This is a genomic window from Chryseobacterium sp. TB1-D10, assembly GCF_059803555.1.
The window spans coordinates 115,343-230,685 of sequence record NZ_JAPFHB010000005.1 but is presented as its reverse complement, the minus strand read 5'-3'; the positions used below and the strand labels follow the sequence as shown (position 1 = coordinate 230,685).

The following is a 115,343-nucleotide window of genomic DNA, read 5'->3' as shown; positions in this document are numbered from 1 at the left end:
GACCATTGAAGGTGTTCAGGATGACAGATTCAACCACTCGCTTTGTGCTTTGAGAATGGCAAGAGTAGCAAATGGCGTTTCCCAGTTGCACGGCGTCGTTTCCAGAGAAATGTGGAACAAATACGAAGGTATCTGCGAAATAAAATCTATTACCAATGCTCAGGAATTCAAATACTGGGCAGACAAAGCGCTTTATCAGTATAAAGAAGAAGGGAATGATTCCGAATTCGATATCAGAAAAGCATATTTAAAAAAGAGAGCATTCAGGATTGTTGCGGATCAGACAGGAAATATCTTCGATCCAAAAGTTCTGACGATTGTATGGGCAAGACGTTTTGCTGGTTACAAAAGAGCAGATCTTCTATTGGCAGACAAAGAACGCTTCAGAAAAATGCTGGCAAACAAAGAACATCCGGTACAGATCATCTGGGCAGGAAAACCTTACCCGATGGACTACGGTTCCATTTCAACTTTCAATAATCTGGTTGAAGAAAGCAAAAACCATAAGAATATGGCGGTGCTTACAGGTTACGAACTGGCATTAAGCAAATCTTTGAAACAAGGCTCAGACATCTGGCTGAACAACCCAAGAGTACCAAGAGAAGCATCCGGAACCAGCGGAATGACGGCCTCTATGAACGGATCTGTCAATCTTTCTACAGACGATGGCTGGATTCCTGAATTTGCGAAAAACGGAGAAAACGCATTCGTAGTTCCACAGGCAGATTATGAGAATTGGCCAACTGTGGAGCAAGATAGTTTTGACATCAAAAATATTTATGAAGTATTGGAAAACGAGATCATTCCAACCTATTATGAAAATCAAAATAAATGGAGAAAGATCGTACAAACAGCAATGGATGATGTGAAAATCCAGTTTGGCAGCGACAGAATGGCTGATGAATATTACAAGCTTTTGTACTAATTTCGATTTAATACGCAAATTATAAAATCCCAAACCTCTTCTTATTGAAGGGGTTTTTTATTTGAATTAAATCATTAATTTTAACTTCAAAAAAACACAAATAATGATCTTCGATTTTCTCTTCCCAAACCGTTGCCTGCATTGCAATCAACTGATTGATAAACGCGATATTGTCTGCGAAATCTGTATTGATAAGATTCATTTTTCCAATCATCAGTTCTTTGAAAACAATAGTCTGAAAGAAAAGGCTTCTCTCCTATTTCCAGTCGAAAATGCTTTTTCATTGATGCTTTATGAAAAGGAGAGTCTGGCTCAAAGGATCATTCAACAACTGAAATACAACCATCGGGAAAAGATAGGAAAAAACTTAGCAGAATGGACGATTGATAAATTAAACTTCGGAGATAAGGAGCCAGATCTCATCGCCACAGTTCCACTCCATCCAAAAAAACTGAAACAAAGAGGCTACAATCAACTTCATATTTTCGGGAATGAATTGTCGAAACATTATCAGATTCCAATCAATCATTATTTACTAAAAAGAACGAAACACTCCAAAGCACAAGCTAAGAAAGACCAGTCTGAACGTCTGAAAACAAAAAATGCTTTTCAACTGAACGAGAAGATCAGTGATAAGCATATTTTATTAATTGATGACGTTTACACCACCGGAAACACAAGCTCCAACGTTGCCTGGGAAATCCTTCGCAATTCCGAAAATGTGAAAATCAGTTTGCTGGTGATGGCAATGGACGTTTAGAATGATAAGTTATGAATTATAAATTTTTCTCTAATAATTTGTACCTCATAATTATCTTTGAAGTTTTTCGCCGTAGCTCAAATCTCCTGCATCGCCTAAACCTGGTGTGATGTAACCTTTGGAAGTCAGACTTTCGTCGAGCACACCAATCCAGATTTTTGCATCAGGATAGGCATTTTGAATAGTTTCCACGCCTTGTCGGCTTGCAATGGCTGCAACAATATGAATGGAAGTTGGTTTCCCATTGGTCAAAAGATCTTTGATAGCTTCGATTAAAGATGCGCCAGTTGCCAGCATTGGATCTGCAACAATTAAGGGACGATTATCCAGATTCGGGCAAGTCAGATAATCCTGTTTGATGGAAAAATAATCATTGGCGTCATGCTTTCTGTAAGCTGCAACAAATCCACAATCTGCTTTATCAAAATAATTCAGAATCCCCTGAAATAATGGAACTCCAGCTCTAAGAATTGTTGTGATGACAGGTTGTGTTTCAATTTCTTTTACGGATATTTTATCAAGAGGCGTTGTGATCTCGATGTCTTTATAATCTAAAGTTTTGCTGATTTCGAAAGCGGCAATCTCTCCGATGCGTTCCATGTTTCTACGGAATTTCAAACGGTCATTTTGAACATCTACATTTCGAAGATCATTGATCCAGGAATTCACCAAAGAGAATTCTTCTGATAAAACTTTTAGCATTTTGTCTATTTTGTGGGTAAATATCGTAAAAATTTGGAAACTGTTTAAATTTGGTTCTAAATTATTTTAAATAAAATTTGTTCTTTAATGATATTTTGAATGTGACGGGTCGCTCCTCTGGAGCTTTAACAATCCTGTTTAATTTTGTCTATTAACAGGTCGTCGCTCTGCGACTTCTAGAATAACTTTAGTTTTAAAAGTAATTTTTAAATGTTCAAAGATGATTGAAAACTTCAACCTAGCCCCGATAGCAGCGGCATCCTTTTTCTTTTTTTGTACTCAAGTTCGATTTGGACTGCAAATGTTCTGAAAAAGAAAAAGATATAGCGGATAGCGGGTGGGAATGGTGAATAGAAGCTGAAAAGTGATGCTCCTAAAAATTAAAAACCCTCTCAAAGTTTGAACTAAGAAAGGGTTTGAATTTTTATTTTTGTCTGAAGTAGATCTCGATTGGAACTCCGGTGAAACCAAAGTTTTTACGAAGTTGATTTTCAGTGAACCGCTTGTACGGCTCCTTCACATATTGCGGAAGGTTGCAGAAAAATACGAACTGTGGCGACGGCGTTGGCAACTGCACACAATATTTGATCTTGATGTATTTTCCTTTGTTGGATGGTGGCGGCATTGCTTCGAAGATTGGCAACATCACTTCATTCAGTTTGGAAGTTTTGATTTTCTTTTTACGGTCTTCGTAAACGACCATTGCCATTTCCACGGCTTTCAGAATTCTTTGTTTAGTCAAAGCGGAAACGAAAAGAATTGGAATATCATTGAACTGACCGATTTTGTCTCTAATGGATTGCTCGAAATCACGGATGGTGTTGGTATGTTTGTCCTCGATGAGATCCCATTTGTTCACAAGAATCACGATTCCTTTTCTGTTTTTCTGAGCTAGTCCGAAGATGTTCATATCCTGAGATTCCCAACCTTGCGTGGCATCCACCATCAAGATCACGACATCGGAATACTCGATGGAACGGATGGATCTCATTACAGAGTAGAACTCCAGATCCTCAGAAACTTTCGCTTTACGACGCATTCCGGCCGTGTCTACCAACACAAACTCGTGTCCGAATTTGTTGTACAACGTTTGAATACTATCTCTTGTAGTTCCGGCAACATCGGTTACGATATTTCTTTCAACATCTAGAAGTGCGTTTGTCATTGTAGATTTTCCTACGTTTGGACGACCAGCGATGGTAATTTTTGGCAAACCTTCGAATGGATCTTTATAATCCGTTGTAGGGAAATCTTTAACTACCTGATCCAGTAATTCTCCAGTTCCCGAACCTGTTGCTGAGGATAAAGTGAAATATTTTTCAATGCCTAATTGGTAAAATTCGGTTGCAGGAAGTTCTTCTTTGGAAGAATCCACTTTGTTGACTACCAAATATAAAGGCTTGTTTGATTTTCTTAATAATTCGAAGATCTCCTGATCTGTATCTGTAAGTCCATCATCAACGCTTACCATAAAGATGATAGAAGTTGCTTCGTCTACAGCCAACTGAACCTGCTTGCGGATTTCCACTTCGAAAACGTCGTCTGTTCCTACGTCATATCCACCTGTATCAATCACGGTAAAATCAACACCATTCCAGTCAGATTTTCCGTAATGACGGTCTCTGGTAACGCCGGCAGTAGAATCTACGATGGCTTCTCTTCTTTCTAATAATCGATTAAATAATGTGGATTTTCCTACGTTGGGACGCCCAACGATTGCGACAATATTTGACATAAATTTGTTTCTTGGTCTCAGCTCAGGTTAAGAATAATTGAGCGTAAGACTTGGTTAAGAATGGGTTACTTCGACTTTCGAAGCCCAAAATTTTTGCAAATGTACGAAAATTGTTGCTTGGTTTGGGTTTAAAATTGTGAGTTTCAGATTCAAAGTTTGGCCCTATTTAAATATTCTGAAATTTGAACGCAAAGCCCGCTAAGATCTTTTGTTATAATTGAAAATATGATTAAGGTTCGCAAAGGCGTAAAACTCATCAAAGATTTGAATCGCAAAACCGATTAACTTATAATTCTTATATATAAAATCACTGAACTTGAATCTTTTTACTTTTGCCTTGTTTCTTGATTTTTATTTTTGGACAAGATTTTGTTATATCAAATTTAAAATCAAACTATGAAAAAAGTATTAATTGTTCTTTTGGTTGCTTTTATAATGATTCAGTTTTTTCAAATTGATAAAGAGAATCCTGCAACCAATGATGGTATGGATTTTATTAAGATTAAAAACACACCGGAGCCGATCGCCAATATTATCAGAAATTCCTGTTACGATTGCCATTCCAACAAAACAGAATATCCTGCCTACAGTTACATTCAGCCAGCGGGTTGGCTTTTGAAAAACCATATCGATGAAGCGCGATTGGAACTTAATTTCTCTACATTTGCAACCTATGATTCCAAACGTCAAATCCATAAATTGGAGGAGGCTTCAGAATATGTAGAGCAAAAGAAAATGCCTTTGGAAAGTTATACACTAGGACATCCTGGTGCAAAACTGACCGATGAGCAACGAAAACAACTGGTCGATTATTTCAGAACGGTTCAAAAACAAATCCAGCAAGCCAACGCATTATGACAAACAAATTATCAGCCAGTTTCAAAGACAAAAACATCGTTTTCTATGACGGCGAATGTGGATTCTGCAACCATTGGGTGCAATGGATTTTGGAAAAAGATAAGAATGATAAATTTTTATTTTCATCATTACAGTCGGAATTTGGACAGAAATTTTTGAACGAAAGAAATCTTCCGAATCAGGTTTTTGACACACTTTACCTTTGGAAACCGAATAGTTTTTATTTGACAAAATATCAGGCAATACTGGAAATTGCTTCAGAAATTGGAGGGATTTATTCATTAGCTTCGATTGGGAAAATACTACCCAATGCGATTGGAAATCAATTCTACAATCTTGTCTCGCGTAACCGACAAAAATTGGCTTCCAACCAATGCTTCCTGCCAAGCGCCGAACAAAGGAAAAAGTTTATTGAAAAATAAATTTTAAATTAATGAAAGGCTTCGAGAACCTCAGCCTGACAGTGCAACCTTAAGGCTTTAAACTAATAAATCTAAAGTATAACCTGAGATTTATGAATCTTTTTTTGACTAATCAAGATTCATATTAATTAGGAAAAATTACATACTCGATTTTGATTTTCAAACTTTCAACCCGAAATGTTTTATATTTGCAATATTATGGATTATAATACCGACAGAACACAACTACTTATGCCCGAATATGGGCGCAACATACAGCAGCTGGTGGAGCATTGCAAAACCCTGCAAACCAAGGAAGAAAGAAATGAAATGGCGCTTGCTATCATCGAGTTTATGGGACAGAGAAACCCTCATTTGCGTGATGAAGAAAATTATAAGCACAAGCTTTGGGATCATCTTTTTATTCTTGCAGATCACAATCTGGATGTAGATTCTCCTTATCCTGTTCTTTCTGCAGATGACCTGATCACAAAACCCAGAAAAATGGATTATCCTTCGTTAGATAATGCTTACAAATTCTATGGGAAAAGCATTTTGCAACTGATAGAAAAAGCAATTGCTCTGGAAGAAGGCGACGAAAAAGAAGCCCTCACCCACGTGATTGCCAATAATATGAAAAAATCCTACAACGTTTACAACAAAGAACATGTACAGGATGATGTGATTTTCCGTCATTTGAAGGAACTATCAGATAACAAATTGGATTTGACAAGTCTGGAATCTCTGGAAAGAAGCAAAATCTATTACGCCGCCAACAGAAATAACAACAACCGGAATCCAAATAACAACAACAGAAACAACAACCAAAATAGTAACAACAGGAAAAACAATTTCCAAAACCATAAAAGCAATAGAAGATAATGAGTGATGCGTTCGAAATAAGAGGAGGAAAAAGATTAAGCGGAGAAATCACACCTCAAGGTGCGAAAAATGAAGCTTTACAAATCCTTTGTGCTGTTTTGCTTACCGAAGATGAGGTGCGAATCAGCAATATTCCGGATATTAAAGATGTCAACAAATTGATTGAGATCTTACAGGACTTTAATGTAAAAGTTACAAAAAACGGAAAAGGAGATTATACTTTTAAGGCAGATGAGGTTAATTTCGACTATATAAAATCCAAAGAATTCAAAAAAGACGGCGCAAAACTGAGAGGTTCTGTGATGATCTTGGGCCCAATGTTAGCCAGATTCGGTGAAGCTTATTTGCCAACACCTGGTGGAGACAAAATTGGAAGAAGACGTCTGGATACGCATTTCCAGGGATTTGTAGAATTGGGAGCAGAGTTTTCTTACGACGAGGACGAGGCTTTTTATTCTTTAAAAGCTAAAGAATTAACAGGAAAGTTCATTCTTTTAGAAGAAGCTTCCGTTACTGGAACTGCAAACATCGTGATGGCAGCAGTTTTGGCAAAAGGAAAAACAAGTATTTACAATGCCGCTTGCGAACCATATCTTCAGCAATTGTGTAAAATGCTGAACAGAATGGGCGCCAACATCACAGGAATCGGCTCTAACCTTTTGGTTGTAGAAGGCGTTGACAAATTGAACGGAACTGAACATAGAATGTTGCCAGATATGGTAGAAATCGGATCTTGGATCGGTTTGGCTGCAATGACGAAATCAGAAATTACTATCAAGGACGTCAACTGGAACGAGTTGGGCGTTATCCCAAACACTTTCCGAAAGTTGGGAATCCAACTGGAGCAGAGAGGCGATGATATTTATATTCCGTCTCAGGAAAATTATAAGATTCAGAAATTTATAGATGGTTCTATCCTTACGGTTTCAGATGCGCCTTGGCCAGGATTTACGCCGGATTTATTATCAATCATTTTGGTTGTAGCAACGCAGGCAAAAGGTTCTGTTTTGATACACCAAAAAATGTTCGAAAGCCGTTTGTTCTTCGTTGATAAATTGATTGATATGGGTGCGCAAATCATCCTTTGCGATCCGCACAGAGCGACAGTTATCGGAATGAATCAAGAAACGCCTTTGAGAGGAACGACAATGGTTTCGCCGGACATCAGAGCTGGAAACGCTTTGCTGATCGCGGCACTTTCCGCAGAAGGAAAATCAATCATCCAAAACATCGAACAGATCGATCGTGGCTACGAAAATATAGATGAAAGATTGAGAGCGATTGGCGCAGATATCAGAAGAATCGAACAGTAATTGCTATTTTTTAGTTGTCAGTAGACAGCTCATCATTTCAATATAAAATTAAAGGAAGCTCATTATGAAGCTTCCTTTGTTTGTTGTAGCACAGGTATTTTGCAACTCATCAATTTATATTCACCAAGATAATTTTCGATTTTATCGATTTCATCATCTGTAATTTTCAGAAGAAGTTTTACGTTGCCGAAGTTGTTTCCATTCAAATATTCGATATGTGCGTTGACAATTTTGTAAGTGATTTTGTAGTGGTTGTAAATCGTGTAAAGCAGAAGATCAAATCTGATCTTTCCATTCAGTTCTATTTCCAGAATAATTTCCTTTGCGGGCTTCGGAGCTAAATTGCTGCCAAAAGTTTCTTGTGTGTAAATCATAGTCATATCTTATTTTGGTGAATTGTTGAATTTGTTTTGAATCGGAACGATTAGAAAATTATAAATGTAGCATCCAATACAGACGTTGAAAACACTTTCCAAAGCAGCCAAAGCGATCAGCGTAATTCCAAGGAAAATCCCTATTTGGGAATCATAAGAAAATGCAATCAGGATTGTCATTACAAACCCCAACATCGCGGCAAATCTCTTCGGTCCTGCAAATACAGGTTTCTTTTCAAAATAGAGAAACTCGGAAACTTTCTTCGCTACGAAATAAAGAGGAGAAGCGAACAATCCCGTTGCACGAAGAGAAAAATCGCAAGCCAGAAAAACCAGCAGCCATTGCTGTTGAAAATGAATCCCAAAAACGGTGAGCAGAATCACTTGGTAAGCCACAAGCGAAACGACGTTCTCATCAACATAAATATTTTTATTAATTAATTTTCTCATAGCTCGTATTAAATTTTGAAATAAAAAAAGCTCTACCGAAAAGGGTAAAGCTTATACATATTCTCTCCTACCCAATGATTTACTTGGAGTTACACATTATGATTTGAGAGAATATGCGTATCATTTAATCTTAATTCTATTGCAAATATAGAAATTATTTAATTCCCACCAAATAAGTATGAATTAATTTTAAAAAATTTTATCTGAGTTCCCCGACTTTACTCAGTTTTTCAGAAGCGGCCAAACCGTTTGGATTACAGCCAGGTTCGCCTTCCGGAACTTTCAGGTTTTTATCCTGGTAGAATTTCTCCCAAAATGCATCGGTTTTCTTCGTTTTCGGATCGATAAAAGTCATTGGTTCCAATGTAAAAATCTGATTCTCACGAAACGCTCTTTCCACAAAATCTGAACAGTAATAAGAATTATCATCCAGAATATAATTGAAATTGTAAGGTTTTCCAAGCAAATTTTCAGCCGTTGAAACAGAATTTTGGATTGCATGATGGTATTCGGATTTCAAACGGTAAACATCAATTTTCTGTCCTTGTTTAGTCTGTTCTTTTAGAAAAGAATTGAGTTTTTGTTTCTGAGAACCGCCTTTTGGAGCAGCGTGAAGAACATATAGATGGTCGGATTCTTTCTTAACGATTCCAATATGATCGTATGAAGTTTTCTTTTCCGTTTGTGTCACATTGTTAATAGCACCCGACAATCCGGTTTCTACAGCTGGTACAAAAAGCAAATCTCCGTTTTCCAAAATAGAAGTATTATAAGTTTTACAACTTAATGTCAACACAAACAAAAAAAGTAAAACTGTATTTTTCATAGCGGCAAAGATAATTGAAGATTCAAATTACAGAAAGTATTTAATTGTTAATTTTTTGGGCAGCTTTTCCGCCTTCCGTTCCCAAACCTAACGAAGTGGTTCGACGAAGTCAATCTTTTTTGCCAAAGCTATTCCAGCCACAAAAAAAGGATTTCCACTCAAGTCGGGCTGCAGCTTCGCAAATAATCAAGATTTGTCATCAAATCACATTCTCTCGAATTTTAAAACTATCAACTCACAACCATCAACCGACAACCAAAAAATCACTATTTTTGTATCCCAAAGTCAATAAACAATGCCGAAAATATCACAACGTGCGCAACATATGCCTGCGTCTCCAGTTAGAAAATTAGTTCCGTTTGCGACAGCAGCAAAACAAAAAGGAATCAAAGTTTACCACCTTAATATTGGTCAGCCCGACATAGAAACGCCTGAAACAGCGTTGGAAGCCATTAGAAACAACCACCTGAAAATCTATGAATATGCACTTTCCGAAGGTAATCTGGAATACAGAACTGCACTGAGAGACTATTATCATTCTTTAGGTTTTACAGATCTGACGACTGATAATTTCATCGTGACAAACGGCGGTTCCGAAGCTTTGAACTTTGCTATTTCCACACTTTGTGATGATGGCGATGAGATCATCATTCCGGAACCTTATTACGCGAATTATAATGGTTTTGCAGGAACTTTCAACATCAATATCGTAGCAGTTCCTTCAACTATTGATACAGGCTTTGCCTTACCTTCTATCGAAGAATTTGAAAAAAGAATTACGGATAAAACCAGAGCAATTGTCATCTGTAATCCGGGAAATCCAACAGGATATTTGTACTCGAGAGATGAACTTGAACAATTAGCTGTGATCGCTAAAAAATACGATATCGTCATAATTTCCGACGAAGTTTACAGAGAATATGTTTACGACGGAGACAAACAAATCTCAATGTTTGAATTCCCGGAAGTTGCAGACAACGTAATCGTCATTGACTCAGAATCAAAAAGATACTCGATGTGTGGCGCCAGAATCGGCTGCCTAATTACACGTTCGAAAAAAATCCACGATGCTGCGATTCTTTTTGCCCAGGCAAGATTGAGTCCTGTTCTTTTGGGGCAAATTGCTGCAACTGCTGCTCATAAAAACGATGCAGAATATATTGCAAATGTAAGAGAAGAATATAAACAGCGCCGTGATCTTTTGGTAGGATTATTGAACGAAATACCCGGAGTGATCTGCCCAAAACCAAAAGGTGCATTTTATTGCGGCGTTGAATTGCCAGTAGATGATACCGAGAAATTTGCGCAATGGCTTCTGGAAAGTTATTCCAACAACAATGAAACAGTAATGGTTGCGCCAATGGGCGGTTTTTACAGCAATCCAGAACTTGGAAAAAAACAAGTAAGAATTGCATACGTTTTGAAACAGGAAGACCTGAAAAGAAGCGTGGAAATTTTGAAAGACGCCATTCAAAAGTACAATTCAGAATTTGCATAATATAAAATTAAAAATGATGAAAATATTAAAAATCGGATTTATCCTTTCCGCCTTATCTCTGTTCCTGATGAACTGTAAAACAGTGGCTCAGAATATGAAAATTGAATCGGTAACAATCAGAAACACTTACGGCAGAGGTGGGTTTACGTCTATCACAGCAAACAAAGATTCTCTGGCATCTTCTTCAGCGGGCGGACGAATGACAGATTTTCCAAATTTTAATAAGAAAATAAATATCAGCGACTGGAGCAAATTGGTTTCCGGAATCGATGTATCTCTGTTGGAGAAAACCCAAAGCGGGGAAAAACGCGGTCACTATGATGGTGCGGATCAGATTTTCACTATTGTAACAGATACAAAAGAATATGAATTTTACAACGTTCCCGCTGAATCCGCAGGTTACAAACAACTGGAAAAATTGAAAACAGAACTTAATAATCTGCTTCCTCAATATAAATAATGATACAGGAAAACGTTTCTCTCAAACCTTTCAACACATTTGGAGTAGATGTCTCTGCAAGATATTTTGCTGAGGTCAACTCGGCGGAAGAACTTATAGAAAATCTAAACCAAGCTAACCCTCAAACGCCCATACTCTTTTTAGGCGGCGGGAGCAATTTACTTTTGACAAAGGATTTTGACGGCTTAGTGATTAGATTAAATCTGAAAGGAATCACTGAGGAAATTATCAATGAAAATGAAATCCTGGTCATTGCAAAAGCCGGAGAAAACTGGCATCAATTTGTGATGTTTTGTCTGGAGAAAAATTATGGTGGATTGGAAAATCTATCATTGATTCCGGGAAACGTCGGTACTTCGCCAATGCAAAATATTGGTGCTTACGGAACAGAAATCAAAGACGTATTTGAAAGCTGCAAAGTTCTAAATCTTGAAACCCTCGAAATTGAAATTTTCGACCTTGAAAAATGTCGGTTTGGTTACAGAGATTCGATTTTCAAGCAGGAAGGAAAAGGGAAATATGTGATTTTGGAAGTCACTTTTAAGTTAACCAGAAAGGATCATAAAATTGATATTGAATACGGCGCAATAAAAACAGAACTTGATCTTTTGGGAATCTCAAATCCTACAATTCAAGACGTTTCGAAATCGGTTATTAATATTAGACAGAGCAAATTACCGGATCCAAAATTGACTGGAAATGCCGGAAGTTTTTTTAAAAACCCAACTATTCCACTCGCTCAATATGAAGCTTTAAAAGAAAAATTCGAAAACATTCCGGGTTATCCGAATGGCGATTTTGTGAAAGTTCCTGCTGGCTGGCTGATTGAACAATCCGGCTGGAAAGGCAAACAGATCGGAAATGTAGCTTCGCACAAATTGCAGGCTTTGGTTATTATCAACGCTACTGGAAACGCGACAGGCAAAGAGATTTTTGATTTTTCTACGATGATCATTGAATCTGTTAAAGAAAATTATGGAATTGAGCTGGAGCGGGAAGTGAATATTATCTAAAATAAAAAAATGAAAGTAGATATTTGGAGCGACACACGTTGTCCGTTTTGTTTCATCGGAAAAAGAAATTTCGAAAAAGCACTTCAGAACTTTTCTGAGAATGAAAATATTGAGGTCAATTGGCATTCTTTTCAACTCGACCCGAATATGAAAACTGATTTAACAAAAAATCATTACGAATATCTTTCCGAAGTCAAAGGTTTTCCGATGCCGCAAATATTGCAGATGCACGAAAACCTTATCCAATCCGGAAAAAATGCCGGAATTGATTTTAATTTTGATGAAGTGAAAGTTTCTAATTCTTTCAAGAGTCAAATGCTCGTTCAACTCTCCAAAGAAAAAGGAAAAGCCGACGAAATGGAAGAACTTCTATTCGAAGCTTATTTCAAATTAGGAAAAGATATTGATAACGTTGAAGTTTTGTCAGAAATTGGAAATAAAATTGGATTCACAAATGAAGAAATCCAAAATGCAGTAAAATCTGAAGAATTGTCAGAACTTGTAAATGATGATATTAATGAAGCTTCAAATCTTGGAATCCGAGGTGTTCCGCTTTTTGTCTTCAATCAAAAATATGCGATTTCTGGCGCACAACCAACGCATTTATTTTCGGAAGTTTTGGAAAAAAGCTGGTCAGAGTTTTCTGAATCAGATTCAGATTTAAAAATTATTGAAGAAGGCGATTCCTGCGAGATTGATGGAAATTGTTAATGCCTAAAGTACGCATATTAATGACTAAAGAAAATTCACTAATCCTGCTTATTTTACTTCTATTCCCAAATTTTATTTTGGCAAATGCAGGTTCTCCAATGATGTGGTTTGGATTTATACATTTAGTATGGATAAATGCTTTAATTGGCATTTATGAAAGTAAAATTTTAACTTCCAAATTCAATATTTCAAATAGAAAATGGCTTATTATTTTTGCTAATTATATTTCAATGTTCATTGGATTATATTTCATTGCCCCACATTTTTCTGAACTTAGTGGAAACACAGATTTTTGGGGAGGAAAAACTAGATTAGGAGAATATGAATTGGGTGGTTTTTTAATTGGAATGGGAATTTCCTTCATTGCCACTTTAATAATTGAATTTCCGTTTTACTTTTTAGCAATTAAACAAAAAACGAAAGATTGGCGTATAATTAAGCCTTTCATTTTCACAAATTTAACCACGAATGTAATAATGTTCATCATTTACTTCATAATTGTATCGTTCGGAGCAAAATGGAATTAAATGAATATACAGTTTTAAGTTTTGTAAGTAAGTAATTTTGATTAAACCAAAACACAAATATGAAAATTGCAGTTTTAGGAGCAGGAAATATGGGGATTTCGTTTTCAAGATCGTTCTTGAAATATGAATTGATAAAACCGCAAAACCTACACCTCATCACAAGAAGTGAAAATAAAAAAGATAAACTAAAGGAGTCTTTTCCTGATTCTGTGATTTCATCTTTTGATGGGATTAAAAACCTTGAAGCCGATTTAATTATCATCGCTGTGAAACCTCAGGATTTTGGATTTGTCGCTGAAAATTTACCTTTTGAAATTTCTGATAAATCTTTGGTTTTATCTATAATGGCGGGAATTTCTATTGAGAAAATTCAGAAATTACTGGATCACAAATTCGTCGTTCGTGCAATGCCAAATTCTCCTACTCTTCTGGGAATGGGAATAACAGGTTACACTGCAGCTGACGGAATTTCTTTCTCAGAATTAATGAATGTTGAGCGATTATTGAATTCTACAGGACGTTCTGTCTATTTGGAAGACGAGAGCCTTTTGGACGGCGTAACAGCACTTTCCGGAAGCGGGCCAGCATATTTCTATTACATCATCGATGCGATGATAAAAGCCGGAACAGAAATGGGAATAGATGAAAATCTGTCAAAACTATTTGTAAAACAAACGATGTTGGGCGCTTATCACCTCATTAACAATTCCGATAAATCTTTGGAAGAACTGATACGAGATGTCGCATCAAAAGGCGGAACAACCGAAGCTGCACTTAAAACCTTTGACGATAACGAATTGAAATCAATCCTGAAAAACGGAATATTAGCTGCGGAAAACCGCGCTAAGGAATTGAATAAATAGAATTTGATTGTTCTCAATTATTAGTTGATGGATTATTAAATTTGAAGGATTTGTAGATCCAAAAGCCGACTGCAACGCCGATGGTATTCAAAATAATATCATCGATATCAAACACGCCGAGTCTTGTGAAATATTGAAGACTTTCTATGAGAATAATTGCCGAGAGAAAATTGATGATTAAAGTTTTAAAATCATTAAATTTTGGAAAGGCAATTCCGAGAAATCCAAAAGGAATGAACATTAAAATATTTCCAAAAACATTAATAACAATCGTTTTCCAAGCTATCGTTTCCTTCACAAAACTAAAAGTCGAAATCAGCGGTGACAGCCTTACAATATTAATATCATATTGACTTCTCCCGAATCCGAAGAACATCAGATACACCAAGAAAACTGTGTAAAACGGAATCAGAATCTGATAAAATCTACGGAATAATATGTCATATTTTTCTTTCATCCATCAATTATTTCAAATAAATGCAGTACAAATATAGCTTGATAATGTGTATTAATTTTCTTATATTCGTTATGAGATAACATACAAAGATGATCTACGATTTAGAGAAAGAAAACAAGGAAATCCTTGCACGATATAAAGACCTCATTACCAATACGTACCGTACTTTGGATGAGGAACAGAATAAGCTCATCAGAAAGGCTTTTGATATTGCTTTGGACGCACACAAAGACCAGCGAAGAAAAACCGGCGAGCCATATATTTACCATCCTATTGAAGTGGCAAAAATTGTTGCTAATGAAGTTGGTTTAGGAGCAACAAGTATTGCCTGTGCCCTACTACACGATGTTATCGAAGATTCGGAATACACTTACGAAGATCTTAGCAAAATCTTCGGGAAAACCATTGCAGACATCGTCAGCGGATTGACGAAAATCTCTGTAATGAATCAGCAGAATATTTCGGTACAATCCGAAAACTACAGAAAATTATTACTGACACTTTCAGAAGACTTCCGTGTGATTCTTATAAAAATTGCGGATAGATTACACAATATGCGAACACTGGACAGCATGCATCCAGCCAAGCAGAAAAAAATAGCTTCGGAAACGGCTTATATTTATGCACCGCTAGCCCATAGATTTGGACTTTATTCCATCAAATCTGAATTGGAAGATCTATCTCTCAAATACAATAATCCTGATATTTATAATGAAATTCAAAGCAAATTAGAAACTGCGAAAGAAGTTCGTGAAAAATATGTGGAGGAATTTACCAAAGAAGTTTCTGAACAACTGAAGGAAGAAAATCTCAACTTCACAATCAAAGGTCGTGCAAAAGCAATCAGTTCCATTTATCGGAAAATGCAGAAGCAGAATGTGACTTTTGAGGAAGTTTATGATAATTATGCCATCAGAATTATTTATAAATCTGATCCCCGAAATGAGAAATTCCTGGCCTGGAAAATATATTCTATCGTAACAGATCTTTATCAAAGCAATCCTTCGCGAATGCGAGACTGGATTTCTCAACCAAGATCTACAGGCTACGAAAGTCTGCATCTTACGGTGATGGGTCCGGACAAAAAATGGATAGAGGTTCAAATCCGTTCGGAAAGAATGAACGAAATTGCAGAAAAAGGTGTTGCAGCACATTATAAATACAAAGAAGGTTACCGAAAAAATACCGATGATCAAAGATTTGAAAATTGGGTAACAGAGATCCGTGATGTTTTGGAACAACAGCAAAATCTGAGTACATCGGAACTCCTGGATAATATTAAACTCAATCTCTACTCTAAGGAGGTTTTCGTCTTCACACCAAAAGGCGAGATCAAAATCCTGCCGACTGGCGCAACAGCATTGGATTTTGCATTTTCTGTTCACTCAGATCTTGGAACGAAATGTCTTGGAGCGAAAATCAATGGAAAACTGGTTCCAATAAGCTATGTGCTTCAGAATGGTGATCAGATCGATATTCTTTCTTCTCAGAATCAAAAACCAAAACCGGACTGGCTGGATTTTGTAGTGACTTCAAAAGCCAAGTCTAAGATCAAAAATATCCTTAATTCTGAAAAAAATCTAAACACATCAGAAGGAAAAGAAATTCTGCAAAGGAAAATGCGCCACGCAAAACTGAATTTTTCGGAAGAAGAAATCAATGGTCTGCAGAAATCCCTGAACCTGAAAACTTCCCAGGATCTTTTCCTTGGGTTTCAAAACGGCACTTTTGACATTGGCGATATAAAACGCTATGCAGACGGCAAGAGTATTCTAAGCAATCTTTTCCAGCGTTTCCGAAAAACTTCTAACAAAGAAGAATTTGTAGAAAAAATAGATTCCAATCTGGATATGATCGTCTTTGGAAAAGATGAGGAAAAACTAAATTATTCTTTTGCGAAATGCTGCACTGTCATTCCCGGAGATAAGATTTTTGGTTTCATTACAATATCCGACGGAATCAAAATCCATAGTGACAGCTGCCCGAACGCCATCAACCTGAGAGCAAATTATGACTACAGAGTGCTGCAGGCGAAATGGGTGAATGCGGAAAGCTTCAAAAACAGGGTTAAAATCGAAATCGAAGGATTGGACAGAATGGGAATGATCAACGACATTACCGCGGTCATAAGCGGATCTATGAATATGGATATGAAGAGTATGAGCATTTCTTCTAATGACGGAATTTTTACAGGAAATATCAATCTGGAAGTCAAGAACAAAAGCCAGCTGGAAGAGACTTTCAAACAACTGAAAAGTATCAATGGGGTTTCTAAAGTGAAGCGAACTTAAAATACTGAGTCTAATCTTTTTAGTAGATATAAAAAACCCTTTCAACTGATTATTGAAAGGGTTTTTATTTTTAATCTCTTTTAGAAGCATTTTTCTTATCTCGTTTCGCTTCTTTTTTTTCTTTAGCTGTTTTTAGAGGTTCTTTTTTCACAGCCTTTTTTACGTCCTGACCTTTTGCCATATTCTTATATTTTTAGTTATAGTTCCTTTTAAGTAGTGTAAATATAACAATTTTTAGATTTAAAATTAAGATTAGACCAGAATTAAAAATCATTAATAGTCCGCATTTCGTCACGAACAATCTTTTCAAGTTTTACTTTTTTGATGGCAAGGTTCAGTTCATTTCCCATTAATACCAAAAATACATTCACATTTACCCAGACCATTACCAAAATAATGGAACCAATGGAGCCGTAAAGTACATTGTAACGCGCAATATTGGCTACATAAATTGCAAAAAGATAAGTGAGCAAAACAAACAAAACAGTCGTTAGAATTGCGCCTGGAAATGCTTCACGGATTCTTGTAATTTTCAGACAGCCAACCCAGTAAAAAAGTGCTAGCAAGACAAAATAAAACAATGGAAATGATACAAAACTGATAATCTTCGTCAGGTTTTTTGTAAACCACGTGATATCATAAGTTGGCGTATAAAGCTTCAAAACAACCTCACTATAATAGATTCCAAAAATTGACAGGCAAACCAAAGAAAGAAAACAAATCGTAACCAGCATTGCGAGAAGATATTCTTTCACAAAGGTTCTTGAGAGTTCTGTATTTCTATTAAAGCCATTAATCAAAGTAAAACAGCCGTTGGTCGCAAAAACAAAGGACAATAGGATCGTAAGATTGCTAATCGATTTCATATTCGGGATAATGCTTTCCTGAATGTAACTTGCCACGTCACTCTGCATGTGAGAAGGAAAAATCCGTGGCATCAGCACTTCGAAAATATAAAACTGAAGCTTGTCATAATGCGGCATAAAAGGCAAAACCGACAGAAAGAACAAAATCATCGGGAAAAGGCTAAGGAAAAAGTTCCACGAAATGCTCGCAGCCTGCCTTCCCAAAGGATTTTTGAAAATCGCATCGGAATAGATTGAGAACATCCGCCAGAGAGAAATCCCCAAATAAGGAATGTGAATATTGTCGAAGAAGTCTCTAATTTTCAGGAAAAAACGCTGTATTTTTTTTGCCATTCATTTATCTTTGCCCCACAAATATAGTAAATGCGTATTAATTTGATCTGTATTGGGAAAACGGATGACAAAGAAATCATCTCTCTCATCAAATATTATCTTCCCCGAATCCCAAAACACTGGAATTTTGAACTGATCGAAATCCCTGATATCAAGAATGCTAAAAACCTCACGCCGGATCAACTTAAAAAAGAGGAAGCAAAATCCTTCCTGAACCAAATTGAACCTACTGAACTCGTCATTATTCTAGACGAGAAAGGGAAACAGTTCACAAGCCGGGAATTCTCGGAAAAAATCGATTTCTGGATGGGAAGTTCTGTCAAAAAAATCAATTTCCTGGTCGGCGGTGCATATGGATTCTCGGAAGAAATCTATCAACGATCGAATGAAAAAATATCTTTATCCAAAATGACTTTTACCCATCAGATGATCCGCTTGTTTTTTGTGGAACAGATTTACAGAGCAGCGACAATTTTGCAGGGGAAACCTTATCATAATGACTGACGAAACTAAGTATAGCCTGAAAGGAAAAAATTAAAGCAATCATTGGTCAACTTCATTTAAATTTTATGATAAAAATTTGATTTGGATGACAAATCCCATAGCCCCGATAGTAACGGTTACCCCACAGCAAGCGTTGGGAAAAGCCTTGGTGCGAGGAGTAATAGTGGATAGCGGGAATTGCTCCTAAAAGCAATGGACGGAGTCAAATAGCTTCTTAAAATTCAGCAAACAAAAAATCCACCGGAAATGGTGGATTTTGTATGGTATAATTGTTGAGAATTATTTTGTTCTTTCTATGATCTTTTTCACTGCTTTTACGACAGCTTCTGCATCGATCTGGTATTTTTTCATCAATTCTGCTGGTGTTCCTGATTCTCCGAAAGTATCGTGAACGGCTACAAATTCTTGAGGTGTTGGTCTTCTTCTGGACAACATTCCAGCGATAGATTCGCCCAATCCGCCAAGGAAATTATGCTCTTCTGCTGAAACTAATTTTCCTGTTTTCTCTACAGATTTCAGGATAATCTCTTCGTCCAGAGGTTTGATTGTGTGGATATTGATAACCTCACAAGAGATGCCTTCTTTCTCCAATTCGTCTGCTGCCAATAATGATTCCCAAACCAAATGTCCGGTTGCAACGATGGTTACATCTGTTCCTTCTTGAAGCAAAATCCCTTTTCCGATCTCGAAAGGCATATCTTCCGGAATGAAAACGGGAACCACAGGACGGCCAAATCTAAGATAAACTGGACCTTCGTGCTCTGCTGCTGCCAAAGTTGCGGCTTTGGTCTGGTTATAATCGCAAGGATTGATCACCGTCATCCCGGGAAGCATTTTCATCATTCCGATGTCTTCCAAAACCTGGTGTGTTGCACCATCTTCTCCCAAAGTAACGCCGGCGTGAGATGCGGCAATTTTTACATTTTTATTAGAATATGCAATAGATTGACGGATCTGATCGTAAACTCTGGATGTTGCAAAGTTGGCGAAAGTTCCGGCGAAAGGAATCTTTCCGTTGATTGTAAGACCTGCTGCCAAGCCCATCATATTTGCTTCGGCAATACCAGTCTGGAAAAATCTTTCCGGTGCTTTTTCTATGAATTTCTCCATCTTCAGAGAGCCAATCAAATCTGCGCAAAGTGCGACAACATTTGGATTGGTGTCAGCTAATTCTGCCAAACCAGCTCCGAAGCCTGAACGTGTATCTTTTTTTTCTGTGTATGTATATTTCATTATTTTATAATTGATGGTTGAAAGGTGATAATTGATGAATGATAGTTGATAAATGACTATTTGTCTTGATTTTTAATTATTTATCACTGATAATTTATCATTAATAATCTGCTGGAGCTTCCAGATATAATTGTTTGAAAGCTGTATCCAACTGCTCGTCATTTGGTGCTTTTCCGTGCCAAGAGTGACTTCCCATCATATAATCTATTCCGCTTCCCATTTCCGTATGAAGTAAAATAGCGACTGGTTTTCCGTTTCCGGTTTCAGATTTTGCTTTGTTTAAGATTCCGATTACAGCTTCCAAATCATTGCCGTTTTTCTCTTCCAAAACCAACCATCCGAAGGCTTCTAATTTTCCTCTCAGATCTCCAAGTGACAGTACTACGTCTGTATCACCATCGATTTGTCTTCCGTTGTAATCTATTGTTGCAATGATGTTGTCAACTTTTTTAGCCGCCCCATACATCAAAGCTTCCCAATTTTGCCCTTCCTGCAACTCGCCGTCGCCATGAAGTGTGTAAACCAAAGAATCGTCGCCGTTTAGTTTTTTACCTTGTGCAGCGCCTAAAGCTACAGACAAACCTTGACCCAAAGATCCCGAAGCTACACGAATTCCGGGTAAACCTTCGTGTGTTGTCGGGTGACCTTGCAATCTTGAATTTAGTTTTCTGAAAGTGGATAATTCTGCGACCGGGAAAAATCCGAATCTTGCCAAAGTACTGTAAAATACGGGTGAAATATGCCCGTTGGAAAGGAAGAAAAGATCTTCGTCCTTGCCTTCCATCGTGAATGGTAATTTGTAATTTAAAATTTCGCCGTAAAGTGCCACGAAATATTCTGTGCACCCAAGAGAACCTCCCGGATGACCGCTGTTCACAGCGTGAACCATTCTAAGAATGTCTCTTCTGATCTGTGTCGAAAGGCTTTTCAACTCTTCAATAGATTTACTCATTTTTTTAGATTTACTTTGGTTGCGAAATTACTGAATTTTTGTGAGTAAATCCAAGTCGGAAATGACATTAGAAAAGACTTACTTGTTAACAATTAATAAAATCCAGAAATCAGACAAAAAAAACTCCAGTGTTACCACTGGAGTTCAATTTATATTCGAACAAATTTATTTCAGGTTAAAATTAAAACCTACGATTACAGCACCCACTGATTCTTTGCCCGCAATAGGACGATCATCATAGTATCTTCTGTCATATTCTCCAGAGATACTTTGGTAACCTACATACAATTCTCCAACAGGCATATTGTACATAAATTTTGGCAGGGCATATAAACCACCGTTTACATTTTCATTAGTAGAAATTCCATAACCAAGATCTAAACCTACGGCTATCGGAGCACCGGAAAATGAATATTTACCAGAAACAGCTACCGGAATGAATCCAAAGTCGTCTCCCTTCAATCTACCTCCAGGATAATCATAACTTTTACCTATAAAATGGGAATAACCAGTGGCTACACCAAGATCAAAACCTTTAGCAAGATTCCATCTATAAGCAGCATCCAGACCTAAAGTAAAGTCAGAATTTCCAGTTGTAGGAGCACCAATATGAGCACCTAATTTAAAACCTTACTGAGCTTGCGTAAAGCCAAAAACGGCAATCGCAGCAGCTAAAAAAATCTTTTTCATAGTTTATAAAATTAAATTTTCATACAAAGCTTACCAAGTTCTGTACCAAAAATTAATTTTTACTTTCTTTCTATGCTGTTATAAGCCATAATGATCTTCTTTACCACAGGATGTCTTACCACATCTTCTTCGGTAAGGTGCACAAATCCGATTTCTTCCACATCTTTCAGAATCGTCATCGATTCTTTGAGGCCGGACTGCTGGTTTTTCGGTAAATCTATTTGACTCGGATCGCCTGTGATGATGAATTTTGCATTCATTCCCATCCTTGTGAGGAACATTTTCATCTGAGAATGTGTGGTATTCTGGGCTTCATCCAGGATCACAAAAGCTTCATCCAAGGTTCTACCTCTCATAAATGCCAAAGGAGCAACCTCGATGATTCTTTTTTCCATATAGCCTTCCAGCTTTTCGTGAGGAATCATATCTCTCAAGGCGTCATATAATGGCTGCATATATGGATCCAGTTTTTCCTTGAGATCTCCCGGAAGAAAACCGAGACTTTCGCCAGCTTCCACAGCCGGTCTTGTCAAAATAATTCTTTTAACCTCCTTATCCCGAAGAGCTCTTACAGCTAAAGCAACACTGGTATAAGTTTTTCCTGTTCCGGCTGGACCGATTGCGAAAACCATATCTTTCTTCTCAGAAACTTTGACCAGTTTTTTCAGATTGGTTGTTTTAGCCTTAATCACTTTTCCGTTGACACCTTTTACAATGATATCCTGATCAAAGACCAATTGTTTTTCGGAATCGTCTTTCAGCTTGAGAAGAGACTCTAATTGTTTGATTTCTATAGAATTGTGTTTGGAAATATAATCCGAGACGTCGTCTAATTTTTTCTTAAGAAGATCTAAAGTTTCTCTGTTGCCCATTGCGAAGACAAAGTTGTCTCTTCCCGTGATCTTGAGTGTCGGAAAGCTGGATTTTATCAGATTGAAATTTTGATTCTGAACACCATAAAACGTTTTGGTGTTTATGCCTTCGAGTTCATAATTTATTTCGAACATATGTAATATTAGTGGTTAGTCTAACAAATATATGAATAGATTTGATATGATATTAGTCTTTAAAAATTGAATTATATTAAATTTGCAACAAATACCAGAATATGTCAGTCATTACACTCACTTCAGATTACGGACTTGTGGACCATCGTGTTGCAAGTATGAAAGGTAAAATCCTAAGCTGGAGCGAGGAAGTGAAAGTGGTTGATATTACGCATAACATTACGGCTTACAATCTTTTACAGACAGCCTACATTGTCCGAAATGCTTATAAATTTTTCCCGGAAGGCAGCATTCACATTATTGCTGTCGATAGCTTTTATCATAAATCCAGGAAAAACATTATTGCAAAAATTGATGGACATTATTTTATTTCAGCCGATAATGGCATCACGAGCCTCACATTCTTCGATATAAAACCGGAAGCTCTTTATGAAATAACTTTGAATAATCGTTTTGATGACAAAGTCATTTTTCCTGCAACTGAGATCTTTGTTCCTGCTGCAATGCATCTGTACAAAGGCGGATTGCCGGAAGTCATTGGGAGGAAAATCAAATCAATAAAAGACGTTTCTTTCCCAAGAGCAATTTACAATGAGCCTGAAAAAATGATCATTGGCGAAGTGATGTATATTGATAATTTCGGGAATGTGGTTTCTAATATCAGTCGGAAATTGTTTGAAAAATACGCTTCCATCTCTGAGAATTTCACTGTTAAATTTCGAAATATCGTTTCTTCAAAAATACTGGATCAATATACAGATGTTGTAACAGACTGGGAGAGAGAACAGGAATTTCACGGAAAATCATCGGTTATTTTTAATGATGCCGATCTGCTCGAAATCACAATCTATAAAGGTAGCGTTTTGAATGGCGCTTCTACCCTTTTCGGTATGAGTACCGGCGAAAAAATCTATGTAGAATTTGAATAAAAAAAAACCGACATTGATGTCGGTTTTATAATTATTGATTTTAAAGAATCATTATTGCTTGATCAGGTTTTTAGTAAAACTGTCATTTGCTGTTTTGATTTTCACAACATAGTTTCCGGTTTTAAGTCTGGAAACATCGAATGTATTTTTAGATAAACTTTCTGCATCAAATTGTTTTACCAATTTTCCGGAAATATCATACACCTCAACCGCTGTTATCTTATTAATTCCACTCAATGTGAACTGGTTTTTAACAGGATTCGGCGATAATGAGATATCTTTAGAATTAGTTACATCATCTACTGCAAGAACAGCACAACTAAGATTTGCTTTGAAACCTTTTGCAGTTACGCCACCATCGGAGCGGAAAGTAATCGTGATTGCACCACTTGCATGCGTCGATTGATATGAATTAGGAAGCGATGTTCCACTCAAATTACTAATAAATACAGGCGAGGATGCGAGTCCGTTTCTTATGGTTAAGAAATCATAACCTTCTTCAAGATCAAATTCTTGGAAAGTTATTTTTAATTTTTGATTAGAGCTGTCCGGATAAAATGTTTTGGTCCAATTTTCACCATCTGTATAATTTGCATTTGCACCGCCGGAATCTGTAATGGTCTTACCACACCAATCATCTTCGGTCAAGATAATTTGACTTTTTTGATAGGCATTGGAACAATCTATACCAACCTCTACTTTATAAAATGTGTTTGGACTTAAGCCAGTAATATTGATAATTTTCGTGCTTGTTGTACCAGATTTCACTACCGTTCCATCCATTTTGATGACTCTGTATTTCCATTGAGAGGATACCGCATCTGTAATCGTAGCTGTAACGCCAGTTTTTGTGATGTTACTTACCGCCAAAGTACTTACGGTAATAGTACAAGCTGTGATACAATCAGTTCCCAGACAAGCTTTGGAATCTACTGTCTGTCTTATCAATGCACCAGGTTGTTCGCCGAAACCTAATGACATATTAATCCCAACCGAATTTAGGTGGCAATAACTCATAATAGTTCCGCCAGCACTAGGAATTGGACCCACATTATCACAACCTTCTTCTGGGTAACCAGCCAATGCACCACAACCATCAATTGGTGTAGAATTTCCATTCCATGCACAGGCATGAGTATGAGGAGAACCCAATGCATGTCCCATCTCGTGCGTCATTGCCATAATAGTCCATGAATAAGTTGGAACATTATTATAAGTCATATTGATACCGGAATAGGCATATCTATTTGTAGAACATAGGGAATTAAGATAAGCTACACTCGTTGTGGAAGGATAATTAACCAAATGCGCAAGATCTCCGTCAAAAGTTGGACGGTTGCTTCTGAAAGCTGAAAGATTCTGGCTGTAGGTTCCTGTATAAGGATCTGCTGTTTCCCAAATGAAAACAGTTTTCAATGACATTTTCACGCCATCATTCACATACAAAGTATTGATGTTATTGTGAACCGCCGAAATCCAGTTTGTAGTTGCAGAAACAGAAGAACCATTTTGCTGAAAAGGGTTATTACAAACTTCATAATAAACCCTTACACAAGAATTTGTTACCTGCGGTGATTTGGAAAAAGGTTTGTAATTGATTTTTTGTTTTTCATTCTCCATCATTTCGTCAGCAGCACAAACGAATGGGTTTTTACCCGTCAATTTTTGATCATTATAAACCACAAAATCTTCTGAATTAATGGCCTTTCCTAAAGTCACATTTCCAATATTAGGCGCAGACGCAACGCCTATTACATCATTATCAAAGAAACTAAATGCAACAACAGATCTGTTATCTCCTTTAATAATTCCGCGGTAGAAAACACCTTTCTTATAATCTGTAACCACTTTTTTATTGGTTTCAACTTTGAAATCGTTGGAGTAGATATCTACTTTTACCATTTCAACAGTCAACTCTCTGTCTTCAAATGGGAAAGTCATTTCGACAGCTTCCGGTCGTTCGGAAATTATATTTGAAAGCTTTCTTGAATCTAACTTCAAAACTCTAGCATCTTTTGCAGCTTTCTCATAAGAGGCTTGCTTTCCACTATTATCCAAACTAAAAAGACTTACAGATTGGAAGGCAACCTTTTGAGCGTGATAATCATTGACTTCTTTAGCAATTGGCTTTAATGATTGGGCAATTCCCAAAACACCAAAAAGCATTAACACAAATAATTGTAATTTTTTCAACATACTTTACTTTTTAAATATTTATTACAAAATAAGCATTTTTAATTTTAAATCACTAAAAATACATCAAATTTAACATCAATAATTTATAAGTGATCGCATACATTCCCTATTTTATCTTCTACCAATAAAAAGTATCTTTGCAAAAAATTACCAATGCTTTATTCCATTATCAAAGCGATTCACATTATTTTCATGGTAAGTTACTTTGCCGGGATTTTCTATTTGGTAAGACTTTTTGTTTACTATAAGGACACGGATGGTTTTGATGAAGTAAAACAGCAGATTCTAAGAAATCAATATATTTTTATGGCTGTCAGACTTTGGAATATCATTACCGTTCCTGCAGGAATTTTGATGCTGCTTTCCGGACTGACAATGATTTTTCTGAATTCAGGACTGATGAAAACGCCTTGGTTTCATTTGAAACTAACATTTTTGGTTGGGCTTGGAATTTACCATTTCTGGTGCTGGAAAAAAGTAAAAGAACTCAAAAAACTAAATGGCAGCATTTTACCAACGAGTAATATCAAACTCCGTCAGTTTAATGAGATTGCAACCTTCATTTTATTTGCCGTCGTATTTACAGTAATCCTCAAATATTACGTTATAGAATATTGGTGGCATCTGCTTTTAGGATTCTTCGGAATTATATTTTTGATTACTTCAATTGTAAAATTGGTCAATCGAAACAAAATTAAAAATCAGGATTAAAAAACTAAAAATCATCTAACTTTAATATTTTCAAATTAATATATGATCGCAATATTCAAAAAAGAACTTTGGAACTTTTTCGGAAACTGGAGCGCGTGGATTATCATTGGCGCATTCAGTATTATTTCTGTGCTTTTCCTTTTCTTCTTCGAGAATGATTTTAATATTTTCGATATCGGAAGCGCTTCTATACAAAGTTTTTTTGTGCTCTCGCCGTGGCTTTTTATGTTCATCATTCCGGCAATCAGTATGAGAACTTTGGCAGAGGAACAACAATCAGGAACTTTATATTGGCTTTTTTCTCAACCAGTAAAAATTACGGAAATCATTGGCGGAAAATTTCTATCCGTTTGGTTAGTTGGAATTTTATGTCTTTTACCTTCGTTGGTTTATTATTATACAGTTTATGTCTTAGGCGTTCCGGAAGGGAATATTGACGGAAGTATGACTTTCGGAAGTTACATCGGATTGATTATTCTGATTGCCGCATTTTCCGCAGTTGGGATTTTGGCTTCATCACTTTCTTCAAGTCAAATTACAGCCTATTTGTTAGGCGTTTTCATTTGTTTCATTTCTTATTTCGGAATCGAGCAATTGGCGAGTTATAAATTGTTGGGAAGTGCAGATTATATTTTGCAGAATATCGGATTTTACCAGCATTTCTTAGCGTTTACAAGAGGACAAATTGATACAAGAGACGTTTGCTATTTCCTATTCGTCATATTTATAGGATTAGGATTGGCGAGTTGGTTTGTCTGGAGAAAGAAATAAGGAAAGATTCAAGATTAAAGTAAAAAGATTCAAAAATTCATTATCATTAAGATGAATAAAAAAAATAAAATCACACTTATCATTATAGCGGTTCTTCTGATCATCGGGATGAGCGGATTGGTTTACAAACGTTTCGATCTCACGGCGGAAAAACGCTATACACTTTCGGATTCTACGATTAAAGTTTTGGAAAATGTGAACAAACCGATGACCATCGAAGTCTATCTGGATGGCGATTTTCCGGCTTCCTTCAAGCAGCTTCAGAATGAAACCAAATTTATGCTGGACGAGTTCCGAAAGATTAATCCGAAAATCGATTACAAGTTCCGTGATCCTATTGCAGAGAAAATTCCGCAGGATACATTGGCAGGAATGGGAATGCAGCCCTCCATCCTTCCGGATATGAAAGAAGGAAAAATCTCGGAAATTGTGATGTTTCCGTATGCGGCGATCAAATATAATGGCTACGGAACGGCTGTTCCGCTTATCATCCAGCAATCTGGAATCGATGCAAACACACAACTGAGCAAATCAATCGAAAGTCTTGAATATAATTTCGTCTCAACCATCAAAGGTTTGACTGAAGAAACTGCCAAGAATGTTGGATTTCTAGTTAATCAACAGGAGTTAAGTCCGGACGAATTCCAGGGATTTCTGGACGTTGCAATGGAAAATTACAACGTTGGCCCAATCATTCCGGAAAATAAAACCGAACTTTCACTCGCCGATGTTCCAAAGTTGAAACAAATGGATGCGCTTGTGATTGCAAAACCAAGAAAAGCTTTTACCGATAACGAAAAAGTAATTCTGGATCAATACATTATGAACGGCGGAAAAACACTTTGGATGATAGACGCTGTGAATGCAGAAATGGACACGCTTTTTCAGGCGAAAAAAATAATGGCTTATCCTATTGACCTTAATCTGACCGATTTTATGTTCAATTATGGTTTGAGGATCAATCCGGCTTTAACGAAGGATATGAAGAAATCTGCGTTGATCAGAATTGTTTCCGGTGAAGTGGCTGGAAATCCGCAATACAGCAGTTTTCTCTGGCCTTATTTCCCATTGGGAATTGCTGAAACCAAAAATCCGATCACCAAAAATATCAATCCTGTAAAATTTGAATTTCCGACATCCATAGACACTTTAGGAAGAAAAAATATCAAAACCAGAGTCCTTTTTGAATCGAGTGAAAGAACGATCAGCAAAACCGTTCCGAATTATGTTGCCTTGTCGGAAATCGTCCGTGCTGACAGTATTGGAGAAATGGAACGTCCTACGCCGCCGAAGATTTTCGCAGTGGCTCTGGAAGGAAAATTTACCTCAGCATATGCGACAAGAAGCGAGAAAAATGCTTATCCCGGCTTCAAAGCTAAAAGTCCCGAAAATAAAATGCTCGTGATTGCAGATGGTGACATCGCCAGAAATCAGCTCTGGAAAGGAAAACCGCTTCCTTTGGGCGAAGATTTGCTTACCAAAGAACATTATGGAAACGCGCAATTCCTCAGAAATGCCCTGGATTATCTTTTGGATGACAGCAATCTGATGGAACTCCGAAACAGAACAATTGAAATCCGTTTGCTTGACAGAGAAAGAGTAGACGCAGAAAGATCAAAATGGCAATGGATCAATTTACTTTTGCCTTTTGGGATTTTGGGAATTTTGGGCGCAGGATTCTATTTTATTAGAAAGAAAAGATTTTCTTAAAACAAACATATAAATGAACACAAAGTTCTTTTAGTAAAATATATTTTTTTAAGTCTCACAAAGGCGCTTTGCTCATAAAAGTAAAAATCTTTGTTAAGTTTTACGCCTTTGTGAAACTTGTAACATAATAATTGGAAAAATTCTTTGTGAACTTTGTGTTCAAAAAAAAATATTATGAAAAACCTTCTATTAGCTTTAATATCCGGCGTTTTGCTCGCCATTTCCTGGCCGACTTACGGGATTCCGTTTTTTATATTTTTTGCATTTGTTCCTTTGTTGATGATGGAACACAACATTGCAAAATTCAGTGATATTAAAAGGAAAAGCTTAGCGATATTTGGTTTGTCCTATCTTACGTTTGTCATTTGGAACGCCGTTACCACAGGTTGGCTTTACAATTCCAAACTTCCGGATGGTAGCAATTCTCTCCTGGCCGTTTTGTTTCCGGTTCTGACGAATGCTTTTTTTATGTCAATCATTTTCCATTTTTATCGGCTTTACAAAAGAAGTCAGGGAACGTATTTTGGCTTGGTGTTTTTTGTGGTAATTTGGATGACGTTTGAAAAGTTGCATCTCGTTTGGGAATTTACCTGGCCTTGGCTGAACCTTGGAAATGTCTTTGCAGATTATCACGAATTCATACAGTGGTACGACACTTTGGGCGCAACTGGAGGAAGTTTCTGGATTTTGATTTGCAACGTTCTCGCATTTTATACGTTTAGAATCTGGGAAGCCGGACGAAAGAGAAAACCTTTGATAAAAAATGTATCAATGGTGGCTGGTTTCATCATTTTACCGATGTTAATTTCTTTGGTCAAATATTATAACTATTCACCGAAATCTGTCGGAACTTTGAGCGTGACAATGCTTCAGCCAGCGTTGGATCCTTATAATGAAAAATATCAGAAAGACAGTTTGACAATTGAAAGCGATCTTTTAAAATTGGCAACTGAAAATTCCATTCTAAAAGATAAAGCAGGAAATAAAAACATCGACCTTTATCTTTCTCCGGAAACATCTCTGCCGGGTCCAGGTTCTATAAGTGAAAAAGGATTTAATAACAGTATGCTCATTAGTAATATTAAGGCATTTCTTACGCAACATCCAAAATCGGTTTTCATGGGCGGAATTTCCAGCTATTACGTTTACAAAAATGATGAGAAAAAACCAGTCACAGCAAGCTATCTTGAAAGACAAGGCATTTGGGTTGACGAATATAATTCTGCAATACAAATTATCCCGAATCAAAAGCCGGAAGTGTATCACAAAGCGATGTTGGTTCCAGGCGTTGAGATTTTTCCATACATCAATTTCTTTAAACCAATTTTAGGCGACGTAATGCTAGACCTTGGCGGAACCACTCGTTCTCTTGGTGTTTCTAAGGAACGAAAAGTCTTCAAAAATCCTTACAACAAATCCGTGATTGCGCCAATCATCTGCTACGAAAGTGTCTATGGCGAATATGTGACTGATTATGTGAAAAAGGGAGCCAATCTTTTAACGATTGTGACGAATGATTCCTGGTGGGGATATTCTCAGGGACACAAACAATTATTGGATTACGCAAAATTAAGAGCGATAGAAACCAGACGGGAAATTGCCAGAGCGGCGAACAGCGGAACAAGTGCGCACATCAATTCCAGAGGCGATATTGTGGACGATTTGCCTTACGGCGCAAAAGGCGCTTTGATGGCAAAAGTGAATCTCATAGACCACGAAACATTCTATACCAAAAGTGGTGATTTCCTTTCCAGATTATCGATGTTTGTGATTGGGGCTTTGTTGCTTTTTATTCCGGGTAGAAAGTATTTGACTAGGAAAAAATAGAAATATTTAAAATCATTTCATTGCATAATAACAACTTTGGCTGTACAACTGGTTCAAGTTACTTACCGATATCCAATCATACTTTAATAACATAGCATCTTTGAATTTATTGAAATCTACAAAACTGATTTCTTTATTAATAATTGAACCGCTTTTGTAAACATAATTATTTGCAAATTTATTCACCTCTTTACAAATGGAATTAATTTTTTCTAAATCTTCAGAAGAAATTTCCGGATACTTTTTATGAAGTCTTTCGTGAATTGTTTTCAACCAATTTTCACCTAATTCCATTGACATATCTAATGCAACATTGAGTATTTCTTTAGATAAGTCCATTATAAATTTGGCAAATACCTTTCCTTAATAATATTCAAATGATGAAGATTGTGACCAACGGTTAACTTTCCAATCGTCTCTACTTTTATTTCATTCTCATTCACGATTCCAATCAATTGTAAAGCTTCTGCCGGAAGTGTTTTGAAGAAAATAGACGACTGCTTTCTCGTCACTTTAAATTCTTTAATCAGACTTTTCAAAGTTCGGGTTTCTGCGTAAGAATTATCCGCCCAAGCTTCTTCATCAAAACCTGAAACCAATGATTGGTCATTTCTGGAAAATCTCATCGCGCGATAAGCAAAAACTTTTTCTGTATCAATGAGATGTTGCAGAAGTATTTTCAGAGTCCATTTACCTTCAGCATAAGCGAAGTTGGCTTGCTCTTCGGAAAGTTTTTCATAAATCTCCAAAGTCTTTTTACCGGAAATTTTCAATTCCTCGATCCAATGTTCAGAGGGAACCAAATCCAAATAGCGCTGTATGTATTTTTCGAATTCTGTCATAAGTTTATGATTACATTTATTTGAGTTAGAATTTTAATTTTTGATAAATTTTAAGTTTGCAATACCTTGTCTTGTTTCGACTTTAATGATAAAAACGCCCTTATTAAAATAAGAAATATCAATGTTTTTATTTTCGGTCTTTTCGCTTTTCAAAACTCGTCCAGCCATATCAAGAATCGTATATCTTTCAATTTTTAATGGGCTAAAAATTGTAAGTACGCCATTAGACGGATTTTGAGATATTTTAATTTTATCGTTAATATCAGCAATTTCTGTGGTGCTTTGGACGTCACAATTGTCTATTGCAAAAGGCGGATACCCGAATTCGTTACAATTTATTTTTAAATCTGTGAGATTAGGATTGTTTTCAATTTTAGGCTGATAACAACACGTGTTAAATACATAAAAAATCTCACTCGCAAATGGACAAAACATCCAATCACACAAACAACACCAAGCTGTTTTCTTACCATTCTGTAAATTCAGACTTTTTAAATTGTTATCATTAAATCTAAACAGGACCGCTTCTTTGCTAACATTTTGAGAAGCTTGAGATATATCAAGATTTTGCAATAAGTTAAATGAACAATCTAAAGCATAAAGTGTCTTTACATATTGAAAATTAGTAAAATTGGTAATCTGATTTTTTTTGCAATACAACTGTTCTAATTTGCTGAGATTAGTAAAATCTAAAGACGTTATTTTAGCATAAGCACAATCCAAAATTCTCAAATTTTTGAAATAACTGATACCCTCTAAAGAATAAATATCTTTTATGGGAAGTTCAGTATCATAAGAAGGTATAAAGGAATAAAAAATATAATCTTGACTTGATGAAAATCTCCCATTGAAACTGATGAGGGATACATTCTCTGCTTCAGAAATCTGGATTTCGCCATCATTGTTTTGATCTAATTTTATAGAATTATTATTTAGATCACGTACAAATCCATTAGTGGGAGAGGACTGTAATAAGAAGTTTTTAAAATTAACATCAGTAAAATTTATATTTTGTGAGAATGTAAACTGCACAAATGTCAAAAACAAAAGGGTAAATAGTTTTTTCATAGTTTTTTTATTTAAAGATATTAAAAATAAACTATGAAAAATACATCATATTAAATATTTAATCAATAGTTGATAATTGCAGATAATATTAATAAGGCTAAACAATACTTTATATTAAATAAGGTTTATACGAAAAACAATAAGTACAAACATTTAAACTTATACGTCTATCGTCCACTCATAGAAATTAACCTCATCATATTTCTTGAAACCTGCACTTGGATACAATTGATTTCCAATCATATTTTCTTTTCCGGTTTCAAGGTACATTCCACAAGAGTTTGATGTTCTGCAAAGTTCTTTTGCTTCCTCAATCAACGCTTTGGAATAAGCTTTTCCACGAAATTCAGGATTTACGTAAAGGTCATTCAGAAGCCAATAACGTTTCATTCTCGTAGACGAAAACAATGGATAAAGCTGTACAAAACCACCTAACTTTCCTTCTTCATCAATCACAAAAATTTCAGAATCCTGACTTTCCAACCTTTCGGAAATAAATTGTTCGGCACCGGAAATATCGGAGGTTTTGTGATAGAACATTCTGTATTCATCAAATAATTGCGCCAGTTGGGAAAGGTCATCAATCGTGGCTTTTCGTGTATTATTATTCATTTTCATCTGAATTTTTATCTTCATCATCTTCGTATTGTTCAAGGAAATAAGTGAATGTAAAATCTTCCACTTCGTCTTCTACATCTTCCAAGGTCGTCAGAAGGTCTTCGAAAGTTTCCAGTTGATCCACGCTCATATTCACAAATTCGATATGAAGCGGTAATTGCAAACCACCCGAAATCACATCCGAAAGCGCATCCAGATTGTCTCCGAAATATTCCGGCAATTCTAATTTGGATTTCAATTCCGTGTAAAAATCTTCGTAGTCGCCGATGTTTGAAAAATCGATTAGTATTTCTTTCATTTTATAATTTTTGTCGGAAGTCGGAAGACCGATGTCCGAAGTTAGCAATATTAGATTACAGTCATTTACGAATCAAAAATCCTCCGACTTCTGACATCCAGCTTCTGACTATTTCTTCTCAAAACTTTTATAATGATTCTTCGTCAGCCAAACATCACCATCTTCAGTAAAAACAATTCTGTCTGCGCCGCGGTTTCCGCAGTTGTAATTCACGTCTGCTTCGTAATATTGTTCGCCTTTTGGAAGTTGTCTTTCACGATTGCTGAATTTGTCGCCACCAATCGCTTTTCCTGGCAAAACGTTACAGAGATTTCCTTTTGATGCAATCCAGCCTTGATTTTTAGCTTCTGATTTTGTGAGGTAATAATCCGGTAATTTGTGATTGGATTTCACGTAAGAAATAACTTTAATTTCATTCGTCAATTCTCCTATAGAATTTTCTGAATTTGATTCTCTGTAAGTTTTGTTTTCAGACTTGGTAACTTCTGACTTCCGACTTCCAGCTTCCGCCAGAAATTTATTTCGCTTCTCGATTTTGTAATTTGTGATGAGAAACATTACCGAGATTCCGGCAAAAGCACCGACGAGAAAGAATAAAAGGGTTTTTAATTTCGGATTCATATGAAAAAATTCTAGGCTAAAATAATGAAAACCTCGATTTATAAAGAATAAAAAACAAATTTTAAAAATAATTTATCCTTAACCTAATTTTTCTATATTTGGCGACAAAGATAAAAGTATGGATACTGCCACTATGGACAACCTAAAAATGATAGCTGAAACGGCAAAAGATTTTGCTGAAAAAAATATCCGCCCCAACATTATGGATTGGGACGAGAGCCAAACTTTCCCTGTAGAATTATTTCACCAGTTGGGTGAATTAGGTTTTATGGGAATCGTAATTCCTGAGGAATATGGTGGTTCTGGTCTTGGTTATCAGGAATATGTGACGATTTTGGACGAGATTTCACAAGTTGACCCATCGATTGGATTATCCGTTGCGGCTCACAATTCTCTTTGTACGAATCACATTTACGAATTCGGAAATGAAGAGCAAAGAAGAAAATGGCTGCCAGATTTGGCTTCCGGAAAAGTCATCGGCGCTTGGGGATTGACGGAGCACAACACAGGTTCAGATTCCGGCGGAATGTCCACAACAGCGATCAAAGATGGCGACGAATGGATTATCAACGGTGCAAAAAACTTCATCACGCACGCTATTTCCGGCGATATTGCGGTAGTAATGACAAGAACGGGAGAAATTGGTGCAAAAAATAATTCCACAGCTTTCGTGTTGGAAAAAGGAATGGCTGGTTTCACTTCCGGTAAAAAAGAAAATAAATTGGGAATGCGTGCCTCGGAAACAGCAGAATTGATTTTCGACAACGTTCGCGTTCCGGATTCTCACAGATTGGGCGAAGTGGGAAGTGGTTTCAAACAGGCGATGAAAATCCTTGACGGCGGTCGTATTTCGATTGCTGCTTTGAGTTTAGGAATTGCGAGAGGTGCTTACAAAGCCGCACTTAAATATGCTCAGGAAAGACACCAGTTCGGAAAATCTATTTCGAGTTTTCAGGCGGTTAACTTTATGTTGGCTGATATGGCGACAGAAATTGACGCTTCAGAACTGCTAATCAGAAGAGCTTCTGACCTTAAAAACGCGAAAGCAAAAATGACCCGTGAAGGCGCAATGGCAAAATTATACGCTTCTGAAGCTTGCGTAAGAATTTCGAATAATGCGGTTCAGATTTTCGGTGGTTACGGCTATACAAAGGATTTCCCTGTTGAGAAATTCTACAGAGATTCTAAACTTTGTACGATTGGCGAAGGAACTTCTGAAATCCAGAGATTGGTGATTGGAAGAGATATTACACAATAATTTATTAACATAAAATTAAAACACGAATGATTAAACAAGCACTTTTAGGTGAATTTTTGCATGAAGCAGAAAACACAAGAAAACTTTTGAAAGCAATTCCGGACAGCGCTTTAGACTGGAAACCATCAGAGAAAAACTGGACTACGGCTCAATTGGCTTCACATATTGCTGAAGTTTACAATTGGTATGAATCAACTTTCAATCAGGATGTTCTTGATATGGGTTCTTACAATTATGATAAAGGTGACATTTCTAAAGCAGAAAATATCGTTGCTAAATTTGAAGAAAATGTAGCTAATGCTCAAAAAGCAATTGAAAATTCTGACGAAGCAGTTTATATGAACCAATGGAAAATGCTGGCTGGTGGCAACGAAATTTTTCCTCCGATGCCAAAAGTTCAGGTAATTCGTGGGTTTTTGTACAATCATCTGTATCATCACCGTGGCGAACTTGTGGTCTATCTTCGTTCTACTGGTAACAAAGTTCCTGGTTTATACGGGCCAACTGCTGATGATAAATTCTAATTATAATCTATCATTTTAAATGAAATGAATCCGGATATCAAACTTTATAATCAAATATTAGAATCCGAAGACGAAAAAATAGCAACTGTTCTTTCCGAAGACATCTGCAAACATCTTCCAGAGGCCGAAAACAAAATCTGGCATTCGCATCCGGTTTGGTTTCTGGATGGAAATCCAATTGTGGGTTACAGTAAACAGAAACGAGGAATCCGTTTGATGTTTTGGAGCGGAAAATCTTTCAATGAAGAAAAACTGAATGTGGAAGGTGAAAAATTTCAGGATGCCTCTATTTTTTATAATGACGTAAATGAAATTGATAAAGATGATTTGAAACGATGGTTGGAGAAATCCATAGAAATCCAATGGGATTATAAGAATATTGTGAAACGGAAAGGCGTTTTGGAAAGGTTGAAGTAATATCTAAAACCACAAAAGTTTTAAACAATTCAAAAGACTAAAAAAGCATTTTTCAGATTTACTTTTTTGAACTTAATCCTTTTTTAGTTTAATAAATATCTTTTGTGACTTTTGTGGTTAATAAAAATAAATGCTGTCTTTAAGGATGGCATTTTTTATATTTGTTAAAATTTTAGAAAAAAATATGGAAAAGATAGACAGCCTGAACCAAGTTGCCGAATTTCACAAAACCTTCAACGCTCCAATCCTTGACACGCCACAGATTCCTTCAAAAGAACGTGCTGAGTTGAGAGTTAGCCTTTTACAGGAAGAATTGGACGAACTGAAAAAAGCGATTGAAGACAACGATTTGGTAGAAGTTGCCGACGCACTTTGCGACCTTCAGTATGTTTTGAGCGGCGCGGTTTTGGAGTTCGGATTGGGAGATAAATTCGTGGAATTATTCAATGAAGTTCAGCGTTCCAATATGTCCAAAGCTTGTGATAATGAAGTTCAGGCACAGGAAACGGTGGAATTTTATAAAGCCAAAGGAACCGATGCTTATTACGAAAAATCCGGCGACAAATACAATGTTCACCGCGTTGCAGACAACAAGGTTTTGAAGAACAAATATTACTCTGCTGCTGACTTGGCTTCACTTTTAAAATAAAAAACTCAGGATGAAAAAAATTTCAATATTATTTGGTTTGCTTGCTTTGATGTTTGTCACTTCTTGTGCAGAACGCGTCATCGTGAACCGTGAAGTAGAATCCAAGAACGATGGCAAAATGCTTTTGGGAACGCAAACGCTTGACCAATTCCGAAAAGAACCTTACAAAACCTGGTTTGATGAGGAATACAACCGCTACCAAATTGACCAGGCAAGTTTAGCCGAACTTAAAAAAGAAAAACTGAACAGCTACACTTTGGTCGTTTTCGTAGGAAGCTGGTGCGAGGACAGCCACAGAGAATTCCCAAGATTGATAAAGATTCTGGAAACTTTGAAATACAATACCGAAAAAATGCAAATCATCGGAGTGAACCGTAAAAAGGAATCTCCAGCTGGCGAAGAAGGAATCTACAACATCACAAGAGTTCCGACAATCATCGTCAAAAAATACGGAAAAGAAATCGGTAGAATCACAGAAATGCCCGAAACCGGATTTTTGGAGAAAGATTTGCTTAATATTTTGAAAAGAGATAATAATACAGGCTTATTTAAATAATAATTTGGGCAGCTATTCCGCCTTCCGTTCCCAATCTTTTTGCCTTGGCTTTTCCAGCCACAAAAAAGGATTTCCACTCAAGTCGGGCTGCATAAGATTCTACGTTTAAATATTGCTGACAAATTCAAAATCAATGACAAAATACACAGGCATCCTTTCTTTTATTTTCGGAATCATTCTTACGGTTTTTTTATTTCTATCGTGGAGAAGTTGCAACAAAAAGGAAGATGCAGCTTTGGTAAATCAAGATTATTACCTCATCACAAATCAAATCCAGAAAATGAACAAAATGGTAGTTTTGGAACAAGATTTTTCCAGCTTCCAGACACACAAAAGTTCAGCAGCAAGCATTGCCGGATTTGATATTCTGCCACGTGAAATGGTTCTTTATACGACTGCAAAAGCTCAGGTTTCATACGATTTGAAACAGATGAAAATTGATGTTGATACTGTAAATAAAAAACTCATTATTAATGAATTACCTCAGCCCGAAATAAAGATTTTCCCAGATGTGAAAATTCATTTTATGGATGATTACGCCATTAATAGATTCACTCAGAAAGACATCAACGGCATAATGGAATCTGCCAAGAAAAATATGGCAAAAAGCGTGAACCAGAACAACCTGAAAGAGCAAAGCAAAAAACAATTAAAAGATAATCTGAACGATATATTCGTTTTGGCAAAGGCATTGCATTATTCCATCGAGGATAAGACCAATACTTTTCCCGCAACCGAATTATAAAAATCAATCGTTATGGAACCAGATAAAAAACAAGAAAGCAACAACTCGTCCGAACAGAAAAAACAGACTGAAGATTTCCGGGATATGCCAGCTTCTTCAGACAAAAAGAATCCACCAAATATCAATAAAAAAGACATCGATAAAAGCTCTGAAGTTAACAAAGACGGAAAAACAGACAACACAGAAAAGTAGTTTTCTTTGCGAAAAATTCAACAAGCCTTTCAATTTATTTTGAAAGGCTTGTTTATTTGATAAAATTAACATATATTTAATATTAGAAATCAGATAACAGAAAATCTGGTTCAGAAGTGTTCTTTTTATTTCGTCTCATCAAAACATTACAGCTATGTCTTATATTGTTGTAGGGCTTTTTCCCACTCAGCTAGAGGCTGACAAGGTCCTTTTAAAATTGGAAAACGCTGGTTACAATGACTACAATCTTTCTCATTCTCATCAGGAGACTGTGCAAAATGTGGACATTGAGAAGAAAAATGGTTTTTGGAACTGGTTATTTGATGATAATCATCTCGACAAAGCCCGTTTCGAATACGCAAGTATCGACCACAACACGATTACCGTCCATCTACAGACCGAGCAGGACGCGCACATCGTGAAGGACATCCTGGACAACAATGGCGCCGTGAATGTAGAAGAAAAGACTCAGGATTTTATGAATGAAAATTTCGCAAATGCTCATCACGAATACGTGATTTCCGAGAGTAGAAACGCAAAAATCATCGCAAAAGCAAGAAACAATCTATTCTTTACCAACGACCGAAAACCACATCACCACCACGAAAAAAGAATTGCGGATGAGATTGACGGTTTGGGAATCACTAAATTCAAATAGTAGTTAGGTAGTAACTTTTTGGGCAGCTATTCCGTCCTCCACTCCCACTCTTTTTTGCACGACGAATGGTCTACAGGATTGGCGTTTGAACAAGCAAAAAAGGAGTTCCGTTCAGGCCGGGCTGCATAACCTCTGTGCTATAGCAATTTTTTTTTTAAATAAATCAAACTATGGAAACCTTTCGGATGAACTGGAAGGTTTTTTTATGGCCAAAAGTTCAATTTGGCGAAGCGTGCCCCGGCCTGAGCGGAAATCCTTTTTGCGTGACTTCGTTTTCTATTGATCTTAAAACTTCCTGCAAAAAAGATTGGGAGCGGAGGACGGATAAAGGCGCCTAAATCTTAAATACTGTTAAAATTTTGTTCTGCAGTGGATTGTGTCATCATTTTTGTTTGGGTATGGGAAATAAGTTTAACCACCAAAAAAATATTATTATGTCTTACACGATTATCGGGATTTTCCCAAACGAAGCAGAAAGCAGAGATGTTATCACAAAACTGGAAGAAGCTGGATTATATGAATATTCCTTAGCCAATTCTGAAATAGAAGCCTTAGACAAAGTTGAAACCAAAGACAACAGAGGGTTCTTCGACTGGCTTTTTGACAGAAATGCAGTAGAAACAGACCGCTACGAGTATGCAAGCATCGACAGCAACACAATTACAGTTTATGCAGAAACAGAAGACGATGCTAACGCTGCTAAAAAAATATTAGATGAAAACGGTGCAATTGATGTAGAGGAAAAAACAAGAGGTTACCTGACGGAAAAATATCCGGATACACACCACGAATACCCAATTCCGGAATCTACAAGAGCAAGAATTATTGCAAAAGCGAAAAACGATTTGTACTTCACAGATGACCGTGGCGCCGCTTACAAGCCGGAAAAAGGAATGTCTGACGAGATGGATTCTCAGGGCAAAAAAGATTAATCTGAATGAATTTTAATTTTATATTTTACTTAATAAGAGCCGGATTTTTTCGGCTCTTATTTTTTTATATTCAGTAAAGTATTCAATCACAAAATACAAGCTTGAAATATTGATGGAATTTCGTAAATTTGCACACATTATTTTTAAACCATTATGCTAAAAATTACACTTCCTGATGGCAGCATCAGAGAATATGAAGGAGCAGTTACGCCACTGCAAGTTGCACAAAGTATCAGTGACGGTTTGGCAAGAAACACCATTTCTGCCGTCGTAAACGGAAAACAGACAGAAGTTGAAACCCCAATCACGGCGGATTCTACAGTGCAACTACTGACGTGGAATGACGATATGGGTAAAAAAGCATTCTGGCATTCTTCTGCCCACTTGCTGGCTCAGGCTATTATGGAATTTTATCCGGAAGCGAAGCTGACAATCGGTCCTGCCATCGCTAACGGATTCTATTATGATGTAGATTTCGGCGGAGAACCATTGTCTGAAAAAGACTTCGAAAAGCTGGAAAAGAAAATCTTGGAAAATGCTAAGAAAAATTCGACTTTCAACCTACGTGAAGTTTCTAAAGCTGATGCGCTGAAAGAATATGCAGACAATCCTTTCAAAACTGAATTGATTGAAAACCTTCCTGATGGCGAAATCACTTTTGTGACGCACGACAACTTTACAGACCTTTGTAGAGGTGGTCACATCCCATCAACAGGAATTGTAAAAGCTGTAAAAATATTGAACGCAGCCGGCGCTTACTGGAGAGGTGATGAGAAAAATCCACAGCTGACCAGAGTTTACGGAATCTCTTTCCCAAAACAAAAAGAGCTGACAGAATATCTTGAACGACTTGAAGAAGCAAAAAGAAGAGACCACAGAAAACTGGGTAAAGAATTGGGGATTTTTGCTTTCTCAGAAAAAGTAGGTGCCGGACTTCCACTTTGGTTGCCAAAAGGCGCTGCGCTTAGAAAAAAATTAGAAGAATTCCTTTCCAAAGCTCAGAAAAAACAAGGTTACGAATTCGTGATTTCTCCGCACATTGGAGCGAAAGAATTATATATCACATCCGGACACTGGGAGAAATATGGCGAGGACAGTTTCCAGCCAATCAAAACACCAAATGAAGGTGAGGAATTTTTATTAAAACCAATGAACTGCCCGCACCACTGCGAGATTTACAAAGCGCAGCAATGGTCTTACAAAGATTTGCCGAAGCGTTATGCAGAATTCGGTACAGTTTACAGATATGAGCAGTCCGGAGAATTACACGGCTTGACAAGAGTTCGTGGCTTTACTCAGGATGATGCGCACCTTTTCTGTACACCAGACCAATTGTTGCAGGAATTTGAAAAAGTGATTGACCTTGTACTTTATGTTTTCGGTTCACTTGGATTTGCTGATTTTACGGCTCAAATTTCATTAAGAGACAAAGAAAACAGAGACAAATATATCGGTTCCGATGAGAACTGGGAAAAAGCAGAAAATGCCATCGTAACTGCTGCAAAAGCAAAAGGTCTGAAAACCGTAACAGAATATGGCGAAGCGGCTTTCTACGGTCCGAAGCTTGACTTTATGGTAAAAGATGCATTGGGAAGAAGCTGGCAGTTAGGAACTATTCAGGTAGATTACAATTTACCGGAAAGATTCGATCTTTGGTACAACGGAAGCGATAACGAAAAGCACAGACCAGTGATGATCCACAGAGCGCCGTTTGGTTCTATGGAACGTTTCATTGCGATATTAATTGAAAATACGGCGGGAGATTTCCCACTTTGGCTGAGTCCGGAACAGTTTACTATTTTGCCAATCAGTGAAAAATATTCAGATTATGCAAAAAAAGTTTCAGAATCATTGGAAATTCACGATATTTGCGGATTGATAGACGACAGAAACGAAAAAACGGGTAAGAAAATCCGTGATGCCGAATTGAAAAAGTTACCATTTATGCTTATTGTAGGTGAGAACGAGGAAAATAACGGTACGATTTCTGTAAGAAGAAGAGGCGAAGGCGATTTGGGAGAAATGACAGTAGATGCATTCATCTCTTACTTCAAAGAGCAGGCAAAACCAGCATTTGAATTGGGAGCAAACCAATAAGCTGACAACAAATTATTAATTTTAAAATTTAAAACCATAGCACTAAAAAGAAACAACAGCAGAGGCCCGATGAGACGTCCAGTCCAAGAAGACCTCCATCAAATCAACGGAAAAATTCGTGCAAACGAAGTACGTCTTGTTGGTGACAACGTAGAACCGGGAGTTTATCCTTTATCAAAAGCTTTAGAAATTGCAAGGGAACAAGAGCTTGACCTTGTCGTAATTTCTGATAAAGCTGAACCTTACATTTCTCGTATCCTTGATTACAAAAAATTCTTGTACGAGCAAAAGAAAAAAACCAAAGAGCTAAAAGCGAAGCAAATAAAAGTAGTTGTAAAAGAGATCAGATTCGGTCCTCAGACTGATGATCACGATTATGACTTCAAGAAAAAGCACGCTGAGAAATTCCTGGAAGAAGGTTCTAAACTGAAAACTTATGTTTTCTTCAAAGGCCGTTCGATTATCTTCAAAGACCAAGGAGAAATTCTTCTTTTGAAACTTGCCCAGGATCTGGAGCACGTTGGGAAAGTAGACCAGCTTCCTAAACTGGAAGGAAAAAGAATGATTATGATGATGAGTCCTAAAAAGCCTGCTAAATAATATTGATATATTTCAATTGATATATAAAACCTCAAATTTGTTTTTGAGGTTTTTTTGAATTTAATTAATAAAACGAAACACAGATTTTACAGTCTGAGTCTCAGATTTTTTTTGTAATTTTGCAAACTATTATTCGTGAAGATATTCATTAATAATAAAAATAGATATTGATAACAAAACATAAAAAGCAAAACAATGCCAAAATTAAAAACGAAATCAGGTGCTAAAAAGCGTTTTGCTCTTACCGGAACCGGAAAGATCAAAAGAAAAGGTGCTTTCAAAAGCCACATCTTGACAAAGAAAGAAACTAAGCAAAAGAGAAATCTAACGCAAACTTCTTACGTTGCAGAAGTGGACAAGAAAAGTGTTCTACGTCAATTAGCGTTAAAGTAGTTTTTATAAATCATTTCGGTTTATAAGAATTAAAACAATTCAAAAATTAACCCTGAAACGGTGCCCCTAAGAGTTCTATTCAATTAGTTCCGCCCTTTTCAAAAAAACAATTTAAATTATGCCAAGATCAGTAAATTCTGTTGCGTCCAGAGCGCGTAGAAAAAAAGTTTTAAAAAAGGCTAAAGGTTTTTTCGGTAGAAGAAAGAACGTTTGGACAGTAGCAAAAAATGCGGTAGAAAAAGCAATGTCTTATGCTTACCGTGGTAGAAAAGAGAAAAAAAGAAGTTTCAGAAGCCTTTGGGTAATGCGTATCAACGCTGGAGCCAGAGAGCACGGATTGACTTACTCTCAGTTTATGGGAGCTCTTAAGAAAAACAACATCGAGCTAAACAGAAAAGTGCTTGCAGACCTTGCAATGAACTATCCGGAAGCTTTCAAAGCTGTTGTAGATCAAGTAAAATAATTACAAATCTTTGTTATCAATATAAAATCCTGAGAAATATCTCAGGATTTTTCTATTTTTGCTGAAATTCATCAAAGTAATGTTTAAAAAATACATCAGTTTATTGGTTTTATTGACATCTCTTCAATTTGTAAATGCACAGACTTTTTCCCAAGCCTATCAAGACAGAGCCAATCTGGTTTCGCAAGCCAATGTGAATACCTACCTGCAGGAATTCGAAGCTCTAGGCGTGAAAAGAACAGGAAGCACGCAAAATACCAACGCTTTTAACTGGCTTAAGAATAAATATGCAGCATTCGGTTACACTGCAAACAATTTTCAAGAGCATTCTTGGACAGCAAATGGATTTTCTTCCAAAAATCTAATCGTTACCAAAACAGGAACGCTTTATCCAAATAAGTTTGTGATTGTCTGCGGACATTTCGATTCCATTAATGGTCCCGGAACCAATGATAACGGAAGCGGAACGTCTATTATTTTGGAAATCGCAAGAATTTTAAAAGATGTACCGACAGATTACTCAATTAAATTCATTCATTTTTCTGGTGAGGAACAGGGACTTTTGGGAAGCTCAAGATATGTATCCCAAATTGTAAATGGAACCAATCCTAAAATGGACATCAAAGTGGTTGTAAATCTGGACCAAGTAGGTGGACTGGCAACCAAAGCCAATACTAAAATCTATTGTGACAAAGACCTAAGCAACCCAACATCTAACAACGCTGCAGCGGCAACAGCCGTTCAGGAATTGGCGAACTGCACAACTTTATATTCTCCTCTGGGTGTGGATTTTGATCCTGCAGAAAGTACAGATTATGTTCCTTTTCAGCAAAATGGAGAAATCATCACAGGTTTTTGGGAATATGAAGGCGGTTACAACAATCCTTATGTTCACACAGCGAACGATTTGCTGGTAAATATGGATCCGATTTATGTCCGCAATGTCGGTAAGGCGGCTGTAGGCGCCATTCAGCATTTTGCTGTGGCTTCTAAAACCGTTCTGGCAACAGAAGATATTTTAGTTTCAAAAATGTTGGAATCTGTGGAATTCTATCCTAATCCGGCAAAGAATATATTGAATGTGAAAATGGCTGGTAACTCCAAAGCTTTCACATTTGAACTTACAGATATGAGTGGTAATCAGATTTTAATTAAGAAACAGAATATAAACAGTGTTGATATTTCCCATTTGACACCCGGTATTTACCTTGGAACGATATCAATCGATGACAAACGGATTTCTAAAAAAATTATTATTGAATAGACAAAAAAAATCGCTTAAAATATCAATCCTAAGACATTTCTTAGGATTTTTTAGTTTTCATGAAATACTTATTAAATATTAACGTTAATCTATTAAATTAAAATTATCATCATGAAAACAAATCTTTTTGCCTTATTGGCAGTATTCCTTGTGCTAACTTCTTGCTCTCGACCGGAGGATGTTATCAATGAAGAAACAACAGAAACGCCTTTTTTTAATTTAAAAGTTGGAAATGAGTGGGTTTACAAAACTTATGACAGAGCCGATTATAACTCTGAATTCAAATTCTCTGGTAAAATTGATACTTTAAAAATCATTAGTGAAGTAACTTTAAATAATAAGAAATATGCTAAAGTGAAACATAGTTATAAAGAAAATCCTAATTACATATATTATGAATATTGGAGAGTTAATGATAAAGGTCATTTGTTGAGATTAGATTCTAACTATTTTAATCAAGGAAATAGCTCTGATAATTTAGAACGTGTAAAACATCCAGGAAGAGATTTATCTTATACATATAAAGACCATGGTTTTATTGAATTTGGAGAAGTATTTTATAAATTATACCCAGAAACAACGATAACAATTAATAATCAAATTTATCAAGTTTTGCCTTATAACGGACAATTCACACCAAATGCCCAAAATCAGAATATAATTCCGAAACTTGTAGAATATAATTATAAAGAAGGAGTTGGACTGGTGAAATGTGTTTGTCATTCTGTTGTAGGAACTTATAATTATGAAGATCGCCTTGAAAATTACTCATTAAAATAACTCTAAAATATCCTCATAACAAAAATCATAAGCCTTATTCTTAAGGCTTATTTTTTTATCCATATCAAAAACATTAGATTTGTTCTTAATAAAAATTAAACTATGTTTTTATCTAATACCAAATTAAAGCAACTTTCAATACTCTCATTGCTTGCGATCTCCACATTATATTTCGCTCAGGAAAAGAATCTAAAAAACATTACCAAACTCACCTTCGGTGGAGATAATGCCGAAGCATATTTCTCACCAAACAGCAAGATGCTGACAATGCAGGTTACGAATCCGGCAGTTGGTGCGCAATGCGATCAGATATTTCTTTATGACTTGACTCAAACACCTGCAGAATCTAACTTGAAAAGGGTATCGACTGGAAAAGGAAGAACGACTTGTTCCTTCTTTATGCCGGATGGAAAGCACATTATTTACGCTTCCACACATAAAGGTTCTGAAGCTTGTCCGCCAAAGCCTGCTCCGAGAAAAGATGGTAAATATCTGTGGCCTGTTTACTCCGATTTCGAAATTTATGAAACTGATCTTAGTGGAAAAATCACAAAGCAACTCACTGATTCCAAAGGTTATGATGCAGAAGCAGTTGTGTCGCCAGACGGTAAAAAGATCGCGTTCACTTCCACAAGAAGCGGAGATCTGGAAATCTGGATTATGGATATTGACGGTAAAAATCTAAAACAATTAACCAACGGCTTGGGTTATGATGGCGGCGCATTTTTCTCTCACGACAGCAAAAAACTGGTTTTCCGTTCTTCGCGACCAAAAACTGATGAAGAAATCAAAGATTACAAAGAACTTCTTGCAGAAAATCTGGTTGCGCCAACAGCAATGGAAATCTACACGATGAATATCGACGGATCAGATCTTAAACAAATTACCAATCTTGGCAAAGCCAATTGGGCACCGTACTTTCATCCAACGGACAAGAAAATTATTTTCTCATCCAACCATCATTCTACCAGAGGTTATGATTTTCAGTTATATATGATTGATCTTGATGGTAAAAACCTTCAGCAGATTACTTACGAAAGTGAATTTAATGCATTTGCTATGTTTTCTCCGGATGGGAAAAAGTTAGTTTTCGCAAGCAACAGACAAGGTGAAAAGCAGCACGAGACCAACGTTTTCATTGCAGATTGGGTGGACAGTGATCCGACGGAAGTCGTAAGCGAAGACAATCTTAAAAAACACATTTCTTATTTGGCTTCCGATGAATTGCAAGGAAGACTGACAGGTTCTGAAGGAGAAACAAAAGCCGCAAACTATCTTTCTGCACAATTTAAAAAGTTAGGATTGAGACCTTATGAAGGTAAAGAATTTATCCAAAATTTTGAATACAGTGTCAAACTAAACCCACATGATGATAAAACTTCCACACCTGTAAAAGGTAAAAACGTAATTGCTGTTCTGGATAACAAAGCGGAAAAAACAATTGTCATTGGTGCGCATTACGATCATTTAGGACTTAATGAACATCACAATTCTACCCTTGCAAATTCCGAAGGACAAATCCACAACGGAGCCGACGATAACGCATCCGGAACAGCCGCTGTTCTGGAATTAGCAAGAATGTTTTCTCAAAATAAAGCTAAAGAAAATGTAAATTACGTTTTCGCATTATTCTCAGGGGAAGAAGATGGCTTGATGGGTTCTAAAAAACTGGCAGAAACCATCAAAACAAAATATCCAAATACCGCTTTTATGATCAATATGGATATGGTCGGAAGACTTAACAAAGACAAAGATCTTACCGTGGGCGGTGTTGGAACCTCTCCTATCCTACCGGAATTGGTTAAGAAATACAAACCTGCAGGAATCAATCTGGCGTTGGACGAATCCGGTGTAGGACCGAGTGATCACACATCTTTTTATCTGAAAGACATTCCGGTTCTTTTCCTTTTCACAGGAACGCATACCGATTATCACAAGCCTACGGATGATGCAGACAAAATAAATTATCCGGGAGAAAAAGTGATCACCAATTATGTTTTCAACCTAGCAAATGCATTAGGAAACGAAAAAGATATTCCGTTTGTAAAAACCAAAGTTTCTACAACCAAAGCAGTTCCGAAGTACAAGGTAACTCTGGGAATTATGCCAAGCTATGCAGACAGCAAAGACGGAATGGCCATAGATGGTGTGATCGACAACAGACCGGCTGCGAATGCGGGAATCCTGCAGGGTGACGTTCTTACAAAAATTGGAAAATGTGAGGTAAAAGAAGTGTATTCTTATATGGATTGCCTTGCAAAAGTGAACTCCGGTGAGGAACATCCTGTGACCATAAAACGTAATGGTGAAGAAAAAATAGTAAATGTGAAATTCTAAAAATAAAACCGTCTCGTGTCAAAACAAGACGGTTTTTTTATAGAACATTGGAGGAAATCCACTCTTATTTATCATTAATCAAACAAAAAAAACAACCTCTTAAAAAGCCCATGAATAAAGCTCTTGCAAGAGTACACTAAAACACACGTGTCTTTTCATTAAAACTCTCGTGTCTTTTGAGTAAAACACACGTGTCTTTTTATCAAAACATACGCAGGTTTTTCGAAAAAAGCTTATATCATTTTTAAATATTATAAAAACAAGAAATAAAAAAGCAACGAACATTATGTCCGTTGCTTTAATTTTAATGATAATTTTCTTATTAATTCTTAATGAATTTCTGAACAACATCAGTTCCTTTTATTCTTAACATGTAAATACCTTTGCTAAGTTTAGAAATATTGATGACATTATTATTTGCATTAATATTAGACTCAGAAATCTTTCTGCCCTCTAAGCTATAAATCTCTGCCGTTTCAGTCTTCTTGAAGTCCATAGAAACAGTTAAACTTTCAGTCGCCGGATTAGGATAAACTGACACTTGATTTTTATTAATATCAGCTACAGCCAAAGTAATACATTCGTATGCGGGCATCGTATAGCCAGTTGCGGCCATCTCCTGAGAAATGATTGCTACATCATCACAAGTAAAACCGTAATTTCCTACCATATCAATCGCAGCTTGTCTTACCGCAATGGCTGCAGTCTGCTGAGTCGCAGAAGAATTGGTCATGCCCAGTCCTTCCAGGAATATTCTGTCTGTTTTTTCTTTACCTATTTTGTCATAGATTTTCATCAGCATAGTCGCCCAGATCTGTCCGTTTGCGTGAATGGCAGAAGAACTGTTGATATTGGATGTAGGATATTTCGGTGCATAGTTGGTGACTCTACCCGCCCAGCAGGTGTTATGACCATCCCAGCTGAACATCCAGTTGTAATGAGCTTCAGAAGGAGCCCACTGATTCAAACTTCTGCTGTATGACATAGCCCAGTAATCTCCGGAACCTTCACCTAAACCTTGGGAAGACGAAGATTTGAGACCGGTAATCCAATAATGAATAGCGTGCCCGAACTCGTGCAACACCACATCTGCATCTTCCGCATCATCTACACAGCCTTCTCCGAAAGCCAGTCTTTGGGAACTAGGAAGAAAATGCGAATTGTCATCGCCACTAAGACCATGAGGATCAAAAAGTAATACACCGCCGTTCAAAGTTGATTTGCAATCGATTCCTAAAGTTTCATTGATGTAAGCCATACTTCTATCCAAATGGTAGAAAGCATTTACCGCTTCAAAACCTTGTTCATTTCTGTTAAAAAGAAAATCCGGGGAAGTCTGCGAAAACAAACCTGTGGATGGCGATTCAAAATCTGCCACTTGCACATACTTACTTTTCAGGCTATAAGTTCCGTTTGTCAAAGTAATATCCGGTAATGATACTAGACTTCTTGCGGCATCTAAGCTTGCATTGGTCGCATCATTATTATCTACATAATCACCACCATAAGCCACATGCGCCACCGACAGAGGATCCGGATTGAAGATATATGCTGTTCCGGCAGCTTTCACTTCTGCTGTTTTTTCTTTAACTTTTTTCTTCGGTTTATCTTTATGATAATTAGCAATATCCAGGATTCTAATTACTTCTCCGGAATGTGCATCTACCATTATTTCCCAATCCCCAGGCGTATCATAAGAATTGATAATCACTCTGTGGACTAGCTTGGTTTCTCCTTCTTCCGTTACAAAAACATACAGATTATTTTCTTGATAAGTTATTTCTCCTGCAATGTTCGCTGCAATTTTAGCTTTATCAAAAGCGTGGGTTTTACTATACGTCGGAGTGGTATTGATTTGCTTCAGCTTCTTGGAAACCGGAACTTCTGTAGCAAAAGTAACTTCTCCTTTTTTATTAAAATGAATGGCAATATCACCTTCGTAAACAGGAATTCCGTTTATTTCCTGTTGAAATCTCAAAGTCTCTCCCGACTGGCTTTTCCTTGAAGATTTTAAATCGAAATGATCTCGTGATGTTGTTCCGATTTTGTTAGAATTTTTAGAAATCCAATCCTGTGCTTTGGACTCTAGTGCTGTAGTCTGTCCGTACATTGTAGAAAATGTCAATGCAAAACTGGCTACAAGAAAGTTAATTTTTAATTTCATAAATATTTTTTATAATTAGTTGCAAATTAATAATTTTTTACCAAATTATCAATTTAAAAATTACAAAAAACCCAATTTATTTAATACTAAAATAAAAAACCTATTGCAATTAAACCAATTACAACTCCCTGATATTACGAAATGTAAGGTTGATACGCGGTTTCATTGGTCTGGTAGATTTAGCAATCCGATGTTCCCAATTGGTTTGCAAATCGCCTTTCATAATGAGCAATGAACCGTGCTGAAGTGGCAAAGTATATTTGTTCTGATGATTGTCCTTTTTACGAAAATCAAAATTTCTCACTTGCCCGAAGCTGACTGATGCAATCACAGGCCGATTCCCCAATTCACTTTCCTTGTCCCGATGCCAGGCTACAGAATCGTTCCCGTCTCTGTAAAAATTGAGCAATACAGAATTAAACTGATGACCAGTCAATTTCTGGATTTTATATTTCAAGCCTAAAAGTTCCGGCGTCCAGGCATTCACGCTGAATTCATTGCCACCCAAATGATAAGATTTGTCCTCGTCGCCATACCAGGCTGTGAGGCGAGGCGTCAGCACTTCTTTATCGAACATTTTTTGAGTTCTCTGTTTCCACGGAACAGTTTCTATGAGTATTTTTTCGATTTCGGTTGCTCTATCTTCAGACAAAAAATGTTCGGTATAATCCAATAATTCGGTCGGAAATTGGTAATATTCGCCTGCATCAAACAAACTGAGCTGCATCTCTGTACTGTACATTTTAAAATTTATTTGGAATTCGAAACCTTGCTATCCAACTCTTTGATGTCTTTTCTGATTTCCAAAAACATCTCTTTCAAATTATAATGATCAAAATTATCCGGTTCAAAATCTTCCGGAAAAATCCCCGATGCGTATTGCCAGATTTCCACAATCTCGCTCAACGGAATCTCATAAGGCTTGTAAAAAGAATTGTCCGCCGAAACTTCAATCGATTTTTTCTTTTGACCTTTGAATCTTTTGTAGGAAATTCCGTCATTCAAAGTCACGAAAATGTAACTTTTGTTGATTTTCAAATCCTCAATATCTTCCAAATATTTTCCGATAATAAATGAACCATCTTTGAAAGGCGGCATAGAATCGCCTTGTGCAGGGAAAGCTCGATATTTTCCATTCGTCAAAAATGGTAATGAAATCCGTTGAAGACTTTCGATATATTCAGGGTCGCTGTAACCTGACAAATAACCCATTGACGCTTTTTGAGGAATGATTTCGATGCTGTTATTTCCCAGCTTGTCAACGATGATTGGCAGTACAATTCTGTTATCCGGCAGATTCATCATTTCTTCCAAAGGATATTTCCTGATGTCCACTGTCAACAGCAAATCGATACTGATGTGAAAGAACTTCGACATTGTAATGAGAACGTCATACGGCGGCTCGGAACGGCCGTCTTCATAAGAAACGTATCTCGATCTTGTTATAATTAAAGTATCTGCCAACTCTTGTTGAGTCGTCATTTTCTTTGCTCTTAAAAACCTGATGTTATCTGAAAAAATTGACATTGTTATAATTTGTAACAACAAATATAATCATTTTGTTTGAAAACGTAACTAAATTTGTCACGTGAATCGAGCAATTGTACATATGGATTTGGATACGTTTTTTGTTTCTTGCGAGAGAAAAGAACATTCTGAACTTAAAGGAATCCCTTTGATAATAGGAGGTGGCGACCGCGGTGTGGTGGCGTCTTGTTCGTATGAAGCGCGGAAATTCGGTGTACGTTCTGCAATGCCGATAAGAATGGCGCTTAGACTTTGTCCCGATGCAAAGGTGGTGAAAGGTGATTATGAACTTTACTCAAAATTGTCTCATTTGGTAACTGACGTGATTCAGGATAAAGTGCCATTAATGGAAAAAGCAAGCATCGACGAATTTTATCTCGATCTGACCGGAATGGACAAATTTTTTGGTTGTTACCAATGGACTCAGGAAATTGCAGCTTCCGTAACCAAAGAAACCGGACTTCCGATAAGTTTTGCCTTATCTAATAACAAAACTGTTTCCAAAATTGGGACTGGAGAATCTAAACCGAGCGGAAAACTTCAAATCATTGAGAAAGAAATAAAACCATTTTTAAATCCTTTATCCGTCAAAAAAATTCCAATGGTTGGCGACAAAACGTTTCAACTTCTCTCGAGAATTGGTGTCCGAACGATTCATACCCTTTCCGAAATGCCCATTTTAGTCCTTCAACAAATGATTGGTGCGAACGGAAAAGAACTTTGGAAGAAAGCCAATGGTATTGATGAAAATCCCGTCGTTCCCTACTCTGAGAAAAAATCAATTTCTTCAGAACGGACTTTTGCCACAGATTCCATTGACGTTTTGGAAATAAAAAGACTGATTTCGGGAATGGCGGAAAAATTAGCCTATCAATTGAGACAGGAAAAATGGCTGACTTCAACAGTCGTTATCAAAATCCGATATTCCAATTTTGATACGGAAACCAAGCAACACAAGATTGCTTATACGTCTGCCGATCATACTTTGTCCCGAGTCGCTTTGGAACTTTTCAATAAGGTTTATACGAGAAGAATGCGTATCAGATTGGTTGGTTTGCGTTTTACAGATTTGGTTCACGGCAATCATCAGATGAATCTTTTTGAGGATACCGAAGAACAAATGAGCCTTTACCAGACGATGGATTATCTCAAAAACCGTTTCGGAAAAGACGTGCTTGGGCGAGCGTCTGGTTATGACTTCGGTAAATAACTTTTTAAAATTTTAATTAAATGTATCTCAACTGTCATTCTTTTCACAGTCTTCGTTACGGCACTTTATCGATTCAAAATCTGGTAGAGCAAGCTTCCGAACTTGGAATCAAAACATTGGTTTTGACTGATATCAATACGGTCACAGCAATTTATGATTTCAAAAAAGAATGTAAAAATCGTGGAATCAAACCGATTGCCGGCATTGAAGTCAGAAAAGAAAACCGATTGCTTTATATTGCCATTGCTAAAGAATTCAGCGGAATTGGAGAAGTGAATCAAATTTTAACTCAACATAATTGTGACGGAATTGAACTTTCTGAAACGGCGCCGAATTACAATCAAGTATTTGTCATTTATCCAATTCAGAATATTCCCGAAACTCTGAAAGAAAATGAATTTATTGGAATCCGGGAAGAAGAACTGAATCTGTTGATTCGACCGGAATTTAAAGATAAAATCGATAAAATGGTTGTTCTTCAGCCTATTACTTTCAGTACAAAAAAGGAATATAATCTTCATAGAATCCTGAGAGCGATTGACGGAAATACTTTGATTTCTAAACTTTCTGAAGATGAGATTTGCAGAAAATCGGAACATTTTAAACCGGAAATCGATTTAATAAAATCTTTCGAGCAATATCCTATAATCATTAATAATACAAAAAAAATCCTCGCTGAATGTAGTTTTGAATTTGATTTTCAAAAAGTAAGAAACAAGCAGTCTTACACAAAATCAAAAGAAACAGATGTAAAAATGCTCAGTAGATTAGCGTATTTGGGATTAAAAAAAAGGTACGGTTTGAATAACGAAGAAGCCGAGAAAAGAGTTGAGAAAGAACTTAAAGTAATTGATGACCTTAATTTTTGTTCTTACTTCCTGATTACTTGGGACATAGTCCGTCACAGCAATAGGATGGGATTTATGCACGTTGGAAGAGGTAGCGGTGCTAACTCTATTGTGAGCTATTGCTTGGGCATTACTGATATTTGTCCTTTAGAACTTGACCTTTATTTTGAAAGATTCCTTAACCTTAACAGAAAATCACCACCTGATTTCGATATCGATTGGAGCTGGCAAAACAGAGACGACATATTGAAGTATATTTTTAAACGATACGGAAAAGATTATGTGGCTTTTTGCGGAACTAATGTAGAATTTAAATATAAATCGATTTTTCGTGAAGTAGGAAAAGCTTTTGGTTTGCCAAAAGAAGAGTTAGACGATTTGGCTGGGAAATCTATGGAAAACCACGACCAAAATTCTATTGTAAAATTGGTTCACCAATATGGAAAATTGATGGAAAAATTTCCGAATCAACGAAGTATGCACGCTTGCGGAATCTTGATTTCCGAGGAACCTATTACAAATTTTACTGCTTTAGAAATGCCACCTAAAGGATTTCCAATTGCCCAATTTGACATGGATGTTGCAGAAGATATGAGGCTTGAAAAACTCGACATTCTTTCTCAGCGAGGCTTGGGAACCATCAATGACACGGTAGAATTAATCAAAAAGAACAGAGGAATCGAGGTTGACATTCGCAATACTTCTATTTCTAAGGACGAAGCTGTTTGCAATGAATATTTAGCCATTGGAAAAACAATTGGCTGTTTTTATATCGAAAGTCCGGCAATGCGTGGATTATTAAGACGATTGAAATGTGACAATTACAGAATTCTGGTCGCCGCTTCCTCCATCATCAGACCTGGTGTTGCGCAAAGCGGAATGATGCGTGAATATATTTATCGGCACAATCATCCCAATCAGTTTGAATATTTCCATCCGGTGTTTGAAGAAAACCTAAAGGAAACTTATGGGATTATGGTCTATCAGGAAGATGTGATAAAAATTGCACAGTATTTTGGTGGACTTTCTCACGCAGATGGTGACATTCTGAGACGGGCGATGAGCGGAAAGGAAAGGTCTATTCAACAACTGAATAAAGTTAAAGACAATTTTTTTTCAAAGTGTAAAGAACAAGGACATTCGGAGCAAATGACTGCGGAAGCTTTCCGGCAGATTCAGTCATTTGCAGGCTATTCTTTTTGTAAGGCGCACTCGGCTTCATATGCGGTGGAAAGTTATCAGAGTCTGTATCTGAAGGTTTATTATCCGTTGGAGTTTATGGTTTCGGTCATCAATAATCAGGGTGGTTTTTATCGGACGGAAGTTTACATTCACGAAGCGAGAATGTCTGGCGCCAACATTCAAAATCCTTGTGTGAATAACAGTGAATATCAAACCATTTTAAAAGGAAAAGAAATCTATCTGGGATTTATGGTTTTGCAATCGCTTGAAACCAAAATTGCTCAAATGATTTCGGAAGAACGGGAGAAAAACGGTGATTACAAATCTTTAGAAAACTTTATCAAACGCATTCCAATTGGGATTGAAACCATTCAAATCTTGATTTTTATTGGTGCTTTCAGATTTACAGGAAAACCAAAAAATGAACTTTTGGTGGAGGCAAGATTGCTACTAATTAATTATAAAATTGAAAATAGAAACATTGCGCTTTTCGAAGAGCCTGCGAACGATTTTAAACTTCCTGAATTAAAAAGAGAACAGTTTGAAGATGCCTTTGATGAAGTTGAGATCATCGGATTTCCTGTTTCGTGCAGCCCGTTTGATTTGTTACAGACCAAATTCAGAGGTCATGTTTTCGTAAAAGACTTATTGAAGTTTCATAAAAGTCAGGTCAAAATGCTGGCTTATCTGATTTCCAGAAAACACGTTCCAACCAAAAAAGGCGCAATGTTTTTCGGAACATGGATCGATGCGAATGGTGATTATTTTGATACGGCACATTTTCCGGACAGTTTGGAAAAATATCAATTTCAGGGTGGTGGTTGTTATCTTTTGCTGGGAACGGTGGAAGTGGATTATCATTTTCCGACGATAACAATTCATAAAATGGCCAAGATGCCGATGATTCCTGATCCGCGATATGCTTATGATAAAGAAAAGCAATATGATATTCACAAACAGATCAAAGAAGATGTGAGTATGACTTCCCGAAAACCTTATCCGCAGGCAGATGAGATTGGTTTGCCGAGGCATAAATTTAATTAAAACAAAAAACGACCGCAAAAGCAATCGTTAATTTATACTATTTCGGAACTCAAACCTTTGCCTAATAAGGCCTGATGCATCGGTTTTAATTTTTCTAATGCACCTGTTTTCACGGTGCATTTTCCTTTGTAATGGATCAGCATTGTGCACTGTTCTGCTTGTTCCGGGGTATGTTCACAAATATTAATGAGGCACATAATTACAAAATCGAAGGTGTTGACATCGTCATTGTGAACTACCAATTTATAAACTTCGTCTTCCAGTTCCAAAACCAACACATCTTCTTCGTACTGGCGTTTTGGCTCGTCATAAGATTTATTATTATAGATTTTCATCTTAATAAAATTTAATTATTCAGTGATCTCGTCTGTTATATCTTCCAGGAATGGTTTGTTGTATAAAAGCTCAACCAATTCTACACTTTTGTTCTGCATCTTCAGGATCTTGAAATGGTAATATCCATAATCGAATTCCTGATTCTCTTCCGGAATATCCTGCAATTCATTCAATATAAATCCTGCAAGCGTATTGTATTCTCCTTCTTCAGATGGCGGAATATTTTTCGGAAGCTGTTCATTGATCTCGTCCAAAGGCTGCGTTGCTTTTACCCAATAAATATTTTCGCCAACTTTGTCGACAATTTTTTCTTCTTCATCCTCTTCATCCTGGATTTCCCCAACCAATTCTTCAAGAATATCTTCAAGCGTAATGATTCCTTCTGTTCCTCCAAATTCATCAATGACAATTGCCAAATGCTGTTTCTTTAACTGGAAAACTTTCAGAAGGTCGGATATTTTTTTACTTCCAACCACAAAGAATGCTTCTCTCATAAAGCCTCTCAGACTTTCGTGTGAAACCTGACCTTTGCTTTTAATGTATTCTCTGATGATCTCTTTCGTATAGAAAATCCCAATGATATTATCGATAGAACCCTCATAAACCGGAATTCGGGAATAGCCGCTATCCATAATTTGGTTGATGATATCTTCCGGATCATCATTGATATCGATGGACGAAATATTCTGTCTCGTGATCATAATCTGTTTTGCATTGTGATCTGTAAAATCAAATGCATTTTTGATGATCTCGTAATTTTCTTCTTCAATTTCTCCGCTGTCAGCAGATTGTTTTACCAACAATTGCAATTCCTCGGTTGAGTGAATATCGTGTTCCGAAGCCGGAAAGATTTTAATTAATTTCAGGAATGCGTTGGATAATGAGTTCATCAACCAAATGAATGGTCGGAAGATGTTATAAAAAACATGCAATGGATAAGCGATGAAAAGTGTTGTCGCTTCTGACTTTCTGATGGCAATTGACTTAGGAACTAATTCTCCAAAGACAATGTGCATTATTGTGATCAGCAAGAAACTACAAACTACAGAAATCGTAGTAACCGTTGCTGCTGCCAGTTCTATATTCAAAGTGTGGAACGTGGCTTCTATTATGTGATGCAGCGCACTCTCTCCTACCCAACCTAAGGCAAGGGAAGCGAGTGTGATCCCCAACTGGGTTGCAGAGAGATAAGCATCAAGATTTTTGATGATGTTTTCGGCTTTTTTGGCCATTGTGTTTCCCTCAGCGGCTTTCACCTGAATTTGGGAATAACGTACTTTTACTATTGAAAATTCGGCGGCTACAAAGAAGCCATTCAGAAGAACTAGAAATAATGCTATGAGAAGTTTGACTAAACTATCAGAATCCATTTAATGTTGTTATATACAATCTGTGCAAAGATAGATATTTTTTTTAACTTCGATTTAGATGTTAGAAGTGAGATTTTAGATGTTAGATTGTAAACCACCCCGTCAAAAATTCTTCGAATTTTTGAATCCCCTCCAGAGGATGGGAATTTTTATAACAAAATTTGATTTTATGTAGAATCTGCAGCCCGACTTGAGCGGAAATCCTTTTTTGCTTTTACTAGGTTTCTATTTATGACAAATCGTGAGCAAAAAAGATTGGGAGCGGAAGGCGGAAATAGCTGCCCAAATTACTACAATACAAATCGCCCTAAATAATAAAAAGCACTGAAGTTTGACCCTCAATGCTTTTTATAACTAACTACTAACTTTAACTTTATCTTTATTAACTGTTCTTGAGCGCTTCTGCTCCAGAAACAATTTCTAATATTTCGTTGGTGATGGCTGCCTGTCTTGCTTTGTTGTAGAAGATTTTTAAATCACTTCTAAGTGCGTCTGCATTGTCGGTCGCCTTGTGCATTGCTGTCATCCTTGCACCGTGTTCGGATGCTACGGAATCCAGAATAGCTTTGAAGATCTGAGTCTTGATGGATTTTGGAATCAAGACATCAAGAATTTCTTTTCTGCCCGGTTCGAAGATATAATCTACATTGATATCTGCTGAACCAGCTTTCTCCTCTGCAGTTGATGAAATTGGCAAAACCTGCTCTGTTACTACTTCCTGCGTTGCTGCATTGATGAATCTGTTGTAAACAACATAGACTTTATCAAATTTGCCCGCTTTGAAGTCTGACATCACTTTCTCTGTCATATTTGAAACGTGATCGAAAGAAAGATTGTCGAAAAGTGAACTGTGGTTTTCGTAAACTGTTTTGTTTCTTCTCACCGCATCGAAGGCTTTTTTACCTACTGTCAAAACTTCTATCTCCGTGTTTTCGTTTGCAGAAAACTGAATGTTAAGTTCTTTGATCACAGATGAGTTGAAAGCTCCGGCCAAACCTCTGTTGGAAGTCACGGTGATGAAAAGTACTTTTTTCACTTCTCTTTCCAATGCAAATTCCGAGATGTTCTCTGCATCAGACGCCGCACTTACATTCTGTATGATCTCCTGAAGTTTTTCAGAATAAGGTCTTAGCATTACGATTGCATCTTGCGCTTTCTTCAGTTTCGCAGCGGAAACCATTTTCATAGCGCTTGTGATCTGCATCGTAGAAGATATAGATGTAATCCTGCCTCGTATTTCTTTTAAGTTTGCCATTCTTTAGCTCAAAGATTATTGTTTGAAAAGTTCAAGGTTTCAAAACTTTAGATTTTGAATCCTTGAACATTGAACTTTTTTAGTTGTATTTCGCAGAAAGTTCTGTCGCTACTTGCTTCAAAACGCCAGTCAATTGATCATCAATTTTTCCGGATTTAAGAGCTGCCATTACTTCCGGATGTTTGTTTTTCAAGAAATCCACATATTCTACCTGGAATTCTTTTACCTTTTTGATAGGGATGTTTCTCAATAGATTCTCAGTTCCTGCGTAGATCATCGCTACTTGATTTTCTACCGGAAGTGGAGAGTTCACTGGTTGCTTCAAAAGCTCCACGTTTCTTTCCCCTTTTGAGATCACTGCCATTGTAGCAGCATCCAAATCAGAACCGAATTTTGCAAACGCTTCCAATTCTTTATATTGAGCCTGGTCCAATTTAAGAGTACCAGAAACTTTTTTCATTGATTTGATCTGTGCATTACCACCAACTCTGGATACAGAGATACCAACGTTGATCGCCGGACGAACTCCTGAGTTGAAAAGGTCTGTCTCCAGGAAGATCTGACCATCTGTAATCGAGATTACGTTAGTCGGGATATATGCAGAAACGTCACCAGCCTGAGTTTCGATAATTGGAAGTGCTGTCAAAGAACCGCCACCTTTTACCAATGGTCTTAGAGATTCTGGCAAGTCATTCATCTGAGCTGCAATCGTATCATCTTTAATGATTTTCGCTGCTCTTTCCAATAGTCTTGAGTGAAGGTAGAAAACGTCACCTGGATAAGCCTCACGTCCCGGTGGTCTTCTCAATAATAGAGAAAGCTCACGGTAAGCAACCGCTTGTTTTGAAAGATCATCATAAACGATCAAAGCTGCACGACCAGAGTCTCTGAAGAATTCTCCGATAGATGCACCTGCCATTGCAGAATAAACCTGCATTGGAACTGGATCAGACGCGTTAGCTGCAACGATTACTGTGTAAGCCAAAGCACCTTTGTCCTCTAATGTTTTAACGATCTGCGCTACAGTTGAAGCTTTTTGCCCAATTGCAACATATATACAATATACCGGTTGCCCAGCATCATAAAATTCTCTTTGATTGATAATGGTATCAATAGCCACAACTGTTTTACCAGTTTGTCTGTCACCAATGATCAACTCTCTTTGTCCTCTTCCTACAGGGATCATGGAGTCAATAGCAACGATACCTGTTTGAAGTGGTTCTGTTACCGGCTGACGGAAGATAACTCCCGGCGCTTTTCTTTCCAATGGCATTTCGTAAAGCTCACCAGTGATAGGACCTTTACCGTCGATAGGATTACCAAGAGTATCTACAACTCTACCCAGCATTCCTTCACCCACTTTGATAGAAGAGATTCTGTTTGTTCTTTTTACAGTATCACCTTCTTTTACCAATTTGGATTCACCAAGAAGTGCAACCCCAACATTATCTTCTTCAAGGTTAAGAACGATACCTTCAACTCCAGCCTGGAATCTTACCAATTCTCCGTACTGTACGTTTTCTAAACCGTAAACACGAGCAATACCATCCCCTATCGTAAGAACAGTACCAACTTCTTCTACGTTAGATTGAGTATCGAAATTTGCTAATTGCTGCTTCAGTATCGCTGATACTTCTGCCGGATTTATTTCTGCCATTATATGGTTGTTTTTTCTTAATTAAGTTGAAATTCTTTTTTGATATTGCCCAGTTTTGTTCTTACTGATGCATCGATCTGCTGATCTCCCACTCTTAGGATATAACCTCCCAAGATTTCTGGTTTTACGATCGTTTCCAAGTCATAGTTAGAAACGTTTACCATTTTGGAATCCGTAATGATCTTCTGAATATTTTCTTGCGATAGAGGCGAAGCTGTTACCAAAGAGATACGCTGCGTACCTTTGATGTCTTCTACTTTATTGATGAATTCCTGAGCGATATTTCTAAGCTGAGATTCTCTGCCTTGTTTGATGACCAAACGGATGATGTTCTTAGAAACCTGAGAGAAATCTTTGAAGATCTCCAAAGCGATGGCTTCTTTCTTTTTTGCATCAATAATCGGCGTATTCACAAACTGATTCAGCTCTTTGGAAGAAGACATTATTTTTACAATATCCTTCATCTCACCGAAAACAGCATCTGTGTTACCAGACTCCTGCGTGAAATCCAATAGACCCTGTGCGTATCTTTTAGCTACTTTAGATGTTAACATCCTGATTAGTTAAGGTTAGATTTGTTAAGAATATTTTCTACCAAAGCGTTGTGCGCACCATCGTTGTTTAATTTCTCTTTCAAGATATTTTCAGCGATGCTTACAGACAAAGTTCCGATTTGAGTTTTGATATCTGCCATTGCAGCATTTTTCTCAGTTTGGATAGATTGTCTAGCCGCTTCGATCATTTTTTCGCCTTCAACTTTAGCGCTGTCTTTAGCTTGATTTACGATTTTATCTTTCATATCTCTAGCTTCTTTCAAGATACCATCTCTCTCTGCTCTGGCTTCACGAAGGATTCTTTCGTTATCTTCTTTCAACTGAGCCATTTCCTGTTTAGCCAATTTAGCTTGATTAAGAGCATCAATGATAGATGTTTCTCTCTCGTCTATTGATTTAAGAATTGGTTTCCAGGCAAACTTCCCTAGTAAGAATAGCAAAGCTAAAAAAATGATGGACTGGATGATAAACAATCCTGATGAAAACTGATGAAGTAATTCCATTATATCGTTAGATTAATTTTTTTTTGAAAATTTTTAAATATAAAACATTGCTACAGCCAACCGCTGTAACAATGTTTGTTTTTTGGCTTATGATGCGAACAACGCAGCGAAAGCAACACCTTCTACAAGTGCAGCAGCAATAAGCATAGCAGTTTGGATCTTTCCAGATTGCTCTGGTTGTCTAGCGATCGCTTCAAGAGCAGCAGCACCAATTTTTCCAAGACCGATACCTACACCTAGTACAATAAGACCTGCACCAATAATTCTAGGAATTTCCATAATGTATATAATTTAAAAATTGTTTTTTATAATTTAATTAATGAGCGTGATCGTGCTCATGTTCTTCTACTGCCATTCCTATAAATAAAGCGGAAAGCATAGTGAAAATATAAGCCTGCAAAAACGCTACTAATACTTCCAGTAAATAAATAACCAATGTCAGGAACGGAAATGCAACACCTGCGATCCAGTTCTCGAAAATATAAATTGACCCAATCAACGTCATTACAACTATGTGACCTGCTGTCATATTCGCGAAAAGACGAATCATCAATGCAAATGGTTTTGTCAAAGTCCCAAGCAATTCGATTGGCATCATAATAAACTTCATTGGCACAGGAACGCCTGGCATCCAGAAGATATGTTTCCAGTAATCTTTTGATCCTGAGAAAGTCGTAATCAAATAAGTTAAAATTGCTAAGAAGAATGTAATCGCAATATTACCAGTAACGTTGATTCCGAAAGGCATTAACCCTAATACGTTTAAGAACAAGATGAAGAAAAATACAGTTAATAAATAACCCATAAATCTCTTGTACTTATGCCCAATGTTTGGAATAGCAATATCATCTCTAATGAAAATAATCAATGGCTCAAGGAATTTCGCAGCACCTGAAGGTACCAAAGATTTCTTATAAGATCTCGCCATTCCTCCGAAGATGATCAGCATCAAAACTGCTACTAAGAAAATTACCAAAACACTTTTTGTAATAGATAAATCCAAAACTCTTTTCTCAGTCGGGTGATGATCTTTATCTAAAGTCAAAGTTCCTTTTGAATCTGTTCTGTAAATTTTTTCGTGGTGAAGTGTGTAGAATTTACCATTACTTTCTACCGGAGAACCGTGGATGAATTCGTGACCGTCCACACCTTCCGTATTACTCATGAAAGTATGAAAACCTTCGTCATAAATAATGACCGGCAATGGAAAACCGATATGGTGACCATCTTTTACCATCAATGCAACGTCGTGAGCATCCAAAATGTGATGATCCACAAATTCTTTAACTACATTTGCTCTCTCATCTTTTTCAGAAAGTGCAGGCGTTTCAGTTACAGGCTTACCGTGTTGATTTTCAACAGTTTCGTGTTGAGCGAAAGCCGTTGTAAATGCGAATAAACTGTAAAATAAAATTGCTGTTTTCTTTAGCATCGATAGATTTTTTTTTCGTTTTGCAAAAATAGACTATTTTTTCTCTTTTGAAGAATTAATTTACTGTTTTTTGTCATAATTAATTAACTGTATTGCATAATAGGTAAGCAACGCAGTGAGAACAAAATAAGGAATGATAAAGTGGAATTTAAAATTCGGAATTGCCTCAAAATGAAGCTTATTCTTGATCATATACATTAACCCGAATTTCACTAAAATCAGTCCTATGACAGACATTCCTACAAATTGCGGAAAGGTTCTGTTGATGATTAAAAGTAATGTTATCATCATCATAAAAATGACACTTAAGAAGAGATAAAACTTAATAATCGTGACTTCATCCAAATGAAAAACGAACTTCCAAATGGCGAAATGAATAATAAATGTCAGGAAAAATACAACACTGATAACGATATTACTTTTGTTCTTCATTTTCTTCTTTATTTAAAATTTCGAGACGTTTAAGCGTTGTGTACAGTGAAAGACAAAGTCCGCTGAGTCCGATTACCAAAACCAAAACATTGGAGCCGGTTTCGAAATACAGATCCAACTGATGTCCGCCCCAAAATGAAATCCCGATGATGAACAGCATCTGGAAAACTACGGAAGAATATTTCCCATATTTCCGCAATGAACTTGAAGGATTGTTTTGTTTGTCTTCCAAAATTTGATTTTTGCAAAAGTAAACATTAAAGTTTGAAGTCAGAAGCTGGAAGATGGAAGTTTATTTTTTTAAGTTTGGAAACGGAAATTAGATTGATCTAATCTGACTAAAAATTCTATTGTAAAAATTAAAACCGCAGAGCGGTAACCTGTTAATAGAAACCAATTCATCACAATACGCAAAGCTCCGAAGGAGCGACCTGTTAATGAGGAAAATCGAAAATATTTTTATTGAAACATATATATGCGCAAAATTGATATCATAAAATAATTAAACATTTTGAAGAAATGGTGTTTTATATTTTTAAAATGAATGTCTTCAAAGGTCGCTCCTCTGGAGTTTAGATTACATAGGTCGATTGATTTCTATTAACAGTTCGCCTTTACAAGGCTTTCTTTGTAATTTAAAATCCCTGATTCGAACCGAGTTTAAATAACATAAATTTATACATATAGATAAGGTTCGTTTTATCGTGAATCTGCAGCCCGACCTAAGTGGAGCTCTTTTTTGTGATTGCGATTGCTAAATGGTTCTACTGATGCAAAAACTTCTGTCGCAATCACAAAAAAAGCGGGAACGGAAGACGGATAAAGCTGCCCAAACCTTCAGGTTCGACGGAGTCAAATAAGATAAATGATAAATGATGATTGATAAGTGATGGTTGATTCTGTTTCCTTTGTTTAAATTTTCTTATTTTTGCAACCTTAATATATTACAAAAGTTATGTTCAACAGTTTACAAGATAAGCTAGATAAGGCGCTTCATAATATTTCCGGTCGCGGAAAAATCTCGGAAATCAACGTTGCAGAAACTGTAAAAGAAATCCGACGTGCACTCGTAGATGCCGATGTGAACTACAAAGTTGCAAAAGACCTTACGAAACGCGTGCAAGATAAAGCGTTGGGACAAAACGTTCTGACATCACTTACGCCGGGACAATTGATGACGAAAATCGTTCACGACGAGTTGGTGGAATTGATGGGTGGAAGCCAGGAAGGCATCAACCTTTCCGGGAAACCAAGTGTTATTCTAATTGCTGGACTTCAAGGTTCTGGGAAAACGACGTTCTCTGGAAAATTAGCGAATTATCTGAAACAAAAACGCAGCAAGAAACCACTTTTGGTGGCTTGTGACGTTTATAGACCCGCAGCAATCGATCAGTTGAAAGTTTTGGGTGGACAGATCAATGTTGAAGTTTATACAGAACTTGAAAATAAAAACCCAACTTCAATCGCATCCAACGCCATCAACTATGCAAAATCGAACGGTTTTGATACGGTGATCGTGGATACGGCCGGACGTTTGGCAATTGATGAGCAGATGATGATCGAGATTAAGTCCGTTCATAGTACTATTCAACCGAACGAGACTTTGTTTGTTGTAGATTCTATGACGGGTCAGGATGCTGTGAATACGGCGAAGACCTTTAATGATGTTCTGAACTTCGACGGTGTTGTTCTTACGAAATTGGATGGTGATACACGAGGTGGAGCGGCTTTGACGATTCGTTCTGTTGTAGAGAAGCCAATCAAATTTATTTCAACGGGAGAAAAAATGGAAGCCTTGGATCTTTTCTACCCGGAAAGGATGGCGGACAGGATCCTTGGAATGGGAGATGTTGTTTCCTTGGTAGAAAGAGCTCAGGAACAATTTGATGAAGAGGAAGCAAAAAAACTTCATAAGAAAATTGCGAAGAATGAATTTGGTTTTGATGATTTCTTGAAGCAGATCAATCAGATCAAGAAGATGGGTAATATGAAAGATCTGATGGGAATGATCCCGGGTGTTGGAAAAGCCATCAAAGATGTGGACATCAACGATGATGCCTTCAAACACATCGAAGCGATCATCCATTCTATGACACCAGATGAAAGAAGAAGACCTTCTATTATTAATGTATCCAGAAAACAAAGAATTGCAAAAGGTGCCGGAAGAAAAATCGAAGATGTAAACGCATTAATGAAACAGTTTGACCAAATGGGAAAAATGATGAAAATGATGCAAGGCCCTCAAGGTAAACAAATGATGCAGATGATGAGCAAAATGCCGAATATGCCAGGAATGGGCGGTGGATTGTTTGGGAAGTAAGGGAAGTAAGTTTCCTTTTAAATATATAAATACAAAACCCTGAGAAATATTCTCAGGGTTTTTTTTTTGATGGAAAGTTCAGGCAAAAAACCCGCAAAATGCGGGTTTTAAAAATTTTAGAATAAAAACTAATTATTAGTTTTTATCCCAGATTAGTTTACTACTCATTTTATCCCCTCCAATATTGTTAGATGCTGCTTCGTAATTTACACGATTTAGAGATTGAACAGATGTTGGATAGAATAATCTAGTTGGTAAATCTGTTAACCCTGCAATTAATGAGGTAAATGTATAAGTCGTAGCACCTTCATAAGGGACATTATAAGTACCAGTTTGTCCAGGCAACAATAATGTATTCGGATAACCAGTTCTACGATATTCTGCCCAAGCCTCATACGGCTGCATGTAAAGAGCAATATATTTTTGGTTCAATACTGTTTCTTTACTAGCCGCTGGTAATGATGCTACATAAGCGTCTGCGGATGCTTGGCTCACACCCCATCTTGTAAGAGATGATCTTACTCCGTTAATATAATTAGCTTGAGACCAACTGTTAGCCTCACTTAAAAGAAATTGAACTTCAGCATATTCCATATAAACTTCTGTATAGTCCGTTCTATAAACATTTTTACTGAAGAAATTGGCTGATGAAGCTTGGCTAGGCGCTGCCGAACTAGCAATCCCGTATGGCATTCCATTAAAATCATCAGGATTTGTAGATTCGGGAGAAGTTCCGGCAAGGATTAGAGCTTTCGTTGTTCCTTTAGGAGTTGCATACTTAAACAATCGTGGATCTAGACCAAAATTTCCTCTTTGACCTTTAAGTAATTCCACGAATGTTTTTGATACAGCAAGATCAGATCTTGTCTGAAAATCAGTATACATTGGTGAAGGATAAGTTAAATTTGCTTCAAAAGTCAAACCTACAGTATCCGCATTTGAAGTCATGACACCAGATGCGATTGCATCAGCTATATGAGCTTCAGCTCCAGGAACAACGCCTTTAACTCTCGTAGCAACTCTTAGTCGAAGTGAATTTGCAAACTTTTTCAATTTAGCTCCAGAACCAAACAATCTATCACCGGATGTAAATACCACTCCTGGCTCGATCATTTCGGATGCTTCTTTCAATTCTTTCAAAATATCAGCGTAGACTTTCGCTTGACTAGCAAATTTTGGCTGCAGCTCAGAGTTAATCTGTAATGCTTGGAAATCTGCGTCTTTATTACCATATGACCAATATGGAATATCACCAAAAGAGTCAGCCAAATTTAAAAATGTATAAGCTAACATTGTTCTTGCAGCCGCAATCTGATTATTGTTAGGGCCATATGCACTCATTTGCGCTTTAGTCAAAGGATCTGTATTCAGATCAATAATTTGCTTATAATCGGTAGCAACTCTATAAGAAACAGACCAAATAGCAACTCCACTGGTTAAACGATACTGGTATCTGTCTTCTTCTGTATAGGCTCTTTGCGCAGAATATTGTATCCAAGGCAAGGCAACTCTTCCAGAAGAGAAAGAACCTCTCATCTCTGTCATATACTCTCTATTGGCACTATTGAAAAGACCATATGTTAGAGGATTGCTAGTTTGATTATTATTGACATCAATCTCATCAAATTTATCAGCGCAACTATTAATGCTGAGTAGCATAGTGACTGCTGATATTATATAAAATATCTTTTTCATTTTTATTAAAATTTAAAATTAACGTTAAAACCGTAAATTCTAGTTGATGGTAGTGAACCACCTTCTAAACCTTGAATGTTTCCTGATCCATAAGAAGTATTTTCAGGATCAATTCCTTTATTGTCTAAGTTCCAAGCAAATAAATTACGTCCAAATGCAGAAACTCTAATTCCTTGGAAAGCACTTCCTATAATACTTTTAGGAAGATCGTAAGATAAAGTAATATCTCTCAATTTGACGTAGCTTGCATCAAAAACGTTTAAAGCATCTACACCACCATAGTATGCACCACCCCACTCAACTGCAGAGATATTAACATCATTACGAGTACCATCTTCTTTTACTCCATCTAGAACCACACCACCTTCTCTGTTTCCACCTAAGGCAGTATCTTCTAGCATACCTGAGTAATGACCCCACATATTAGTAGTTGAGAAATATTTTCCACCTTGCTGAATATCTACCAATGCTGATAATGAAATACTTTTATATTTCCACGTAGATCTTAAACCTAAATTATATTCCGGTAAAATTGAACCCAAGTTTTTCAATGCAGACACTTTGTAGAAACCATTAGCATCGATCACTTTGTTTCCATTACCATCATAAACAAAATCAGTTCCTAAGATCGCACCATAAGCAGAACCTACTTCGGCAGCTAACTGTGCACGAAAAGGAGCGTTAGTTATAATGTATCTTTCTAGATCATCTTTTAATGTAACTAACTTATTAACATTTTTCGCAAAATTGGCAGCTAAACTCCAAGAAAAATTTTCTGTCTTAACTGGAGTAAGATTTAAAGATGCTTCAATACCTTTATTTGTCATTTCCCCAGCATTAATTCTTGTAAATAAGAATCCTGTTGATGGATCTACTGGAACGGGAAGAATAAGTCCTTTAGATGTAACATCATAATAAGTAACATCTAATCCAACTCTACTTTTAAACAAACTTAATTCTAATCCAATTTCTTTTGTGTATTTCAACTCTGGAGCAATGTTTGGGTCATTGTTTGTGTTAGGATTTGAATACATAGGCGCACCTCCAAATGGGTTTGTTACTAGAACACCATTTATCACAGCTCCAACCTCGGTATAATTGTCTCTGATGAAAGTAGAAGCCCCAGAAGTGGCTATTTTCGACCAACCTCCTCTTAATTTACCAAAACTTAACCAATCTGCATTGACTAATTTTGTAAAGACAAAACTACCTGTCACAGAAGGATAGAATTGATCCTCGTTAACATTTGAAAACCAATCATTTCTACCAGTTGTTTCAACAAATAGCATATCCTTATATCCTAAAGACGCATAGTAAAATAAACTTTTTACAGCTAGATGATCTTCGTAGTTGGATGTCTGAGCAGCCCCTAAACTGTTACTTAAGTTATAAAGATTTGGAATAACCAATCCACCAACAGTTTGACCAGTTAAACGCTCATTTTTATTATCACGATAATTAAAACCAGCTGATGATGTTACACTGAAATCTCCAAAAGTATTATCATACTGAAGTCTACCTTCGTAGTTATATTCAGAAATATTTCTTTTGTTGATCAAATATCCAGGTATTCCTGCAGAACCTACAGCAACTCTGGTGGAGTTAGTAATCGAATAAGTATCTGCATAAACTTTTCCTGTAGCAGATAAATGTTTATTAAAACTATAAGTCAATCCCGCGGCTCCAAAAGTCCTAACCCTCTTATCAAGGGAAATATTTTCGTTTATGATCCAATATGGGTTATCAGAATATAGTGGCGTTGGATCATTCCACGCGGTTCTATTCCAAGTTCTTTGGCTTCCGTCAGCTAACTTATAGTCTCGAAGCTTGCCAAAGTCTAAACTTCTCTGTCCAAATTGATAAAATTTCTGTGGTAATGAATTGTCACCATATCCGGTCTCAGGTCTGTTGTAACCTCTAGTTACAACATAATTAATGTTAGCTTCAGCTTTTAACTTTTCTGATAGCTTTGTATTAAGATTGATTGATAGATTGTCTTTATTAACCTTCGAATTTGGAACAATACCATTAAGTTGAGTGTTGGTATATGATAATCTTACATTAGTATCATTAAATGATTGTGATACTGAAAAGTTATTAGTATAATTTACACCCGTATCCCAAAAACTATCTACATCATTTTTCGGCGCTACAAATGGAACTTCTTTTAAATAGTCATTTGAAAATTCCGGATCAAAAGCATACCAAGGCAAATGCATTAGATTTGCATCATATTTTGGTCCCCAAGACGCATCAGTCTCATATTCCATGATATTGTAAGTTCGCCCATTAATAACCTGAGTTGGAAGAGTACTAGAAAGACCAGCACCATATTGGTTCTGCAACTTAGGAGAAATATAAGCACTTTCAAAACTGATTCCAGTATTTATTTCTACTGAAGCCTTTCCTTTTTTAGCAGATTTAGTGGTATAAAGTATCGCACCATTACCTGCTCTTGCACCATAAAGAGCTGCAGCAGGACCACCTTTTAATACCGTTACACTTTCGATATCATCAGGACTAATGTCAAAAGTAGCATCACCATAATCTCTACCCCCGGCACCTCTCTGTGTATCAGTACTGTTAATATTAGTGTTATCCAAAGGAACACCATCCACAACGATCAAAGGTCTGTTCTCTCCTGTAATAGAGCTAATACCTCTCATAGTAATACGAGTAGATCCTCCAATGGAAGAAGTGGCAGTTACCTGAACACCAGCTACATTACCAGATAATGCACTAACTGCATTGCTTTGACCAGCATCTGATATATTATCACCAGTAATTGTTTGAGCAGCGTAGCCTAATGCTTTCTTTTCTCTCTTGATACCCAAAGCCGTTACTACAACGCCTTCGATATCTTGTGTCTTAGCTGAGTCTTGTACCGTTTGTGCAGAAACAACTGCAAAAGACGACGAAAGAACCACTGCTAAAACGCTTGTTGTTAATTTTTTCATATCAAATCAAATTTTTCAATAAACAAAAATGCAAAACTTTATTAATATATACAACACAAATTGTTAAAAATTTGTTAATTGTATTATGTAAAGTTTACTATTTCTATAACTTTGACAAGTAATATTTATTATGTCTTTATTAAAAAACTTTTCAAAAACACTTTTAGAAGCGGGCTGCGACGAGGTGGGAAGAGGTTGCCTCTCCGGACCGGTGGTCGCTGCTGCCGTGATAGTCAATAAAAACTTTAAGCAAAATTTGGTTAACGATTCTAAAACGTTAAATTTTAAAACAAGACAAAGTCTTGACATTTATATCCGTGAAAATGCAGTCGACTTTGCAATCGCAGAATTATCTCCGGAATTTATAGACAAGCATAATATCCTCAATGCCAGTATCCACGCCATGCATTTGGCTTTGGATCAACTTAAAAACCGCCCGGAATTAATCTTAGTTGACGGAAACAGATTCCATCCTTACAATTACACACCGCATCATTGCATCATCAAAGGTGACAGTAAATATCTATCAATTGCCGCCGCTTCTATCATTGCAAAAAATTACCGGGACAACCTGATGATCAAACTTCACGACGAATTTCCTGAATATGGATGGAACACCAATTTTGGTTACTGTACAAAAACACATCAAAAGGGACTCAAAAAATTCGGACCTACGATTCATCATAGAAAGTCTTTCCGATTGGATTATGATGTAGAAATCTGAGAACTAAACATCAGAGAAAAAATTTTTCTACTAACTATTAATTTTAGAATAGGTTTTAATTAAAATTTTAAATCAAAAACAAGTTTTAAATTAAACACAAACAAACAAGCTTTGATCGAACAAAGATCGAACATACAATAAACAAAGAACGAACAAAGCCAAGTGAAAAATTTACTTTGTCGGAATGTTTAATTCTTCATCTTGTTTCTTTTCCCTTGATTCTTGTATCTTAGTTCTCTTATCTTTGTTAATATGCAAAACTCATACACTGTCATCAACGCTTCCGCCGGCTCTGGCAAAACGTACCGTTTGGTTCAGAGTTTACTGATGATCTGCTTAAGATTCCCTAATCAATCTGATGCGATCCGCACCATTTTGGCATTGACTTTCACAAATAAAGCGGCCAAAGAAATGAAGGAAAGAATCCTTTTCTATCTCGGCGAATTTGTAAAAGATAATTATTTCGAAAATCAGGATCTGAAGAACATTCAGGAAGCTTTAGCGAATCAGGGTTACAGGATTACGTTGGACGATTTGCATTACCGTTCGCAGAAAGTTCTTGATTATATTTTGCACCACTACTCGACCTTGAACATTGGAACGATTGACAAGTTCAATTCCCGATTGGTCAAGAGTTTTTCCTACGAATTGGGATTGGCTCAGAACTTCAATTTGGAAATTCAGCCGGAACCTTATTTGATAGAAGCGGTTGACAAAATGCTGGATGAGATTGGCGAAGATGAAACCGTTTCCGATGCTTTTATGGATTACGTCAACTATAATCTTGATAATAATGAACGTGTCAATCTCAACCAAACGCTTTATAATTCGGCGAAGAAATTTGTGAGTGATGTTCATTATCAACCACTTCAGGCCAATAAAGATTTTGAATGGGAAGCTTATGAAAACAAGAAAACCGAACTTCGTGAAACGATTCAAAATCTAAAATCAGAATCGCTTGAAATTGCAAAAAAAGCGTTAGACTTAATCAAAAGCAAAGATATTGAGATTGAGGATTTTGCTGGTGGAAAAAGTGGAATTGGTGGTTTTTTTGTTAATATTCTGGAGTTTCATAAAATTAAGGATAAAAAATTTCCGTTCCCGACAACTTCCGAAGATTCGAAGATTGAAACTTTCTTGAAAGGCGCTTCCACAAAAGGAAAACACAAGCAAGCCGAGATTCAGGATATTTTGCCGCAATTGATTTCGTGGCGGCGAGAAATCATTGATTTGTATATTAATTCTCAGAAAAAAGAAAAAGTTCTACAAGCGATTTTGCCTTTGAAAGTGAATGCCGACATTCAGAAAAAATTATTGGAAATTGAGGAAGAGAATGATTTGGTTTTGCTTTCGAAATTCAATATTTTGATTAATGAAAATCTTCGGAATGAACCTTCAGCATTTATTTATGAGAAAGTTGGGACGCAGTTTCAGCATTATTTCTTTGATGAATTTCAGGATACTTCCACGATGCAATGGCAGAATTTCCTTCCACTTCGGGACAACAGCATTACGTCGGACGACACGAGTTTCACCATCGTTGGCGACCCAAAACAAAGCATCTACAGATTCCGTGGTGGCGAAAGTGAACTGATGCTCAATATCATTAACAAAAAAGAAATCACGCCCAAATTTGCAACGGCAGAAAATCTCGGTTTCAACTGGCGAAGTGCGAAGAATATTGTTGATTTTAATAACAAGCTGTACGATTTTATGTCCGGCGATTTGAACGATGAACATCAGAAAATCTTCGGCGAAAATGCCTTGCAGGAATCAAAATCCAAGTTGGAAGGTCGCGTAAAAATTCATCTTTTGGAAAACTCTACCAAGAACGTTTTTTATGATGAAACGGTGGCGAAAATGCAGAATGACATTCAGGAAAGTCTGGATAATGGTTTCGATTTCTCGGACATCACGATTCTTTGCAGAGGCAATTCGGATATTTTCAATTATTCTCAGCTTTTGGGAAATTTGAAAGTCAATTACAAAGGAAAAGAAACTTACATCAAAACGATTTCTGAAAAAGGCTTGACCTTGGATTTGGCCTTTACCATAAAAGCTTTAATCGAATTTTTGAAATGGAATCTCGTTCCGAAAAACCGTCAGTTTCTTGTGAAAATGATGTATTTCCTGAATGTTTCCAGTAGAATTACAATGGCAGATTTCACTTCCGAAATAAAGGAAATTTTGAAGTTTGAAAACAAGAAAGATATTGAAGATTTCATTAATGAAAAATACAATGTCACGCTTATTCAGAAGGACATTCCGCAACTTAATCTTTACAACTTTATTGAATATTACATTCACGAATTCTCTGTTGAAAATAAGGAAACGGATTTCCTTTTGAATTTTCTGGAAATGCTTCACAATTACACGCAAAATACAGGTGCAACGCTGAAAGAATTTCTGAAATACTGGGATGATGAAGCTTCGAAAATAAGTATTCAGGCGAGTGAAAATGTAGATGCGATCCAGATTATGACGATTCATAAAGCTAAAGGTTTGGAGTTCCCAATAGTCTTCATTCCGATGCGAAATGAAAACAGCGACAAAAAATTCTCGGAATGGTTTGATCTGGGAAGTGAAGATGAACTGAAAACCGTGATTCTGAATCAATTTTCGCCTGAACTGGAAAGATATGATGAGGAATTGGCAGGTTTCAATTTGATTAATTCTTACCGAAATAAAATTGATAGATTTTGCATTCAATACGTTGCCACAACGCGACCTGTGGAACAATTATTTTTCTACCTTGAAAAACCGAATAAATCTGCTAATCATCTAGAATTATTTGATTTTGCATCTCAATTTCAGCCTGTGGAAAATGGTGAATTATTAGACTCTTTTGATGTTTATGAAGTGTCATCAGAATCCTTAAAAAAACAAAAGCAAAAAGAGAAAAAAGAATATTTATCCGAGAACATCAATTCTATTTCCCAGAAAACGGAGAAAGCTTCGAACATTGAAATTGCGACCTCATCCAAAAGCTATCAAAACCGGGTGGAACACGTGAGAATGGGAATCTTCACGCACGAAATTTTATCTAAAATCAAAACAGAAAAAGATGTATTGAAAGTTATTAACTCCTATTTACTAGAGGGAATAATTACAAGTGAGGAGAAAATTTCAATCTTAGAACGCATCGAAAATATCATTAATGATCATAATTATGCTTCCTATTTTCAGGAAAATCTTACAATTATCAACGAAAGAGATATGCTTTCTTTGGAGGAAGGAACTTCGAAAACATATCGCCCTGATAGATTAATTAAAACAAAAGAAGGTTTCATCATCGTGGATTTCAAAACGGGAATTGAGAAGGAAAAAGACCAGAAACAGGTGGATCTCTACCGGGAAAAACTGGAGCAGTTTGGTAAAAAGGTTTTGAAGACGGATGTGATCTACATTTAGTTAAGGAATTCGTGTCGCTCCTGTGGAGCTGTATGTTGGTTGGTTATTAATTTTCTACAAACATATCACTCCTCTAGAGCTTTGCTCAAAGATTTATATAATTGCCACTAACAGTCGTCGCTCTGCGACTAAAAATAAAAAATCCCGGAAAATAATTACCGGGATTTTAATTTTCTATTTCTTAATAGCCGTTACAACCTGGCCTTCCATTTTTGTAATGTTATCGAAAATCTGTTTGAAAGCCGGATAATATTCTTTCGGATAAACCGGGTCTTCCACAGTTGTCGTGGTTTCTACTGTGAGTTTATTTCCTTCCTGCGTCACTTTGTAAACATACTGGATTGCGCTGTCTTCCGTTCGGAACTTTTTGGATTTGGGAACATTCTCAAAAGTATATCCTTCTGGTAACGTGATTGTCACTTTTTTGATTTTATCGTAACCAGTGTAAAGTTCGATTGGGGATTTTCTCTCATCCGATTGATCAAATTGATGAGACTTGCTGTATAAAAACAACAATGGATTGAAAACCAGTTTACCACCGATTCCATCTACAAAACTGTCAGAATCAAAATCGAAACTGGTTTGAAAAGCATTATTGTCCAGCAATTCTGTTTTGATATTGGTAAATGGAAAAGTGTATCGGTCTTTGTAAGATTCTTTCTGATATGCAGCTTTATCTTCCTCATATTTTTCATTATTCATCATCGCGTACAACATTGTATCTTTATCGGAAAAAGAACCAGCCATTGTTCCGTCCGGAGTAAGTTTCGCATCTACGGTCAGATATGTGGTGCTTTTCTCAGGACAGAAGATATTTACTTTTTTAGCTTCTTTATCTGTCATCAAATACCCATTATAATTGAGTGCCGATGGCCGGATAAGATTGGGAACCGTCATTTTAGAAGTGCCATCATAAATTATAAACTTTCCTCCAACGTCCAGACCGGCCAGAACATAATTCAGCTGATTAACGGAAGGCGAATAATCCAATAAAATACCTCTTCCTATGGTAGATAAAACTATAGGCTGCGCATCCAGACCTGCACTTCTCATCAGCAAGATCATCAACAGATTGATTTCTCCCGAGCTTCCGACTTTGGTTTCCAGAAGATTTCTAATTCCTTTTCCGTCTTCTGCGCCTACTGTATAATAATTATTCCACGTATAATTTTTCTGAACAAATTTAAGAATTGCCGCAGCCTTTTCTTGTGGAGAAGATATGTTTTTGATGTCGGCAGGGAGAAGGTCTTTTACCAAGGATTTCTTTTTCAATTGATCTCCAAAATATTCTGACTCATACAACTGTTTACGGATGTCCGTCCAGGTAACAGCGTAAGATTTGAAACCGCCAATATCACTATAATCATAAGCGCCAGGTGTCCTTGTAATATTTGTAGAGTTGAGCTCTGCCCGTATTGATGTTCTATAATTATCTATATTATGAACATAGATTTCATCTCTGAATGGTGCTATACTTTCAAACCCAAAACGGTACGTGTAATATTCTCCGCCGTAGATATTCTTATCGGCTACATCTCTGTTTTTAGGAGTAAGGCTTCCTTTATAATCTATATTAAATCCAAGATATTTCGGAAAGTCCAAAACATAGTCGAAGCGGCGTGTGGGAACTATATCTTCCACTGTAATCTTATCTACAGACCAGACATATGGTGATAAAACCGAATATTTGTATTCTACAATAGAACCATCTTTTACATTTTCAAAAGCAAATTTTGTAACCGTGTAGTTTTTGGATTCTTTGGATTTGTATTTGGAATTTTTTTCGACAGTCGTAGTTTCTACTTTGTCATTTACAAGATTATAAGTCAACACCTTAAGAGAAGTAACCTTTTCCGATTTGTTGTTTTTACCGTCATAAGTGTAAATCTCCTGATTCAGAAATTTTTCTGCCTGATCTTTTTTATAAATCTTGACACGGCTTACCACGTCCAAATTAAGTTGACCATCCGTAATATAATAATGGTAAGACTTGTAAAGTATCTCTGCAGCTTCTGATGGATTTTTTGAATAGGTTGTGGATTTGAGATCGCTGTTATCCAGTTTCGGAATATCAAGATATTTATACTGTCCGAAAATTGGCAAAATAATACAGGTTAAAATTAATTGTAAAAATTTGGTCTTCATTTAATTAAGTTATAGTTTGGTTATCAGGATTTTTGTATGGTCGATTTTATTTGTTTTTTTTCTGAAATTGATGTATTCCGAAATTTTTTCTGAAGGAAAAGTCCCTTTTTTCAGCATAAATTTTCTTTTCACTAGAAGTTTTTTATCCTGAGGTATGAACTCCATAGAAAAGCTCCCGAACTCAGACTCAATGTTGACAGGCGCTATGGATTCGGAAAATCTGTAAGTGTCCGGAATTGTATATTCTATTTCATAATCATCTGTGAATCCAAATGGAATCTCGATAGGTAGTTTCCTGTCTGCGTTTTCCAAATTGAAATCAGAATCCAAAAAAGGAATCGCACGGAAATAGATATCAGATCCTAAAGATTTGGAATAATTATTTGCTTTAAAATTCAAATCAAAATTTATTTTTGCTTCAGTTCTGTCATTCGTCAAATTTGTCAAATCAATGTTTGAAAACTGAAGATAATCATAACGTCTTTTTAATGCATCTTTCTGATCTGTCGGCGAAAGTGAAATCAATGGCAGAAACATATCGTACATTCCGCCGGAGAAATTAAAATTGGACGAAACATTCAAGGTATTATCTGCCGCGATATTGGCTTTGATTCTTAAAACCTCTCTATTATTTTCTGATAGAGATTTTGGGGTATCAATGATTTCTGCTGTATTATCTTTTACCATAATCACATTCCTATCCATTGTCCCATAATTCAAATGATTGAAGGCAATATTCTGAGAAGTATTTTCTAACCAGATATTTCCGTTTTCTGTCGGGATATAAAGAATAACGTGATTCCCATCCATCCTTGGAAAATCTTTATCAAAAACCTTCGCTGTCTTATCACTGTAAATTACTGAATAATAAGACGGAATTCCGGCTGCCTTTAAAAGAACCCTCATATAATTGGTCAATGCTTTACAGTCGCCATAGCCTTTTTTTCTAACGTCATCCGCTGCCATTGGCTGCCATCCGCCGATTCCTATTGCCACAAAAACATAGCGCGTTTTGCTTTGCATATATTGATAAATCTTCTGTACCTTTTCTGACACAGATCCTGTAAGATTAAGAGCATTAACTTCCTGCTGAATTTCGGGAGTAATAACAGAAACAGGCTCCAGTAAGCCTTTGTACCAATTCGCAAAACTATTCCAGTTGGAGAAATCGCCACAAACGCCTTTTAAGCAGGCTTTGTCCAAAGCAAATTCAACTTTGGAAACGACATTTTTGTAATTTGGAGAATAATTTTCTTCCTTATAAGCCGGGATATTTTTATACAGTACTTTGATATAATTATCGGATTCCAAAATTTCTGCTTTACCAAAAGAAGTTTCAGTGACTTTTTTCCGAAGCTTAATCCCAGATTCATTTTTAAATTCGATGCTCCAGCTTTGCACGGAAACATTTTCATCCTTATATGGTTGTAATACCGGGAGAAATACGGTGTCCGATGAACGTTCTGTATAAGAAGTTTCTATCGTGTAAGGATAAACCGGCTGTACAATTCTCATCTGTAGAGCCCTGTCATCAGAGTATAAATAAGAATCGTCTGATTGGCTGACATCATTCAAATCACTTTTGGAGTAAGTTTGGATCTGCTTACCATTCGCATCCAGAACTTTGATTTTTATATCAGAAATTTTGCTGTATTTATCGTAAGGAATGTAAACATAAGAGCCGCCATCTCCAGCTTTATTTAATATAGAAATAATAGCTTTCTGTTTTACTTCGATACTGTTTTCTGCCTTTATTAGATATTCGGAAGAAATATTACGAACAACAGCATTCGCATCTTTTTTAAGTTCTTCGGGAATTTCTGAGACAGCGTAGCTTTGTGAAAACGTCTTTACAGACATTAACACCATTAGGGTTATTAGTTTTTTCATCATTCGTAAAATAAATTAATTTGCTGTCGGAACAAAAACTCTTTGAGCCAGCTCCTGATCAAAAAGGTACAACGCGGACGGATTGTCTTTTACCATTTTGATTTTCGTAACAAGGAGTGATGCGCTAGCCTCCTCCTCTACTTGTTCATTGATGAACCATTGCAAAAAACTGGTAGTTGCAAAATCGCTTTCATCATTTGCAGCTTTTACAATATTGAAAATGCTTCTGGTTACCAACCTTTCGTGATCCAATGCTTTTTCAAAAATCTCCTGAGCGCTGTTGAATTCGTTTGGTGGTTTTGGTATTTCATTCAGGATTACTTTGCCGCCAATATCATTCACATAATCAAACATTTTGTCGGCATGCATGAGCTCTTCTTTGGACTGCACGCGGAAGTAGTTGCCAATACCTTCAAGATCCTGAGCGTAGAACCAAGCACTCATCGATAAATAAAGCTGTGCAGCATATTGTTCTTTTGTGATTTGCTCATTCACTAGGTTTATAATTGTTTCACTTACCATTTTGTTAATTTTTTCCCAAATATAACAAAAAAGAGCCGTTAAAAAATAACGACTCTTCTGAAATTAACCACAAAATAAAAACTATTTAACTACCGCTGCATCAACTGCTTTTCTACTTCTAAAGTTTTCTTTTCTTTCTGCCATTTTTTTGGCTTTCAGGTCCTGGAATTTTTTGAATTGTTCCGGAGTCAGGATTGCTTGCATTTCCGCTTCGTTCTGCTTCATTTTTTCCACTCTGTCACCTTTTTTAGCTTCGAAATTCTGTTTTCTTTCTGCTTGTTTTTTTGCATGAAGTTCTTTCAGTTGTAGAACCTGTGCATCTGAAAGATTCAGTTCCTGCTTCATTTTTTGCAGATATTCTGCTTTCTTTTGAGAATGATCTACGGATGAAGATTTAGTTTGCTGAGCAAATCCGAAAACACCTAGGCCAAGAAAAGCCACACTTAGAATTAATTTTTTCATTTTAATTGATTTTAATATTATTAAATTTTATCTGTTTGTTTGATGCATTAACATTTATAAAGTTAATTGCTTAATTTATAAAATTCTGTTAAATTTTAGATTCTTTTATCTGGAAGTCAATCTTATTCCGGAATTTCTACTGCCACCCTGAGATTTTGGAGCAGAATTTCTCTCACCTCCGCTTCTGTTTTCGATCTTTCTCTCGGAGTTTTGATTTTGTCTTATTCCATTATTCTGATTTCTTGTTCCTCCTGCATTCATATTTGGAGATTGGGTTCTTACATTACCATTTCCATTTCGGATTCCTCCGGGATTTCTAATTCCATCATTACTAGATCTTATTCCATTATTTTCATTGGTTCTTATTCCTCCAGGTTGTGGATTTCTGATTCCACCGGTATTATTTCCATTGGCTCCGCTTCTACTCGGTTGAGTACGCATTCCGTCATTGTTTCTGGTAGGATTTATCATCCCTTGATTTCTGCCAACTGTTCTAAAACCTTCTTTAAAATTGCCACGGTTCACCTTATAAATATTAATATTCACATTTCTGTAAACCGGTCTCACCGGATATCTTCTTGCATAGAAGTTGACACAACGGTTTCTGTAATACACAAATGGACTTGCGCCTCGGAAATAAACTTTTTGATAAACTACATAAACTCTGGGTCCTAAAATATTTTGAAGTGCATAAAATCTGTCATAATACCATCTGTCCGGATTCCATCTGTAATAAGAGTTCCATGCATCGTAAGAAGCAAAACGATTATTCAGCATCAAAATTTGCTGCACTTGAAAAGGACTCAACCGGTTTTGAAAAAAGAACTGATCCCAATTCACAGAATAGACAGCTTTCTGATAATCATTATAATAACCTTGATAATACTGATCCGGATAATAATCCGTTGGATAATTGTAATAATAATCTTCAGGATAATCGTAAGAGTTATCGTAGTATTCATATCCGTTATATTCGGTTGGATAAGTATCATAGTAGTCTTGTGCAGAAACCAATCCTCCAAAAATAATAGCCAGTGTAAAAAATATCTTTTTCATTTCTTTAAATTTATATTTATTTAAGAAAATTCATTTTTCTCTAATGAAACTTTCTACCTTTTGGATATTGGATAGGAATAAAAGTTAAAGTCTATCAAATTAATATTTCTGAAATCGATGATAAAACTGAGATTAAAGATTGATAATCAATGATATTATTTTTTGAATAAAAAAGAAAACCTCTTCAGAATTTGAAATTCTAAAGAGGTTTTTATGAAAATTTTGACAAAAATTTTAAACTTTAACAAAGTAAATTGAAGTCTTTAAAGCAAATTGCCAAAAGCAATCTAATATCGTCCGCTCGCTTCTATCCAGCCAGCTATTTTCTGATTGAACTGCGTTTGCTCTTTCAAATCTTCCAATTTAAGATGCATTCTGTAACGCCAATAGTGTGGGAAAACCGCAGGATTGTTGATTCTTTCTTCATCCATATTGGAATTCATCAAATTGTTATCTGTCGCCAAAAATTCCTGAATTGGGAAAATCGCCAACATCGCTTCTGTAAAAAGATGCTGTTTCATAATCATTTCCGATAAGTCCGGCGTCAAATCCCAAGGCGCAGTTCCGTACTGTCCCAATTGCTGATTGAAATATTTCTGAGTCAGGTTTCTGTCCTCGTGCCACCATTGTCTCAAAGTAGAACTGTCGTGGGAAGAAGCCGTAACCACATTAAGGTAACTTGCATTTTTTGGATCATACCACGGAATATTATCCGAAGGCATTCTTTGAACTTTCAAAGCGGTGATCGCCAACTTGTCCATTACAACCGGAACCGAATCCGGAACCAAACCAAGATCTTCTCCGCAAATCAACATCGTAGTTGAATTCAGTAAAGCCGGTAATTTTTCCATCGCTTTCTGGTACCAAAGTCCGTCCTGACGTTTGAAGAAATAATCATTGTAAACGTCGCTCAACTTCGCCTTTTCCCAATCCGGAAGATATTTGTAAGATGAAGTTTTAGCAATATTAAATCTTGGATGATAAACAATTCCATTCTCAGTATCTTCCGTTAAGAACAAAACATTTCCTGCCAAAGAAATCAATTTTTCTTCTGCCCAATCCCAGGATTCTTTTTTGAAATAATCCGTTAATTTTCTTTGGGTATCAAATTCCGGTTTGAAAGTATAAATTCCATTCTGATGATTGTCAAAAAAATGTTTTTGAATTTTCTCTTTAGACTCACCAAAATTTTCCCAAAGAATAGGCTCGTTCACATAAGGTTTGGTATAACGATCCTGATTAAAGGGAATCTGTCTGTCAGAAAACTCCTTTTCCGTAACAGGAACCGCCGGATAAAAATAACCTAACAATCCTTGCGTCGCAGAAATCGGCATTCTCCAGATTCTAAAAAATCCAAGAATATGATCGATTCTCATCGCATCGAAATATTGTTCCAAAACTTTGAAACGTTTTTTCCACCATTGGTAATCATCAGCTTTCATCACTTCCCAATTGTAGGTTGGGAATTCCCAGTTTTGACCTAAGTCTGAGAACTGATCCGGTGGTGCTCCAGCCTGGAAATCCATTCCGAAAAGTTCCGGCTCTGTCCAAGCTTCTACGGAATATCTGTAGATACCAATCGGCAAATCTCCTTTTACAGAAAGTCCTAGTTTATGCAGATATTCCACCGCGTCCTGCAATTGCAAATGCAACTGATACTGAACCCAGGCGTGAAGCATAATCGTAGAATAATCCTTATGTTTAGACGAATAAAGCGTTGCTACTTTTCCGGCAACAAATTTCTTATGGGTTTTCCAATCGTTGAAGTTTGGCGTTTTGTATTTGTCTCTCAACACACAAAATGCGGAGTAAGGCATCAACCATTCTTCATTGTCTCTAATAAATTTCTTGAAGTTTTTATCCTTCAGAATCGCTTCCTGATTTTTCTCGAAAACGGCTTTTGCAAATTTCCATTTTCCGGAAATCATTTGCTCATAATCGATTAAACTTAAAGCGTTAAGTTCTTCTTTTTTAGATTGATATTCTTTCGCTAAATCTTTTGACAAAGCATATTCCAGCTTTTCAATTGAAAGATATTGCGGATGAAGTGCATAAACGGAAATCGCTGCATACGGATAAGAATCTGTCCAGGTGTAATTCGCAGTTGTATCATTGATTGGTAAAATCTGAATCACAGAAAGTTTTGCATCATTTGCCCAATCGCCTAATTTTTTAATGTCAGAAAACTCACCTACGCCAAAACCATCTTCCGACCTCAAAGAGAAAACAGGAACCGCAACTCCCGCAGAATGCCAAAGTGTCTCGTTATTAAATTTAAAATAATGATCTGCTTTTACATACAAAATATCCTTGGTCGGATTTCCGAAAACCCAACGGTTCTCGCCTGGTTCTATGTAAACAAGTTTTCCGGTTCCGGTCGTTTTATCTTTAATGGCATATTTATAAAGAACAGTCTGGTGCGTCAGGATCTCAACACCAGTTTCCCAAACACCGTAATCGGTCTCTTTGAGTTCTACCGATTTCTCGGCATTCCAATTTCCTAAAGCATCTACATTTCCTATCAACACCAATTGCCAGTTCGGATTGTAAAGTGGCGCTTCTATTCGGAAAAGGTGGGTTTGTTTTTTGACAACCGAAAGTTTTTGTGGTTTGAAACCCTGAAGACGGTTGTGAAGAATTTTATTGGTTAGATAATTTTCCGGGAAGTTTTTGAGATTCCATTGATCGAAAATCACAAATTCTTTGAAGCTGTTCGGAAGATCAAGTTTATGAGTCGGGATTTCTTCATCCAAAACCTCATTTTCCTCGTTCAATAAAAGGTATTTGTACTGAATTGATTTTGAAAAATAGTCAATTTCTGCGGTCCAGTTGTTATTTTCGGAATAAGCTAAGTCATAATCGCGATGGTCGTTTTTCTCGTCGTAGAGGCGCAAAACGAGCCGCTGGCCAACTTTTGTTCCGAAGTTAACACTAAAGTATAGTTTCATTTATTAAGGTCTATTAATATGTACGCAATTTAACGAATTATTGAATTACAAGTATTAATCCATCAAAAAAATCATTTTTCTGCAATTCTCTCCAGGTAGTCTTTAATATTATTGTCAAGAGAAATCGTAATTCCTCCTACATTTTTGGCTTTCATATACATCAAGACTTTTTCATCCCGCAATGAAAAAATAAGGAAATCATTCAGTTTATCGGGCGCTATTCCGGCTTCTGTAAAATATTCCTGATCTATATTGTTCTTTATCCAAACCAATCCTTCCTGCAGATCTTCGTACTTATAAAGTCGTCTCAATCGTCTGGATTTGCCACTCAGCACATCATAAATAGCCTGAATCTTGACTGTCGGCGGAATCCCGATCAAAGGCAAAAGAATATCATTGACAGCTTCTGCCGGTTTTTCTCTCGGCTTGTCTGGCCCTTTTGGTAAGCCTATTGATTTTCTCAGCTCTTCTTTTTTGGCTGCTGCAATGTTTTTATTTTCGATTTGAACTTCTTCAATTTCCATCGGAATTTTAGCTAATCGAATTGTGAGGTAAAGATTATTGTTGATGATGATTTTCTCACGTTCATAGTTTTCTTTCACAAATCTGATTTCGTCTCCATTTTTTGCATTGATGGAAAACTCTCCAAGTTCATTGCTCCAAACTTTCTGATCGGAATTAATATTAATAATCAAAGTTTTGGGAACCCGTGCAGATTCCTCAGAAACAACAACACCCGAAATCGTCTGTGAAAAAACAAAAACAGAAATACAAATGAAATAAAAAAGTAGAAATTTCTTCAACAAACTGGTAATTTGACTCAAAAATAAGTTTTTATTAAAACAAAAAATACGGTTTAACTTTTGTTAACCGTATTTTTCTTAATAATAAGTTATAGTTTGATAAAAAAAGAATGAATTACCTCACAATGATTCTCTTAGAAATAATCGTTTTACCATTCCCAGATTCTACATTCACAAGGTAAACGCCGGAAGTGAGTTTTCCAAGTTCGATTTTAGTTTCAGAATTGCTGATGTTATTAATTTTATTTTCAATCAGTAAGGTTCCGGCTAAACTATAAATCTTTACAATTGCAGTTCCTGTTTGTGAACTTCCGAGCCTAACGTTTACAAAACCTTCCGAAACTTTTGTCGGGTAGATGTCATTTTTATCAATATTAATAATCTGTTTATTACTTCGAAGAACATACGAACTACCTAAATCATAAATCGGCAAATTAATATTAACGTTCATCGGCTCGGCTTGCAAAGTTTCCAATTTCAAAGTATGCAAAACGCCTCCTTTTGCACATGCCAAGATGATTTCCCCTTCACTATTAACTGCTGCGCCGTTTATGGAAAAATTATTCTGAAGACCTTTTACTTTGCCAATGAATTTGGCTTTCATATTATTCAAACTAACTTTGAAGACATTTCCCATAGCCGAAAACACGTAAAAATTGTTGTTGTCATCCACAATCATATCCCCTCCGAAACCAATTTGCATCTTACTTAGCTGATTGTCTCCGTTTCCCGAATCATCTTTTACATTTCCTAAATCTACAACGGTATATTTCCCATTTTTGCGGGAGATTTTCAGTAACTGAGATCCGGAATTGGAAAGCGCATAAACATTACCGTCATTTCCCGCTGTCATTCTGGAAAACTGAGAGCCTGTATCGCAAGCTGTCGGATTCGAAAGATTGTTTTCCAATAAAGTAACGTCTTTAGTTTTGGAATCCAAAATGTAGATATTTGAAGAGAATAATGGCATATAAACCAAATTTCCTCTTCCATCTACAGCCAAGGTTGCCATCTGACTTGCCAACGCATTAGCCGAAGATTTTTCATCTTCAAAGATTTCCTTATTTAATTTGCTGGAAAAGGTTTTAGGCTGGTCTTTGTCAGACAACAGAATCGTGTCAGTAATGCCTTTTTTGGAATCCAAAGCACGGAAATCTTGGAAAATAATATTGCTAGTTTCTTTTCCTGTCAATGCAAAAATGTCTTGTTGTGCAAAAGAATTAGCACCAACAAATAATAAAATTAAAGCCGATAAAGATTTTTTCATAGTTTAAAGATTTTTAATTGTTGATACTAAGTTAAGTATTTTTACAACATCATTCTCACATCCATAAAAAAACCTTCCGTTTTCCACGAAAGGTTCAAATATTTATTATTTATGATGAATTAATTCAAAATATAAGTCGTTCCGTCTCTTCCATCTTTTAGCTCAATTCCTTTTTCAAGAAGCTGATCACGGATCTGATCAGAAAGTTCCCAATTCTTGGATTTTCTGGCTTGATTTCTCAAATCAATCAAAACCTGTAAAGTCTGGTCAAGCTTATCATTATTAGATTCTTCGATAGTTTGCAAACCTAAAACATCGAAAACAATTGCGTTCAGGAATTGTTTCAAATCTTCGTAATCATCAGTCGAAATACTTTCCTTTCCAAGTTTCGAAGCTGAAATAAACTTCACGGCCTCGAATAAATGGGAAATCAAAATCGGACTGTTGAAATCGTCTGACAAAGCTTCCAAAACTTTTTCTTTCCAGTTTTTATAATCAAAAGAAGATACTTCTACGCCTTCTGTCGGAACTTGTGTGTTGAGGATTCTTACGGCTTCCATCAATCTATTGAAACCTTTTTCGCTCGCTAACATCGCTTCATTGGAAATATCAAGAACACTTCTGTAATGCGCCTGCAAAAAGCAGAATCTCAACACACTTGGATGAAACGCTTTTTCAAAGAAATCATTGTTTCCAGTAATCAATTCTACTGGTAAAATGTAATTTCCCGTAGCTTTACTCATTCGTTGACCATTCATTGTCAGCATATTGGCGTGCATCCAATATTTCACAGGCTCTACACCGTTACAAGCTTTTCCTTGGGCGATTTCACATTCGTGGTGCGGGAATTTCAAATCCATTCCACCACCGTGAATATCGAACTGGTCGCCCAGATATTTCGTACTCATCGCTGTACATTCAAGATGCCAGCCTGGGAAACCTTCTCCCCAAGGCGACGGCCATTTCATAATATGTTCCGGCGATGCTTTTTTCCAAAGGGCGAAATCCTGTGGATTTTTCTTTTCAAATTGTCCGTCCAAATCTCTTGTATTAGCGAACAATTCCTCGATATTTCTTCTGGAAAGTTCACCATAATTGAGGCCTCTTGCATTGTATTCCAAAACATCGAAATAAACGGAACCATTACTTTCGTAAGCAAAACCCTTTTCAATCAGATCTTTCGCAAGTTCCAATTGTTCGATGATGTGACCTGTTGCTGTCGGTTCAATCGTTGGCGGAAGTAGATTGAATTTCTTCAGAACCTCATGAAAATCAACGGTATATTTCTGCACGATTTCCATCGGCTCCAGTTTTTCCAATCTGGATTGCTTGATGAATCTGTCATTATTAATATCTCCATCGTCCGTCAAATGTCCGGCATCTGTGATATTTCGGACATATCTGACTTTATAATCCAGAAATTTTAAACTTCTGTAAATAAAATCGAAGGACAAAAAAGTTCTCACATTTCCCAGATGCACATTGCTGTAAACCGTCGGTCCACAAACGTACATCCCGATATTACCTTCTAATATGGGTTTGAAAACTTCTTTTTCGCCTGAAAGCGAGTTGTATATTTTTAGTTGCATTGTTTATTTTAAAATTGAAAGATTAATAATTAAAAGATTTAAAAATTACACAGACAGCAACAGCAACAAATAATTGTTGTTATGAAAATCTGGTGTGTTTGCATTTCAAATTTTATCATTATTAATCAAATTTTGCGTGACTTCCTACATAGTGCAGAAACTCCTGTCTCGTAATTGGATTCGTTCTGAAAATCCCGCTTAATTCTGCCGTAATTGTAGAACTTGCGGTATCTTTTATCCCACGACAATTGACGCAAAGGTGTTTTGCATCGATGATACACGCTACATTTTTCGTCCCTAAAGCTTCTTTCAAGGCATCAACAATTTGCATTGTCAATCGTTCCTGAACTTGCGGACGTTTCGCATAATAATCTACAATTCTATTAATTTTAGACAAACCGATCACTTCTCCGCTAGAGATATAAGCAACGTGTGCTTTCCCTATAATTGGTAAAAAATGATGCTCGCAGAAAGAATAAACAGTAATGTCTTTCTCGACCAACATTTGGCGGTACTTATATTGATTTTTAAAGGTAGAGATTCCAGGTTTGTTTTCAGGAAGTAGACCTCCAAAAATTTCATTCACGTACATTTTCGCCACACGCTTTGGAGAATCTTTCAGAGAATCATCTGTCATATCCAGACCCAGCGTTTCCATAATTTCTGCAAAAAGCCCCTCAATTTTCTTAATTTTATCTTCAGGTTTCAGATCAAAAGCATCTGGTCTGAGCGGCGTGTGATCTTTTCCTGTAAACAGATCATCATCATTGTCAGGAATGTTTTCCATAATATCATTAGTAATAAGAAGCAAAAATAAACAAAATTTATCTACTCCGTCGAGACTAAATCTAAAGATTTGATTATAAAAAGAATAGATTTAGAAAGCATCTAAAAAACTAAAAAAAAATTGAAATGATTTGAATTTTTATATATTTGCACCAAATTAACATAATTAAAAATAAAATACTATGTCAGACATTGCATCAAGAGTAAAAGCTATCATCGCTGATAAGCTTGACGTTGAAGAAACAGAAGTGACTCCAGAAGCTAGCTTCACAAACGATTTAGGAGCTGATTCTTTGGATACGGTTGAACTTATCATGGAATTCGAAAAAGAATTCAACATTCAGATTCCAGATGATCAAGCAGAGAAAATTACAACTGTTGGTCACGCTATTGCTTACATCGAGGAAGTTGTAAATAAATAATATTTATTCAAGACAAAAAATTTATGGAATTAAAGAGAGTAGTTGTAACCGGCTTTGGCGCTATTACACCTGTTGGAAATAACGCTAAAGAATACTGGGAAAGCCTTAAAATAGGAGCAAGTGGCGCTGCCCCGATTACTCTTTTTGATTCCACTAATTTTAAAACTAAGTTCGCCAGTGAGGTGAAAAACTTTGATGCTCTTAATTATTTCGATAAAAAAGAGGCGAAAAAGATGGATAGAAATTCTCAGTTCGGCCAGATTGCTGCAAGAGAAGCTATCGCTCACGGAAGACTTATTGAAGACAATGTCGATAAAAATCGTGTTGGTGTGATATGGGGATCAGGAATCGGCGGACTGGAAACTTTTGAACAAGAGGTTTTGGGTTGGGCAGCTTCCAATAACGTTCCGAGATTCAATCCTTTCTTTATTCCAAAAATGATTGCGGACATTACGCCGGGAAACATTTCTATCGAATATGGTTTCCACGGTCCTAATTACACAACTGTTTCTGCCTGTGCTTCTTCTGCCAATGCTTTGATAGATGCTAAAATGCTTATTAACTTAGGCAAAGCTGACGTTATTGTTTGTGGAGGTTCAGAAGCTGCTGTTACAGCAAGCGGAATGGGAGGTTTTAACGCAATGCACGCACTTTCTACAAGAAATGATGATCCAAAAACGGCTTCTAGACCTTTTGACAAAGACAGAGACGGATTTGTGTTAGGAGAAGGCGCTGGTTGTATCATTCTTGAAGAATACGAACACGCAAAAAAACGAGGTGCAACAATCTATGCAGAGTTAGCTGGTGGCGGAATGAGTGCTGATGCACATCATATGACTGCCCCACATCCTGAAGGACTTGGCGCTTATCTGGTAATGAAAAATTGTCTGGAAGATGCCGGCGTAACTGCCGATGAAGTAGACCATATCAATATGCATGGGACATCTACTCCACTGGGAGACATCGCAGAATCCAACGCAATTGCAAAATTATTCGGAGAACATGCTTTTGACATTCAGATCAATTCTACAAAATCAATGACTGGCCACCTTTTAGGAGCTGCCGGAGTTATTGAGGCCATTGCTGCGTTACACGCAATTATCCACGGTATTGTTCCACCAACAATCAATCATTTTACTGATGATGAAAACATTGACCCAAGATTGAATTTTACATTCAATACTGCGGTTGAAAAAACTGTTGACATCGCTATGAGTAATACTTTTGGTTTTGGAGGTCACAACGCCTGCGTTCTTTTCAAAAAAATATAATATGTTTTTATGGAGTTGAAAGGTTATTTTTCTAAATTCCTTCCTAAAAACAGAGCACAAAAACTTTCGGAAAAAGATATTCTTTTTCGCAAAAATATTTCAAACATCGTAGGATATAACATCCACGATCTGGAAATTTTTAAAGAAGCATTCTCTTTGAAATCTTCTTCAAAAAGCACGAATAAAAAAAATTACGAACGTCTTGAGTTTTTAGGGGATTCTGTTTTAGGAACCATTATTTCTTGTCATCTTTTTCATACTTACCCAAATGAAAACGAGGGATTTCTCACGCAGATGAAGTCCAAAATTGTGAACAGGAAAAACCTAAACAAACTTGGAGAAGATCTAAAATTGAGCAGTCTTTTACAAGCTGACACCAGCCAGACAATTCTGAGTGAAAACATCTCCGGAAATCTTTTGGAAGCTTTGATTGGCGCACTTTATCTCGATATTGATTATGAATTTTGCAAGAAAATTGTCCTGGACAGGATTCTTACACCTTCCACAATTAATAAATTAGAAAATAAGATTATTAGCTACAAAGGTTTATTATTGGAGTGGAGTCAGAAAAAAAAGATTCCGATCAAGTATGAAACCTGCGAAGAGATACAACCGAATAAAGTCACGGTTTTCCGTTGTCACGTTTGGCTTCACAATGAAAAAATTGCCAATGCGGTAGAAACTTCTAAAAAGAAAGCAGAAGAAAAAGCAGCACAGCGCGCATTTTACGTTTTGAGTAAGAAAGAAAATATTATTGAGCATCAAAAAACAATATCTTAAACTAGAGGAAGATCTATCAGAGATCAACGTCGGATTGATTAGACTTGCAAAACCAATCCCGGAGCACGAATTGTTTTTTTTCATCAACGACATCAATACTTTCAAATTCAGAAGAGCTGATGATATCCATTTAAAAGGCGAGTTTTTTGACCATTCGTTTTCCAGATATCAGGCTTACGACAAATCTTCCAAAAACTGTTTCAGTTTCATTTCCAACAAGTCTATTGTCTCAATTCAGAAAAAAGAGCAAAATCAGCTTTTTTCAGATGAATCAAATATTAAATTTTTACTAAATCTGCATCAAGATGTGGATTACATTTTAACTAATTCTGATATGTTTGCGGAATTTTCGTTAATTTTGCTTCCGGAAAATTTCGTATTCCAAACTCAGGAATATCCATTGAGTTCTGAAGAAGAACTTTATCAATTAATTCAATATTATGAATAAAAACCTTAAGAAAACAAAAATTATTGCAACACTAGGACCAGCGTCTTCCAGCAAAGAAACGATGATCCAGATGATCCAGGCAGGTGTTGATGTATTTAGAATAAACTTTTCACACGCTGATTACGAATTGGTGCTGAAAAATGTCAATATAATCCGTGAAATCAACAAAGAATATGGCTACTCCGTATCTATTCTTGGAGATCTTCAGGGACCAAAATTAAGAGTAGGTGTTGTAAAAGAAGGATCTTTCCTTAATCCTGGAGACATCTTAACTTTTACCAATGAAAAACTGGAAGGTGACGCTACGAAAGTTTATATGACTTATGAGAAATTTCCTCAGGATGTAAAAGTTGGAGAGAGAATCTTGATTGATGATGGTAAATTGGTTTTCGAAGTTATTGAAACTAATAATGTAGATACTGTAAGAGCAAAAACAATCCAAGGTGGACCGTTGAGTTCTAAAAAAGGAGTTAATCTTCCTAATACAGATGTTTCTCTTCCTGCATTGACGGAGAAAGATATTGAGGATGCAAACTTTATGTTGGATCACGAATTTGACTGGATTGCATTGTCATTCGTACGCCACGCTCAGGATATCATCGATCTAAAAGAATTGATGGCAAAACATCCTACGAACAAAACCAAAACGCCAATCATTGCAAAAATCGAGAAACCAGAAGGTGTGAAAAACATCGATGAGATCTTGTTGGAATGTGACTGTCTGATGGTTGCAAGAGGAGATCTAGGTGTTGAAGTTCCTATGGAGCAAGTTCCTGTAATCCAGAAAAACTTAGTAAACAAGGCAAGACTTTATGCAAAACCAGTAATCATTGCAACTCAGATGATGGAAACCATGATCAACATTCTTACGCCAACAAGAGCGGAGGTAAATGATGTTGCCAACTCTGTACTTGATGGTGCTGATGCTGTGATGCTTTCCGGAGAAACTTCCGTTGGAAAATATCCTGTAGAGGTGGTAAGAAATATGGCGAAAATCGTTAAGAATATTGAGAAAACGCCACTTTACTCAAAATTAAATCACGTGATCGAAGAAAAGATCAACTGTGTAGACGAACGTTTTATCACAGATAAAGTTTGCCGTTCTGCAGTGGATATTGCAAAATCTACCGGAGCTGAAGCTATCGTCACTTTGACCTCTTCCGGTTACACGGCTTTCCAGATCTCTGCGCACAGACCTTCTTCTCACATCATTGTTTTCAGTAACAACAAACGTGTGATTACAATGCTGAATCTACTTTGGGGTGTAAGAGCATTCTATTATGATATGGAAAAATCTACAGATGAAACTGTGATCCAGGTGAATATGCTGACACATAACTTCGGTTTTGTGGAGCAGGGAGATTTCGTCATCAATCTGAACGCAATGCCGGTTCACAATGGTGGAAAAACCAATACTTTGAGATTATCTACAATATAATCTCAGTTCACATAAAAGCAAAAAGACACCAAATATTTGGTGTCTTTTTTATTTATTATCGTTTAAAGAATTACTCTTTAATGATTTTCTTTGATACGATTCCTGTTTTAGTTTTTACTGTTAAGATGTAAACAGCATTTGGAAATTTATTCAAATTAATAGTTTGAGATTTTGAAGCTTTAACATTTTCAAGAATCAATTTTCCATTCATATCAAAAAGTGCCACTCTTTCTATATCATTTAGTGAATTGATATTAATAATATCTTTTGTCTTGGTAGGATAGATTTTCAATTCATTTTTAGCAAAATTACCCGAAGCCAAAGTAGTCTTTTTAGTTCCTGTTGCCACCCAAGCAAAGTCTTGTGATGCAGTGTTTCCTTCCTGATTTACCAAAGTGTTTTTATTGCTGACTTCTATTCTGTAAATTCCATCTGCAACCGGACTGTCAATGACGATTTGTTCTACATTATCAACTGTATTATCACCTTTTGTGGCATTGGCATTTGGGTTGGCTATGTCAAGTTTCCAAGGATAAAATATAGTTCCGGAACCGACTTCTACAACACGAAGATCTAAATCATTTACGATTCTTGAAGTATGATTATTCTGCATATCGGCATCACTTGTAAAAAATGCAATGGCAGGATCTACCCAGGAGATACTGACTTTCAATGGTTCGTTACCTGTTGCTTTTATTTCTTTTGAAAAAGGAACATTGGATTGTAGATTTGCTCTTTCCAGATAAGATTCTTCATTCAGTCTGTTGACTAAAACCTGTGCGGCTTTTTTACCATCTACCAATCCCCAACCGTACCAAACATCCGGGCCAGGTCTTCCTGCTTCGTTGGCCGTATGCGTGAGCAACGCTTTCATTTCGTCTGCGTTGAAGATAAAATTGTTGTTCCCGGAAATTCCTCTTTGGATCTGAGTCAGTGCGCCTGCTATTCCGGTAACAATAGGCGTGGCAAAAGAAGTTCCAAATGTAACAGTATAAGTTCCCGTGCCCGAATTTGCCATATACATATTAACACCTACAGCCGTCAAATCTGGCTTCACAGCACCATCCTTTCTAGGACCTGCACTGCTGAAACTTCCTTTTACAACATCAGTAGACGTTGTATATTTATTTCCCGGCGTGGTTAATTGATTAACTGCGCCCACCGTTATAATATTCTTAGCCAAAGAGCCATACCCTATGCAATTATAACCCTGACTGCAATTCGCTGGCGGAATCACATCGTCTGCCGCAAAAGGAATCCAGGAGCTTGTTGCAGTATTATATTTCAGTTTGGTAGATGTGGGTCCGGGACCAACACCATAATAATTCCCGGTTGATTTGAAAATAATTTGCTGTGGCTGTGCGTAAACTATTTTATCAAAATTATAATCATTTTCATAATACGCACCAGAGTAAGTATCTTGGGCATTCAGTTCATAATTTCCATACCAGTAATATGTACTGCCGGAAAGTAACCATCCAAGATTAACACCGTAAGAGTGATTTGAAATATTCAAATTAGGAAGCGTTGCCAACTTTTCATATTGATTTCCTAATGGTACTGTGTTCGCAAACATATAATTATCTGTCGTACCCAATGGCAAAACACCTTTAGCATAAGATTTCGGAAATCCGGAAGCATTACCTGTGATTGCGCCACTCGCAATCAGCACACTATTCACATTGGTTGTATGGGCGCTGACGGCAACAGTTGGACCTCCCGGAACCTGGACTGATGCATCTTCTCTATTAATGGCTCTACCTGTTGCGAATTGTTCATGACCAGCTACCACAAGACCGGAATCGAAAAGAGTAATCTTAATTCCGTTTCCAGTTACCGCAGACGCACCGGAAATACCGGATTGTAACTCATCTATGTTTGAAGTAGCATTAGCTCTTGTTTCTTCTGTTGAATAAAACAACGGAATCTGACCTGCAAAACCTGCAAAATTCTGTTTCAAACTATCAACAGCTTTTTGCGAATATCTATTTTGATTATTCTGAAAATACTGATCTAGCTTCTTTTCATTGTCCAATCTCTGTTTCGTAAACTCATTTTTCAGTTTAAGATCCTGAGCATTAGAAAAATAAAAAGAAAATAGCAATCCTGCACTTAATAAATATTTTTTCATCTCAATAACTTTTTACAAAGATAAAAAATACTTGTATCAAAATAAGTTTTAAAAATGTTAACTATTTATTTTTGAATTTATTAAATGAAGTTTCGAAGTGTAATTTCAGATCCCCAACATCTTCGTCGGTACAATAGCCATATTTAAGAATAGTTCTCGTACCAAAGCTCTGAAGCGAGTAGAAAATAAAAGAATTAATTTCCTGAGAAATCAATCCGATTGAAATAAAATAATCATCCGTCAGATTGTCCTGAAGCCATTCCACAAGATCCGGTAAAGTCCATTTGTTATCAATTTTTCCAAAACTTATTCCGCCACCAACTGGCTGCACAAATTCGTCGTGTCTTGCTTTCATTAATTCCTCACTGGATTTAGTTTTAAAATAAACCTTCAAATCATTATTCAAAACAAATTTTTTCTTGTTTTCATTAAATAATTTTGAGTCTGCTGCTAGATCACCGGATAATTTTTTCTTGACTTTCACTTCTTCGATTTCCGTCACTAATTTTATTAGATTAATTAATACTTCATCATAATTATTAATCCTCAAAACTTTTCTTTCATAGCCTTCTTTTACAAACCTAATCTCATCGCCAATATTTATATTAATGATAAATTGACCTTGAAAATTAGAATAAGTTTTTTGATTTGAATTCATATTAATAATCAAAACTTGATTAACTGCAACCGAATCGGACACAATTTTTCCTTTTATTTGTTGAGAATAAAAATATTGCGAAAGAAGGAAAAAGCAAAAGAATAGAAATATTTTCAAAGGCTATTTTTCATCAAAAATAAATTTAATTCCGATCGACAAATTACATTTAACCAGGATTAACTTTTTTGTGAACATTTAACAAAATCGGATTTCCAAAGCATTTTATTTCTCTGTTTAAAACCTTAACTTTACGCAAAATTACAATGTAGATGTACTTAGTTTTCGATACAGAAACCACAGGTTTACCTAAAAATTTCAACGCACCGCTCTCAGATTCAGACAACTGGCCAAGAATGGTTCAGATTGCCTGGCAGATCCATGACGACAACGGAAACCTGATCGAAAACCAGGATTACATCATCAAACCAGAAGGTTATGACATCCCGTTCAACGCCGCGAGAATCCACGGAATTACAACTAAAATAGCCAATGAGGAAGGTCGAGATTTGGAAGAAATCTTAATAGAATTTTCTAAAGCTTTGGATAACGTAAGAGTCGTTTCCGGACACAATGTGGAATTCGATTACAATATCGTTGGGGCAGAATTTTTCAGAAAAAATATTAAAGACAATCTTCAGGAAAAACCGAGAGCTGACACGATGATCCTAGGAACAGATTATTGCCAATTGGCTGGCGGACGAGGTGGAAAATTCAAATCGCCAAAACTGGAAGAACTTTACGAAAAACTATACGGACACAAGTTCGATGAAGCGCACAATGCCGCAGCCGATGTGAATGCAACCGCTCAGGTTTTCTTCGAAATGATGAGAATTGGAGTAATCCCGACTGAGGTTTTGAAAACTTCTGAAACTCAGTTAAAAGAATTTCAAACACTTAATCCAAATCCGATAAAACCTTTCGGAATCGTCATCAGAAGACAGGTTGCGAGTTTCAACAACAAGAAAAAACAATCCGATGTTGGCAGTATTGATGACATTGACCTTGGAAAATATTTCAACTTTGATAATCACAGTGTTTTCTCGACTTTGACGGCGACGACCAACATCAATGACTTGATTAAAAAAGCAACTGATGAAAATTATGCTGCTGTTGGAATCGTAGATATTGGCAATATGATGGGCGCATTCAAATTTGTTTCTGCGGTTGAAGACACGAATTCTGGAAGAGTTAAAAAGCATAAAGAATATTTGGCTAAAAAACAGGAAGCCGAGGAAAAAGGAGAAACATTCAATGAAGAAGAACCTAGTACAGATCAGTTGATTCCAATTGTGGGTTGCGAATTTTTCATTTCCAACAGATACGAGCAAAAACAATTTACCAAAGATGATCCAGACAGACGAACGCAGATGGTTTTGCTTGCCAAGGATTTCAATGGTTATAAAAACTTAATTAAACTTTCCAGTATTGGTTTTCAGAAAGGTTTTTATTTCGGTGTTCCAAGGATCAGCCGAGAATTGATCTCTCAATATAAAGAAGGACTGATCGCCTTGACTTCCGGGATCAACGGTGATATTCCAAATACGATTCTAAATATCGGAGAACAAAAAGGTGAAGAACTGTTCCAATGGTGGAAAGAGGAATTTGGTGATGATTTTTATGTTCAGATCCAGAATCATGATTTGCCTGAGGAAGAGCATTTGAATGAAGTTTTACTTCAATTTGCTGATAAATATAATGTCAAAATATTAGCCCAAAACGAAACATATTACACCAATAAAGACGATGCGAATATCCAGGACATTTTAGGTTGTATCAAAGACGGTGAGAAACAATCTACACCGATTGGTAAAGGTTTCGGCAAGAGAAAAGGTTTGACGACCAAAGAATATTACATCAAAAGTCAAGATGAATTAAAGCAAGCTTTTCTTAACTATCCAGACGCTTTCGAAGCTTATGAGGAATTTTTAGCGAAGTTCAAACCTTATACTTTGAAGCGTGATGTTTTGCTTCCGAAGTTTGACATTCCGGAAGAATTCATCGACCCGGAAGATGAGGCTGATGGCGGAAAACGTGGCGAGATGGCTTATCTGCGACATTTGACTTATGAAGGTGCGAATAAACGTTATCCGGTTATTACGCCTGAAATTCAGGAACGATTGGATTTTGAGTTGGAAGTTATTGCCAACACGGGTTATCCAGGTTATTTCCTGATCGTTCAGGATTTCTGTAATGAAGCCCGAAACATGGGCGTTTCAGTTGGGCCAGGTCGTGGATCAGCGGCTGGATCTGCAGTTGCTTATTGCATTAAAATCACCAACGTTGACCCAATCAAATACGATCTCCTTTTTGAGAGATTCCTGAATCCGGAAAGGGTTTCGATGCCCGATATCGATATCGATTTTGATGATGAAGGACGTGACAAAGTCATCAAATGGGTGGTTGATAAATATGGTCAGGAACAGGTTGCGCAAATTATCACTTATTCTGTTTTGGGAGGAAAATCGGCGATCAAAGATGCTGGCCGGGTTCTCGATCTATCGATTCCGGAAACGAATATGATTGCGAAATTGATTCCGCCAAGTCCGGGAATGAACATCGCGAAAGCACTTTCAAAATATGACAAACTGAAACCTGAAGATCAGCAATTGGTTGATGAAATGAAATTCATCCTTTCCAATTCAGACGATTCCAGATTTTCTGTTTTGGAAAGTGCCAAGAAAATGGAAGGCTGCATCCGAAATACGGGAATCCACGCTTGTGGTGTGATCATTACGCCGGAACCTGTGAGCAATTTGGTTCCAATCACGATTGCGGCGAAAGATGCGGACATTTTGGTCTCTCAGTTCGATAACTCGGTGGCGGAAAATGCGGGTCTGTTGAAAATGGATTTCCTTGGTTTAAGGACTTTGACCATTATCAAAGATGCGGTGAAGCTTGTAAAAGAACGTCACGGCGTTGATATCGACCCAGATGAAATTCCGTTGGATGACGCAAAAACTTATCAATTATTTAAAGAAGGAAGAACAATCGGGATCTTCCAATACGAGAGTCCCGGAATGCAGAAATATATGCGTGAATTGAAACCAACAGTTTTCGCCGATCTGATTGCGATGAATGCCTTGTATCGTCCAGGTCCTATTAAATATATCCCAAATTTCATTAATAGAAAACACGGAACCGAAGAGATTATTTACGATTTACCGGAAACCAAAGAATACCTTGAAGAAACTTATGGGATCACGGTTTATCAGGAACAGGTAATGCTTTTGTCTCAGAAATTGGCCAACTTTACCAAAGGTGAAGCTGATACTTTGAGGAAAGCGATGGGTAAAAAACAGATCGAGGTTCTGAACAAAATGTACCCGAAATTCATTGAAGGTGGAAGGAAAAACAACCTTGATGAAGAAAGACTTGAGAAAATCTGGAATGACTGGAAAGCCTTTGCAGAATACGCCTTCAACAAATCCCACTCGACTTGTTACGCCTGGATCGCTTATCAAACCGCTTATCTGAAAGCCAATTATCCAGCAGAATATATGGCGAGTGTAATGAGTAATAACATTAACAACACGGCTTCCATCACAATGTTTATGGAGGATTGTAAAGCGATTGGTGTAGATGTTTTGGGTCCTGATGTGAATGAATCTCAGTATAAATTCTCGGTAAATGAGAAAGGGCAGATCCGTTTTGGCTTGGGCGCTATCAAAGGAATTGGTGAAGGTCCAAGTGAAGCGATTGCAACCATCAGACAAAACGGAAGATTCAAAAATATATATGATTTCTTTGAGAGAATTCCACCTTCGCAAGTAAATAAGAGAGTGGCAGAAAGTTTGGTTACCGCCGGTGCTTTTGACGAATTGGACACTTATCACCGCGGACAATATTTCGATATTGATGCTTCCGGAAGAACCAATATCGAAAGACTTTCGCGCTATGGACAAAGTTTCCAGGACAGTAAAAATGAAATGGAAAATTCTCTTTTTGCAGATTTCGCAGAGGAAGTTCAGATCGAACAACCGAAACTTTTGTCTTGCGCGGAATGGCCAAATATGCATAAATTGAATAAAGAAAAGGAAATTATTGGATTCTATTTATCAGCGCATCCTTTGGACGAGTTCAAATATCAGTTCAAATTTATGCAGGGTGTTCTTTCTAAAAAAGCTATCCTAGATGAGAAAAAAGACGAAATTCCTGTTCTTGATGAAGTGATTCCGATTTTGGAAACTGACAGCACGCCAGATGAAGAAGTGCCTGATATTTTGGTTTCTGACGAAGTTGGACTGGAAGATGAGATCATCGAAGAATCCGGCAAAAAAGCAGAACCAAAGGGAAATTTCAATTTCCTGAATCTTGATGAAGTAGAAGCTTTCAAAGATCTGGCTTTTCCTCCAAAAGCACCGGAACTTTTTGAAGAAAAGAAGAGCTGGAAAGACAAAATGAATGAAAAAGACAATACTAAAGAATATACTGTTTCCGGACTGATTACAGAATATCGTGTGGCTGACGGTTTCCGAAGTGGGGAAAAAGTGGCGTTTGTAATGGTGGAAGATTACACCGGCTCATACTCTTTCCGTCTGGGCGACAGAGATTATATGCGACTGAAAGATAAATTGGAAGTTCAACGTTTTGTGATTATGAAAATCAAATTCTCACAAGGAAAAGATGGACGTGTCTTTGTAAACGTAAATGATGTTCTCGAACTGAAAGAAGCCTTTGACAAGTTCGCAAGAAGCTTATCTATTGTTGTTCCATTGGATTCTTTACGCAGAACAGATATTGAATTCTTTAAAGAAAAACTGATTGAGAATCAAGGGGAACAGAAACTTCAATTTTTCATTAAAAATCCAGAAGACCAATCGGTTTTGGAAGTTGTATCTATGAAGCATCATATCAATATTAATGAAGATCTTTTGGAAGTAATACATCAGATTAATAATTATGAATTTTTTCTGAATTGATCTAAAACACCAAGTATTTAGTAAAAAAATCTTCTCTAATAAAAGAAAACGATAAAAAAAATCTACTCTAGCGATAAGAGTAGATTTTTTTTATAAACCTGTATTATTTAATTTAAAAAAAATCCATGAAAATTCTAAAAAGAAAAGATTATCATTAATTAAATGTATTTTTTATTAAATTATAATTATTACATTTGCCTGATTAATATAAATTAAATAATTATGAAGAAATTTTTACTAACGTGCTTTGTTGCCATGGGAATTGGTGCAAATGCACAGATTACATTGGGTGGTGCAACAACCACGCAAGGACAACCTGTACCCATAGACAATAATTACGGGTATTCTTATGTGCAGCAAATTTTCTTAAAATCTGAAATTAAAGCGGATGTTGCTGGAAACATAACAGGTCTTAGATTCTACCTTCCAACAGCAGCAGTTTTAACAAACTCGTCCAGCTGGACTGTCTATTTAGGACATACAACTAAAACTACATTCGCAACGACAACGGATTGGATTCCGGTTTCATCTAGCGCTTTAACTCAAGTTTTTTCCGGAACTGTTAGTAATGCTTCTGGTATAGTGGATGTTACTTTAGCGGTACCTTTCGCTTATAACAATACAGATAATCTGGTTGTAGCCGTGGATGAGAATACTGCGAATTTTGATGCATCGGCAAATAGATTTTACTCATATGCAGGTTCTGCTAACTCTACTCTTTATTATAGAAGTGATACTGTAAACCCAGATCCTCTCAATATTACTCAGACAGGAACCAGAAGTGCTCAAAAATCAAAAATTACTTTTTTAGGTTTGACATCTTCGGCACCAGACTGCCCTGTTGTTTCCGCACCAGCCGCTGGAGCCGCCTCTCAATCTTTAACACCAACAATAACTTGGGGAGCTGCTAATAACGCTACGGGCTACAAGCTAAGTGTTGGTACAACTCCTGGAGCTACAAATATTCTAAATAATGTAGACTTAGGGAATGTCACCACTTACACATTCAGTTCAGGCGTATTATCTCCAAGTAAAAGATATTATTACACAGTTAATTCTTACAGTGCAACTATTACTAATACAGGATGTGCTGAAAGAAACTTTTCGACAGCGTGCGCACCTGTAAGTATACCTTACAGTGAAAACTTTGAAAGCCTTACCGTACCTGCTGCTCCAGTTTGTACAGTTTTTCAAAATGCAGGTTTAGGAAACAATTGGGCATCATATAATTTTGCAACTGCTACTTTTGGATTTAACGCAGGAAATACTTTAAGATACGCTTATAATAGCACTAATGCTGGTAACGCATGGTTCTATACAGTTGGATTAGCTCTTACTGGAGGTACTACTTATCAACTGACATTTAGATCAGGAAGTTCCAATACTGATTTTACAGAGAAATTGAAAGTAGCTTATGGTACTTCCGCTGTGAATACTGCAATGACAAATATCCTTGCAGATTACCCAGATGTAGATCACGCAACAAGTTCTATTAAAACAATTTCTTTTACTCCTGCTACAACAGGAACTTATTACATTGGATTCAACGCATATTCTGCAGCAGATCAAGCATATTTATATCTTGATGATGTCGCTGTTACACTTCCTCCTACAGTAGCTCCTAACTGTACAACTGTATCTACACCAATAAGTGGCTCTACCGTAGTTTCCCCAACACCAACTACATTCAACTGGGCTACCGCAGCAAACGCTAGTGGATATAAGGTTTACGTAGGAACAACTACAGGTGACTACACTGTCGTTAATGGAACAAGTGTTGCAAATACTACATTCAGTACAAATCTTTCTCCTTTTACAACTTATTTTGCAAAGGTAGTTCCTTATAATGTTGCAGGAGATGCGTCAGGATGTACAGAATTCTCTTTCACAACAGGCATTTATTGTGCTGGTAGCGGAACAGTTGATGGCAACACAGGTTTAGCAATTACGAATGTAACCCTTAACACATTAAATAATACATCTGCTCGTGCTGCTTACACAGATTTTACAGCAAATGGAACACCAACAGAACTTCGTCTTAACACTTCCTATAATGTAAGCATTACAAATGGTAGTACAACCGGCTATTATACAGATGACATTGCTTATGTTTGGATAGATTACAACCAAGATGGAACCTTCAGTGATACCACAGAACGTACAACAGTACCTGTAAGTGCAATTACTAATACAGCAAGCATAGCTATTCCTACAACAGCAACATTAGGTGTTACTCGTATGAGAGTGAAATATACCAATTCAGCAGGAAATAATTACAATACGGCTTGTGGAATTGCTACCTATGGAGAAGTGGAAGATTATACTGTAGAGATCAAAGAAACATTGGCAGTATCTGATGTAAAAAAATCAGGTATCTCAGCTTATCCTAATCCATTTACTGATGTTCTTAACATATCAGATGTAAAAGGTGTTAAATCGATTTCTGTAAATGATGTGTCTGGAAGAGAGGTTAAATCTCTTGCGCCTTCTACAGAACTTAATCTTTCCAACTTAAAAACAGGTTTATACATTGTAAATCTTAAAATGGAAGACGGAAGCGTAAAATCTTTCAAAGTAATCAAAAAATAATTCTACAGAATTATAAATACTTAACCCGCTCAAATAATTGAGCGGGTTTTTTTATCTAAAATGTAGTATTATCTATTTTACGACAATATCCGGGTATCAATATATTTAATTTATCCCGAAAGCTAATTTATTGAAAATATTGTCTATTTTTGTCGCACGTTAAATATAATTAAATAATTATGAAGAAATTTTTACTATCATGCTTTTTAGCAGCAGGAATTGGTGCAAATGCACAATTCACAGCAAATGTTAATTTTGAAAGCGGAGATTTTTCAGCTACAAACACTCAAGGATTTACCTGGTTTGGAATTGGAGGACTTAACTCGACTGCAGCCAACTCTTGTAGCGTTGCTAATTCCTGGATTACACAATTCCAAAATAGCGCAACCAACTTATCTGGTGGTTTCGCGATAGATCTTTCTGTTTATCAAGGTGGACAGACGAATAATGGAAAAAAAATTGACGTCTCTGTACAATACAAAAAACAACTTAACTTCACAGGTACTATGACGTTAGCTTATTTCGAAAAGGCTGACTCCACACCAAACAATTACGCTACTTTTACCGCAATTGGAACACCTGTAACTTTAACGGCTGCTGCAATTACTAACTGTACTACACTATCTGGAACAATACCTGCAGGCGCATTAGATCCAACAAAACAATATGGTATTGGAGTTTACATCACAAGACCTGCAACATATACAGGAACTCTAAACTTATTTTTGGATGATTTGACGATTCTTCAGGAAAATCCTTTACCTCCAAGCTGTACTACCTTTACTTCTCCTACCAGTGGAGCAACAGTAGGAGCTGGATCTTCTACATTATCTTGGAACGCAGCAGCAGGAGCAACGGCTTACAAATTAACTTTAGGAACTACTAGTGGTGGTTCAGATCTTTACAATGGTACAGTTACAGGTACATCTCAGGCTGTAGCTTTCCCTGCAAGTTCTACTTTATATGCTAAAGTGATCCCTACAAATGCTAATGGTGATGCAACAGGATGTTCAGAAATTTCTTTCTCAACAAATAGTACTGTAAGCTATTGTGCTGCATCTGCTACAAATACCAACTATAATTTTGGTAATATCTCAGGTGTTACATTTTCAAACATTGCACACACATCACCTACTACGGATCCTGCAAACAATGTAGGTTATAAAGACTTTACATCTACTGTAGGAAATGTTTCTCAAGGTGTGCTTTACCCGATTTCTATTGGACACTCTATGTTCAATGCAGGAAATGGTAATGTAACTGCAGTTTGGATAGATTATAATCAGGACGGCTTCTTGGCTGATAGCGAAAGAGTAATCCTTACTACCGCTACCGGGACATCTACAGGAAATATTACAATCCCTGTATCTGCAAAATTAGGTAACACACGTATGAGAGTAAGATTGAATTTACTATCTGCAACTCCTCCAGCTTGTGGCGCTACAACTTATGGGCAGACAGAAGATTACACTATCAATATTGCAGGACCTACAATGGCAGTATCTGATGTAAATAAAGCTGGCATCTCTGTATATCCTAATCCTTTTACAGATGTTCTTAAAATCTCTGATGTAAAAGGTGTGAAATCTGTTTCTGTAAATGATGTATCGGGAAGAGAAGTTAAATCTCTTGCACCTTCTGCAGAACTTAATCTTTCTAATTTAAAAGCAGGTTTATACATTGTAAATCTAAAAATGGAAGATGGAAGCGTAAAATCTTTCAAAGCAATCAAAAAATAATACTTTAGAATAATCTTAATATAGAAGCCCCCTCAATTGAGGGGGCTTTTTTGTTATCAATATACATTATCAGCTTTTAGTGTTAATATTCTTTTTTTAGAACAAAAAAAATTTTATATTCGTATCAGTTTTAATAAATTTATAATATTATGAAAAAAATTCTATTCTCTTGCCTTCTGGCATCTGCCTCTGGACTATTCTTTGGGCAATCAGTTTTTACTGATAATTTTGAAGCGTCAACACTTGGTAATCTGGGAACAGACATTACGGGTGTCACTCCCGGACAAGGAGGCTGGTACATTACAGCTCCTAATACAGCAACCAACTCTGCAGCAAGTAATTTTCAGGTTCAAAATGATAATGCAACACACGGAAAAGTATTGTCTATACTTGGATCTGCAAGTGCTGTGGGAACAAAACAAATCAATCAAAACAACAAACTAACTTCTGTTTGGGGCACCAGAACACCTGGTAATGATATTTTGAAATATGAATTTGATGTTTACACTGGCGCTGCATCTACTTCACAAAACACTGGTAGAATCTATCTATGGGACGGTTCAGCAGCAAACAAATGCGTAATTGGCTTTGCCATAAATATGGCTACAAAACAACATACCCTTATTGCATATTCTGACCCTGCTGAAATCAATGGGCAAACTGGTCAGGCAGTAGGAAATTGGGGATACACTTTTAATGCCCCATTAGATTCAGAAACTTGGTATAAAGTTGGAATTGCTTGGGATTCCGTAACCGGAGAGATTGCTTATAAAATAGTTAATGAAGATACTAGTCAGGTGGTACTAGATGAATTTTATCAAGGTGCTGGCGTTGGTGCAGTTCCAAATTTGGCAAACATTCAAGTTTTAGCTATTCCTGGTGTAACTACACCTCCAACAACCAATTCAGTTGCTGCGACAGTACTATTTGACAACATCAATCTACAAGCTACAAACAATCTTGATCTTTTAGCTGTCAATGATGTAACGAATAATAAGGCTAAGCTTTCTGTTTACCCTAACCCATTCACAGATGTTCTTAAGATCTCTGATGTAAAAGGTGTTAAATCTGTAACAGTTAATGATATCGCTGGTAGAGAAGTTAAATCTCTTGCACCATCTGCAGAACTTAACCTTTCCAACCTTCAATCAGGTCTATATATCGTAAACCTTAAAATGGAAGACGGAAGTATACAGTCTATCAAAGCAATCAAAAAATAATTCTTTAGAATTATCTTAATATTTAAGCCACCTCGTTAATAACGAGGTGGCTTTTTTTATTATTAATCATTACTAATACATTTAGATTTTATGAATCAATACTTAATATAACATTACGAATCTATTAATTATTAATATTGTTAAATATTCTATTAAAATAAAATTATTAAACATTAAAAAATTGATATAATTTAGAGAATCATTAAACAAATAAATATTTTACCATGAAAAAAACAATTATCTTATTGGGAATCCTTTGCGGATTAACAGTCAATGCACAATGGTCTTTAACCGGGAATTCTGGTACTACTGCAGGAACTAATTTCATTGGAACTACTGATAATCGGGCATTAGTTCTTAAAACTAACAACAGCGAAAAAATGCGACTCTTCACAAATGGTGTAGTAGGAATTGGACTTAATTCCGCAGGCATTTCATCTCTTTCTACTATAGCCTTTTGTGTTGGTTGTGATAATTATAGATTATTCGTAAAAGACGGTATCAAAACCGAAAAAGTAAAGGTAGAAATCGCAGCAGAAAATGGCTGGGCAGATTATGTTTTTGCAAAAGATTACAAACTTATGCCTTTAAAGGAAGTAGAAAATTACATTAATACCAATGGTCATTTACCAGAAGTTCCCACAACAGACGAAGCAATCAAAAATGGAATTGAACTGAAAGAAATGAACATACTTCTCCTAAAGAAAGTTGAAGAACTAACATTGCATGCTATAGAGCAGAACAAAAGAATAGAAGAATTAGAATCAATTATTAAAAAATAGAGTATGAAAACCATATTAAAAATAATGGTTTTTCTATCTTCTGGTTTATTAAATGCTCAGGAGCATTTTAAATTTTATCTAGAAATACCTAACAGCACAGTAGTACCTGAAGTCTCTTACAGGAAAGGCGGTACACTTACTCTTTCATTTATAAATAATGATCTCAATAATTTAGTTTCCAGCTATAACATTTATAAGTTTGAAAAGGCATTTCCAACTGCCGTAACTCCAAGGTTACAGAGTATGTACTACGTAGAATGCGATGACATTAGCTTAAAAAATACTCTTCTGCAAAACTATTCTATATATTTTCCATATGCAGAACAGATCTTTCAACCAGAGTTAATGTACACACCAAGTGATTACAATTATCCGGGAACTTCTGATCCTCTTAAAAACTTAGAGCTCATTAATATTAGAGAGGCTTGGGATTATACACATGGTGATCCAGAATTTAAAATTGGAATAAGTGATACTCCTATCAGATCCACTCACGAAGATTTAACCGGAAAAATTACAAGTTTAATCAGCTACACGACCCCTGATTCACATGGCACAGCTGTTGCCAGCCATGCAGCAGCAAATACAGATAATGCTTTAGGAATACCCGGCACCGGCTTCAACTCTGGTGTACTCTATAATACTATTGGATATAATCAGCTTTTAGAGTTATCACAAAATGGAGCTCGAGTAGTTAATGCAAGTTGGGGATATTGTAATTCACCTTCGCAAACTGTACAATTGATAATGGATGAGATACATAACAATGGAACTGTGATAGTAGCATCAGCCGGGAATGGAACACGACCTTGCAGCAGTTATCTTGAATACGTATATCCTGCAAGTTTTGATCACGTCATTAGCGTCTCCTCTGTCGGCCATTTAGATGTAGGATATACATATAACAATATACCAATGTTATGGCGCGATCGTGTAGAACAAGGAATTGGTGATCCAACTTCTACTCATCAATTGAATGATAAAGTTGATTTATTTGCAGCAGGTTTTAATATCTTAGGAGCAAATGCAGATTCAGATAGTTCATACAGTGGAGCTTGGGGAACTTCCATATCCGCACCACAGGTTTCTGGTGTGGTAGCTCTATTATTTGCGGCTAATAATTGTTTAAATCCGGACGAAGTAGAATCATTACTCAAACTTACTTCCGCAGATTTGGAATTAATACCAGAAAATTCTCCATATCTAGGAAAGATGGGTGCAGGAAGAATAGACGCAGGTAAAGCTACTAAGGCTGCCTGGCAAATGAATTCAGACAACGGAGGCGAAGTATTGCTGGAGAACAGAACATTTAACAGATGGCATTTCGAATTACTTAACTCCCCTGAATATATTAGGCTAAAAAATGAAGGGTTTGTTGAAAATTCTGATATTGTTTTCAGAGCTAAGAAAGCAATAACCTTAGATGTAAATACTTTACTGAAACCAGGTACAGGAAAAAGCCATCTATTATATGCTGAAAATACAGATACCTGTTCAAATTTTAATAAGTCATACAATCCATCAGGAGGTAAAAAAGGAAAATCACCTGATGCAGTTATAAAAACCAGCAGTTTAAAATTATATCCTAACCCTTCAAAAGATGATATCAACATCCAGACAGATGAAGATATACAACGTGTTGAAATTTTTGATACATCAGGTAAACTATTAAAAACTGGTTATTCCAAAAAAATAAGTGTTCAGGAATTACCGAAAGGCAATTATTTAATAAAAGTCTATAATCGAAGAAATGTAGATACTAGTAAGTTTACAAAAGACTAACTCTTTAGAATTATAATCAATACAGAAGCCCACTCAATCGAGTGGGCATTTTTGTTTTAAAAATCGAATAAAAATTTAAGAATAACACACTATTAGTACAAATTACTTCACAATAAAGTATTTATCTATGCAAATACCACAAATTTGGTCTTTATTTAAATTAAATTAACCACACAGGCAATTATATCAGAAAAAAAATTAATTTAGTAACTCACAATTTGTTTAATTAATAATTAAAAAACACAAATCATTATGCCAGTAAAGTACAACGTCGTAGAGCGTAAGAATCCACTAGACAAAAACGCAACACCTAAATTTTATGCAATTGCCAAAGCAGACGGGGAAATTAATCTACGAGCTATTGCCAAAGAAATAGCCGGCGGCTCTACCACAGTTTCCGACACAGATGTATTAGCCGTTTTGAATGATCTCATCAAATCAATAGCACGTCACCTGAATGATGGCGAGATTGTAAAGCTGGGCGACTTCGGAACCTTTCGCATTACCCTATCCAGTGAGGGCGTAGAGACAGCCGAAAAAGTAAATACTTCTGTGATCAAAAACAGCAAAATCAATTTCCGCCCGGGACAAGACCTTCAGGATATGCTCAGAAATGTAAAGTACGAGAAGTATAGAAAATAGACACTGATACCAACAATAGAAAAGCTTTTTAGCAAAACCGCCCCAGTGATAATTCATCGGGGCGGTCGCATTTTATAGACACTGCACAGACATCATTAAATTTGTGCGGACAAACTTGTCAATTTGTGCAGACAAATCAATCAACTTATGCGGATAGATTAATTAATTTGTGCGGACAAATTGTGTAACCGATGCAGACAAATTAGATGTTACTTTTAGAGGACTGTTTTTCCAAAGTCTAAAGTCATCATTAATCTTATAGGATTAAATATTTATGAAAGCGGTATCAATGGGCATTGGATGATTTATTTTAAACAAAAAAGTCCCGCGAAATTCACGGGACTTTGTCATTTTATTGTAATGCTGATCTTACCAGATTTTTACTCTTTCTTCCGGTTTTTTGTAAAGCTTGTCGCCTTGCTTCACATCAAATGCCTTGTAGAAAGCTTCGGTGTTTACCAATGGTCCAAAACTTCTGTAAAGTCCCGGAGAGTGTGGATCTGTCTTCACCTGATTGGTCATAAACTTCTCAGTAGAAAGTGTTCTCCAAACGGTTGCCCAGCTTAGGAAGAATCTCTGATCCGGCGTATAACCATCTATTTTGCCAGGTGTTCCTTTGTCTTTCAGATACATTTGCAAGGCGTCATAAGCGATATTAACACCACCAAGATCGGCAATATTTTCTCCGTTGGTGAATGTTCCGTTCACGTGGATATCTTTTACCGGAGAATAAGTATCGTACTGGGCAGCTAAACTTTTCGTTGCCTTCTCGAAGTTCGCTTTGTCTTCGGCAGTCCACCAGTCTTTCAGGTTACCATCGCCGTCGAACTGCGCACCACTGTCATCAAAACCGTGTGTCATCTCGTGGCCAATAACCGCTCCGATTCCTCCAAAGTTAACCGCAGCATCTGCCGCAGGATTGAAGAAAGGCGGCTGAAGAATCGCTGCAGGGAAAACGATCTCGTTGTTTACCGGGTTGTAATAAGCGTTCACAGTCTGTGGAGACATCCCCCATTCTTTTTTATCAACCGGCTTTCCTACTTTTTCTAATTCTTTAGCATAATGCCAGCTGGAAACGTTTTGAAGATTTGCATAAAGTGTTCCTCCATCTTTTTCAGACTTCAAAGTCAACTTGGAGTAATCTTTCCATGTGTCAGGATAAGCGATCTTAACTGTGAATTTATTTAATTTTTCTAATGCTTTCGCCTTTGTTACAGACGACATCCAGGTCAGTCCGTTGATATGAACAGCGAAACTTTTCTTAAGATAATCCACGTAAGTCAACATCTGCGCCTTAGCTTCTGGTGTGAAATATTTCTCAACATACACCTTCCCAAAAGCTTCTCCTACAACGCCATTGATTAAACCAAGCGCTCTTTTGTTCATCGCTCTCTGCTCCTGCTGCCCCTGAAGATATTTGCTGTAGAAATCAAATCTCATTGTATCCAACTTTTGGTTAAGATAACCTGCGCTTCCTGAAACCAAATTGAATTTAAGATAATCTTTGATCAAAGGAATATTCTTCTCATTTAAAAAAGTATCAAGGTTTTTGTAATACCCCAATTCTCCTATGATTACTTTATCGGTTTTCACACCAACTTCAGCCAGATATTTTGGAAGATCGATGTTCTTAACTAAGGTTTTAAGTTCAGGTAAAGTCTTAGGATTATATTGAAGAGTAGCGTCACGGATCTGCTCATTCGTCAGCAATGTTTTAGCGATTTTCTTTTCGAAATCTACAATTTGTCCTGCAACAACAGCAGAGTTTTTGTATCCGATCTCAGCAAGAACCTGCGCTACATATTTTTTGTATTCCTCGATGGTTTCTGTATTCTTCGGAGAATCTTTCTGGTAATAATCTCTTCCAAGCCCCAAAGACGCATCGCCAAGATAAACAGCGTTCATCTTAGAATCTTTAAGATCACCATCCACACCCCACTCGTAGAATGAGTTGTCGCCTCTCTTAGTGGCATCAATCAGATATTTTTGAAGATCAGCAAGATTTTTGATTCCATCAATTTTAGCAAGATCTCCTTTGATTGGATTAAGACCATCTGCATTACGCTTGTTCATATCCATGTAAGTCTGGTAGAGCGCCTGGATCTTCTGTCCTTCGGAACCGTTTTCAAATTTTTCCTTCAGGATATTGTCCAAAAGTCCTAATGAATTCATATCCGTCGTCTCTCTCAACTGTGTGAAAGATCCCCAGCTTGGTTTGTCTGCCGGAATCTTGGCAGTCTTCATCCACGTTCCGTTGACATAGTTATAAAAATCATCCTGAGGACGAACAGAGGTGTCCATATAAGTCAATTCCAATGCGTTTTGCTTGGACTGGGCAGAAACGGTGCTTACCAAAGAAGCCAACATTAATGCCGTAAGTGAGATCTTTTTCATTTTTTGATAATAATATTTGTTTTATTTGTAGTTATAAAGCCGACTATGTTACAATTTCTTAATATAAATTTTGAAAAAATAAATCTAAGATATATAATTCAAAGTACATATATAAGTGGCTTATAATTAAAGTTTTAATTATAGAATCAAAACCAAACAATTGGGATTTTAAATTAATTGATTGCATATATAGGATTTTAATAGAGAGAGTGATATTTTTACAACTCAATCCAACCAATTCTTTCACAAATGCATCACAATCTATTATTGATTTTAGCCTTATTGTTTTCAGTTTTTATGATGGTCATGGTGGCCCGGAAAATGAAGATTGCTTACCCTATATTTTTAGTTATTGCAGGATTAGCGATCAGTTTACTTCCCGGAATTCCGGAAATAGAACTGGACCCGGAATTGGTCTTTCTGATATTCCTTCCGCCATTATTATACGAAGCCGCCTGGTACACTTCCTGGAATGACTTCTGGAAATGGAAAAGACCAATTGCTCTATTGGCTTTCGGGTTGGTTTTCGCAACGTCGGTTATCATCGCATATCTTTCTCAGGCTATGATTCCCGGTTTTACTTTAGCACTGGGATTTCTTTTAGGTGGGATTATTTCGCCGCCTGATGCTGTTGCAGCAACTACCGTTCTGAAAGGATTACCGGTTCCGAAAAGAATCGTGAGTATTCTGGAAGGCGAAAGTTTGGTTAATGATGCTTCATCCCTGATTGTTTTTAGATTTGCTTTAGCTGCAATTCTGACAGGCAGTTTCTCTATGCACGAAGCTGTTGGACAATTCTTTTTAGTGGCCGGAATGGGAATCGTGTTCGGACTTGTGGGCGGCGGAATTATGTACCTGATTCATCGTTTCCTGCCAACTACCTCTGCAATGGATGCGGCATTGACGATAATGACACCTTACATTCTTTACCTGGGAGCAGAACAATTTCACTTCTCCGGTGTAATGGCGGTTGTTACTGGCGGACTTTTCATCTCATACAGATCTCACGAAATCTTTAAAAACGGAAACACAAGACTTAATATGCTGGGCGTTTGGACAACTGTGATTTTCGTGATGAATGCGATGGTTTTTATCTTAATTGGATTATCACTTCCTTCCATCATCCATGGATTGGAAGAAGCATCGTTGATTCAAGGAATTAAGTATGGTATAATAATCAGTATTGTGGCTATTGCTATTCGGTTTTTGTGGATTTATCCTGCGGCATTTGTCCCAAGATGGCTTTTCAAATCTGTGAGAAGAGAACAAAATCCCGGATGGAAAGGACCACTGGTGATAGGCTGGGCAGGAATGCGTGGTGTGGTTTCCTTGGCAACAGCACTTTCGATTCCCTTTCTGATGCCGGATGGTTCGCCCTTCCCTCATCGAAATTTGATTTTGCTTATTACTTTCATTGTAATTTTTATAACCTTGGTAGTTCAGGGTTTGTCTTTGCCCTGGATTGTAAAAAAACTTGATATGCCGGCAATGGATGTTGTTTTGCCACAAGAGCAGCAGGAAGCGCAGATACAACTAAGACTCAACAGATTGGCTCTGAGCCACATTAATAATAACTACAGTGATGTTTTGCAAAAAAGCAATCTTCTCAAAAATTATCAGAAGCAAATCTCATTGGAAACTGAAAACACCGAAAATCAATTGGATCTGATGGAATGTAACAATTGTACGTCACAAGAGATAGATAACTTCGAGGAGATTCTAAAGGAAATCTATGACAAACAACGAGTCGAAATCTTCCAAATGAGAAAAGAAAAATATTATGAAGATGAGGAAATCAGGAAGGCTGAGCTCCAACTCGACCTGAATGATCTGAAGATCAATCCGGATTTTCATTCATAAATTAAAACTAAAAAAACTCTTCCCAGATAGGAAGAGTTTTTTGTTATACGTTGTAGAAGTTAACGACGCAAAATTTATTTCAAATTCATATAATGCGCTACTTTCTCTTCCAGATCTTCCAGATTGAAAGGTTTTGCAACATAGTCATCAGCCTGAGCGCTTTCGGCTAACATTGCAATATCATTATTTGCTGTCACATAAATGACTGGGATATTTTTGAATTCTTCATGACTTTTCAGAAGTTTTGTAGCTTCTACACCGCCGATATTCGGGATCCAGTTGTCCATCAAAATAACATCCGGACGGAATTTTGACACTTTTTCTATGATGTCGTGCGAAGTTTCAGAGATCTCTACTGTATAGCCATTTTCTTCAAAAATGATAGTGATGACCTCAAGAATACTTGCATCGTCGTCAAAAATTAAAATCTTATTCATTAGTATATATAGTTAGTTATTTTAATTGATTAATATAATTTGCCAAATTATTTGGTTTGACAATAAGATCATATTCTACATTTTGGATTGCCTGTCTCGGCATATAGTCCACATCAGCACTTTCCGGATCCTGAATCCAAATTTTGCCTTCGTTTTTTTTAATATATTTCAAACCTTCTACTCCATCAGAATTTGCTCCCGATAAAAGCACACCAACGGTACTCTGCCTGAAAATTTCCGACGCTGATCTGAAAGTAACATCAATGGACGGCCGCGAATAATTCATTTTTTCTGAACCATCCAGCGAGAATATATTTTTATTTTCGAACAACAGATGATAATCAGAAGGGACGATGTAAATTTTGCTGTTTTTCACTTCTGTTTTATCTTCAATTTCAATGACTTCATTATCAGAAAATTGCTGCAACAGCTTTGGAAGGATACTTTCTGCCTGTGCCTTGCGGTGAACTACCAAAACAATAGGAAAACTCAAATCAACATTCAGATTTTTCACAGTTTCCAGAATGACCTGCAAACTTCCTGCAGAGCCTCCTATGACTACCAATTCTGTTTTGCCACCGTGTGTTTCCATCGATTAATTATGATCTACTTTTTTCCAGATCTTCTGATCATCAATCTGATGGTAAAACTTCCCTAAATTAGAAAACCTCAGGGTTTCTTTTGAACCTAAAGCCAAATATCCCAGATTTTCCAGGCTAGCATCAAAAAGCCCGAAAACCCGTTCTTGCAATTCTTTATCAAAATAAATCAAAACATTACGGCAAATAACCAACTGAAAACTGTTGAATGAACTGTCAGAAACCAAATTATGAGTCGATAAAATTAATTTTTCCTGTAAACTTCTATCAAATTTTGCACTGTCATAATTGGCTGTATAGTACTGCGAAAAATCTTTTTTACCGCCGGAAAGCATATAGTTTTCGGAGTAAGTTTTCATCTGATGCATCGGAAACACTCCTGCACGGGCAGTTTCTAAAACAGATGGATTAATGTCTGTGCCATAAATAAGACACTTATGATAAAGTCCTGCTTCTTTCAGCAAAATAGCAATGGAGTACGCCTCCTCGCCAGTGGAACAGCCCGCAACCCAAATTCTAATGAGTGGGAAAGTTCCCAATTGCGGCAAAATTTTCTCCCGAAGTGATTTGAAGAATAGCGGATCACGGAACATTTCTGTTACGTTTACCGTAATTTCTTCTATAAAATGTTTGAAATAATCCGGATCATTCAGAACCTGATAACGCAACTCTGCATAGCTGGCAAATCTGTCTATCATGCATATCCTATTGATCCTTCTGGTAAAGGATGCGCGGCTGTACAGAGAAAAATCATAACCGTAAGATTCATAGATATCTTTTATCAGATGTTCTATTTCGTTATCTTTTACGATACTTGGTTCCAGCATTAGCAGTGTTTTTCTATAGCATTTATTAATAGATCTACGTCTATTGGTTTTTTAATATAATCTTGAGCGCCTGCTTCCAGACACTTTTGACGGTCTTCATCCATCGCTTGTGCAGTGACAGCAATGATTGGCGTTTTGCTTATTTCAGGTGTATTTCTTATAATTTTGATGGCCTCATATCCATCTATTTCCGGCATCATCATATCCATTAATACAACGCAGAAATCTT

Annotated in this window: 103 protein-coding genes (2 of these 103 running past the window's edge); 53 read left to right on the top strand and 50 right to left on the bottom strand. The window is 36.6% G+C overall.

Features of this window, described 5'->3' with window-relative positions; genetic code table 11:
* Together glgP and OPU68_RS08995 are read left to right on the top strand one after the other, a co-directional pair.
* Window positions 1–925, top strand: partial view of an alpha-glucan family phosphorylase gene (gene glgP / locus OPU68_RS09000; protein ID WP_498473649.1) — the 3' portion only. Its footprint begins 728 nt before the window's first position; only the last 925 of its 1,653 coding nucleotides appear in the window; the start codon falls outside the window, past its left edge; the stop codon is at window positions 923–925.
* A gap of 103 nt (window positions 926–1,028) precedes the next feature.
* Complete coding sequence (locus OPU68_RS08995) at window positions 1,029–1,685, top strand: ComF family protein (RefSeq protein WP_498473648.1); 657 nt, start codon at window positions 1,029–1,031, stop codon at window positions 1,683–1,685.
* Window positions 1,686–1,736: 51 nt separating this feature from the next.
* Here OPU68_RS08995 and upp read toward each other — a convergent pair whose 3' ends face one another.
* Together upp and der are read right to left on the bottom strand one after the other, a co-directional pair.
* A complete protein-coding gene (gene upp / locus OPU68_RS08990; protein ID WP_498473647.1) occupies window positions 1,737–2,387 on the bottom strand; it encodes a uracil phosphoribosyltransferase in 651 nt (216 codons plus the stop codon).
* A gap of 424 nt (window positions 2,388–2,811) precedes the next feature.
* A complete protein-coding gene (gene der / locus OPU68_RS08985; protein WP_063968339.1) occupies window positions 2,812–4,122 on the bottom strand; it encodes a ribosome biogenesis GTPase Der in 1,311 nt (436 codons plus the stop codon).
* A 396-nt stretch (window positions 4,123–4,518) separates the two neighbouring features.
* Here der and OPU68_RS08980 point away from each other — a divergent pair, with 396 nt between their 5' ends.
* The 4 genes from OPU68_RS08980 (at window position 4,519) to murA (ending at window position 7,576) form a co-directional block, all read left to right on the top strand.
* The gene (locus OPU68_RS08980) at window positions 4,519–4,980 is read left to right on the top strand and encodes a heme-binding domain-containing protein (protein WP_498473646.1); all 462 of its coding nucleotides are present in this window, start codon (window positions 4,519–4,521) and stop codon (window positions 4,978–4,980) included.
* Complete coding sequence (locus OPU68_RS08975; RefSeq protein WP_498473645.1) at window positions 4,977–5,402, top strand: thiol-disulfide oxidoreductase DCC family protein; 426 nt, start codon at window positions 4,977–4,979, stop codon at window positions 5,400–5,402. Before OPU68_RS08980 ends, OPU68_RS08975 begins: the two co-directional genes overlap by 4 nt.
* A 198-nt stretch (window positions 5,403–5,600) precedes the next feature.
* A complete protein-coding gene (locus tag OPU68_RS08970; RefSeq protein WP_498473644.1) occupies window positions 5,601–6,263 on the top strand; it encodes a DUF4290 domain-containing protein in 663 nt (220 codons plus the stop codon).
* Window positions 6,263–7,576: a UDP-N-acetylglucosamine 1-carboxyvinyltransferase gene (gene murA, locus OPU68_RS08965; RefSeq protein WP_498473643.1), complete on the top strand. Its 1,314-nt coding sequence runs from the start codon at window positions 6,263–6,265 to the stop codon at window positions 7,574–7,576. The genes OPU68_RS08970 and murA overlap by 1 nt, the downstream gene beginning before the upstream one ends.
* A 62-nt stretch (window positions 7,577–7,638) precedes the next feature.
* Here the strand turns inward: murA and OPU68_RS08960 are convergent, their stop codons facing one another.
* From OPU68_RS08960 to OPU68_RS08950, 3 genes are all read right to left on the bottom strand, one after another.
* Window positions 7,639–7,950, bottom strand: a complete 312-nt coding sequence (locus tag OPU68_RS08960; RefSeq protein ID WP_498473642.1) for an NIL domain-containing protein — start codon at window positions 7,948–7,950, stop codon at window positions 7,639–7,641.
* 9 nt (window positions 7,951–7,959) lie between these two features.
* Window positions 7,960–8,400: a DUF4395 domain-containing protein gene (locus OPU68_RS08955; RefSeq protein WP_498473641.1), complete on the bottom strand. Its 441-nt coding sequence runs from the start codon at window positions 8,398–8,400 to the stop codon at window positions 7,960–7,962.
* Between the two features lie 199 nt (window positions 8,401–8,599).
* The gene (locus OPU68_RS08950) at window positions 8,600–9,226 is read right to left on the bottom strand and encodes a YiiX/YebB-like N1pC/P60 family cysteine hydrolase (RefSeq protein ID WP_498473640.1); all 627 of its coding nucleotides are present in this window, start codon (window positions 9,224–9,226) and stop codon (window positions 8,600–8,602) included.
* Window positions 9,227–9,521: 295 nt separating this feature from the next.
* Between OPU68_RS08950 and OPU68_RS08945 the strand changes: the two genes are divergently transcribed.
* Genes OPU68_RS08945 through proC form a run of 6 tightly spaced genes read left to right on the top strand, consistent with a single transcriptional unit; the run spans window position 9,522 to window position 14,298 of the window.
* Window positions 9,522–10,724, top strand: a complete 1,203-nt coding sequence (locus tag OPU68_RS08945) for a pyridoxal phosphate-dependent aminotransferase (protein ID WP_498473639.1) — start codon at window positions 9,522–9,524, stop codon at window positions 10,722–10,724.
* A gap of 13 nt (window positions 10,725–10,737) precedes the next feature.
* Entirely contained in the window at window positions 10,738–11,184 is a 447-nt protein-coding gene (locus OPU68_RS08940) for a hypothetical protein (protein ID WP_498473638.1), read from the top strand.
* Window positions 11,181–12,197, top strand: coding sequence for a UDP-N-acetylmuramate dehydrogenase (gene murB / locus OPU68_RS08935; RefSeq protein WP_498473689.1), 1,017 nt, complete (start codon window positions 11,181–11,183; stop codon window positions 12,195–12,197). The genes OPU68_RS08940 and murB overlap by 4 nt, the downstream gene beginning before the upstream one ends.
* Before the next feature lie 9 nt (window positions 12,198–12,206).
* Window positions 12,207–12,908, top strand: a complete 702-nt coding sequence (locus OPU68_RS08930; RefSeq protein ID WP_498473637.1) for a DsbA family oxidoreductase — start codon at window positions 12,207–12,209, stop codon at window positions 12,906–12,908.
* Between the two features lie 20 nt (window positions 12,909–12,928).
* Window positions 12,929–13,435, top strand: a complete 507-nt coding sequence (locus tag OPU68_RS08925) for a hypothetical protein (protein ID WP_498473636.1) — start codon at window positions 12,929–12,931, stop codon at window positions 13,433–13,435.
* A gap of 59 nt (window positions 13,436–13,494) precedes the next feature.
* Window positions 13,495–14,298, top strand: coding sequence for a pyrroline-5-carboxylate reductase (proC, locus tag OPU68_RS08920; RefSeq protein WP_498473635.1), 804 nt, complete (start codon window positions 13,495–13,497; stop codon window positions 14,296–14,298).
* Window positions 14,299–14,311: 13 nt separating this feature from the next.
* Here proC and OPU68_RS08915 read toward each other — a convergent pair whose 3' ends face one another.
* The gene (locus tag OPU68_RS08915) at window positions 14,312–14,755 is read right to left on the bottom strand and encodes a VanZ family protein (RefSeq protein ID WP_498473634.1); all 444 of its coding nucleotides are present in this window, start codon (window positions 14,753–14,755) and stop codon (window positions 14,312–14,314) included.
* An 89-nt stretch (window positions 14,756–14,844) separates the two neighbouring features.
* Between OPU68_RS08915 and OPU68_RS08910 the strand changes: the two genes are divergently transcribed.
* Window positions 14,845–17,046 (top strand): RelA/SpoT family protein, encoded by a 2,202-nt coding sequence (locus OPU68_RS08910; RefSeq protein WP_498473633.1) that lies wholly within the window; start codon window positions 14,845–14,847, stop codon window positions 17,044–17,046.
* A 263-nt stretch (window positions 17,047–17,309) separates the two neighbouring features.
* Here the strand turns inward: OPU68_RS08910 and OPU68_RS08905 are convergent, their stop codons facing one another.
* Window positions 17,310–18,245, bottom strand: coding sequence for a YihY/virulence factor BrkB family protein (locus OPU68_RS08905; protein WP_498473632.1), 936 nt, complete (start codon window positions 18,243–18,245; stop codon window positions 17,310–17,312).
* A gap of 30 nt (window positions 18,246–18,275) precedes the next feature.
* Here OPU68_RS08905 and rlmH point away from each other — a divergent pair, with 30 nt between their 5' ends.
* A complete protein-coding gene (gene rlmH, locus OPU68_RS08900) occupies window positions 18,276–18,749 on the top strand; it encodes a 23S rRNA (pseudouridine(1915)-N(3))-methyltransferase RlmH (protein ID WP_498473631.1) in 474 nt (157 codons plus the stop codon).
* 279 nt (window positions 18,750–19,028) lie between these two features.
* Here rlmH and OPU68_RS08895 read toward each other — a convergent pair whose 3' ends face one another.
* The 4 genes from OPU68_RS08895 to OPU68_RS08880 form a co-directional block, all read right to left on the bottom strand.
* Window positions 19,029–19,982, bottom strand: a complete 954-nt coding sequence (locus OPU68_RS08895) for a transketolase family protein (RefSeq protein ID WP_498473630.1) — start codon at window positions 19,980–19,982, stop codon at window positions 19,029–19,031.
* 100 nt (window positions 19,983–20,082) lie between these two features.
* The gene (locus tag OPU68_RS08890; RefSeq protein WP_498473629.1) at window positions 20,083–20,934 is read right to left on the bottom strand and encodes a transketolase; all 852 of its coding nucleotides are present in this window, start codon (window positions 20,932–20,934) and stop codon (window positions 20,083–20,085) included.
* A 165-nt stretch (window positions 20,935–21,099) separates the two neighbouring features.
* Window positions 21,100–21,396, bottom strand: coding sequence for a hypothetical protein (locus OPU68_RS08885; RefSeq protein WP_498473628.1), 297 nt, complete (start codon window positions 21,394–21,396; stop codon window positions 21,100–21,102).
* 287 nt (window positions 21,397–21,683) lie between these two features.
* Entirely contained in the window at window positions 21,684–22,631 is a 948-nt protein-coding gene (locus OPU68_RS08880) for a PhoH family protein (protein ID WP_498473627.1), read from the bottom strand.
* A gap of 101 nt (window positions 22,632–22,732) precedes the next feature.
* On the opposite strand from OPU68_RS08880, the gene OPU68_RS08875 reads away from it, so the two are divergent.
* The gene (locus OPU68_RS08875) at window positions 22,733–23,560 is read left to right on the top strand and encodes an SAM hydrolase/SAM-dependent halogenase family protein (RefSeq protein WP_498473626.1); all 828 of its coding nucleotides are present in this window, start codon (window positions 22,733–22,735) and stop codon (window positions 23,558–23,560) included.
* 51 nt (window positions 23,561–23,611) lie between these two features.
* Here the strand turns inward: OPU68_RS08875 and OPU68_RS08870 are convergent, their stop codons facing one another.
* A complete protein-coding gene (locus tag OPU68_RS08870) occupies window positions 23,612–25,756 on the bottom strand; it encodes a M12 family metallo-peptidase (protein ID WP_498473625.1) in 2,145 nt (714 codons plus the stop codon).
* A gap of 153 nt (window positions 25,757–25,909) precedes the next feature.
* On the opposite strand from OPU68_RS08870, the gene OPU68_RS08865 reads away from it, so the two are divergent.
* From OPU68_RS08865 to lnt, 4 genes are all read left to right on the top strand, one after another.
* Window positions 25,910–26,467, top strand: a complete 558-nt coding sequence (locus tag OPU68_RS08865) for a CopD family protein (RefSeq protein WP_498473624.1) — start codon at window positions 25,910–25,912, stop codon at window positions 26,465–26,467.
* Between the two features lie 42 nt (window positions 26,468–26,509).
* Window positions 26,510–27,238: an ABC transporter permease gene (locus OPU68_RS08860; RefSeq protein ID WP_498473623.1), complete on the top strand. Its 729-nt coding sequence runs from the start codon at window positions 26,510–26,512 to the stop codon at window positions 27,236–27,238.
* Window positions 27,239–27,289: 51 nt separating this feature from the next.
* The gene (gldG, locus tag OPU68_RS08855; protein WP_498473622.1) at window positions 27,290–28,948 is read left to right on the top strand and encodes a gliding motility-associated ABC transporter substrate-binding protein GldG; all 1,659 of its coding nucleotides are present in this window, start codon (window positions 27,290–27,292) and stop codon (window positions 28,946–28,948) included.
* A gap of 174 nt (window positions 28,949–29,122) precedes the next feature.
* On the top strand, window positions 29,123–30,775 hold the full coding sequence (gene lnt / locus OPU68_RS08850) for an apolipoprotein N-acyltransferase (protein ID WP_498473621.1): 1,653 nt from the start codon (window positions 29,123–29,125) through the stop codon (window positions 30,773–30,775).
* Window positions 30,776–30,787: 12 nt separating this feature from the next.
* Here lnt and OPU68_RS08845 read toward each other — a convergent pair whose 3' ends face one another.
* The 6 genes from OPU68_RS08845 to OPU68_RS08820 form a co-directional block, all read right to left on the bottom strand.
* On the bottom strand, window positions 30,788–31,114 hold the full coding sequence (locus tag OPU68_RS08845) for a hypothetical protein (protein ID WP_498473620.1): 327 nt from the start codon (window positions 31,112–31,114) through the stop codon (window positions 30,788–30,790).
* On the bottom strand, window positions 31,114–31,617 hold the full coding sequence (locus OPU68_RS08840) for a DinB family protein (RefSeq protein WP_498473619.1): 504 nt from the start codon (window positions 31,615–31,617) through the stop codon (window positions 31,114–31,116). Before OPU68_RS08840 ends, OPU68_RS08845 begins: the two co-directional genes overlap by 1 nt.
* A 33-nt stretch (window positions 31,618–31,650) precedes the next feature.
* Entirely contained in the window at window positions 31,651–32,685 is a 1,035-nt protein-coding gene (locus tag OPU68_RS08835) for a T9SS type A sorting domain-containing protein (RefSeq protein ID WP_498473618.1), read from the bottom strand.
* Window positions 32,686–32,844: 159 nt separating this feature from the next.
* Window positions 32,845–33,297: a GNAT family N-acetyltransferase gene (locus tag OPU68_RS08830; RefSeq protein ID WP_498473617.1), complete on the bottom strand. Its 453-nt coding sequence runs from the start codon at window positions 33,295–33,297 to the stop codon at window positions 32,845–32,847.
* Complete coding sequence (locus OPU68_RS08825) at window positions 33,290–33,601, bottom strand: barstar family protein (RefSeq protein WP_498473616.1); 312 nt, start codon at window positions 33,599–33,601, stop codon at window positions 33,290–33,292. The genes OPU68_RS08830 and OPU68_RS08825 overlap by 8 nt, the downstream gene beginning before the upstream one ends.
* Before the next feature lie 108 nt (window positions 33,602–33,709).
* Window positions 33,710–34,222, bottom strand: a complete 513-nt coding sequence (locus OPU68_RS08820; RefSeq protein WP_498473615.1) for a ribonuclease domain-containing protein — start codon at window positions 34,220–34,222, stop codon at window positions 33,710–33,712.
* 118 nt (window positions 34,223–34,340) lie between these two features.
* Here OPU68_RS08820 and OPU68_RS08815 point away from each other — a divergent pair, with 118 nt between their 5' ends.
* The 16 genes from OPU68_RS08815 (at window position 34,341) to OPU68_RS08740 (ending at window position 48,087) form a co-directional block, all read left to right on the top strand.
* The gene (locus OPU68_RS08815; protein WP_498473614.1) at window positions 34,341–35,480 is read left to right on the top strand and encodes an acyl-CoA dehydrogenase family protein; all 1,140 of its coding nucleotides are present in this window, start codon (window positions 34,341–34,343) and stop codon (window positions 35,478–35,480) included.
* A 26-nt stretch (window positions 35,481–35,506) separates the two neighbouring features.
* Entirely contained in the window at window positions 35,507–36,004 is a 498-nt protein-coding gene (locus OPU68_RS08810) for a DinB family protein (RefSeq protein ID WP_498473613.1), read from the top strand.
* A 24-nt stretch (window positions 36,005–36,028) separates the two neighbouring features.
* Complete coding sequence (locus OPU68_RS08805) at window positions 36,029–36,421, top strand: DUF1801 domain-containing protein (RefSeq protein ID WP_498473612.1); 393 nt, start codon at window positions 36,029–36,031, stop codon at window positions 36,419–36,421.
* A 184-nt stretch (window positions 36,422–36,605) separates the two neighbouring features.
* Window positions 36,606–37,070 (top strand): pyrophosphohydrolase domain-containing protein, encoded by a 465-nt coding sequence (locus OPU68_RS08800; protein WP_034965178.1) that lies wholly within the window; start codon window positions 36,606–36,608, stop codon window positions 37,068–37,070.
* A 10-nt stretch (window positions 37,071–37,080) separates the two neighbouring features.
* A complete protein-coding gene (locus tag OPU68_RS08795; protein ID WP_498473611.1) occupies window positions 37,081–37,626 on the top strand; it encodes a TlpA family protein disulfide reductase in 546 nt (181 codons plus the stop codon).
* A 133-nt stretch (window positions 37,627–37,759) separates the two neighbouring features.
* On the top strand, window positions 37,760–38,371 hold the full coding sequence (locus OPU68_RS08790; protein WP_498473610.1) for a DUF4230 domain-containing protein: 612 nt from the start codon (window positions 37,760–37,762) through the stop codon (window positions 38,369–38,371).
* Between the two features lie 12 nt (window positions 38,372–38,383).
* Complete coding sequence (locus OPU68_RS08785) at window positions 38,384–38,563, top strand: hypothetical protein (RefSeq protein WP_498473609.1); 180 nt, start codon at window positions 38,384–38,386, stop codon at window positions 38,561–38,563.
* Window positions 38,564–38,717: 154 nt separating this feature from the next.
* A complete protein-coding gene (locus OPU68_RS08780) occupies window positions 38,718–39,221 on the top strand; it encodes a hypothetical protein (RefSeq protein WP_498473608.1) in 504 nt (167 codons plus the stop codon).
* A gap of 434 nt (window positions 39,222–39,655) precedes the next feature.
* Complete coding sequence (locus OPU68_RS08775; RefSeq protein ID WP_498473607.1) at window positions 39,656–40,153, top strand: hypothetical protein; 498 nt, start codon at window positions 39,656–39,658, stop codon at window positions 40,151–40,153.
* 153 nt (window positions 40,154–40,306) lie between these two features.
* Window positions 40,307–42,250 (top strand): threonine--tRNA ligase, encoded by a 1,944-nt coding sequence (gene thrS, locus OPU68_RS08770; protein ID WP_498473606.1) that lies wholly within the window; start codon window positions 40,307–40,309, stop codon window positions 42,248–42,250.
* A 69-nt stretch (window positions 42,251–42,319) separates the two neighbouring features.
* Window positions 42,320–42,850, top strand: coding sequence for a translation initiation factor IF-3 (infC, locus tag OPU68_RS08765; protein WP_051878375.1), 531 nt, complete (start codon window positions 42,320–42,322; stop codon window positions 42,848–42,850).
* 195 nt (window positions 42,851–43,045) lie between these two features.
* The gene (gene rpmI / locus OPU68_RS08760) at window positions 43,046–43,243 is read left to right on the top strand and encodes a 50S ribosomal protein L35 (RefSeq protein WP_034965196.1); all 198 of its coding nucleotides are present in this window, start codon (window positions 43,046–43,048) and stop codon (window positions 43,241–43,243) included.
* 118 nt (window positions 43,244–43,361) lie between these two features.
* Window positions 43,362–43,706 carry a 50S ribosomal protein L20 gene (gene rplT / locus OPU68_RS08755; RefSeq protein ID WP_034965198.1) on the top strand — a complete coding sequence of 115 codons (345 nt, stop codon included), beginning with the start codon at window positions 43,362–43,364 and terminating at the stop codon, window positions 43,704–43,706.
* Between the two features lie 79 nt (window positions 43,707–43,785).
* Entirely contained in the window at window positions 43,786–44,970 is a 1,185-nt protein-coding gene (locus OPU68_RS08750; RefSeq protein ID WP_498473605.1) for a M28 family peptidase, read from the top strand.
* Between the two features lie 111 nt (window positions 44,971–45,081).
* Entirely contained in the window at window positions 45,082–45,750 is a 669-nt protein-coding gene (locus OPU68_RS08745) for a hypothetical protein (protein WP_498473604.1), read from the top strand.
* A 102-nt stretch (window positions 45,751–45,852) separates the two neighbouring features.
* Window positions 45,853–48,087, top strand: a complete 2,235-nt coding sequence (locus OPU68_RS08740; protein ID WP_498473603.1) for a M20/M25/M40 family metallo-hydrolase — start codon at window positions 45,853–45,855, stop codon at window positions 48,085–48,087.
* A gap of 322 nt (window positions 48,088–48,409) precedes the next feature.
* Here OPU68_RS08740 and OPU68_RS08735 read toward each other — a convergent pair whose 3' ends face one another.
* The 3 genes from OPU68_RS08735 to OPU68_RS08725 all read right to left on the bottom strand — a co-directional run bounded on the left by OPU68_RS08735 (window position 48,410) and on the right by OPU68_RS08725 (window position 51,778).
* Entirely contained in the window at window positions 48,410–50,251 is a 1,842-nt protein-coding gene (locus OPU68_RS08735) for a T9SS type A sorting domain-containing protein (RefSeq protein ID WP_498473602.1), read from the bottom strand.
* Between the two features lie 118 nt (window positions 50,252–50,369).
* A complete protein-coding gene (locus tag OPU68_RS08730; protein WP_498473601.1) occupies window positions 50,370–50,993 on the bottom strand; it encodes an alpha-ketoglutarate-dependent dioxygenase AlkB family protein in 624 nt (207 codons plus the stop codon).
* An 8-nt stretch (window positions 50,994–51,001) separates the two neighbouring features.
* Window positions 51,002–51,778, bottom strand: coding sequence for an XRE family transcriptional regulator (locus OPU68_RS08725; protein ID WP_498473600.1), 777 nt, complete (start codon window positions 51,776–51,778; stop codon window positions 51,002–51,004).
* 61 nt (window positions 51,779–51,839) lie between these two features.
* On the opposite strand from OPU68_RS08725, the gene dinB reads away from it, so the two are divergent.
* Both dinB and OPU68_RS08715 read left to right on the top strand, forming a co-directional pair.
* Window positions 51,840–52,988, top strand: coding sequence for a DNA polymerase IV (gene dinB, locus OPU68_RS08720; protein WP_498473599.1), 1,149 nt, complete (start codon window positions 51,840–51,842; stop codon window positions 52,986–52,988).
* Window positions 52,989–53,008: 20 nt separating this feature from the next.
* Window positions 53,009–56,062 (top strand): DNA polymerase III subunit alpha, encoded by a 3,054-nt coding sequence (locus OPU68_RS08715; protein ID WP_498473598.1) that lies wholly within the window; start codon window positions 53,009–53,011, stop codon window positions 56,060–56,062.
* Between the two features lie 32 nt (window positions 56,063–56,094).
* On the opposite strand, the gene OPU68_RS08710 is transcribed toward OPU68_RS08715, so the two are convergent.
* From OPU68_RS08710 to OPU68_RS08665, 10 genes are all read right to left on the bottom strand, one after another.
* Window positions 56,095–56,397: an ATP-dependent Clp protease adaptor ClpS gene (locus tag OPU68_RS08710; protein ID WP_498473597.1), complete on the bottom strand. Its 303-nt coding sequence runs from the start codon at window positions 56,395–56,397 to the stop codon at window positions 56,095–56,097.
* A 15-nt stretch (window positions 56,398–56,412) separates the two neighbouring features.
* Window positions 56,413–57,768, bottom strand: a complete 1,356-nt coding sequence (locus tag OPU68_RS08705) for a hemolysin family protein (protein WP_498473596.1) — start codon at window positions 57,766–57,768, stop codon at window positions 56,413–56,415.
* Window positions 57,769–58,150: 382 nt separating this feature from the next.
* Complete coding sequence (atpG, locus tag OPU68_RS08700; protein WP_498473595.1) at window positions 58,151–59,023, bottom strand: ATP synthase F1 subunit gamma; 873 nt, start codon at window positions 59,021–59,023, stop codon at window positions 58,151–58,153.
* A gap of 79 nt (window positions 59,024–59,102) precedes the next feature.
* Entirely contained in the window at window positions 59,103–60,680 is a 1,578-nt protein-coding gene (gene atpA, locus OPU68_RS08695) for a F0F1 ATP synthase subunit alpha (protein WP_498473594.1), read from the bottom strand.
* Between the two features lie 17 nt (window positions 60,681–60,697).
* Window positions 60,698–61,234 (bottom strand): ATP synthase F1 subunit delta, encoded by a 537-nt coding sequence (atpH, locus tag OPU68_RS08690; RefSeq protein WP_063968281.1) that lies wholly within the window; start codon window positions 61,232–61,234, stop codon window positions 60,698–60,700.
* Between the two features lie 5 nt (window positions 61,235–61,239).
* Complete coding sequence (locus OPU68_RS08685) at window positions 61,240–61,740, bottom strand: F0F1 ATP synthase subunit B (RefSeq protein WP_498473688.1); 501 nt, start codon at window positions 61,738–61,740, stop codon at window positions 61,240–61,242.
* 84 nt (window positions 61,741–61,824) lie between these two features.
* Window positions 61,825–62,016, bottom strand: coding sequence for an ATP synthase F0 subunit C (gene atpE, locus OPU68_RS08680; protein ID WP_027384648.1), 192 nt, complete (start codon window positions 62,014–62,016; stop codon window positions 61,825–61,827).
* Window positions 62,017–62,053: 37 nt separating this feature from the next.
* On the bottom strand, window positions 62,054–63,169 hold the full coding sequence (gene atpB, locus OPU68_RS08675; RefSeq protein WP_498473593.1) for a F0F1 ATP synthase subunit A: 1,116 nt from the start codon (window positions 63,167–63,169) through the stop codon (window positions 62,054–62,056).
* Between the two features lie 60 nt (window positions 63,170–63,229).
* The gene (locus tag OPU68_RS08670) at window positions 63,230–63,601 is read right to left on the bottom strand and encodes a hypothetical protein (RefSeq protein WP_498473592.1); all 372 of its coding nucleotides are present in this window, start codon (window positions 63,599–63,601) and stop codon (window positions 63,230–63,232) included.
* Window positions 63,585–63,833 carry an AtpZ/AtpI family protein gene (locus OPU68_RS08665; protein ID WP_498473591.1) on the bottom strand — a complete coding sequence of 83 codons (249 nt, stop codon included), beginning with the start codon at window positions 63,831–63,833 and terminating at the stop codon, window positions 63,585–63,587. Before OPU68_RS08665 ends, OPU68_RS08670 begins: the two co-directional genes overlap by 17 nt.
* A 723-nt stretch (window positions 63,834–64,556) precedes the next feature.
* Between OPU68_RS08665 and ffh the strand changes: the two genes are divergently transcribed.
* Window positions 64,557–65,921, top strand: coding sequence for a signal recognition particle protein (ffh, locus tag OPU68_RS08660; protein WP_498473590.1), 1,365 nt, complete (start codon window positions 64,557–64,559; stop codon window positions 65,919–65,921).
* Window positions 65,922–66,056: 135 nt separating this feature from the next.
* Here ffh and OPU68_RS08655 read toward each other — a convergent pair whose 3' ends face one another.
* Window positions 66,057–67,616, bottom strand: a complete 1,560-nt coding sequence (locus OPU68_RS08655) for a SusD/RagB family nutrient-binding outer membrane lipoprotein (protein WP_498473589.1) — start codon at window positions 67,614–67,616, stop codon at window positions 66,057–66,059.
* A 5-nt stretch (window positions 67,617–67,621) separates the two neighbouring features.
* The gene (locus tag OPU68_RS08650) at window positions 67,622–70,573 is read right to left on the bottom strand and encodes a SusC/RagA family TonB-linked outer membrane protein (protein WP_498473588.1); all 2,952 of its coding nucleotides are present in this window, start codon (window positions 70,571–70,573) and stop codon (window positions 67,622–67,624) included.
* A gap of 130 nt (window positions 70,574–70,703) precedes the next feature.
* Between OPU68_RS08650 and rnhB the strand changes: the two genes are divergently transcribed.
* Together rnhB and OPU68_RS08640 are read left to right on the top strand one after the other, a co-directional pair.
* Window positions 70,704–71,297: a ribonuclease HII gene (gene rnhB, locus OPU68_RS08645; RefSeq protein ID WP_498473587.1), complete on the top strand. Its 594-nt coding sequence runs from the start codon at window positions 70,704–70,706 to the stop codon at window positions 71,295–71,297.
* Between the two features lie 252 nt (window positions 71,298–71,549).
* Window positions 71,550–74,708: a UvrD-helicase domain-containing protein gene (locus OPU68_RS08640; RefSeq protein WP_498473586.1), complete on the top strand. Its 3,159-nt coding sequence runs from the start codon at window positions 71,550–71,552 to the stop codon at window positions 74,706–74,708.
* A 174-nt stretch (window positions 74,709–74,882) separates the two neighbouring features.
* Here OPU68_RS08640 and OPU68_RS08635 read toward each other — a convergent pair whose 3' ends face one another.
* From OPU68_RS08635 to folE, 10 genes are all read right to left on the bottom strand, one after another.
* A complete protein-coding gene (locus OPU68_RS08635) occupies window positions 74,883–76,853 on the bottom strand; it encodes a transglutaminase-like domain-containing protein (RefSeq protein ID WP_498473585.1) in 1,971 nt (656 codons plus the stop codon).
* Window positions 76,854–76,862: 9 nt separating this feature from the next.
* On the bottom strand, window positions 76,863–78,746 hold the full coding sequence (locus OPU68_RS08630; RefSeq protein WP_498473584.1) for a DUF3858 domain-containing protein: 1,884 nt from the start codon (window positions 78,744–78,746) through the stop codon (window positions 76,863–76,865).
* 12 nt (window positions 78,747–78,758) lie between these two features.
* The gene (locus OPU68_RS08625; RefSeq protein ID WP_498473583.1) at window positions 78,759–79,265 is read right to left on the bottom strand and encodes a ferritin; all 507 of its coding nucleotides are present in this window, start codon (window positions 79,263–79,265) and stop codon (window positions 78,759–78,761) included.
* An 81-nt stretch (window positions 79,266–79,346) separates the two neighbouring features.
* The gene (locus OPU68_RS08620; protein WP_498473582.1) at window positions 79,347–79,727 is read right to left on the bottom strand and encodes a hypothetical protein; all 381 of its coding nucleotides are present in this window, start codon (window positions 79,725–79,727) and stop codon (window positions 79,347–79,349) included.
* Window positions 79,728–79,832: 105 nt separating this feature from the next.
* The gene (locus OPU68_RS08615; RefSeq protein ID WP_498473581.1) at window positions 79,833–80,783 is read right to left on the bottom strand and encodes a hypothetical protein; all 951 of its coding nucleotides are present in this window, start codon (window positions 80,781–80,783) and stop codon (window positions 79,833–79,835) included.
* 287 nt (window positions 80,784–81,070) lie between these two features.
* The gene (locus tag OPU68_RS08610) at window positions 81,071–83,731 is read right to left on the bottom strand and encodes a 4-alpha-glucanotransferase (protein ID WP_498473580.1); all 2,661 of its coding nucleotides are present in this window, start codon (window positions 83,729–83,731) and stop codon (window positions 81,071–81,073) included.
* Window positions 83,732–83,802: 71 nt separating this feature from the next.
* Window positions 83,803–84,534, bottom strand: a complete 732-nt coding sequence (locus OPU68_RS08605; protein ID WP_498473579.1) for a hypothetical protein — start codon at window positions 84,532–84,534, stop codon at window positions 83,803–83,805.
* A gap of 115 nt (window positions 84,535–84,649) precedes the next feature.
* Window positions 84,650–85,801, bottom strand: coding sequence for a T9SS type A sorting domain-containing protein (locus OPU68_RS08600; protein WP_498473578.1), 1,152 nt, complete (start codon window positions 85,799–85,801; stop codon window positions 84,650–84,652).
* Between the two features lie 119 nt (window positions 85,802–85,920).
* Window positions 85,921–87,390 (bottom strand): cysteine--tRNA ligase, encoded by a 1,470-nt coding sequence (cysS, locus tag OPU68_RS08595; RefSeq protein ID WP_498473577.1) that lies wholly within the window; start codon window positions 87,388–87,390, stop codon window positions 85,921–85,923.
* Window positions 87,391–87,511: 121 nt separating this feature from the next.
* Entirely contained in the window at window positions 87,512–88,177 is a 666-nt protein-coding gene (gene folE / locus OPU68_RS08590; protein WP_498473576.1) for a GTP cyclohydrolase I FolE, read from the bottom strand.
* Between the two features lie 181 nt (window positions 88,178–88,358).
* On the opposite strand from folE, the gene OPU68_RS08585 reads away from it, so the two are divergent.
* From OPU68_RS08585 to pyk, 5 genes are read left to right on the top strand one after another with little or no spacing between them, the layout of a single operon-like run.
* A complete protein-coding gene (locus OPU68_RS08585) occupies window positions 88,359–88,598 on the top strand; it encodes an acyl carrier protein (RefSeq protein ID WP_002976354.1) in 240 nt (79 codons plus the stop codon).
* A gap of 23 nt (window positions 88,599–88,621) precedes the next feature.
* Entirely contained in the window at window positions 88,622–89,869 is a 1,248-nt protein-coding gene (gene fabF, locus OPU68_RS08580) for a beta-ketoacyl-ACP synthase II (RefSeq protein ID WP_498473575.1), read from the top strand.
* Between the two features lie 9 nt (window positions 89,870–89,878).
* Window positions 89,879–90,649, top strand: coding sequence for a ribonuclease III (gene rnc / locus OPU68_RS08575; protein ID WP_498473574.1), 771 nt, complete (start codon window positions 89,879–89,881; stop codon window positions 90,647–90,649).
* Window positions 90,624–91,097 (top strand): IPExxxVDY family protein, encoded by a 474-nt coding sequence (locus tag OPU68_RS08570; RefSeq protein WP_498473573.1) that lies wholly within the window; start codon window positions 90,624–90,626, stop codon window positions 91,095–91,097. Before rnc ends, OPU68_RS08570 begins: the two co-directional genes overlap by 26 nt.
* Window positions 91,090–92,535, top strand: coding sequence for a pyruvate kinase (pyk, locus tag OPU68_RS08565; RefSeq protein ID WP_498473572.1), 1,446 nt, complete (start codon window positions 91,090–91,092; stop codon window positions 92,533–92,535). The genes OPU68_RS08570 and pyk overlap by 8 nt, the downstream gene beginning before the upstream one ends.
* Window positions 92,536–92,605: 70 nt before the next feature.
* Here the strand turns inward: pyk and OPU68_RS08560 are convergent, their stop codons facing one another.
* Both OPU68_RS08560 and OPU68_RS08555 read right to left on the bottom strand, forming a co-directional pair.
* Entirely contained in the window at window positions 92,606–94,666 is a 2,061-nt protein-coding gene (locus tag OPU68_RS08560) for a S8 family serine peptidase (protein ID WP_498473571.1), read from the bottom strand.
* Window positions 94,667–94,727: 61 nt separating this feature from the next.
* The gene (locus OPU68_RS08555; RefSeq protein ID WP_498473570.1) at window positions 94,728–95,324 is read right to left on the bottom strand and encodes a hypothetical protein; all 597 of its coding nucleotides are present in this window, start codon (window positions 95,322–95,324) and stop codon (window positions 94,728–94,730) included.
* 269 nt (window positions 95,325–95,593) lie between these two features.
* Here OPU68_RS08555 and dnaE point away from each other — a divergent pair, with 269 nt between their 5' ends.
* The 7 genes from dnaE to OPU68_RS08520 all read left to right on the top strand — a co-directional run bounded on the left by dnaE (window position 95,594) and on the right by OPU68_RS08520 (window position 108,997).
* Window positions 95,594–100,243 (top strand): DNA polymerase III subunit alpha, encoded by a 4,650-nt coding sequence (gene dnaE / locus OPU68_RS08550; RefSeq protein WP_498473569.1) that lies wholly within the window; start codon window positions 95,594–95,596, stop codon window positions 100,241–100,243.
* A 222-nt stretch (window positions 100,244–100,465) separates the two neighbouring features.
* Window positions 100,466–102,832 (top strand): GEVED domain-containing protein, encoded by a 2,367-nt coding sequence (locus tag OPU68_RS08545; RefSeq protein ID WP_498473568.1) that lies wholly within the window; start codon window positions 100,466–100,468, stop codon window positions 102,830–102,832.
* Window positions 102,833–103,011: 179 nt separating this feature from the next.
* On the top strand, window positions 103,012–104,571 hold the full coding sequence (locus OPU68_RS08540) for a GEVED domain-containing protein (protein WP_498473567.1): 1,560 nt from the start codon (window positions 103,012–103,014) through the stop codon (window positions 104,569–104,571).
* 149 nt (window positions 104,572–104,720) lie between these two features.
* The gene (locus OPU68_RS08535; protein WP_498473566.1) at window positions 104,721–105,791 is read left to right on the top strand and encodes a T9SS type A sorting domain-containing protein; all 1,071 of its coding nucleotides are present in this window, start codon (window positions 104,721–104,723) and stop codon (window positions 105,789–105,791) included.
* 224 nt (window positions 105,792–106,015) lie between these two features.
* On the top strand, window positions 106,016–106,573 hold the full coding sequence (locus tag OPU68_RS08530; protein WP_498473565.1) for a hypothetical protein: 558 nt from the start codon (window positions 106,016–106,018) through the stop codon (window positions 106,571–106,573).
* 3 nt (window positions 106,574–106,576) lie between these two features.
* A complete protein-coding gene (locus OPU68_RS08525) occupies window positions 106,577–108,355 on the top strand; it encodes a S8 family serine peptidase (RefSeq protein ID WP_498473564.1) in 1,779 nt (592 codons plus the stop codon).
* 252 nt (window positions 108,356–108,607) lie between these two features.
* A complete protein-coding gene (locus OPU68_RS08520; RefSeq protein WP_498473563.1) occupies window positions 108,608–108,997 on the top strand; it encodes an HU family DNA-binding protein in 390 nt (129 codons plus the stop codon).
* A 369-nt stretch (window positions 108,998–109,366) separates the two neighbouring features.
* Here the strand turns inward: OPU68_RS08520 and OPU68_RS08515 are convergent, their stop codons facing one another.
* The gene (locus tag OPU68_RS08515; protein WP_498473562.1) at window positions 109,367–111,391 is read right to left on the bottom strand and encodes a M13 family metallopeptidase; all 2,025 of its coding nucleotides are present in this window, start codon (window positions 111,389–111,391) and stop codon (window positions 109,367–109,369) included.
* A gap of 249 nt (window positions 111,392–111,640) precedes the next feature.
* On the opposite strand from OPU68_RS08515, the gene OPU68_RS08510 reads away from it, so the two are divergent.
* Window positions 111,641–113,251: a Na+/H+ antiporter gene (locus OPU68_RS08510; protein WP_498473561.1), complete on the top strand. Its 1,611-nt coding sequence runs from the start codon at window positions 111,641–111,643 to the stop codon at window positions 113,249–113,251.
* Window positions 113,252–113,325: 74 nt separating this feature from the next.
* Here the strand turns inward: OPU68_RS08510 and OPU68_RS08505 are convergent, their stop codons facing one another.
* The 4 genes in view from OPU68_RS08505 to OPU68_RS08490 are tightly spaced (at most 16 nt apart) and all read right to left on the bottom strand, a layout consistent with a single transcriptional unit that may run on beyond the window.
* Complete coding sequence (locus tag OPU68_RS08505; RefSeq protein ID WP_498473560.1) at window positions 113,326–113,688, bottom strand: response regulator; 363 nt, start codon at window positions 113,686–113,688, stop codon at window positions 113,326–113,328.
* Between the two features lie 16 nt (window positions 113,689–113,704).
* On the bottom strand, window positions 113,705–114,280 hold the full coding sequence (locus OPU68_RS08500) for a chemotaxis protein CheB (RefSeq protein WP_498473559.1): 576 nt from the start codon (window positions 114,278–114,280) through the stop codon (window positions 113,705–113,707).
* 3 nt (window positions 114,281–114,283) lie between these two features.
* On the bottom strand, window positions 114,284–115,114 hold the full coding sequence (locus tag OPU68_RS08495) for a CheR family methyltransferase (protein WP_498473558.1): 831 nt from the start codon (window positions 115,112–115,114) through the stop codon (window positions 114,284–114,286).
* A protein-coding gene (locus OPU68_RS08490) for a response regulator (protein WP_498473557.1) crosses the window boundary here: on the bottom strand, window positions 115,114–115,343 show its 3' portion. Its footprint extends 136 nt past the window's final position; only the last 230 of its 366 coding nucleotides appear in the window; its start codon lies beyond the right edge, outside the window — the gene reads right to left on this strand; the stop codon is at window positions 115,114–115,116. Before OPU68_RS08490 ends, OPU68_RS08495 begins: the two co-directional genes overlap by 1 nt.

Excerpts from the sequence above, each read along its gene's own strand:
- OPU68_RS08995 (WP_498473648.1), top strand. The coding sequence starts at position 1,029 with ATGATCTTCGATTTTCTCTTCCCAAACCGTTGCCTGCATTGCAATCAA.
- upp (WP_498473647.1), bottom strand. The coding sequence starts at position 2,387 with ATGCTAAAAGTTTTATCAGAAGAATTCTCTTTGGTGAATTCCTGGATC.
- der (WP_063968339.1), bottom strand. The coding sequence starts at position 4,122 with ATGTCAAATATTGTCGCAATCGTTGGGCGTCCCAACGTAGGAAAATCC.
- OPU68_RS08980 (WP_498473646.1), top strand. The coding sequence starts at position 4,519 with ATGAAAAAAGTATTAATTGTTCTTTTGGTTGCTTTTATAATGATTCAG.
- OPU68_RS08975 (WP_498473645.1), top strand. The coding sequence starts at position 4,977 with ATGACAAACAAATTATCAGCCAGTTTCAAAGACAAAAACATCGTTTTC.
- OPU68_RS08970 (WP_498473644.1), top strand. The coding sequence starts at position 5,601 with ATGGATTATAATACCGACAGAACACAACTACTTATGCCCGAATATGGG.
- murA (WP_498473643.1), top strand. The coding sequence starts at position 6,263 with ATGAGTGATGCGTTCGAAATAAGAGGAGGAAAAAGATTAAGCGGAGAA.
- OPU68_RS08960 (WP_498473642.1), bottom strand. The coding sequence starts at position 7,950 with ATGATTTACACACAAGAAACTTTTGGCAGCAATTTAGCTCCGAAGCCC.
- OPU68_RS08955 (WP_498473641.1), bottom strand. The coding sequence starts at position 8,400 with ATGAGAAAATTAATTAATAAAAATATTTATGTTGATGAGAACGTCGTT.
- OPU68_RS08950 (WP_498473640.1), bottom strand. The coding sequence starts at position 9,226 with ATGAAAAATACAGTTTTACTTTTTTTGTTTGTGTTGACATTAAGTTGT.
- OPU68_RS08945 (WP_498473639.1), top strand. The coding sequence starts at position 9,522 with ATGCCGAAAATATCACAACGTGCGCAACATATGCCTGCGTCTCCAGTT.
- OPU68_RS08940 (WP_498473638.1), top strand. The coding sequence starts at position 10,738 with ATGATGAAAATATTAAAAATCGGATTTATCCTTTCCGCCTTATCTCTG.
- OPU68_RS08930 (WP_498473637.1), top strand. The coding sequence starts at position 12,207 with ATGAAAGTAGATATTTGGAGCGACACACGTTGTCCGTTTTGTTTCATC.
- OPU68_RS08925 (WP_498473636.1), top strand. The coding sequence starts at position 12,929 with ATGACTAAAGAAAATTCACTAATCCTGCTTATTTTACTTCTATTCCCA.
- proC (WP_498473635.1), top strand. The coding sequence starts at position 13,495 with ATGAAAATTGCAGTTTTAGGAGCAGGAAATATGGGGATTTCGTTTTCA.
- OPU68_RS08915 (WP_498473634.1), bottom strand. The coding sequence starts at position 14,755 with ATGAAAGAAAAATATGACATATTATTCCGTAGATTTTATCAGATTCTG.
- OPU68_RS08910 (WP_498473633.1), top strand. The coding sequence starts at position 14,845 with ATGATCTACGATTTAGAGAAAGAAAACAAGGAAATCCTTGCACGATAT.
- OPU68_RS08905 (WP_498473632.1), bottom strand. The coding sequence starts at position 18,245 with ATGGCAAAAAAAATACAGCGTTTTTTCCTGAAAATTAGAGACTTCTTC.
- rlmH (WP_498473631.1), top strand. The coding sequence starts at position 18,276 with ATGCGTATTAATTTGATCTGTATTGGGAAAACGGATGACAAAGAAATC.
- OPU68_RS08895 (WP_498473630.1), bottom strand. The coding sequence starts at position 19,982 with ATGAAATATACATACACAGAAAAAAAAGATACACGTTCAGGCTTCGGA.
- OPU68_RS08890 (WP_498473629.1), bottom strand. The coding sequence starts at position 20,934 with ATGAGTAAATCTATTGAAGAGTTGAAAAGCCTTTCGACACAGATCAGA.
- OPU68_RS08880 (WP_498473627.1), bottom strand. The coding sequence starts at position 22,631 with ATGTTCGAAATAAATTATGAACTCGAAGGCATAAACACCAAAACGTTT.
- OPU68_RS08875 (WP_498473626.1), top strand. The coding sequence starts at position 22,733 with ATGTCAGTCATTACACTCACTTCAGATTACGGACTTGTGGACCATCGT.
- OPU68_RS08870 (WP_498473625.1), bottom strand. The coding sequence starts at position 25,756 with ATGTTGAAAAAATTACAATTATTTGTGTTAATGCTTTTTGGTGTTTTG.
- OPU68_RS08865 (WP_498473624.1), top strand. The coding sequence starts at position 25,910 with ATGCTTTATTCCATTATCAAAGCGATTCACATTATTTTCATGGTAAGT.
- OPU68_RS08860 (WP_498473623.1), top strand. The coding sequence starts at position 26,510 with ATGATCGCAATATTCAAAAAAGAACTTTGGAACTTTTTCGGAAACTGG.
- gldG (WP_498473622.1), top strand. The coding sequence starts at position 27,290 with ATGAATAAAAAAAATAAAATCACACTTATCATTATAGCGGTTCTTCTG.
- lnt (WP_498473621.1), top strand. The coding sequence starts at position 29,123 with ATGAAAAACCTTCTATTAGCTTTAATATCCGGCGTTTTGCTCGCCATT.
- OPU68_RS08845 (WP_498473620.1), bottom strand. The coding sequence starts at position 31,114 with ATGGACTTATCTAAAGAAATACTCAATGTTGCATTAGATATGTCAATG.
- OPU68_RS08840 (WP_498473619.1), bottom strand. The coding sequence starts at position 31,617 with ATGACAGAATTCGAAAAATACATACAGCGCTATTTGGATTTGGTTCCC.
- OPU68_RS08835 (WP_498473618.1), bottom strand. The coding sequence starts at position 32,685 with ATGAAAAAACTATTTACCCTTTTGTTTTTGACATTTGTGCAGTTTACA.
- OPU68_RS08830 (WP_498473617.1), bottom strand. The coding sequence starts at position 33,297 with ATGAATAATAATACACGAAAAGCCACGATTGATGACCTTTCCCAACTG.
- OPU68_RS08825 (WP_498473616.1), bottom strand. The coding sequence starts at position 33,601 with ATGAAAGAAATACTAATCGATTTTTCAAACATCGGCGACTACGAAGAT.
- OPU68_RS08820 (WP_498473615.1), bottom strand. The coding sequence starts at position 34,222 with ATGAATCCGAAATTAAAAACCCTTTTATTCTTTCTCGTCGGTGCTTTT.
- OPU68_RS08815 (WP_498473614.1), top strand. The coding sequence starts at position 34,341 with ATGGATACTGCCACTATGGACAACCTAAAAATGATAGCTGAAACGGCA.
- OPU68_RS08810 (WP_498473613.1), top strand. The coding sequence starts at position 35,507 with ATGATTAAACAAGCACTTTTAGGTGAATTTTTGCATGAAGCAGAAAAC.
- OPU68_RS08805 (WP_498473612.1), top strand. The coding sequence starts at position 36,029 with ATGAATCCGGATATCAAACTTTATAATCAAATATTAGAATCCGAAGAC.
- OPU68_RS08800 (WP_034965178.1), top strand. The coding sequence starts at position 36,606 with ATGGAAAAGATAGACAGCCTGAACCAAGTTGCCGAATTTCACAAAACC.
- OPU68_RS08795 (WP_498473611.1), top strand. The coding sequence starts at position 37,081 with ATGAAAAAAATTTCAATATTATTTGGTTTGCTTGCTTTGATGTTTGTC.
- OPU68_RS08790 (WP_498473610.1), top strand. The coding sequence starts at position 37,760 with ATGACAAAATACACAGGCATCCTTTCTTTTATTTTCGGAATCATTCTT.
- OPU68_RS08785 (WP_498473609.1), top strand. The coding sequence starts at position 38,384 with ATGGAACCAGATAAAAAACAAGAAAGCAACAACTCGTCCGAACAGAAA.
- OPU68_RS08780 (WP_498473608.1), top strand. The coding sequence starts at position 38,718 with ATGTCTTATATTGTTGTAGGGCTTTTTCCCACTCAGCTAGAGGCTGAC.
- OPU68_RS08775 (WP_498473607.1), top strand. The coding sequence starts at position 39,656 with ATGTCTTACACGATTATCGGGATTTTCCCAAACGAAGCAGAAAGCAGA.
- thrS (WP_498473606.1), top strand. The coding sequence starts at position 40,307 with ATGCTAAAAATTACACTTCCTGATGGCAGCATCAGAGAATATGAAGGA.
- infC (WP_051878375.1), top strand. The coding sequence starts at position 42,320 with ATGAGACGTCCAGTCCAAGAAGACCTCCATCAAATCAACGGAAAAATT.
- rpmI (WP_034965196.1), top strand. The coding sequence starts at position 43,046 with ATGCCAAAATTAAAAACGAAATCAGGTGCTAAAAAGCGTTTTGCTCTT.
- rplT (WP_034965198.1), top strand. The coding sequence starts at position 43,362 with ATGCCAAGATCAGTAAATTCTGTTGCGTCCAGAGCGCGTAGAAAAAAA.
- OPU68_RS08750 (WP_498473605.1), top strand. The coding sequence starts at position 43,786 with ATGTTTAAAAAATACATCAGTTTATTGGTTTTATTGACATCTCTTCAA.
- OPU68_RS08745 (WP_498473604.1), top strand. The coding sequence starts at position 45,082 with ATGAAAACAAATCTTTTTGCCTTATTGGCAGTATTCCTTGTGCTAACT.
- OPU68_RS08740 (WP_498473603.1), top strand. The coding sequence starts at position 45,853 with ATGTTTTTATCTAATACCAAATTAAAGCAACTTTCAATACTCTCATTG.
- OPU68_RS08735 (WP_498473602.1), bottom strand. The coding sequence starts at position 50,251 with ATGAAATTAAAAATTAACTTTCTTGTAGCCAGTTTTGCATTGACATTT.
- OPU68_RS08730 (WP_498473601.1), bottom strand. The coding sequence starts at position 50,993 with ATGTACAGTACAGAGATGCAGCTCAGTTTGTTTGATGCAGGCGAATAT.
- OPU68_RS08725 (WP_498473600.1), bottom strand. The coding sequence starts at position 51,778 with ATGTCAATTTTTTCAGATAACATCAGGTTTTTAAGAGCAAAGAAAATG.
- OPU68_RS08715 (WP_498473598.1), top strand. The coding sequence starts at position 53,009 with ATGTATCTCAACTGTCATTCTTTTCACAGTCTTCGTTACGGCACTTTA.
- OPU68_RS08710 (WP_498473597.1), bottom strand. The coding sequence starts at position 56,397 with ATGAAAATCTATAATAATAAATCTTATGACGAGCCAAAACGCCAGTAC.
- OPU68_RS08705 (WP_498473596.1), bottom strand. The coding sequence starts at position 57,768 with ATGGATTCTGATAGTTTAGTCAAACTTCTCATAGCATTATTTCTAGTT.
- atpG (WP_498473595.1), bottom strand. The coding sequence starts at position 59,023 with ATGGCAAACTTAAAAGAAATACGAGGCAGGATTACATCTATATCTTCT.
- atpA (WP_498473594.1), bottom strand. The coding sequence starts at position 60,680 with ATGGCAGAAATAAATCCGGCAGAAGTATCAGCGATACTGAAGCAGCAA.
- atpH (WP_063968281.1), bottom strand. The coding sequence starts at position 61,234 with ATGTTAACATCTAAAGTAGCTAAAAGATACGCACAGGGTCTATTGGAT.
- atpE (WP_027384648.1), bottom strand. The coding sequence starts at position 62,016 with ATGGAAATTCCTAGAATTATTGGTGCAGGTCTTATTGTACTAGGTGTA.
- atpB (WP_498473593.1), bottom strand. The coding sequence starts at position 63,169 with ATGCTAAAGAAAACAGCAATTTTATTTTACAGTTTATTCGCATTTACA.
- OPU68_RS08670 (WP_498473592.1), bottom strand. The coding sequence starts at position 63,601 with ATGAAGAACAAAAGTAATATCGTTATCAGTGTTGTATTTTTCCTGACA.
- ffh (WP_498473590.1), top strand. The coding sequence starts at position 64,557 with ATGTTCAACAGTTTACAAGATAAGCTAGATAAGGCGCTTCATAATATT.
- OPU68_RS08655 (WP_498473589.1), bottom strand. The coding sequence starts at position 67,616 with ATGAAAAAGATATTTTATATAATATCAGCAGTCACTATGCTACTCAGC.
- OPU68_RS08650 (WP_498473588.1), bottom strand. The coding sequence starts at position 70,573 with ATGAAAAAATTAACAACAAGCGTTTTAGCAGTGGTTCTTTCGTCGTCT.
- rnhB (WP_498473587.1), top strand. The coding sequence starts at position 70,704 with ATGTCTTTATTAAAAAACTTTTCAAAAACACTTTTAGAAGCGGGCTGC.
- OPU68_RS08640 (WP_498473586.1), top strand. The coding sequence starts at position 71,550 with ATGCAAAACTCATACACTGTCATCAACGCTTCCGCCGGCTCTGGCAAA.
- OPU68_RS08635 (WP_498473585.1), bottom strand. The coding sequence starts at position 76,853 with ATGAAGACCAAATTTTTACAATTAATTTTAACCTGTATTATTTTGCCA.
- OPU68_RS08630 (WP_498473584.1), bottom strand. The coding sequence starts at position 78,746 with ATGATGAAAAAACTAATAACCCTAATGGTGTTAATGTCTGTAAAGACG.
- OPU68_RS08625 (WP_498473583.1), bottom strand. The coding sequence starts at position 79,265 with ATGGTAAGTGAAACAATTATAAACCTAGTGAATGAGCAAATCACAAAA.
- OPU68_RS08620 (WP_498473582.1), bottom strand. The coding sequence starts at position 79,727 with ATGAAAAAATTAATTCTAAGTGTGGCTTTTCTTGGCCTAGGTGTTTTC.
- OPU68_RS08615 (WP_498473581.1), bottom strand. The coding sequence starts at position 80,783 with ATGAAAAAGATATTTTTTACACTGGCTATTATTTTTGGAGGATTGGTT.
- OPU68_RS08610 (WP_498473580.1), bottom strand. The coding sequence starts at position 83,731 with ATGAAACTATACTTTAGTGTTAACTTCGGAACAAAAGTTGGCCAGCGG.
- OPU68_RS08600 (WP_498473578.1), bottom strand. The coding sequence starts at position 85,801 with ATGAAAAAATCTTTATCGGCTTTAATTTTATTATTTGTTGGTGCTAAT.
- cysS (WP_498473577.1), bottom strand. The coding sequence starts at position 87,390 with ATGCAACTAAAAATATACAACTCGCTTTCAGGCGAAAAAGAAGTTTTC.
- folE (WP_498473576.1), bottom strand. The coding sequence starts at position 88,177 with ATGGAAAACATTCCTGACAATGATGATGATCTGTTTACAGGAAAAGAT.
- OPU68_RS08585 (WP_002976354.1), top strand. The coding sequence starts at position 88,359 with ATGTCAGACATTGCATCAAGAGTAAAAGCTATCATCGCTGATAAGCTT.
- fabF (WP_498473575.1), top strand. The coding sequence starts at position 88,622 with ATGGAATTAAAGAGAGTAGTTGTAACCGGCTTTGGCGCTATTACACCT.
- rnc (WP_498473574.1), top strand. The coding sequence starts at position 89,879 with ATGGAGTTGAAAGGTTATTTTTCTAAATTCCTTCCTAAAAACAGAGCA.
- pyk (WP_498473572.1), top strand. The coding sequence starts at position 91,090 with ATGAATAAAAACCTTAAGAAAACAAAAATTATTGCAACACTAGGACCA.
- OPU68_RS08560 (WP_498473571.1), bottom strand. The coding sequence starts at position 94,666 with ATGAAAAAATATTTATTAAGTGCAGGATTGCTATTTTCTTTTTATTTT.
- OPU68_RS08555 (WP_498473570.1), bottom strand. The coding sequence starts at position 95,324 with ATGAATTCAAATCAAAAAACTTATTCTAATTTTCAAGGTCAATTTATC.
- dnaE (WP_498473569.1), top strand. The coding sequence starts at position 95,594 with ATGTACTTAGTTTTCGATACAGAAACCACAGGTTTACCTAAAAATTTC.
- OPU68_RS08545 (WP_498473568.1), top strand. The coding sequence starts at position 100,466 with ATGAAGAAATTTTTACTAACGTGCTTTGTTGCCATGGGAATTGGTGCA.
- OPU68_RS08540 (WP_498473567.1), top strand. The coding sequence starts at position 103,012 with ATGAAGAAATTTTTACTATCATGCTTTTTAGCAGCAGGAATTGGTGCA.
- OPU68_RS08535 (WP_498473566.1), top strand. The coding sequence starts at position 104,721 with ATGAAAAAAATTCTATTCTCTTGCCTTCTGGCATCTGCCTCTGGACTA.
- OPU68_RS08530 (WP_498473565.1), top strand. The coding sequence starts at position 106,016 with ATGAAAAAAACAATTATCTTATTGGGAATCCTTTGCGGATTAACAGTC.
- OPU68_RS08525 (WP_498473564.1), top strand. The coding sequence starts at position 106,577 with ATGAAAACCATATTAAAAATAATGGTTTTTCTATCTTCTGGTTTATTA.
- OPU68_RS08520 (WP_498473563.1), top strand. The coding sequence starts at position 108,608 with ATGCCAGTAAAGTACAACGTCGTAGAGCGTAAGAATCCACTAGACAAA.
- OPU68_RS08515 (WP_498473562.1), bottom strand. The coding sequence starts at position 111,391 with ATGAAAAAGATCTCACTTACGGCATTAATGTTGGCTTCTTTGGTAAGC.
- OPU68_RS08510 (WP_498473561.1), top strand. The coding sequence starts at position 111,641 with ATGCATCACAATCTATTATTGATTTTAGCCTTATTGTTTTCAGTTTTT.
- OPU68_RS08505 (WP_498473560.1), bottom strand. The coding sequence starts at position 113,688 with ATGAATAAGATTTTAATTTTTGACGACGATGCAAGTATTCTTGAGGTC.
- OPU68_RS08500 (WP_498473559.1), bottom strand. The coding sequence starts at position 114,280 with ATGGAAACACACGGTGGCAAAACAGAATTGGTAGTCATAGGAGGCTCT.
- OPU68_RS08495 (WP_498473558.1), bottom strand. The coding sequence starts at position 115,114 with ATGCTGGAACCAAGTATCGTAAAAGATAACGAAATAGAACATCTGATA.